Source organism: Escherichia sp. MOD1-EC6300, from assembly GCF_002965045.1.
Taxonomy (GTDB): Bacteria; Pseudomonadota; Gammaproteobacteria; order Enterobacterales; family Enterobacteriaceae; genus Escherichia; species Escherichia coli_F.
In genome coordinates, this window is the sequence record NZ_PTRH01000004.1 from 228393 (window position 1) to 343735 (window position 115343).

Annotated in this window: 111 protein-coding genes, 2 tRNA genes, 1 other RNA gene and 1 other annotated feature (2 of these 115 cut by a window edge); of the genes, 59 read left to right on the forward strand and 55 right to left on the reverse strand. The window is 50.2% G+C overall.

What is annotated here, in order from left to right; translation table 11 throughout:
• Nucleotides 1-212 carry the start of a type III secretion system effector EspL1 gene (espL1, locus tag BGE37_RS08455; RefSeq protein WP_105287938.1) on the reverse strand. 1687 nt of this gene lie to the left of the window's left edge, so the window shows 212 of its 1899 coding nt (coding positions 1-212); its start codon is at nt 210-212; its stop codon lies beyond the left edge, outside the window.
• 520 nt (nt 213-732) lie between these two features.
• Between espL1 and thrS the strand changes: the two genes are divergently transcribed.
• The 14 genes from thrS to selO all read left to right on the forward strand — a co-directional run bounded on the left by thrS (nt 733) and on the right by selO (nt 13493).
• Complete coding sequence (thrS, locus tag BGE37_RS08460; protein ID WP_001144202.1) at nt 733-2661, forward strand: threonine--tRNA ligase; 1929 nt, start codon at nt 733-735, stop codon at nt 2659-2661.
• A 3-nt stretch (nt 2662-2664) separates the two neighbouring features.
• Nucleotides 2665-3207, forward strand: coding sequence for a translation initiation factor IF-3 (gene infC / locus BGE37_RS08465; protein ID WP_001700733.1), 543 nt, complete (start codon nt 2665-2667; stop codon nt 3205-3207).
• A gap of 96 nt (nt 3208-3303) precedes the next feature.
• The gene (rpmI, locus tag BGE37_RS08470) at nt 3304-3501 is read left to right on the forward strand and encodes a 50S ribosomal protein L35 (protein WP_001124225.1); all 198 of its coding nucleotides are present in this window, start codon (nt 3304-3306) and stop codon (nt 3499-3501) included.
• A gap of 52 nt (nt 3502-3553) precedes the next feature.
• Entirely contained in the window at nt 3554-3910 is a 357-nt protein-coding gene (rplT, locus tag BGE37_RS08475; protein WP_000124850.1) for a 50S ribosomal protein L20, read from the forward strand.
• 116 nt (nt 3911-4026) lie between these two features.
• Nucleotides 4027-4151, forward strand: a sequence feature (Phe leader region).
• Nucleotides 4033-4077 (forward strand): pheST operon leader peptide PheM, encoded by a 45-nt coding sequence (gene pheM, locus BGE37_RS25320; RefSeq protein WP_001386830.1) that lies wholly within the window; start codon nt 4033-4035, stop codon nt 4075-4077. (Overlaps the previous feature by 45 nt.)
• A 209-nt stretch (nt 4152-4360) precedes the next feature.
• On the forward strand, nt 4361-5344 hold the full coding sequence (pheS, locus tag BGE37_RS08485; protein WP_000018588.1) for a phenylalanine--tRNA ligase subunit alpha: 984 nt from the start codon (nt 4361-4363) through the stop codon (nt 5342-5344).
• A gap of 14 nt (nt 5345-5358) precedes the next feature.
• Nucleotides 5359-7746, forward strand: a complete 2388-nt coding sequence (gene pheT / locus BGE37_RS08490) for a phenylalanine--tRNA ligase subunit beta (protein WP_000672425.1) — start codon at nt 5359-5361, stop codon at nt 7744-7746.
• Nucleotides 7747-7750: 4 nt separating this feature from the next.
• Nucleotides 7751-8050, forward strand: coding sequence for an integration host factor subunit alpha (ihfA, locus tag BGE37_RS08495; protein WP_001229265.1), 300 nt, complete (start codon nt 7751-7753; stop codon nt 8048-8050).
• Between the two features lie 100 nt (nt 8051-8150).
• Nucleotides 8151-9131, forward strand: coding sequence for a vitamin B12 ABC transporter permease BtuC (gene btuC, locus BGE37_RS08500; protein WP_000956530.1), 981 nt, complete (start codon nt 8151-8153; stop codon nt 9129-9131).
• Nucleotides 9132-9191: 60 nt separating this feature from the next.
• On the forward strand, nt 9192-9743 hold the full coding sequence (btuE, locus tag BGE37_RS08505) for a bifunctional thioredoxin/glutathione peroxidase (RefSeq protein ID WP_001154187.1): 552 nt from the start codon (nt 9192-9194) through the stop codon (nt 9741-9743).
• Nucleotides 9743-10492 carry a vitamin B12 ABC transporter ATP-binding protein BtuD gene (gene btuD, locus BGE37_RS08510; RefSeq protein WP_075826115.1) on the forward strand — a complete coding sequence of 250 codons (750 nt, stop codon included), beginning with the start codon at nt 9743-9745 and terminating at the stop codon, nt 10490-10492. The genes btuE and btuD overlap by 1 nt, the downstream gene beginning before the upstream one ends.
• 77 nt (nt 10493-10569) lie before the next feature.
• Nucleotides 10570-11034 carry a C40 family peptidase gene (locus BGE37_RS08515; protein ID WP_001209785.1) on the forward strand — a complete coding sequence of 155 codons (465 nt, stop codon included), beginning with the start codon at nt 10570-10572 and terminating at the stop codon, nt 11032-11034.
• A 246-nt stretch (nt 11035-11280) separates the two neighbouring features.
• The gene (ydiV, locus tag BGE37_RS08520) at nt 11281-11994 is read left to right on the forward strand and encodes an anti-FlhDC factor (protein WP_001563444.1); all 714 of its coding nucleotides are present in this window, start codon (nt 11281-11283) and stop codon (nt 11992-11994) included.
• Between the two features lie 62 nt (nt 11995-12056).
• Nucleotides 12057-13493, forward strand: coding sequence for a protein adenylyltransferase SelO (gene selO, locus BGE37_RS08525; RefSeq protein WP_105276969.1), 1437 nt, complete (start codon nt 12057-12059; stop codon nt 13491-13493).
• 3 nt (nt 13494-13496) lie between these two features.
• Here selO and hemP read toward each other — a convergent pair whose 3' ends face one another.
• From hemP to ppsR, 3 genes are all read right to left on the reverse strand, one after another.
• Nucleotides 13497-13688, reverse strand: coding sequence for a hemin uptake protein HemP (hemP, locus tag BGE37_RS08530; protein WP_001270810.1), 192 nt, complete (start codon nt 13686-13688; stop codon nt 13497-13499).
• A 131-nt stretch (nt 13689-13819) separates the two neighbouring features.
• Entirely contained in the window at nt 13820-14866 is a 1047-nt protein-coding gene (gene aroH / locus BGE37_RS08535; protein WP_001082226.1) for a 3-deoxy-7-phosphoheptulonate synthase AroH, read from the reverse strand.
• 156 nt (nt 14867-15022) lie between these two features.
• Nucleotides 15023-15856 carry a posphoenolpyruvate synthetase regulatory kinase/phosphorylase PpsR gene (ppsR, locus tag BGE37_RS08540; protein WP_000368046.1) on the reverse strand — a complete coding sequence of 278 codons (834 nt, stop codon included), beginning with the start codon at nt 15854-15856 and terminating at the stop codon, nt 15023-15025.
• A gap of 332 nt (nt 15857-16188) precedes the next feature.
• Here ppsR and ppsA point away from each other — a divergent pair, with 332 nt between their 5' ends.
• From ppsA to BGE37_RS08570, 5 genes are all read left to right on the forward strand, one after another.
• A complete protein-coding gene (ppsA, locus tag BGE37_RS08550; RefSeq protein WP_000069376.1) occupies nt 16189-18567 on the forward strand; it encodes a phosphoenolpyruvate synthase in 2379 nt (792 codons plus the stop codon).
• A 488-nt stretch (nt 18568-19055) separates the two neighbouring features.
• A complete protein-coding gene (locus BGE37_RS08555) occupies nt 19056-20456 on the forward strand; it encodes an anion permease (protein WP_105287939.1) in 1401 nt (466 codons plus the stop codon).
• 35 nt (nt 20457-20491) lie between these two features.
• Nucleotides 20492-21451: a 2-hydroxyacid dehydrogenase gene (locus BGE37_RS08560; RefSeq protein ID WP_001049279.1), complete on the forward strand. Its 960-nt coding sequence runs from the start codon at nt 20492-20494 to the stop codon at nt 21449-21451.
• Between the two features lie 10 nt (nt 21452-21461).
• A complete protein-coding gene (locus BGE37_RS08565; protein WP_000639091.1) occupies nt 21462-21941 on the forward strand; it encodes a YhcH/YjgK/YiaL family protein in 480 nt (159 codons plus the stop codon).
• Nucleotides 21942-21953: 12 nt separating this feature from the next.
• Nucleotides 21954-22697 carry an SDR family oxidoreductase gene (locus BGE37_RS08570; protein WP_000160965.1) on the forward strand — a complete coding sequence of 248 codons (744 nt, stop codon included), beginning with the start codon at nt 21954-21956 and terminating at the stop codon, nt 22695-22697.
• 50 nt (nt 22698-22747) lie between these two features.
• On the opposite strand, the gene fadK is transcribed toward BGE37_RS08570, so the two are convergent.
• From fadK to BGE37_RS08595, 5 genes are read right to left on the reverse strand one after another with little or no spacing between them, the layout of a single operon-like run.
• Entirely contained in the window at nt 22748-24388 is a 1641-nt protein-coding gene (gene fadK / locus BGE37_RS08575) for a medium-chain fatty-acid--CoA ligase (protein WP_105287969.1), read from the reverse strand.
• Between the two features lie 56 nt (nt 24389-24444).
• Nucleotides 24445-24738, reverse strand: coding sequence for a ferredoxin family protein (locus BGE37_RS08580; RefSeq protein WP_000081071.1), 294 nt, complete (start codon nt 24736-24738; stop codon nt 24445-24447).
• Nucleotides 24735-26024 (reverse strand): FAD-dependent oxidoreductase, encoded by a 1290-nt coding sequence (locus BGE37_RS08585; RefSeq protein WP_105287940.1) that lies wholly within the window; start codon nt 26022-26024, stop codon nt 24735-24737. The genes BGE37_RS08580 and BGE37_RS08585 overlap by 4 nt, the downstream gene beginning before the upstream one ends.
• Nucleotides 26025-26079: 55 nt before the next feature.
• Nucleotides 26080-27018, reverse strand: a complete 939-nt coding sequence (locus BGE37_RS08590) for an electron transfer flavoprotein subunit alpha (RefSeq protein WP_000080714.1) — start codon at nt 27016-27018, stop codon at nt 26080-26082.
• A gap of 19 nt (nt 27019-27037) precedes the next feature.
• Nucleotides 27038-27802, reverse strand: coding sequence for an electron transfer flavoprotein (locus BGE37_RS08595; protein WP_105287941.1), 765 nt, complete (start codon nt 27800-27802; stop codon nt 27038-27040).
• Between the two features lie 315 nt (nt 27803-28117).
• On the opposite strand from BGE37_RS08595, the gene BGE37_RS08605 reads away from it, so the two are divergent.
• Nucleotides 28118-29029, forward strand: a complete 912-nt coding sequence (locus tag BGE37_RS08605; protein WP_105287942.1) for an AraC family transcriptional regulator — start codon at nt 28118-28120, stop codon at nt 29027-29029.
• Between the two features lie 42 nt (nt 29030-29071).
• Here BGE37_RS08605 and BGE37_RS08610 read toward each other — a convergent pair whose 3' ends face one another.
• The 9 genes from BGE37_RS08610 to ydiK all read right to left on the reverse strand — a co-directional run bounded on the left by BGE37_RS08610 (nt 29072) and on the right by ydiK (nt 38350).
• Nucleotides 29072-30223, reverse strand: a complete 1152-nt coding sequence (locus BGE37_RS08610) for an acyl-CoA dehydrogenase (RefSeq protein ID WP_000347836.1) — start codon at nt 30221-30223, stop codon at nt 29072-29074.
• Between the two features lie 13 nt (nt 30224-30236).
• Nucleotides 30237-31832, reverse strand: coding sequence for an acyl CoA:acetate/3-ketoacid CoA transferase (locus tag BGE37_RS08615; RefSeq protein ID WP_000805655.1), 1596 nt, complete (start codon nt 31830-31832; stop codon nt 30237-30239).
• A gap of 147 nt (nt 31833-31979) precedes the next feature.
• Entirely contained in the window at nt 31980-32738 is a 759-nt protein-coding gene (gene aroD, locus BGE37_RS08620; protein WP_032303147.1) for a type I 3-dehydroquinate dehydratase, read from the reverse strand.
• A gap of 30 nt (nt 32739-32768) precedes the next feature.
• A complete protein-coding gene (gene ydiB, locus BGE37_RS08625) occupies nt 32769-33635 on the reverse strand; it encodes a quinate/shikimate dehydrogenase (protein ID WP_000383457.1) in 867 nt (288 codons plus the stop codon).
• Between the two features lie 11 nt (nt 33636-33646).
• Nucleotides 33647-34912: an MFS transporter gene (locus tag BGE37_RS08630; RefSeq protein WP_032184339.1), complete on the reverse strand. Its 1266-nt coding sequence runs from the start codon at nt 34910-34912 to the stop codon at nt 33647-33649.
• A 226-nt stretch (nt 34913-35138) separates the two neighbouring features.
• Nucleotides 35139-36353, reverse strand: coding sequence for an MFS transporter (locus tag BGE37_RS08635; protein ID WP_000795527.1), 1215 nt, complete (start codon nt 36351-36353; stop codon nt 35139-35141).
• A 98-nt stretch (nt 36354-36451) separates the two neighbouring features.
• On the reverse strand, nt 36452-36808 hold the full coding sequence (locus BGE37_RS08640) for a YdiL family protein (RefSeq protein ID WP_088541852.1): 357 nt from the start codon (nt 36806-36808) through the stop codon (nt 36452-36454).
• Between the two features lie 136 nt (nt 36809-36944).
• Nucleotides 36945-37052, reverse strand: an RNA gene (gene rprA / locus BGE37_RS08645) — antisense sRNA RprA.
• Nucleotides 37053-37237: 185 nt separating this feature from the next.
• The gene (gene ydiK, locus BGE37_RS08650) at nt 37238-38350 is read right to left on the reverse strand and encodes an AI-2E family transporter YdiK (RefSeq protein ID WP_000248647.1); all 1113 of its coding nucleotides are present in this window, start codon (nt 38348-38350) and stop codon (nt 37238-37240) included.
• 388 nt (nt 38351-38738) lie between these two features.
• On the opposite strand from ydiK, the gene ydiJ reads away from it, so the two are divergent.
• The 10 genes from ydiJ (at nt 38739) to ldtE (ending at nt 49704) form a co-directional block, all read left to right on the forward strand.
• Nucleotides 38739-41795, forward strand: coding sequence for a D-2-hydroxyglutarate dehydrogenase YdiJ (gene ydiJ / locus BGE37_RS08660; RefSeq protein ID WP_105287943.1), 3057 nt, complete (start codon nt 38739-38741; stop codon nt 41793-41795).
• Nucleotides 41792-42202 carry a 1,4-dihydroxy-2-naphthoyl-CoA hydrolase gene (gene menI, locus BGE37_RS08665; RefSeq protein WP_000637986.1) on the forward strand — a complete coding sequence of 137 codons (411 nt, stop codon included), beginning with the start codon at nt 41792-41794 and terminating at the stop codon, nt 42200-42202. Before ydiJ ends, menI begins: the two co-directional genes overlap by 4 nt.
• Nucleotides 42203-42301: 99 nt before the next feature.
• On the forward strand, nt 42302-42490 hold the full coding sequence (locus tag BGE37_RS08670) for a YdiH family protein (protein WP_064530065.1): 189 nt from the start codon (nt 42302-42304) through the stop codon (nt 42488-42490).
• A gap of 548 nt (nt 42491-43038) precedes the next feature.
• Complete coding sequence (gene sufA, locus BGE37_RS08675) at nt 43039-43407, forward strand: Fe-S cluster assembly scaffold SufA (RefSeq protein WP_000367171.1); 369 nt, start codon at nt 43039-43041, stop codon at nt 43405-43407.
• An 8-nt stretch (nt 43408-43415) separates the two neighbouring features.
• Entirely contained in the window at nt 43416-44903 is a 1488-nt protein-coding gene (gene sufB, locus BGE37_RS08680; protein ID WP_105287945.1) for a Fe-S cluster assembly protein SufB, read from the forward strand.
• Nucleotides 44904-44912: 9 nt separating this feature from the next.
• Nucleotides 44913-45659: a Fe-S cluster assembly ATPase SufC gene (gene sufC / locus BGE37_RS08685; protein WP_000948889.1), complete on the forward strand. Its 747-nt coding sequence runs from the start codon at nt 44913-44915 to the stop codon at nt 45657-45659.
• On the forward strand, nt 45634-46905 hold the full coding sequence (gene sufD, locus BGE37_RS08690; protein ID WP_105287946.1) for a Fe-S cluster assembly protein SufD: 1272 nt from the start codon (nt 45634-45636) through the stop codon (nt 46903-46905). Before sufC ends, sufD begins: the two co-directional genes overlap by 26 nt.
• Nucleotides 46902-48122, forward strand: a complete 1221-nt coding sequence (gene sufS, locus BGE37_RS08695; RefSeq protein WP_000144590.1) for a cysteine desulfurase SufS — start codon at nt 46902-46904, stop codon at nt 48120-48122. The genes sufD and sufS overlap by 4 nt, the downstream gene beginning before the upstream one ends.
• A 12-nt stretch (nt 48123-48134) precedes the next feature.
• Nucleotides 48135-48551: a cysteine desulfuration protein SufE gene (sufE, locus tag BGE37_RS08700; protein WP_000279727.1), complete on the forward strand. Its 417-nt coding sequence runs from the start codon at nt 48135-48137 to the stop codon at nt 48549-48551.
• Nucleotides 48552-48699: 148 nt separating this feature from the next.
• Entirely contained in the window at nt 48700-49704 is a 1005-nt protein-coding gene (ldtE, locus tag BGE37_RS08705; protein ID WP_000817109.1) for a L,D-transpeptidase LdtE, read from the forward strand.
• A 63-nt stretch (nt 49705-49767) separates the two neighbouring features.
• Here the strand turns inward: ldtE and lpp are convergent, their stop codons facing one another.
• The 3 genes from lpp to ynhH all read right to left on the reverse strand — a co-directional run bounded on the left by lpp (nt 49768) and on the right by ynhH (nt 51929).
• Entirely contained in the window at nt 49768-50004 is a 237-nt protein-coding gene (lpp, locus tag BGE37_RS08710) for a murein lipoprotein Lpp (protein ID WP_000648420.1), read from the reverse strand.
• A gap of 310 nt (nt 50005-50314) precedes the next feature.
• Nucleotides 50315-51727 carry a pyruvate kinase PykF gene (gene pykF, locus BGE37_RS08715; RefSeq protein ID WP_000751442.1) on the reverse strand — a complete coding sequence of 471 codons (1413 nt, stop codon included), beginning with the start codon at nt 51725-51727 and terminating at the stop codon, nt 50315-50317.
• A gap of 7 nt (nt 51728-51734) precedes the next feature.
• Entirely contained in the window at nt 51735-51929 is a 195-nt protein-coding gene (gene ynhH, locus BGE37_RS25815; protein ID WP_240806354.1) for a protein YnhH, read from the reverse strand.
• 354 nt (nt 51930-52283) lie between these two features.
• Between ynhH and fumD the strand changes: the two genes are divergently transcribed.
• The 7 genes from fumD (at nt 52284) to ydhT (ending at nt 58691) form a co-directional block, all read left to right on the forward strand.
• A complete protein-coding gene (gene fumD / locus BGE37_RS08720; RefSeq protein ID WP_000528342.1) occupies nt 52284-52493 on the forward strand; it encodes a fumarate hydratase FumD in 210 nt (69 codons plus the stop codon).
• 455 nt (nt 52494-52948) lie between these two features.
• A complete protein-coding gene (locus BGE37_RS08725; RefSeq protein ID WP_001070227.1) occupies nt 52949-53575 on the forward strand; it encodes a ferredoxin-like protein in 627 nt (208 codons plus the stop codon).
• Between the two features lie 20 nt (nt 53576-53595).
• Complete coding sequence (locus BGE37_RS08730) at nt 53596-55698, forward strand: aldehyde ferredoxin oxidoreductase (protein WP_105282126.1); 2103 nt, start codon at nt 53596-53598, stop codon at nt 55696-55698.
• A 12-nt stretch (nt 55699-55710) separates the two neighbouring features.
• Nucleotides 55711-56361, forward strand: a complete 651-nt coding sequence (locus BGE37_RS08735; protein WP_024212173.1) for a YdhW family putative oxidoreductase system protein — start codon at nt 55711-55713, stop codon at nt 56359-56361.
• A 63-nt stretch (nt 56362-56424) separates the two neighbouring features.
• Entirely contained in the window at nt 56425-57093 is a 669-nt protein-coding gene (locus BGE37_RS08740; RefSeq protein ID WP_001602609.1) for a 4Fe-4S dicluster domain-containing protein, read from the forward strand.
• A complete protein-coding gene (phsC, locus tag BGE37_RS08745; protein WP_001069972.1) occupies nt 57090-57875 on the forward strand; it encodes a thiosulfate reductase cytochrome B subunit in 786 nt (261 codons plus the stop codon). Before BGE37_RS08740 ends, phsC begins: the two co-directional genes overlap by 4 nt.
• 3 nt (nt 57876-57878) lie before the next feature.
• Complete coding sequence (gene ydhT / locus BGE37_RS08750) at nt 57879-58691, forward strand: protein YdhT (protein WP_032184329.1); 813 nt, start codon at nt 57879-57881, stop codon at nt 58689-58691.
• A gap of 5 nt (nt 58692-58696) precedes the next feature.
• Here ydhT and BGE37_RS08755 read toward each other — a convergent pair whose 3' ends face one another.
• The 4 genes from BGE37_RS08755 to BGE37_RS08770 form a co-directional block, all read right to left on the reverse strand.
• The gene (locus tag BGE37_RS08755) at nt 58697-60307 is read right to left on the reverse strand and encodes an FAD-NAD(P)-binding protein (protein ID WP_032184328.1); all 1611 of its coding nucleotides are present in this window, start codon (nt 60305-60307) and stop codon (nt 58697-58699) included.
• A 125-nt stretch (nt 60308-60432) separates the two neighbouring features.
• Nucleotides 60433-60738 carry a monooxygenase gene (locus BGE37_RS08760; protein ID WP_105287947.1) on the reverse strand — a complete coding sequence of 102 codons (306 nt, stop codon included), beginning with the start codon at nt 60736-60738 and terminating at the stop codon, nt 60433-60435.
• 107 nt (nt 60739-60845) lie between these two features.
• Nucleotides 60846-60922 (reverse strand) — tRNA-Val (locus BGE37_RS08765).
• 4 nt (nt 60923-60926) lie between these two features.
• Nucleotides 60927-61003 (reverse strand) — tRNA-Val (locus BGE37_RS08770).
• A gap of 308 nt (nt 61004-61311) precedes the next feature.
• On the opposite strand from BGE37_RS08770, the gene BGE37_RS08775 reads away from it, so the two are divergent.
• Nucleotides 61312-62568 (forward strand): AIDA repeat-containing protein, encoded by a 1257-nt coding sequence (locus BGE37_RS08775; protein ID WP_032184327.1) that lies wholly within the window; start codon nt 61312-61314, stop codon nt 62566-62568.
• 40 nt (nt 62569-62608) lie between these two features.
• Here the strand turns inward: BGE37_RS08775 and mdtK are convergent, their stop codons facing one another.
• A complete protein-coding gene (gene mdtK / locus BGE37_RS08780) occupies nt 62609-63982 on the reverse strand; it encodes a multidrug efflux MATE transporter MdtK (RefSeq protein WP_001174940.1) in 1374 nt (457 codons plus the stop codon).
• A 214-nt stretch (nt 63983-64196) separates the two neighbouring features.
• On the opposite strand from mdtK, the gene BGE37_RS08785 reads away from it, so the two are divergent.
• Nucleotides 64197-64838 (forward strand): riboflavin synthase, encoded by a 642-nt coding sequence (locus tag BGE37_RS08785; protein ID WP_000493965.1) that lies wholly within the window; start codon nt 64197-64199, stop codon nt 64836-64838.
• 39 nt (nt 64839-64877) lie between these two features.
• Here the strand turns inward: BGE37_RS08785 and cfa are convergent, their stop codons facing one another.
• Nucleotides 64878-66026 carry a cyclopropane fatty acyl phospholipid synthase gene (gene cfa, locus BGE37_RS08790; protein ID WP_000098911.1) on the reverse strand — a complete coding sequence of 383 codons (1149 nt, stop codon included), beginning with the start codon at nt 66024-66026 and terminating at the stop codon, nt 64878-64880.
• Between the two features lie 290 nt (nt 66027-66316).
• Nucleotides 66317-67528, reverse strand: a complete 1212-nt coding sequence (punC, locus tag BGE37_RS08795) for a purine nucleoside transporter PunC (RefSeq protein WP_001182338.1) — start codon at nt 67526-67528, stop codon at nt 66317-66319.
• A gap of 112 nt (nt 67529-67640) precedes the next feature.
• Here punC and punR point away from each other — a divergent pair, with 112 nt between their 5' ends.
• Nucleotides 67641-68573, forward strand: a complete 933-nt coding sequence (gene punR, locus BGE37_RS08800) for a DNA-binding transcriptional activator PunR (protein ID WP_000269493.1) — start codon at nt 67641-67643, stop codon at nt 68571-68573.
• Here the strand turns inward: punR and purR are convergent.
• Entirely contained in the window at nt 68570-69595 is a 1026-nt protein-coding gene (purR, locus tag BGE37_RS08805; RefSeq protein WP_000190982.1) for an HTH-type transcriptional repressor PurR, read from the reverse strand. The two genes, punR and purR, sit on opposite strands and share 4 nt — an antisense overlap.
• Nucleotides 69596-69893: 298 nt before the next feature.
• On the opposite strand from purR, the gene cydH reads away from it, so the two are divergent.
• Together cydH and BGE37_RS08820 are read left to right on the forward strand one after the other, a co-directional pair.
• The gene (cydH, locus tag BGE37_RS08815) at nt 69894-69983 is read left to right on the forward strand and encodes a cytochrome bd-I accessory subunit CydH (protein ID WP_000102278.1); all 90 of its coding nucleotides are present in this window, start codon (nt 69894-69896) and stop codon (nt 69981-69983) included.
• A 165-nt stretch (nt 69984-70148) separates the two neighbouring features.
• The gene (locus BGE37_RS08820; protein WP_000701039.1) at nt 70149-71318 is read left to right on the forward strand and encodes an MFS transporter; all 1170 of its coding nucleotides are present in this window, start codon (nt 70149-70151) and stop codon (nt 71316-71318) included.
• 145 nt (nt 71319-71463) lie between these two features.
• Here BGE37_RS08820 and sodB read toward each other — a convergent pair whose 3' ends face one another.
• Together sodB and mepH are read right to left on the reverse strand one after the other, a co-directional pair.
• On the reverse strand, nt 71464-72045 hold the full coding sequence (gene sodB / locus BGE37_RS08825; protein WP_000007283.1) for a superoxide dismutase [Fe]: 582 nt from the start codon (nt 72043-72045) through the stop codon (nt 71464-71466).
• A 127-nt stretch (nt 72046-72172) separates the two neighbouring features.
• The gene (mepH, locus tag BGE37_RS08830) at nt 72173-73000 is read right to left on the reverse strand and encodes a peptidoglycan DD-endopeptidase MepH (protein ID WP_105287948.1); all 828 of its coding nucleotides are present in this window, start codon (nt 72998-73000) and stop codon (nt 72173-72175) included.
• Between the two features lie 334 nt (nt 73001-73334).
• Between mepH and grxD the strand changes: the two genes are divergently transcribed.
• Nucleotides 73335-73682: a monothiol glutaredoxin 4 gene (grxD, locus tag BGE37_RS08835; RefSeq protein ID WP_000108172.1), complete on the forward strand. Its 348-nt coding sequence runs from the start codon at nt 73335-73337 to the stop codon at nt 73680-73682.
• A gap of 50 nt (nt 73683-73732) precedes the next feature.
• Here grxD and BGE37_RS08840 read toward each other — a convergent pair whose 3' ends face one another.
• From BGE37_RS08840 to nemR, 5 genes are all read right to left on the reverse strand, one after another.
• Nucleotides 73733-78349 carry an ATP-dependent helicase gene (locus tag BGE37_RS08840; protein WP_105287949.1) on the reverse strand — a complete coding sequence of 1539 codons (4617 nt, stop codon included), beginning with the start codon at nt 78347-78349 and terminating at the stop codon, nt 73733-73735.
• Between the two features lie 92 nt (nt 78350-78441).
• Complete coding sequence (gene rnt / locus BGE37_RS08845) at nt 78442-79089, reverse strand: ribonuclease T (RefSeq protein WP_001282281.1); 648 nt, start codon at nt 79087-79089, stop codon at nt 78442-78444.
• Nucleotides 79090-79191: 102 nt separating this feature from the next.
• Nucleotides 79192-79599, reverse strand: coding sequence for a lactoylglutathione lyase (gene gloA / locus BGE37_RS08850; protein WP_001237796.1), 408 nt, complete (start codon nt 79597-79599; stop codon nt 79192-79194).
• 80 nt (nt 79600-79679) lie between these two features.
• Nucleotides 79680-80777, reverse strand: coding sequence for an N-ethylmaleimide reductase (gene nemA, locus BGE37_RS08855; RefSeq protein ID WP_000093576.1), 1098 nt, complete (start codon nt 80775-80777; stop codon nt 79680-79682).
• A 36-nt stretch (nt 80778-80813) separates the two neighbouring features.
• Nucleotides 80814-81413: a DNA-binding transcriptional regulator NemR gene (nemR, locus tag BGE37_RS08860; RefSeq protein ID WP_105287950.1), complete on the reverse strand. Its 600-nt coding sequence runs from the start codon at nt 81411-81413 to the stop codon at nt 80814-80816.
• A gap of 102 nt (nt 81414-81515) precedes the next feature.
• Here nemR and BGE37_RS08865 point away from each other — a divergent pair, with 102 nt between their 5' ends.
• The 3 genes from BGE37_RS08865 (at nt 81516) to sodC (ending at nt 83302) form a co-directional block, all read left to right on the forward strand.
• Entirely contained in the window at nt 81516-81755 is a 240-nt protein-coding gene (locus tag BGE37_RS08865) for a DUF1289 domain-containing protein (RefSeq protein WP_000840481.1), read from the forward strand.
• 48 nt (nt 81756-81803) lie between these two features.
• Complete coding sequence (locus BGE37_RS08870; RefSeq protein ID WP_105287951.1) at nt 81804-82700, forward strand: aldo/keto reductase; 897 nt, start codon at nt 81804-81806, stop codon at nt 82698-82700.
• Nucleotides 82701-82780: 80 nt separating this feature from the next.
• On the forward strand, nt 82781-83302 hold the full coding sequence (sodC, locus tag BGE37_RS08875) for a superoxide dismutase [Cu-Zn] SodC (RefSeq protein WP_001353183.1): 522 nt from the start codon (nt 82781-82783) through the stop codon (nt 83300-83302).
• On the opposite strand, the gene BGE37_RS08880 is transcribed toward sodC, so the two are convergent.
• Genes BGE37_RS08880 through BGE37_RS08890 form a run of 3 tightly spaced genes read right to left on the reverse strand, consistent with a single transcriptional unit; the run spans nt 83303 to nt 86411 of the window.
• Nucleotides 83303-85315, reverse strand: coding sequence for an FUSC family protein (locus BGE37_RS08880; RefSeq protein WP_105287952.1), 2013 nt, complete (start codon nt 85313-85315; stop codon nt 83303-83305). It abuts the gene before it with no gap.
• Complete coding sequence (locus tag BGE37_RS08885; RefSeq protein WP_024212231.1) at nt 85315-86172, reverse strand: efflux RND transporter periplasmic adaptor subunit; 858 nt, start codon at nt 86170-86172, stop codon at nt 85315-85317. Before BGE37_RS08885 ends, BGE37_RS08880 begins: the two co-directional genes overlap by 1 nt.
• 2 nt (nt 86173-86174) lie before the next feature.
• On the reverse strand, nt 86175-86411 hold the full coding sequence (locus BGE37_RS08890) for a DUF1656 domain-containing protein (RefSeq protein WP_000670999.1): 237 nt from the start codon (nt 86409-86411) through the stop codon (nt 86175-86177).
• Between the two features lie 200 nt (nt 86412-86611).
• Here BGE37_RS08890 and slyA point away from each other — a divergent pair, with 200 nt between their 5' ends.
• On the forward strand, nt 86612-87046 hold the full coding sequence (gene slyA, locus BGE37_RS08895; protein WP_000445640.1) for a transcriptional regulator SlyA: 435 nt from the start codon (nt 86612-86614) through the stop codon (nt 87044-87046).
• 46 nt (nt 87047-87092) lie between these two features.
• Here the strand turns inward: slyA and slyB are convergent, their stop codons facing one another.
• Nucleotides 87093-87560, reverse strand: a complete 468-nt coding sequence (slyB, locus tag BGE37_RS08900) for an outer membrane lipoprotein SlyB (RefSeq protein WP_000597196.1) — start codon at nt 87558-87560, stop codon at nt 87093-87095.
• Between the two features lie 273 nt (nt 87561-87833).
• Between slyB and anmK the strand changes: the two genes are divergently transcribed.
• The 5 genes from anmK (at nt 87834) to pdxY (ending at nt 92410) form a co-directional block, all read left to right on the forward strand.
• Nucleotides 87834-88943 (forward strand): anhydro-N-acetylmuramic acid kinase, encoded by a 1110-nt coding sequence (anmK, locus tag BGE37_RS08905; protein WP_105287953.1) that lies wholly within the window; start codon nt 87834-87836, stop codon nt 88941-88943.
• Between the two features lie 97 nt (nt 88944-89040).
• A complete protein-coding gene (mliC, locus tag BGE37_RS08910) occupies nt 89041-89370 on the forward strand; it encodes a C-type lysozyme inhibitor (RefSeq protein ID WP_000061974.1) in 330 nt (109 codons plus the stop codon).
• Nucleotides 89371-89428: 58 nt separating this feature from the next.
• On the forward strand, nt 89429-90085 hold the full coding sequence (gene pdxH, locus BGE37_RS08915) for a pyridoxamine 5'-phosphate oxidase (RefSeq protein WP_105287954.1): 657 nt from the start codon (nt 89429-89431) through the stop codon (nt 90083-90085).
• Nucleotides 90086-90213: 128 nt separating this feature from the next.
• Nucleotides 90214-91488 carry a tyrosine--tRNA ligase gene (gene tyrS, locus BGE37_RS08920; protein WP_001295400.1) on the forward strand — a complete coding sequence of 425 codons (1275 nt, stop codon included), beginning with the start codon at nt 90214-90216 and terminating at the stop codon, nt 91486-91488.
• A 61-nt stretch (nt 91489-91549) separates the two neighbouring features.
• Nucleotides 91550-92410, forward strand: coding sequence for a pyridoxal kinase PdxY (gene pdxY / locus BGE37_RS08925; RefSeq protein WP_001302086.1), 861 nt, complete (start codon nt 91550-91552; stop codon nt 92408-92410).
• 43 nt (nt 92411-92453) lie between these two features.
• On the opposite strand, the gene gstA is transcribed toward pdxY, so the two are convergent.
• The 12 genes from gstA to blr form a co-directional block, all read right to left on the reverse strand.
• The gene (gene gstA, locus BGE37_RS08930; RefSeq protein ID WP_000765742.1) at nt 92454-93059 is read right to left on the reverse strand and encodes a glutathione transferase GstA; all 606 of its coding nucleotides are present in this window, start codon (nt 93057-93059) and stop codon (nt 92454-92456) included.
• A 105-nt stretch (nt 93060-93164) separates the two neighbouring features.
• Nucleotides 93165-94667: a dipeptide/tripeptide permease DtpA gene (gene dtpA / locus BGE37_RS08935; RefSeq protein WP_000100942.1), complete on the reverse strand. Its 1503-nt coding sequence runs from the start codon at nt 94665-94667 to the stop codon at nt 93165-93167.
• Between the two features lie 610 nt (nt 94668-95277).
• Nucleotides 95278-95913 (reverse strand): endonuclease III, encoded by a 636-nt coding sequence (gene nth, locus BGE37_RS08945; RefSeq protein ID WP_001030334.1) that lies wholly within the window; start codon nt 95911-95913, stop codon nt 95278-95280.
• Nucleotides 95913-96608, reverse strand: coding sequence for an electron transport complex subunit RsxE (gene rsxE, locus BGE37_RS08950; RefSeq protein WP_001289652.1), 696 nt, complete (start codon nt 96606-96608; stop codon nt 95913-95915). The genes nth and rsxE overlap by 1 nt, the downstream gene beginning before the upstream one ends.
• Before the next feature lie 3 nt (nt 96609-96611).
• Nucleotides 96612-97232: an electron transport complex subunit RsxG gene (rsxG, locus tag BGE37_RS08955; RefSeq protein ID WP_000920799.1), complete on the reverse strand. Its 621-nt coding sequence runs from the start codon at nt 97230-97232 to the stop codon at nt 96612-96614.
• A gap of 3 nt (nt 97233-97235) precedes the next feature.
• Nucleotides 97236-98294, reverse strand: a complete 1059-nt coding sequence (gene rsxD / locus BGE37_RS08960; RefSeq protein WP_105287955.1) for an electron transport complex subunit RsxD — start codon at nt 98292-98294, stop codon at nt 97236-97238.
• A complete protein-coding gene (rsxC, locus tag BGE37_RS08965) occupies nt 98295-100613 on the reverse strand; it encodes an electron transport complex subunit RsxC (RefSeq protein ID WP_105276986.1) in 2319 nt (772 codons plus the stop codon).
• Entirely contained in the window at nt 100606-101184 is a 579-nt protein-coding gene (gene rsxB / locus BGE37_RS08970; protein ID WP_000991806.1) for an electron transport complex subunit RsxB, read from the reverse strand. The genes rsxC and rsxB overlap by 8 nt, the downstream gene beginning before the upstream one ends.
• Nucleotides 101184-101765 carry an electron transport complex subunit RsxA gene (gene rsxA / locus BGE37_RS08975; protein ID WP_000133193.1) on the reverse strand — a complete coding sequence of 194 codons (582 nt, stop codon included), beginning with the start codon at nt 101763-101765 and terminating at the stop codon, nt 101184-101186. Before rsxA ends, rsxB begins: the two co-directional genes overlap by 1 nt.
• 76 nt (nt 101766-101841) lie before the next feature.
• Entirely contained in the window at nt 101842-102282 is a 441-nt protein-coding gene (locus BGE37_RS08980; RefSeq protein ID WP_001302052.1) for a DUF2569 domain-containing protein, read from the reverse strand.
• A gap of 85 nt (nt 102283-102367) precedes the next feature.
• The gene (gene ydgT, locus BGE37_RS08985) at nt 102368-102583 is read right to left on the reverse strand and encodes a transcription modulator YdgT (protein ID WP_000217950.1); all 216 of its coding nucleotides are present in this window, start codon (nt 102581-102583) and stop codon (nt 102368-102370) included.
• A gap of 272 nt (nt 102584-102855) precedes the next feature.
• Entirely contained in the window at nt 102856-102981 is a 126-nt protein-coding gene (gene blr / locus BGE37_RS08995) for a division septum protein Blr (protein WP_024166213.1), read from the reverse strand.
• A gap of 242 nt (nt 102982-103223) precedes the next feature.
• On the opposite strand from blr, the gene BGE37_RS09000 reads away from it, so the two are divergent.
• Nucleotides 103224-104264, forward strand: coding sequence for an oxidoreductase (locus BGE37_RS09000; protein ID WP_001282537.1), 1041 nt, complete (start codon nt 103224-103226; stop codon nt 104262-104264).
• A 35-nt stretch (nt 104265-104299) separates the two neighbouring features.
• Here the strand turns inward: BGE37_RS09000 and add are convergent, their stop codons facing one another.
• The 3 genes from add to malX form a co-directional block, all read right to left on the reverse strand.
• On the reverse strand, nt 104300-105301 hold the full coding sequence (add, locus tag BGE37_RS09005; protein WP_105287956.1) for an adenosine deaminase: 1002 nt from the start codon (nt 105299-105301) through the stop codon (nt 104300-104302).
• Between the two features lie 103 nt (nt 105302-105404).
• On the reverse strand, nt 105405-106577 hold the full coding sequence (gene malY, locus BGE37_RS09010) for a bifunctional maltose regulon transcriptional repressor/cystathionine beta-lyase MalY (RefSeq protein WP_032184310.1): 1173 nt from the start codon (nt 106575-106577) through the stop codon (nt 105405-105407).
• 9 nt (nt 106578-106586) lie between these two features.
• The gene (gene malX / locus BGE37_RS09015) at nt 106587-108179 is read right to left on the reverse strand and encodes a PTS maltose transporter subunit IICB (RefSeq protein ID WP_000125609.1); all 1593 of its coding nucleotides are present in this window, start codon (nt 108177-108179) and stop codon (nt 106587-106589) included.
• Between the two features lie 174 nt (nt 108180-108353).
• On the opposite strand from malX, the gene malI reads away from it, so the two are divergent.
• The 6 genes from malI to uidC form a co-directional block, all read left to right on the forward strand.
• A complete protein-coding gene (malI, locus tag BGE37_RS09020) occupies nt 108354-109382 on the forward strand; it encodes a mal regulon transcriptional regulator MalI (RefSeq protein ID WP_105287957.1) in 1029 nt (342 codons plus the stop codon).
• A 111-nt stretch (nt 109383-109493) separates the two neighbouring features.
• Nucleotides 109494-110261, forward strand: coding sequence for a 7-alpha-hydroxysteroid dehydrogenase (gene hdhA, locus BGE37_RS09025; RefSeq protein WP_000483362.1), 768 nt, complete (start codon nt 109494-109496; stop codon nt 110259-110261).
• Between the two features lie 220 nt (nt 110262-110481).
• A complete protein-coding gene (gene uidR / locus BGE37_RS09030; protein ID WP_000969092.1) occupies nt 110482-111072 on the forward strand; it encodes a DNA-binding transcriptional regulator UidR in 591 nt (196 codons plus the stop codon).
• Nucleotides 111073-111460: 388 nt separating this feature from the next.
• Nucleotides 111461-113272: a beta-glucuronidase gene (uidA, locus tag BGE37_RS09035; protein ID WP_000945913.1), complete on the forward strand. Its 1812-nt coding sequence runs from the start codon at nt 111461-111463 to the stop codon at nt 113270-113272.
• Nucleotides 113269-114642 carry a glucuronide transporter gene (uidB, locus tag BGE37_RS09040; protein WP_105278793.1) on the forward strand — a complete coding sequence of 458 codons (1374 nt, stop codon included), beginning with the start codon at nt 113269-113271 and terminating at the stop codon, nt 114640-114642. The genes uidA and uidB overlap by 4 nt, the downstream gene beginning before the upstream one ends.
• 38 nt (nt 114643-114680) lie before the next feature.
• Nucleotides 114681-115343, forward strand: the 5' portion of a protein-coding gene (gene uidC, locus BGE37_RS09045) for a glucuronide uptake porin UidC (protein WP_105287958.1). The gene runs 603 nt beyond the window's last position; the window shows 663 of its 1266 coding nt (coding positions 1-663); the start codon lies at nt 114681-114683; its stop codon lies beyond the right edge, outside the window.

Consider the following 115343-nt stretch of genomic DNA (forward strand, 5'->3'; position numbering starts at 1 on the left):
CAATTTTGTGATATTTTTCGACAGCTTGCGGTAAATTCCTGAGTAACACAGTATGACAGCATCGAACTTAAATCAGAGCTATCAAGTAGGGTGATGAGCTGGCGCGCAAATTGATTAATAGGCTCTGCTGAAGGCGTTGGTATGTCGCTATCGATGTGCACTCTATGAGGAGACTTATAATGAGTTCTGATAATGATATCGTTTTCACTCATAATCTATTCGCCTTATATATGTCTGGAGGTTTTGAGTATGATGATTAATTATTATCGCCAGAACGAAATGTGCACGAAAAATTGCTATAAGAATTGTGTCACTTTTATCATTGCGATATGACCAGTTCGTCATTAATCTCATGATCGTTTAAATACCACCGCCAAATAGCGCAACGAACTTTGCTGGATTCAGTTTATCTGCGTAAATCCGCTCGCAGTAAACCTTTCAGACGCTGCGTGATGTTATCAGTGGTTCTTTAAGCGTTTTGCTGGTGTACTCACTACAAACGAATTGCGAATCGAATCAATGTGAAACGGAAAGGTACAATCTCCCTTTTTTTAGTGTTAACATCGTTCAACCGGGTGGAAGGTGAGAGGTTAATGTCTTTCATTTGTGTACCTGATTGCGAACCAATTTAGCATTTGTTGGCTAGATGGTTTCGCAATGAACTGTTAATAAACAAATTTTTCTTTGTATGTGATCTTTCGTGTGGGTCACCACTGCAAATAAGGATATAAAATGCCTGTTATAACTCTTCCTGATGGCAGCCAACGCCATTACGACCACGCTGTAAGCCCCATGGATGTTGCGCTGGACATTGGTCCAGGTCTGGCGAAAGCCTGTATCGCAGGGCGCGTTAATGGTGAACTGGTTGATGCTTGCGATCTGATTGAAAACGACGCACAACTGTCGATCATTACCGCCAAAGACGAAGAAGGTCTGGAGATCATTCGTCACTCCTGTGCGCACCTGTTAGGGCACGCGATTAAACAACTTTGGCCGCATACCAAAATGGCAATCGGCCCGGTTATTGACAACGGTTTTTATTACGACGTTGATCTTGACCGCACGTTAACCCAGGAAGATGTCGAAGCACTCGAGAAGCGGATGCATGAGCTTGCTGAGAAAAACTACGACGTCATTAAAAAGAAAGTCAGCTGGCACGAAGCGCGTGAAACTTTCGCCAACCGTGGGGAGAGCTACAAAGTCTCCATTCTTGACGAAAACATCGCCCATGATGACAAGCCAGGTCTGTACTTCCATGAAGAATATGTCGACATGTGCCGCGGTCCGCACGTACCGAACATGCGTTTCTGCCATCATTTCAAACTGATGAAAACGGCAGGGGCTTACTGGCGTGGCGACAGCAACAACAAAATGTTGCAACGTATTTACGGTACGGCGTGGGCAGACAAAAAAGCGCTAAACGCTTACCTGCAGCGCCTGGAAGAAGCCGCGAAACGCGACCACCGTAAAATCGGTAAACAGCTCGACCTGTACCATATGCAGGAAGAAGCGCCGGGTATGGTCTTCTGGCACAACGACGGTTGGACCATCTTCCGTGAACTGGAAGTGTTTGTTCGTTCTAAACTGAAAGAGTACCAGTATCAGGAAGTTAAAGGTCCGTTCATGATGGACCGTGTTCTGTGGGAAAAAACCGGTCACTGGGACAACTACAAAGATGCAATGTTCACCACGTCTTCTGAGAACCGTGAATACTGCATTAAGCCGATGAACTGCCCGGGTCACGTACAAATTTTCAACCAGGGGCTGAAGTCTTATCGCGATCTGCCGCTGCGTATGGCCGAGTTTGGTAGCTGCCACCGTAACGAGCCGTCAGGTTCGCTGCATGGCCTGATGCGTGTACGTGGTTTTACCCAGGATGACGCGCATATCTTCTGTACTGAAGAACAAATTCGCGATGAAGTTAACGGATGTATCCGTTTAGTCTATGATATGTACAGCACTTTTGGCTTCGAGAAGATCGTCGTCAAACTCTCCACTCGTCCTGAAAAACGTATTGGCAGCGACGAAATGTGGGATCGTGCTGAGGCGGACCTGGCAGTTGCGCTGGAAGAAAACAACATCCCGTTTGAATATCAACTGGGTGAAGGCGCTTTCTACGGTCCGAAAATTGAATTTACCCTGTATGACTGCCTCGATCGTGCATGGCAGTGCGGTACAGTACAGCTGGACTTCTCCTTGCCGTCTCGTCTGAGCGCCTCCTATGTGGGTGAAGACAACGAGCGTAAGGTACCGGTAATGATTCACCGCGCAATTCTGGGGTCGATGGAACGTTTCATCGGTATCCTGACCGAAGAATTCGCTGGTTTCTTCCCGACCTGGCTTGCGCCGGTTCAGGTTGTTATCATGAATATTACCGATTCACAGTCTGAATACGTTAACGAATTGACGCAAAAACTATCAAATGCGGGCATTCGTGTTAAAGCAGACTTGAGAAATGAGAAGATTGGCTTTAAAATCCGCGAGCACACTTTGCGTCGCGTCCCATATATGCTGGTCTGTGGTGATAAAGAGGTGGAATCAGGCAAAGTTGCCGTTCGCACCCGCCGTGGTAAAGACCTGGGAAGCATGGACGTAAATGAAGTGATCGAGAAGCTGCAACAAGAGATTCGCAGCCGCAGTCTTAAACAATTGGAGGAATAAGGTATTAAAGGCGGAAAACGAGTTCAAACGGCGCGCCCTAACCGTATCAATGGCGAAATTCGCGCCCAGGAAGTTCGCTTAACAGGTCTGGAAGGCGAGCAGCTTGGTATTGTGAGTCTGAGAGAAGCTCTGGAGAAAGCAGAAGAAGCCGGAGTAGACTTAGTCGAGATCAGCCCTAACGCCGAGCCGCCGGTTTGTCGTATAATGGATTACGGCAAATTCCTCTATGAAAAGAGCAAGTCTTCTAAGGAACAGAAGAAAAAGCAAAAAGTTATCCAGGTTAAGGAAATTAAATTCCGTCCTGGTACAGATGAAGGCGACTATCAGGTAAAACTCCGCAGCCTGATTCGCTTTCTCGAAGAGGGTGATAAAGCCAAAATCACGCTGCGTTTCCGCGGTCGTGAGATGGCGCACCAGCAAATCGGTATGGAAGTGCTTAATCGCGTGAAAGACGATTTGCAAGAACTGGCAGTGGTCGAATCCTTCCCAACGAAGATCGAAGGCCGCCAGATGATCATGGTGCTCGCTCCTAAGAAGAAACAGTAAGGCCTTCAAGTAGCACTGTCTGTGGAGCCTTTGGGCTTCACAGGCATTGTTCGCCTTTGTTTCGTTTATTAACAATGCGAAGTGGAAGTTATTAAAATGCCAAAAATTAAGACCGTACGCGGTGCTGCTAAGCGCTTCAAAAAAACCGGTAAAGGTGGTTTTAAGCACAAGCACGCTAACCTGCGTCACATTCTGACCAAAAAAGCGACCAAACGTAAACGTCACCTGCGTCCGAAAGCCATGGTTTCCAAAGGCGATCTGGGCCTGGTAATCGCGTGCCTGCCGTACGCATAAGCCGTTAACGTTTTTAACTTTTTAATTAGAATATAGATACAGGAGAGCACATATGGCTCGCGTAAAACGTGGTGTTATTGCACGCGCACGTCACAAGAAAATTTTGAAACAAGCTAAAGGCTACTACGGTGCGCGTTCTCGCGTATACCGCGTTGCCTTCCAGGCTGTTATCAAAGCAGGTCAGTATGCTTACCGTGACCGTCGTCAACGTAAGCGTCAGTTCCGTCAACTGTGGATTGCGCGTATCAACGCAGCAGCACGTCAGAACGGTATTTCTTACAGCAAATTCATCAATGGCCTGAAAAAAGCCTCTGTTGAAATCGACCGTAAGATCCTGGCTGATATCGCAGTATTCGACAAAGTAGCGTTCACCGCTCTGGTTGAAAAAGCGAAAGCAGCTCTGGCATAAGCCAGTTGAAAGAGGGAGCTAGTCTCCCTCTTTTCGTTTCAACGCCATCAAAACATTGACTTTTATCGCCGTAGCCTTTTCAATAAAGGTCTTTTGAAAAGTACCAAAAGGTAACGCAAGCAATGAATGCTGCTATTTTCCGCTTCTTTTTTTACTTTAGCACCTGACTCCAGGAGGCTAGCGCGTGAGAAGAGAAACGGAAAACAGCGCCTGAAAGCCTCCCAGTGGAGGCTTTTTTTGTATGCGCGTTTTGAAAAATAAAAAGCCTGTCTCATCAGGCGTAATTGTCGCAGCCAGTCTGGGCACGGCCAGCGCGGAGAAACCGGAGCGTACTTAAGTACGTGAGGATTTCGAGCACTGCCCGGGACCAAAATGGCAAGTAAAATAGCCTGATGGGATAGGCTCTAAGTCCAACGAACCAGTGTCACCACTGACACAATGAGGAAAACCATGTCACATCTCGCAGAACTGGTTGCCAGTGCGAAGGCGGCCATTAGCCAGGCGTCAGATGTTGCCGCGTTAGACAATGTGCGCGTCGAATATTTGGGTAAAAAAGGGCACTTAACCCTTCAGATGACGACCCTGCGTGAGCTGCCGCCAGAAGAACGCCCGGCAGCCGGTGCGGTTATCAACGAAGCGAAAGAGCAGGTTCAGCAGGCGCTGAATGCACGTAAAGCGGAACTGGAAAGCGCAGCGCTGAATGCGCGTCTGGCTGCGGAAACGATTGATGTCTCCCTGCCGGGTCGTCGTATTGAAAACGGCGGTCTGCATCCGGTGACCCGTACCATCGACCGTATCGAAAGTTTCTTCGGTGAGCTTGGCTTTACCGTGGCAACCGGGCCGGAAATCGAAGACGATTATCATAACTTCGATGCTCTGAACATTCCTGGTCACCACCCGGCGCGCGCTGACCACGACACTTTCTGGTTTGACGCTACCCGCCTGCTGCGTACCCAGACCTCTGGCGTACAGATCCGCACCATGAAAGCTCAGCAGCCACCGATTCGTATCATCGCGCCTGGCCGCGTTTATCGTAACGACTACGACCAGACTCACACGCCGATGTTCCATCAGATGGAAGGTCTGATTGTTGATACCAACATCAGCTTTACCAACCTGAAAGGCACGCTGCACGACTTCCTGCGTAACTTCTTTGAGGAAGATTTGCAGATCCGCTTCCGTCCTTCCTACTTCCCGTTTACCGAACCTTCTGCAGAAGTGGACGTCATGGGGAAAAACGGTAAATGGCTGGAAGTACTGGGCTGCGGGATGGTGCATCCGAACGTGCTGCGTAATGTTGGCATCGATCCGGAAGTTTACTCTGGTTTCGCCTTCGGGATGGGGATGGAGCGTCTGACTATGTTGCGTTACGGCGTCACCGACCTGCGTTCATTCTTCGAAAACGATCTGCGTTTCCTCAAACAGTTTAAATAAGGCAGGAATAGATTATGAAATTCAGTGAACTGTGGTTACGCGAATGGGTGAACCCGGCGATTGATAGCAATGCGCTGGCAAATCAAATCACCATGGCTGGCCTGGAAGTTGACGGTGTAGAACCGGTTGCCGGTAGCTTCCACGGCGTGGTTGTGGGTGAAGTGGTTGAGTGTGCGCAGCATCCGAACGCTGACAAACTGCGAGTGACAAAAGTGAATGTCGGCGGCGATCGCCTGCTGGACATTGTCTGCGGTGCGCCAAACTGCCGTCAGGGCCTGCGTGTGGCGGTAGCGACCATTGGTGCTGTTCTGCCGGGTGATTTCAAAATTAAAGCGGCAAAACTGCGCGGCGAACCGTCTGAAGGGATGCTGTGCTCCTTTTCTGAGCTGGGAATTTCTGACGATCACAGCGGCATTATCGAACTGCCAGCGGATGCGCCGATTGGCACCGACATCCGCGAATACCTGAAACTCGATGACAACACCATCGAAATCAGCGTGACACCAAACCGTGCCGATTGCTTAGGCATTATCGGCGTGGCGCGTGATGTTGCCGTGCTGAACCAGCTGCCGCTGGTTGAACCGGAAATCGTTCCGGTTGGTGCGACCATCGACGACACGCTGCCGATTGCAGTAGAAGCGCCGGAAGCCTGCCCGCGTTATCTTGGCCGTGTGGTAAAAGGCATTAACGTTAAAGCGCCAACTCCGCTGTGGATGAAAGAAAAACTGCGTCGTTGCGGGATCCGTTCTATCGATGCAGTTGTTGACGTCACCAACTATGTGCTGCTCGAACTGGGCCAGCCGATGCACGCTTTCGATAAAGATCGCATTGAAGGCGGCATTGTGGTGCGGATGGCGAAAGAGGGCGAAACGCTGGTACTGCTCGACGGTACCGAAGCGAAGCTGAACGCTGACACCCTGGTCATCGCCGACCACAACAAGGCGCTGGCGATGGGCGGCATCTTTGGTGGCGAACACTCTGGCGTGAATGACGAAACGCAAAACGTCCTGTTGGAATGCGCTTTCTTCAGCCCGCTGTCTATCACCGGTCGTGCTCGTCGTCATGGTCTGCATACTGATGCGTCTCACCGTTATGAGCGTGGCGTTGATCCGGCACTGCAGTACAAAGCGATGGAACGTGCGACCCGTCTGCTGATCGACATCTGCGGTGGTGAGGCTGGTCCGGTAATTGATATCACCAACGAAGCAACGCTGCCGAAGCGTGCAACCATCACTTTGCGTCGCAGCAAACTGGATCGCCTGATTGGCCATCATATTGCCGATGAGCAGGTCACTGACATTCTGCGTCGTCTCGGCTGCGAAGTGACCGAAGGCAAAGACGAGTGGCAGGCAGTTGCGCCGAGCTGGCGTTTCGACATGGAGATTGAAGAAGATCTGGTCGAAGAAGTCGCGCGTGTTTACGGCTACAACAACATCCCTGATGAGCCGGTGCAGGCAAACCTGATTATGGGTACTCACCGCGAAGCCGATCTGTCGCTCAAGCGCGTGAAAACGCTGCTCAACGACAAAGGCTATCAGGAAGTGATCACCTACAGCTTCGTTGATCCGAAAGTGCAGCAGATGATCCATCCAGGCGTTGAAGCCTTACTGCTGCCAAGCCCTATTTCCGTTGAAATGTCAGCAATGCGTCTTTCCCTGTGGACCGGCCTGCTGGCAACCGTGGTGTACAACCAGAACCGTCAGCAGAACCGTGTGCGCATTTTCGAAAGTGGTCTGCGTTTCGTGCCAGATACTCAGGCACCGTTGGGCATTCGTCAGGATCTGATGTTAGCCGGTGTGATTTGCGGTAACCGTTACGAAGAGCACTGGAACCTGGCAAAAGAGACCGTTGATTTCTATGATTTGAAAGGCGATCTTGAATCCGTTCTCGACCTGACCGGTAAACTTAATGAGGTTGAGTTCCGTGCAGAAGCGAATCCGGCACTGCATCCGGGGCAATCCGCAGCGATTTATCTGAAAGGTGAACGTATTGGTTTTGTTGGGGTTGTTCATCCTGAACTGGAACGTAAACTGGATCTTAACGGTCGCACTCTGGTGTTCGAACTGGAGTGGAACAAGCTCGCAGACCGCGTGGTGCCTCAGGCGCGCGAGATTTCTCGCTTCCCGGCGAACCGTCGTGACATCGCGGTGGTGGTCGCAGAAAACGTTCCCGCAGCGGATATTTTATCCGAATGTAAGAAAGTTGGCGTAAATCAGGTAGTTGGCGTAAACTTATTTGACGTGTACCGCGGTAAGGGTGTTGCGGAGGGGTATAAGAGCCTCGCCATAAGCCTGATCCTGCAAGATACCAGCCGTACACTCGAAGAAGAGGAGATTGCCGCTACCGTCGCCAAATGTGTAGAGGCATTAAAAGAGCGATTCCAGGCATCATTGAGGGATTGAACCTATGGCGCTTACAAAAGCTGAAATGTCAGAATATCTGTTTGATAAGCTTGGGCTTAGCAAGCGGGATGCCAAAGAACTGGTTGAACTGTTTTTCGAAGAGATCCGTCGAGCTCTGGAAAACGGCGAACAGGTGAAACTCTCTGGTTTTGGTAACTTCGATCTGCGTGATAAGAATCAACGCCCGGGACGTAACCCGAAAACGGGCGAGGATATTCCCATTACAGCACGGCGCGTGGTGACCTTCAGACCCGGGCAGAAGTTAAAAAGCCGGGTCGAAAACGCTTCGCCCAAAGACGAGTAATCTGATCTAACTAAAAAGGCCGCTCTGCGGCCTTTTTTCTTTTCACTGTCGAAGAGTCACCGTAAAATCAACGCCATGACACTTCAGCAGAACGGATACCATGCTGACACTTGCCCGCCAACAACAGCGACAAAATATTCGCTGGTTATTATGCCTGTCAGTTTTGATGCTGCTGGCGCTTCTCTTAAGCCTTTGCGCCGGTGAACAATGGATTTCGCCAGGTGACTGGTTTACTCCTCGTGGCGAACTGTTCGTCTGGCAAATTCGCCTGCCACGTACGCTGGCTGTATTGCTGGTTGGTGCGGCGCTGGCTATATCCGGCGCTGTAATGCAGGCATTGTTTGAAAATCCTCTGGCAGAACCTGGACTACTTGGCGTCTCTAACGGCGCAGGCGTAGGGCTTATCGCCGCGGTATTGCTTGGGCAAGGGCAACTCCCAAACTGGGCACTAGGGCTGTGTGCGATTGCTGGCGCGCTTATCATCACTTTAATACTCTTACGTTTTGCCCGTCGTCATCTTTCGACCAGTCGGTTATTGCTGGCTGGTGTTGCATTAGGGATTATCTGTAGCGCACTAATGACGTGGGCTATCTATTTTTCCACCTCTGTTGATTTACGTCAGCTGATGTACTGGATGATGGGCGGTTTTGGCGGCGTAGACTGGCGGCAAAGTTGGCTGATGCTGGCATTGATCCCCGTGTTGTTGTGGATCTGTTGTCAGTCCAGACCGATGAATATGTTAGCACTTGGCGAGATCTCGGCGCGGCAACTAGGTTTACCCCTGTGGTTCTGGCGCAATGTGCTGGTGGCAGCGACCGGCTGGATGGTTGGCGTCAGTGTGGCGTTGGCGGGTGCTATCGGCTTTATTGGTCTGGTGATCCCACATATTCTCCGGTTATGTGGTTTGACCGATCATCGCGTATTACTTCCCGGCTGCGCGCTGGCAGGGGCGAGCGCATTGCTGCTGGCCGATGTTGTAGCGCGCCTGGCATTAGCTGCCGCAGAGCTGCCTATTGGCGTGGTCACCGCAACGTTGGGTGCGCCGGTGTTTATCTGGTTATTGTTAAAAGCAGGACGTTAGCCGCAAAAAGACGGTCTATGATTAAAAGCTAAGATTTTTACTGACCACCCAGGAGAAACGATGCAAGATTCCATTCTGACGACCGTAGTGAAAGATATCGACGGTGAAGTGACTACGCTGGAGAAGTACGCCGGTAATGTGCTGTTGATTGTCAATGTCGCCTCAAAGTGTGGCTTAACGCCGCAATATGAGCAGTTGGAGAATATTCAGAAAGCCTGGGCCGATCGTGGTTTTGTGGTGCTGGGATTCCCGTGCAACCAGTTTCTGGAGCAAGAACCGGGCAGCGATGAAGAGATTAAAACTTACTGCACCACTACCTGGGGGGTGACGTTCCCGATGTTCAGTAAGATTGAAGTTAATGGTGAAGGACGCCATCCGCTGTATCAAAAATTGATTGCCGCAGCGCCGACGGCAGTCGCGCCGGAAGAGAGCGGATTCTATGCCCGTATGGTCAGCAAAGGTCGTGCACCGCTGTACCCTGATGATATTTTATGGAATTTTGAGAAATTTTTAGTTGGCAGGGACGGATTGGTCATCCAGCGTTTTTCCCCGGATATGACACCGGAAGATCCCATTGTGATGGAAAGCATTAAACTGGCGTTGGCAAAATAATGTCTATTGTGATGCAGTTACAGGATGTTGCGGAACCTACCCGCCTGGGGCCGCTTTCTGGCGAGGTTCGGGCTGGGGAGATCCTGCATCTGGTGGGGCCGAATGGCGCGGGTAAGAGTACCTTACTGGCGCGAATGGCCGGAATGACCAGCGGTAAGGGAAGCATTCAGTTCGCGGGGCAACCACTGGAAGCATGGTCCGCAACAAAACTCGCGCTGCATCGCGCCTATCTTTCACAACAACAGACGCCACCGTTTGCAATGCCGGTCTGGCACTACCTGACACTGCATCAGCACGATAAAACGCGTACCGAACTACTGAATGATGTCGCAGGGGCGCTGGCTCTTGATGACAAACTCGGACGTAGCACCAATCAACTTTCCGGCGGCGAATGGCAACGCGTACGTCTTGCTGCGGTGGTGCTGCAAATCACACCACAAGCCAATCCCGCAGGCCAATTACTACTTCTTGATGAGCCTATGAACAGTCTTGATGTTGCGCAACAAAGTGCGTTAGACAAAATTCTGAGCGCGCTGTGTCAGCAAGGACTGGCGATTGTTATGAGCAGTCACGATCTCAACCACACCTTGCGTCATGCGCATCGGGCGTGGTTGCTAAAAGGTGGAAAAATGCTGGCCAGTGGACGCAGAGAAGAGGTGCTCACGCCGCCAAATCTGGCGCAGGCCTATGGGATGAATTTTCGCCGTCTGGATATCGAAGGTCACAGAATGCTGATTTCGACCATCTGATTTCATTAGTATCTTGAAAATCGGGTAATTACGACGCTAAATTAATGCAAGAATAAAAAACAGAGGAACCGTACGGAATGCGTTTCTGCCTTATTTTGATCACAGCACTGTTTCTGGCCGGGTGTAGCCACCATAAAGCACCGCCGCCAAATGCCAGACTTTCTGATTCGATTACCGTTATTGCCGGTTTGAACGACCAGCTACAGAGCTGGCATGGCACGCCGTATCGTTATGGTGGCATGACGCGGCGCGGTGTGGACTGTTCGGGGTTTGTGGTTGTGACGATGCGCGATCGTTTCGATTTGCAGCTGCCCCGTGAAACCAAACAACAAGCCTCTATCGGCACGCAAATTGATAAAGACGAGTTGCTGCCTGGTGACCTGGTCTTTTTCAAAACGGGCTCCGGACAAAATGGTTTGCATGTAGGTATTTACGATACCAACAACCAATTTATCCACGCCTCTACCAGCAAGGGAGTGATGCGTTCCTCACTCGATAATGTCTATTGGCAGAAAAATTTCTGGCAGGCGAGACGAATCTAGTATGTCGAAAAATGGACGGCGATGATACATCTCCGTCCATTTACTCCTGAATACAGTAGTATTTTACAGACAAAAATACCGTATATGGATTATTCGTTTATAATCAGGATAATCTAATAAAAGGACCCCTGAAAAAGTGGTTAACATGGAACAAATGAAAGTTACTCCTTCTGTAATTGTTATGTCTTATGGCCTCATCCCTTTTAGCCGGATACTGAAAAACATCCTTCGAGAGGGACGGTTACCATGAAGATTTTTTTGGAGAATCTTTATCATTCTGATTGCTATTTCCTGCCGATAAGAGATAACCAGCAAGACCTTGTCGGCGTTGAGTTAATTACCCATTTCTCCAGTGAAGATGGTACGGTTCGTATACCGACGAGTCGGGTTATAGCGCAACTTACCGAGGAGCAACATTGGCAATTATTTTCTGAGCAGTTGGAATTGCTAAAATCATGCCAACACTTTTTTATTCAACATAAACTCTTTGCCTGGCTTAATTTAACCCCACAAGTGGCTACTTTATTATTAGACAGGGATAATTACGCGGGCGAACTATTAAAATATCCGTTTATTGAACTGTTGATTAATGAGAATTACCCGCATCTCGATGAAGGAAAAGATAATCGCGATCTTTTGTCCTTATCGCAAATGTATCCCCTTGTGTTAGGTAATTTGGGCGCAGGCAATAGCACAATGAAAGCGGTTTTTGATGGTCTTTTCACCCGCGTCATGCTGGATAAAAGTTTTATTCAGCAACAAATCACGCATCGCTCCTTCGAACCGTTTATTCGTGCGATCCAGGCGCAAATTTCCCCATGTTGCAATTGCATCATCGCGGGGGGCATTGATACGCCAGAAATAATGGCACAGATTACCCCCTTTGATTTCCATGCTCTCCAGGGATGCCTGTGGCCTGCCGTTCCTGTAAATCAGATAACGACGTTGGTTCAGCGATAACCCTCCTGTTTGCTGGTGTTTAAGACGAGAGTAACCGTCTACACTATCAAACAGGAGGATCTATGACCCTGTCTTTTATTACCCGTTGGCGCGATGAATTGCCAGCAACCTATACAACACTTTCCCCTACGCCTTTAAATAATGCCCGGCTGATTTGGCATAATGCCGAACTGGCTAACACGCTGGGTATTCCATCGTCACTGTTTAAAAATGGCGCAGGTGTCTGGGGTGGCGAAACCCTACTGCCTGGTATGTCACCACTGGCGCAGGTTTACAGTGGTCATCAGTTCGGCGTCTGGGCGGGCCAACTGGGTGATGGGCGCGGCATTTTACTCGGCGAACAACGGCTTGCTGATGGCACTACAATGGACTGGCATCTGAAAGGTGCTGGCCTGACGCCTTATTCGCGAATGGGTGATGGACGGGCGGTTTTACGTTCGACGATACGAGAAAGTCTCGCCAGTGAGGCGATGCATTATCTGGGCATTCCGACGACCCGCGCGTTGAGTATCGTCACCAGCGATTCGCCAGTGTATCGGGAAACGGTGGAGCCAGGCGCGATGCTGATGCGTGTGGCACCAAGCCATCTGCGCTTTGGTCATTTCGAACATTTTTACTATCGCCGCGAGCCGGAAAAGGTTCGTCAGTTAGCTGAATTTGCTATTCGTCATTACTGGTCACATCTTGCAGATGATGAGGACAAATACCGTCTCTGGTTTACCGATGTTGTCGCACGTACCGCATCGTTAATTGCCCAATGGCAGACGGTCGGCTTTGCTCATGGGGTGATGAATACCGACAACATGTCGCTGCTGGGGCTGACGCTTGATTACGGGCCGTTTGGTTTTCTTGATGATTACGAACCCGGTTTTATTTGTAATCACTCGGATCACCAAGGGCGTTACAGCTTTGATAATCAACCTGCCGTCGCGTTGTGGAATTTACAGCGTCTGGCGCAGACATTGTCACCATTTGTTGCCGTAGATGCCCTGAATGAGGCCCTGGACAGCTATCAGCAGGTTTTGTTGACGCATTATGGACAACGGATGCGGCAGAAACTGGGCTTCATGACGGAGCAAAAAGAGGATAACGCGCTACTGAATGAATTATTCAGTCTGATGGCGCGAGAGCGCAGCGATTATACCCGAACATTCCGCATGCTGAGTCTGACCGAGCAGTACAGCGCGGCGTCACCGCTACGTGATGAGTTTATCGATCGTGCGGCATTTGATGACTGGTTTGCCCGTTATCGGGTACGTTTGCAACAAGACGAGGTTACCGATAGTGAGCGTCAGCAGCTGATGCAAAGCGTTAACCCAGCTCTGGTGTTGCGCAACTGGTTGGCGCAACGGGCGATTGAAGCGGCAGAAAAGGGTGATATGACGGAATTGCACCGCCTGCATGAGGCGTTGCGAAATCCTTTCAGCGACAGGGATGATGACTATGTCAGTCGTCCACCTGACTGGGGTAAACGGCTTCAAGTCAGCTGCTCGAGTTAAAGGCTACTTGGTCAACAGCAGCTTGCCAGCCTGAGTTTTACGAAGCAGATATTCTTGCCCGTCATGATCGATAATCAGTTTGCCATCCGGACCTAACAGTGTCTGGCTGGTAATTCGCCGAATGGGCTGCGGGGAAGCGGTCTTGTGATTGGCATCCGTTTCAGGCGTGAGTTTTCTGCTATCCGTATAACGCATAAAAATTAATAATAATTGATATAACAATGATTCTTATTATCAATATTCTGGCGGGCCAGAGCAAGCAGTAATTTGTTGAGAAGACAACAAGTTGCGCAGAAATGCCCATTCCGTCAGGAATGGGCACGCATTCAGAAGCGGGTATCAACCGCAGAGGCGAGTTTTTCGACCAGGCGTTCGGTATCTTCCCAGCCCAGACACGGGTCGGTAATCGATTGACCGTAAGTGAGCGGCTGACCGCCGACGATTTTTTGCGTTCCTTCGCGCAGGAAACTTTCCGCCATAATTCCAGCAATCGCCGTAGAGCCATTGCGGATTTGCTGACAAATATCCTCACAAACTTCTAACTGGCGACGGTGCTGCTTCTGGCAGTTACCGTGGCTGAAATCCACCACCAGATGTTCAGGTAAATCAAACTCGTGCAACGTATCGCAGGCAGCGGCGATATCATCCGCATGGTAATTCGGCTTTTTGCCGCCACGCATAATAATGTGGCCATACGGATTGCCGCTGGTCTGATAGATGGTCATTTGACCGTTTTTGTCAGGCGAGAGGAACATATGGCTGGCGCGGGCAGCGCGGATAGCATCCACGGCAATTCGCGTGTTGCCATCGGTACCATTTTTAAAACCTACCGGACAAGAGAGTGCCGAAGCCATTTCACGGTGGATCTGACTTTCGGTAGTACGTGCGCCAATCGCGCCCCAACTGATTAAATCAGCAATAAACTGACCGGTCACCATATCGAGGAACTCAGTCGCGGTAGGGACGCCCAGCTCATTTACCTGTAAAAGTAATTTGCGCGCCAGCTCCAGACCGTGATTTACCCGATAGCTGCCGTTTAAATCCGGATCGGAGATTAGCCCTTTCCAGCCGACAACAGTTCGTGGTTTTTCAAAATAGGTGCGCATTACGATTTCCAGCCGTGACTGGTACTGGTTGCGCAGCGACTGCAGACGGGTGGCGTACTCCATTGCAGCGGTGAGATCGTGGATCGAGCAGGGGCCAATAATGACCAACAGTCGCTTATCTTCACCATTCAGTATTTTTTCAATTCTGCGGCGGGAGTCGGTGACATGGGTGGCGACGCCAGGCGTTACGGGATACCGTAGCGCGAGTTCGGCGGGCGTTACCAGGCTCTCAATACGCGCAGTACGGAGTTCGTCAGTTCTGTTCATTACAAGTCTCAGAAATTTGTTGCTTCTACGGCAGGACTACCGGGAAGTGATGCGCATCACGATAAACCAATCGCAGCTGATTTCAAGTGCGAGGTGTGTCACACCTCGCCGGGTGGTTAGCATGATAACAAAAAAACAAGTTAATGCACTAGTTCTCTAGTACATTCGACGACTAAGGCCCATGATATCAAGGATCTTGGTGGCAATCTCTTCTACCGAATAATTGGTACTGTTAATCCATGGGATCTGATTTTTACGGTACAACGCTTCCACTTCCGCGACTTCCATCCTGCACTGACGAAGCGAGGCATAGCGACTGTTCTCCCGACGTTCCTCGCGAATCGCCGCCAGACGTTCCGGGTCGATAGTCAGGCCGAACAATTTATGCTGAAGCGGTTTGAGCGACGCGGGTAGCACCAGATTATCCATATCGTCGGCAATAAAGGGGTAGTTTGCCGCGCGGATACCAAATTGCATTGCCAGATACAGACTGGTGGGGGTTTTACCACAGCGAGAAACGCCGAGCAGGATCACCTGAGCCTGGTCCAGATTGCGCAACGAAATGCCGTCGTCATGGGCAAGGGTGTAATCAATCGCCGCAATGCGCGCATCGTATTTATTGAGATTATTAGGGTTAAGGCCATGGGTACGATGAGCAATCGGCGTTGGATCCAGTTTCATCTCTTGTTGTAGCGGGGCAACCAGCGCCTGAACGATATCCTGGCAAAAGCCTTCACTTTGCAAGATGATGGCGCGAATCTCCGGCAACACGATGGAGTAGAAGACCAGTGGGCGCACACCTGTCTGGTGATAAATTGCGTCAATCTGATCCTTCACTGCCCGTGCACGGCTCTCATTTTCGACAAACGGCAGCGTAATGCTGCTGATAGTGACGGGAAATTGTGACATTACTGCGTGTCCTAATACCTCCGCAGTTATTGCCGTACCATCAGAAATATAAAAAACGTGGCGATCAACAGCATTATCCATTTTGTTCTTCCCGTAATGCAGACATAATTCTATGAAAGCATAAATTAAAAACGCATAGAAGCGTAGAACGTTATGTCTGGTTTATAAAATGAACCTTCAATTTTATTTTTTATGAAAACAGCATTTCATTTTTACGGTTTCGTTTATACCGATGGTTTATGTGGAAATTGTCGAAGAGAGCAGATTTGCGCAACGCTGGGATCAGTCTTAAAAAGTAAAAAAATATATTTGCTTGAACGATTCACCGTTTTTTTCATCCGGTTAAATATGCAAAGATAAATGCGCAGAAATGTGTTTCTCAAACCGTTCATTTATCACAAAAGGATTGTTCGATGTCCAACAATGGCTCGTCACCGCTGGTGCTTTGGTATAACCAACTCGGCATGAATGATGTAGACAGGGTTGGGGGCAAAAATGCCTCCCTGGGTGAAATGATTACTAACCTTTCCGGAATGGGTGTTTCCGTTCCGAATGGTTTCGCCACAACCGCCGACGCGTTTAACCAGTTTCTGGACCAAAGCGGCGTAAACCAGCGCATTTATGAACTGCTGGATAAAACGGATATTGACGATGTTACCCAGCTTGCGAAAGCGGGCGCGCAAATCCGCCAGTGGATTATCGACACTCCCTTCCAGCCTGAGCTGGAAAACGCCATCCGCGAAGCCTATGCACAGCTTTCCGCCGATGACGAAAACGCCTCTTTTGCGGTGCGTTCCTCCGCTACTGCAGAAGATATGCCGGACGCTTCCTTTGCCGGTCAGCAGGAAACTTTCCTCAACGTTCAGGGTTTTGACGCCGTTCTCGTGGCAGTGAAACATGTATTTGCTTCTCTGTTTAACGATCGCGCCATCTCTTATCGTGTGCACCAGGGTTACGATCACCGTGGCGTGGCGCTCTCCGCCGGTGTTCAGCGGATGGTGCGCTCCGACCTCGCATCTTCTGGCGTGATGTTCTCCATTGATACCGAATCCGGCTTTGACCAGGTGGTGTTTATCACTTCCGCATGGGGCCTTGGTGAAATGGTCGTGCAGGGTGCGGTTAACCCGGATGAGTTTTACGTGCACAAACCGACACTGGCGGCGAATCGCCCGGCTATCGTGCGCCGCACCATGGGGTCAAAAAAAATCCGCATGGTTTACGCGCCGACCCAGGAGCACGGCAAGCAGGTTAAAATCGAAGACGTACCGCAGGAACAGCGTGACATCTTCTCGCTGACCAACGAAGAAGTGCAGGAACTGGCAAAACAGGCCGTACAAATTGAGAAACACTACGGTCGCCCGATGGATATTGAGTGGGCGAAAGATGGCCACACCGGTAAATTGTTTATCGTGCAGGCGCGTCCAGAAACTGTGCGTTCTCGCGGTCAGGTTATGGAACGTTATACGCTGCATTCACAGGGCAAGATTATCGCCGAAGGCCGCGCTATCGGTCATCGCATCGGCGCGGGTCCGGTGAAAGTCATTCATGACATCAGCGAAATGAACCGCATTGAACCTGGCGACGTGCTGGTCACTGACATGACCGACCCAGATTGGGAACCGATCATGAAGAAAGCATCGGCTATCGTCACTAACCGTGGCGGACGTACCTGTCACGCGGCGATCATCGCTCGTGAACTGGGCATTCCGGCGGTAGTGGGCTGTGGTGATGCAACAGAACGGATGAAAGACGGTGAGAACGTCACTGTTTCTTGTGCAGAGGGTGATACCGGTTACGTCTATGCTGAGTTGCTGGAATTTAGCGTGAAAAGCTCCAGCGTGGAAACGATGCCGGATCTGCCGTTGAAAGTGATGATGAACGTCGGTAACCCGGACCGTGCTTTCGATTTCGCCTGCCTGCCGAACGAAGGCGTGGGCCTTGCGCGTCTGGAATTTATCATCAACCGTATGATTGGCGTCCACCCACGCGCACTGCTTGAGTTTGACGATCAGGAACCGCAGTTGCAAAACGAAATCCGCGAGATGATGAAAGGTTTTGATTCTCCGCGTGAGTTTTACGTTGGTCGTCTGACTGAAGGGATCGCGACGTTGGGTGCTGCGTTTTATCCGAAGCGTGTCATTGTCCGTCTCTCTGATTTTAAGTCGAACGAATACGCCAACCTGGTCGGTGGTGAACGTTACGAGCCAGATGAAGAGAACCCAATGCTCGGCTTCCGTGGCGCGGGACGTTATGTTTCCGACAGCTTCCGCGACTGCTTCGCACTGGAGTGTGAAGCGGTGAAACGTGTGCGCAACGACATGGGACTGACCAACGTTGAGATCATGATCCCGTTCGTGCGTACCGTAGATCAGGCGAAAGCGGTGGTTGAAGAACTGGCGCGCCAGGGGCTGAAACGTGGTGAAAACGGGCTGAAGATCATCATGATGTGTGAAATTCCGTCCAACGCCTTACTGGCAGAGCAGTTCCTCGAATATTTCGACGGCTTCTCAATTGGCTCAAACGATATGACGCAGCTTGCGCTTGGTCTGGACCGAGACTCTGGCGTGGTGTCTGAACTGTTCGATGAGCGCAACGATGCAGTGAAAGCACTGCTGTCGATGGCGATTCGTGCCGCGAAGAAGCAGGGCAAATATGTCGGGATTTGCGGTCAGGGTCCATCCGACCACGAAGACTTTGCTGCATGGTTGATGGAAGAGGGGATCGATAGCCTGTCTCTGAACCCGGACACCGTGGTGCAAACCTGGTTAAGCCTGGCTGAACTTAACAAGTAAATAAAAACCCGGCGGCGTTCAGTCGCCGGGTCCATTTCTATATCCCCACCTTTTAACAACCTGCTTTGGGCAAACGCGCTCGTGCAATATAAAAAGCTTCCGGACATCATCTGAATAATTGGCTGCTGTTCTTTCTGATTTTAATTTGTTTGCGATCCTCTCCACAGAATAATTCTCGATACCGTTTTTTCTCAAAGCCGAATGTGACCACACGTCAATTTCCTTAAGCATATGCGTAATTTTTTCGTCCAGAGTTCGTTGGATTGCACGAAGTCACTGATGAGTCCCGTTTTTATACTGTCTTCAACCACAGCATAAAAAGGGATATGGCCATGAAAAATTACCGCACCGTTATTCAGACATAAGCGCAGATTATGTAATTCAGAGAATTTATTCGAACTAAAACCGATTTTCTGATTTGTCTGGCTGTACAGAAAACAGGATAAATTCCCTCCGCGAGCGGTGGGAAACAGCTACAGGGATTGCATATGAGTTGCTATTTGAAAGTCCTGATTTGTGCGATTGTCGCACTCGCTATATGGTTTTTCCCCGTCCCCGACGGATTAACACCCTTAACCTGGCACATTCTGGCCATATTTATCACCACTGTGGTGGCGTTTATTCTGCAACCGTTGCCGGTAGGCGCTATCGCGTTAATAGCCATCAGTTTTATTATGCTGACCGGCATGATGAAAACCAGCGAAGCCTTAAAAGGTTTCAGCAGCACGACGGTATGGCTTATTGTCGCCGCATTCCTGTACGCGAAAGGATTCATCAAAACGGGGTTGGGGCGGCGTATCGCCTATTTGCTGATTCGCGGATTTGGCGGCAGCTCGTTGCGTCTGGGTTATACATTGGCGTTAAGCGATATGATTATCGCGCCCGCAACGCCATCAAACACAGCGCGAGCAGGAGGGATTTTGTTCCCGATTGTTCGCAGTGTCTCTAACAGCTTTGGATCTGAACCGGATCAAGGGCCGCGTAAAATAGGCGCTTATCTGATGCAGACGGTGTTCCATTCCAACTGTCTCTCATCCTCGATGTTTATGACGGCCAGCGCGCCAAATGCACTCATTGTATCTCTGGCGGCCAGCACTTTATTTGTCGATATCTCATGGGGGATGTGGACGCTAAGCGCACTGGTGCCGGGCATTATCGCTTTTATCACTATGCCGTTGGTCATTTACAAACTCTACCCGCTAGAGATCAAAAAGACGCCAGAAGCCAAAGCGTTGGCACAGGAAGAACTTATCAAAATGGGGCCGGTAACCCGTGATGAGCGCGTGACGATTGGCATTTTCCTGCTTTCATTATTGGCCTGGAGTACATCGAAATGGACTGGCTTGGATGCGACGGCTGTCGCGCTTTCTGGCGTCTGTTTAATGTTGATGACCCGGATTATCACCTGGCAGGATGTGCAGTCAGAGAAGGGGGCCTGGGACATTCTGGTCTGGCTGGGAGTCATGATCTGTATGGCAGATAAGCTCAATCAGCTTGGCCTGTTCAAATGGTTTGCCGTCACAACCTCGGCGCTGTTCACCGGCATTCCGTGGGAGATAACGTTGACGGTGTTGCTGATAGTTTATTGCTATTCCCACTATTTCTTTGCCGGAAGTACGCCGCATGTAGTGGCGATGTATGCCGCTTTTGGCAGCGTCTCGGTTGCTGCTGGCGCACCGCCGATGATGGCGGCTCTGTCACTGGCGTTCGTCACTAACCTGATGAGCGGCATTTCGCATTATGGCAACGGACCCGCAGTGATCTATTACGGCGCTGGCTATGTCTCGCAACGAGAATGGTGGCGGCTGGGCTTTATCGTCATGTTGTTGAACATTGTCATCTGGTTCGGACTGGGGGCGGTGTGGTGGAAAATTCTTGGCCTGTGGTAAGTGGCCTGTGACAAACATCAATCAAGGAATAGTGTATGAACTTAAAAGATATTCAAGTGGCGATCGTCGGCAAACTAAGTGACCGCTTAATGGCTAAAGTTGAATCTACCTTCACCGCATATCGCCTGTGGGAACTGGCTGACGAAGGCGCTTTTTACACGCAAATCGCGCCGGATATTCAGGCGCTGGTGACCAGTGGTAATCCGGTAATGGGGGCTTCTCGGGCGCTAATAGAAAAATTTCCGAATCTGAAGATTATTGCCAGCAACGGTGTGGGTTATGACCCTATTGATATCGTGGCAGCCAGGGAGCATGGCGTTATCGTCACCAACACACCTGGCGTGCTTAATGACTGTGTCGCAGACATTGGTATAGCGTTGTTACTCAATGTTGCCCGACGTATTAACATTGCCGATCGTTATGTTCGTGACGGCCGTTGGCCAAACGAGGGGCGTTTCCCGATGGCGACGAAAGTGAGTGGCAAACGTTGCGGAATTGTCGGTCTGGGGAACATTGGTAACGCAGTAGCCCGCCGTGCAGCAGCATTTGAAATGGAAATTCACTATTTCGACCCAAAACCGCATAACAAACCTGATTGGACGGCGCATGATTCGTTGGTTTCTCTGGCGCAAGCGGTGGACTTCCTCGTTCTGACGCTGCCAGGCGGCGCGAGTACGCGCGGCGTTATTGACAAAACGGTGCTGCAGGCTCTGGGGAAAACCGGGCATTTGATCAGTATTTCCCGGGGATCAGTGGTGAACGAAACCGATCTGATTGATGCTCTGCAAAATAACATCATTGCTGGTGCGGCACTGGACGTTTATGCCAACGAACCACATGTGCCAGAACAATTAATGTCGCTGGATAACGTTGTCCTTACGCCACATATCGCCAGTGGTACGAGCGAAACGTTTAATGCGATGGCGGATTTGGTATTTGATAACTTACAGGCTTTCTTTAGCGGGCGGCCAGTTATTACCCCTGTTACTCAATAAGGCGGAAAATATGATTTATGGTGATATCGCGTATCTTAGTGAACAACAAAAGCGGACATTTCATCCTGTCATCACTCGTGTCATTGAGTATCTTTCACAACATGATCTGAATAGTCTTCCTGTGGGAGAGAAGGTTTTTATTCAGGATGACTCAATATTTTATACCGTGGTTGAACCGATGACTAAACCACTACATGAATGTCGACCGGAAGTTCATCGTAAATATCTTGATGTCCATTTTTTAATTGCCGGAGAAGAGCGGATTTGTGTGGATTTTGATGATGGGGAAAACTCGGTTGTAGAAAGCCATCTGGGCGACCGTGATGTTATTTTTTATGCTGATGAACGTATTAATGATCGAATCATCACGCTAACACCAGGACAGTTTGTGGTGGTCTTTCCGGAAGAAGTGCATCGGGCATGCTATAAAATCGATAACGTGGAAAAAATCAAAAAAACAGTCGTGAAAATCGACATGAGTTTATTATAGGCGGAGCTGGCTATGACAAAAATTGCCCTGGTGACGGGGGGAAGTAAAGGCATCGGCTACGCAGCAGCAAAGGCACTCTATGACATTGGATATACAGTTATTGTTGCCGCGCGTAACGAAGAAACCTTACAGCAATGTGCACAAGGATTAGCCAAGGAACGCTTTATTCCTCTGGTTGCCGATGTTACGGATGAGTCCGCTGTCGTTGCGCTATTTGCCGAGATTAAGGCTCTTTTTGGTCGACTGGATCTCTTGTTCAATAATGCGGGCAATAATAGTCCGGCAAAAAGTATTGAAGAGGTTGAGTTTACTGAGTGGACGCGCGTGTTTAACGCCAATATTCATTCGACATTTTTGTGTTCGAAAGAGGCGATTAAAATCATGAAAGCGCAGCAGCCAATGGGAGGACGTATTATTAACAATGCGTCGATTTCTGCACTGACGCCGCGCCTCTATACTGCGCCATACACGGCGTCGAAACATGCTGTTACCGGGTTGACCAAGGCCATTTCCCTGGATTGTCGCAAATTTAATATCGCTTGCGGGCAAATTAATATCGGCAATGCGGAAACGACATTATCGAATCGGATGCGTAAGGGCGTTTATCAGGCAGATGGTGCTATTAAAGCGGAAGATATGATGAATGTTGCTGATGTTGCAGCGGCCATTCAGATGATGGCTCAGTTGCCAGTAACCACGAATGTGCTGGAAATAACGATTATGGCAAATAATATGCCGTATGTCGGACGTGGTTAATCGAGATTGAATAAAGCACCTTGCTTGTAAGGTGCTTTATTATTTATGACTTATGCCTCAACGCATGTTTGTTCCAGCCGTTGAAGAATATCTTTACGTAACAAAAATTTTTGTATTTTACCGGAGGCCGTGCGCGGTAGTTTTTCGATTACCACGATATGTTCAGGGTATTTATATTTCGCGACCCGTTTACGGCTAAAAAATGCCACTACATCTTCCAGCGATAATGAATGATGCGGTGCTTTCAGCACGACATAAGCGCATGAACGTTCACCTAAACGTTCATCGGGCATCGCAACCACACAGGCATCGTGAATTTTAGGATGCAGCAATAAAATATCTTCTACTTCACGACTGCTAATATTTTCCCCGCCGCGGACAATAATATCTTTCTTGCGCCCGGTTATTTTTATATAGCCAGCTTCATCCATTCGGCAGAGATCGCCGCTGTAATACCAGCCTTCTTCATCCAGCGCACGGGCGGTTAATTCCGGTTCATCAAAATAACCCATAAACACATTGGGACCACGCGAAGCCTCTTCACCTACACAACCAGGCGGTAAGGTCTTGCGTGCATCATCGACCACTTTAATCTCTACGCCTGCGGCAGCGTAACCATCGGTGTTCATAAAGCGCGACAAAGGATCGTCGAGATTTACCACCGCATGCGGCGAACTTTCTGTGGAACCATAAACACTTAATAATTTAATGCCGCGTTGTTGGCATTCACGCGCCACCTTTTTGGGGATCGTGGTGCCGCCGCAAAGAAAGAAGCGGAGTGCAGAAAGGTCTGCGGGCTGTTTCTCCAGTAAATTCAAAAGGTCATAGACAAACGGTGTTGCGCCGAGCATACAGGTGCAACGCTGCTGCTCAAGCAGCGCGAGACACGCATCAGGAGTGAAAATATCTAACAACACGCTGCGAGCACCAATCAAAAAAGGTGCTGTTACGCCATGCAGAAAGCCCGTTGCGTGACCAAGTGGCGCAGGCATCATAAAGACATCCTGCCAGGTCAGATTCAGCCGCGCGCAATAAGCCCGCTCACTGGCGAGAATATTGTTATGCGTTAGCATCACGCCCTTTGGCAGACCCTCGGTTCCGGAGGTAAATAGCACAGCGGCTAATTCATCGCCGTGGGTCGTTATCGCCGTAGTCAGTGGGGTATTGTCGGCGAGAATCTGACTTAATGAGAGGGACGAGGTGGCGGGGGCCAGTTTGTCCACGCCGACAATTTGTTGTAGTTGTGGAAGCTGATTTTGCAGCGGCAGGATTAAATCTACCGGACGCGTTTGTTTAAACAACGTCGGTGCAAAGAACATTTTTGCCTGACACTTTTTGAGCACCCACACCAGTTCTGCTTCCCGCCAGGAAGGTAACAGCGGCACGGAAACCGCACCGGTTTTCAGGCAGGCAAGATAGATAACGGTAAATTCACACCAGCCTGGCAGTTGAAATGCGATGCGATCGCCTGATTCAATACCCTTCGCTAACATCCAGTTTGCCAGACAGCTCGCGGCGTGATCGAGTGCGCTATAGGTGTACGTTGCACCATGATTGTCGACCACGGCAATTTTGTCTGGCATCGCACGAGCGGTCTGCTGCCAGTAATCGGCCAGTGAAGCATCGCCCCATAACCCTTGCTGACGATACGCCGCACGACGTTGTTCGTTGAACGTTAATGTCACTTTCATTTTGGACTCTCGAAACAGAACATCAGGCCCGAGATGCGGGCCTGTGGGATGCATGATTAGCCGTAGCGAAAATCAATACCGAAGGTGCCTGCGGGATATTGCCACTGTTCGAGAATAGTGTTGCCGCACAGCACCCGACAGGTGCCGCATTCGAGACAACCGGCGGAATCAAAATGAATGTTTCCTGCGTCATCCTGCTTATACAGTCCGGCAGGGCAAGCTTTCATTAATTTACGGAATTCATTGATGTCGGGATTTGCCGCCAGAATGATATGCGGGTGGCCCTCATCAACATGGAATTTATTGACGCCTAATTTGATGTCGACGTTAACCGTAGCGTTCTGGCTCATAGCGCGGTTGCTCCTTTAATGCCATCTTTCAGCAAGTTGATCAGACCAATTTTCTTCGCGTGTCCCATGATCATTTTGCGTACCGGCTGGTTTGGTTTGCCGTCAATGGTGAACATATCGTTCATGATGTCGGCGACCATTCGTGGGTATTGGCTAAACAGGCGCGGGTTTTCCATCAGCGCCGGGATCTTGCGGAAATGCTGCATATCGCGCATAACACAACTTTGTTCCAGCTCACGTTTGTATTGCGCCAGACTGCTGGCGGAGAAATCCGCGCGTTCTTTAGCGGCAATCACTGTTGTGGCGGCAGCCTGGGCCGATGCGATGGCTAAATCCATTCCGCGAACCGTAAAGCCCAGATTGAGGCAGAAACCTGCGGCATCACCGACGATCATCACGCCCTCATTAACCAGCTGCGGCACCATCGCCAGACCGCCTTCCGGCACCATGTGCGCGGAATATTCAAGCAGTTTGCCGCCGCTAATCAGCGAGCGAATTGCGGGGTGTTGTTTAAAATCTTCCAGCATTTGCGGCACGCTTTTTTGCGCATGGGCGATATCACCCAATCCACAAACCAGCCCCAACGATACGGAATCCTTGTTGGTATAGAGGAATCCGCCGCCCATCAGGCCGTCAGAAGGGGAACCGGCAAACAGCCAGGCGGCACCTTCCTCGCCCGTAACATTAAAGCGATCGTTGATCTGTTCTGGTGTCAGGCCAATAACCTCTTTAACACCAACAGCGTAATGATGCGGATCGGAAGCGGGAACCATTCCCAGCGAGCGGCCAAGCATCGAGTTAACGCCATCAGCCAGAATCACCACATTCGCTTCAAGAACATCATCCCCGGCCTGAACGCCAGTGACCTTATTTCCTTCACGAACCAGCGCATCGACACGAACGCCCGGGATAAACTGCGCGCCAGCCTGTTCGGCTTGTTCCATCAACCACGGGTCCAGACGATTACGCAATACGGTATAAGACGCGTGTTGCGGAACATCTGGTTGCTCGCGGTGAAAATCGAGGGTAACGGCACTCTCTTCGGTTAAGAAGGAGATTTTCTCGCGTGTGACCTTGCGTTCTACCGGCGCTGATGCTGCAAAGCCTGGAATAATCGCTTCAAGTGTGTGGGCATAAAGACGCCCGCCGGTCATGTTTTTACATCCGGCACTGTCGCCGCGTTCTATCACCAGGACATCCAGCCCGGCTCGCGCCATGACCAGTGCGGCAACGCTACCGGCAACGCCCGCACCGACCACAATGGCATCAAATTTGTCATCCGACATGCGTTATGCTCCCTTCCCGCTGCATTTACAGCGGGAGATGTGGTTGAAAGGGGAATTAGCGGCTCAACTGGCTAATCAGGGCAGGGACGACTTTGTAAATATCGCCCACCAGACCGTAGTCGGCATAGTTGAAGATTGGCGCATTTTTATCTTTATTGATGGCGACAATCACTTTTGCACCGTTGCCGCCAACCATATGCTGGATCTGCCCGGAGATCCCCAGCGTCAGGTAGAGATCGGATTTCAGCAACACGCCGGAGACACCGATATAACGTTCACGCTCCATCCAGTTCTCGCCTTCGGCAATTGGACGTGAACAGCCGACTTCAGCATTCAGAACCGCCGCCAGTTCGTGGACCATTTTCAGGTCATCCTGCGCCGCCAGACCACGACCGACGCCAACCACACGTTTTGCTTTGCTCAGGTCCACGCTGCTTGCCGCTTTCGCACGGCGTTCGCGACAGAGAATTTCATGACGCGGGGCAACATAAGGTACCGTTTCTGTCGGGCACTGATGAGAGGTATCACTGGTACACGGTTCCTGAACACCGGGTGCAAGGGTAATGATCGCCAGCGGGCTGTTGATCTTTTCCTGAGCGAACGCTAACCCGCCATACATCCGGTGTTCGGCGCAAATGTGACCATCGACAATATCCACCGCCGTGGCATCGTTCACCAGCGCCGCATTCAGTTGCACACTTAACCGTGCTGCAAGAGCTTTACCACGTTTCGTCGCGGCCAGCAGCAACATAGAAGGGTGTTTATCTTTCAGCAGGGCAGCAATGCTTTCGGCGTAATTTTCAGTACGTTGCAGCGCATCATTTTGCTCAAGAACATAAATACATTTTGGACCATAAGGCATAACTGCCTGCGCCTGGTCGGTATTTTGTACAATGGCATACACCTGTTGGCCCCATTGCTGCGCGCCGCCAAACAGTTCAGCATAACGTTCAGGATTATCGCTAAAGACCCAGACGCTGTTTAATTGACTCATCGTTTCTTCTCCGTAGGCTTCAGTTCAGGGCTTTCTTCAGATGTTCCACCAGCTCGGCAATGGCCTCCGGCGAATCGTTATCGAGAATGATGTGCTTACGTTCTGTTTGCGGCGGTACGCGAATGCCGGTCAGTTCAGCAAGTGGCGTGCTCTGGCTCCAGCCAATATCACTTGCCTGCCACTGATTTACCGGTTTTTTACCCGCGCCGAGAATGGCTTTCATCGAAGGAATGCGTGGCATGTTAATATCGGAGGTGACGCAGAGCACGGCTGGAACAGAGAGCTCAATAACTTCAACATCATCTTCAAGCGTGCGTTCAATCACCAGTGTATTGCCCTGACGCTGAATAGCACTCACTGCATTAATCACCGGAAGTTGCAGAATTTCTCCGACCAGCAAGCCAACCTGCTGGGCATAAAGGTCGCCGGAACCTTCACCAAAGATCAGTAAATCGAAGCCGATCTTTTCAACTGCTGCCGCCAGCGCCTTTGCGGTATCGAGAGGCAGTGCATGTTCAAGTTGCGCATCCTGCACCAAATACAGACTATGCGGCCCGCGGGATAGCACGTCTTTGCGCACTTTCGAGTTCTGCAACAATGAGCCGCCAATGGTCAGCGCGGCTATCTCATCGTCATCTGTTGCAATCTGGCTTGCAGCTTCAATGGCATTGAGATCGAACTGGCTGATTTTGGCGTCGGCATTGTCGAAATTCAGGGTGTATTCTGGAGTGACAACAATGTCCTGTTCTTCAGGCACCAGCTTAAAGCAGGTTATTATTTTCATGATTTCTCCTGTGAGTCGCATACGGAACCATCTCCGATGGAAGGTAAAAATGGCCTGAAAATAGTGTGCGATAGCGGTGCGGGGTTTTCGACGGAGCAAGCTGTTTTCCTTGCCAACAATCTTGCAAAAAAAATGCGATCGCTAAAACAAAAGTGCAATTTGCGGCAATGTTGTTATTCCATGACCGTACAATCTTGCATTCAGTGTAAATAATCTTGTTTAGCTCTCGCTAAACGCGGTTGTATAACCGCAATACACGCCGTATTTTATCCGGCATATATTGTTTTTGCTTGCTCATGGAATAGGGAGGTTGTCATGTATCAACGCTGTTTTGATAATGCCAGTGAAACGCTGTTTGTCGCCGGTAAAACGCCACGGCTTTCACGTTTCGCATTTAGCGATGATCCAAAATGGGAGTCTGGACATCACGTTCATGACAATGAAACCGAGCTGATTTACGTCAAGAAAGGGATAGCAAGGTTTACCATCGATTCTTCGTTATATGTCGCGCATGCCGATGACATTGTGGTGATAGAACGTGGCAGGCTGCATGCGGTGGCCTCTGACGTTAACGATCCGGCAACGACGTGTACCTGTGCGCTGTACGGCTTTCAGTTTCAGGGGGCTGAGGAAAATCAGCTACTGCAACCGCATTCTTGCCCGGTAATTGCCGCAGGGCAGGGAAAAGAAGTCATTAAAACCTTATTTAATGAGCTAAGTGTGATTTTGCCGCAAAGTAAAAATAGCCAAACATCTTCGTTATGGGACGCATTTGCCTATACGTTAGCAATTCTTTACTACGAAAACTTTAAAAATGCTTATCGTTCGGAGCAGGGATATATTAAAAAAGATGTTCTGATAAAAGATATTCTTTTCTATCTGAATAATAATTATCGCGAAAAAATCACTTTAGAGCAGTTATCGAAAAAATTTCGTGCCAGCGTCAGTTATATTTGCCATGAATTTACCAAAGAGTATCGTATTTCCCCTATTAACTATGTTATTCAACGGCGTATGACGGAAGCGAAATGGTCACTCACCAATACTGAATTATCACAGGCAGAGATCTCCTGGCGTGTGGGTTATGAAAATGTCGATCACTTTGCCAAACTGTTTTTGCGCCATGTCGGCTGTTCGCCCAGCGATTACCGCAGGCAATTTAAAAACTGTTTTGCGGAACAAGAAATCCTATCTGAATTTCCTCAACCAGTAAGTCTTGCCGGATAAATCTGGCGGCGCAGTTTGTTAAGAAGCTGCGCCGCCTGCAGATTATTTGTTCTGATAATCTTTCAGGATCTGCCGACCTGCTACGTAAATCATAATTTCGTCTGTACCGCCGCCGATACGTTCACAACGGACATCACGCCAGAAGCGGGAGACGCGCGCCTCATCGGTATAGCCCAGACCGCCCATGATTTGAATCGCATCATCAATGACTTCCATTGCGGTACGTGCGCAGTACAGTTTTGCCAGCGCCGCGCTGGTGCGCAGTGACTGATGCTGATCGGCTTGCCATGCCACTTTCAACACCATGTTGCGCATGTTGTCGATCTTAATCGCCATCAGCGCCAGTTTTTCCTGGATCATCTGGTTATGACCAATGGGCTTACCAAAAGCGATACGCTGGTTGGCATAGCGGGCGGCATCTTCAAAGGCACACTCGGCAAAGCCGGTGCTGCGCGCGGCGTTGATCAGGCGTTCCATCTCAAAGTTGTACATCACATTGAGGAAACCCATTCCTTCTTCGCCCACCATGTCGCTCTCTTCAACTTCCACGTTGTCGAGATAGACTTCGCAGGTGCTGAGCATATGCCAGCCGATTTTATGCAGCGGGTTAATCTTAATGCCGGGCTTACTGGAGTCGACCCACCACAGGGTGAAGGCTTTTTTGGGATCTTTCGGTTCTGGATCGCGCGCCAGCACCAGCATATATGGGTACTCTTTCGCGCCGGTAATAAAGGTTTTCTGGCCGTTGATGTAAACCTTGCCATTTTTACGCGTGTAAGTGGTAGTGGCACTGTTATTGTCTGAGCCTGCGCCTGGTTCCGTCAATGCCAGGGCATAGGCGGGATCACCCGTTTCCAGGGTGCTCTCTGCCGTTTTACGTAGCTGCTCAGCAGAACCGAAACGGCGCATGCTGTGAATACATTGACCGTTGGTAATCAAAAATGCCGGAGCACCGCATTTTGACACTTCCATCAGCGCCAACATCTGGGTGACGTAATCCGCAGGGATGCCACCAAATTCTTCCGGCACGCCAAGCATAGAAATGCCGTTATCCGCCAGTGCCCGCATAAACTCACGCGGGTATGTCCCGTTTTGATCGCAGGTGCGGAAATACTCTTCCGGGAAGTTGGTCGTAATCAACTCGCGAATACTGGCCAGCAGCAGTTCTTGTTCTTCAGTTAAAGAAAAATCCATCATTATACTCCTGTTAATGAGCCGCTTCAGGCAGGACAAAACCCATCGCCGCATCGATAAATAATCTTTCGTCCATCAGTTTGAGTTCTGGCGAAATCACTGGGGTGAAATCCATTTTGTCGAGAATATCTTTTTGTAAATCGACGCCAGGAGCGATTTCGATTAAATGCAGTCCGTCTTCTTTCAGAGTGAATACGGCGCGCTCAGTGATATAACGAACATCCAGCCCTCGCTCGAGAGCGATTTTTCCGCTGAAAGTAATTTCCGGTAGTTCCTGAATAAATTTCTTCACCCGTCCTTCCTGGACGATATTTAATTTGCCGTCGGCAATTTCTGTTTTTAAACTGCCCGCGGTTAATGTGCCGCAGAAAATGATTTTCTTCGAAGTGGCACTGATATCAATAAATCCACCGGTGCCCATGATTTTACCATTGAATTTATGCACGCCGACGTTACCGTGCTGGTCGACTTCAGCAAAACTCAAATAACAAACATCCAGACCGCCACCGTGATAAAAATCAAACTGGGACGTCATATCCAGAATGGCACGGGTATTCACGTTCGCGCCAAAGGCGATCCCCTGTGAAGTAATACCGCCAATTGGGCCTGTTTCTACCGTCAGAATAAAGTCATCAGCACAACCTTCTTCCCGGGCGACCAGACCAATGCCGTCAGCAATACCGACGCCGACATTCCCCACCGCGCCTTTGCGCATTTCGAATAATGCGCGCCGCGCAACTAATTTACGTTGGTTTAGGGGTAGGCTAAGTTTGGTGCTGTCATCAAGGGTGAAGTCACCAGAAATAAAGCGGTTAACCGGCGCACCGCCATACAGTTGGGTTTGATCCGGATCGACTACCACAATATCCACCAGATAACCCGGAATACGGACAGATTTAGGATGCAGCGTGGCTTTCTTAACCATCTTCTGCACCTGCATCATCACAATACCGCCGTTATTGTGCACCGCCTGAGCAATAACCAATGCGTCGAGATACATCACCTCATCTTCAAAAGTGGCGTAGCCTTCACTGTCGCAGGTGGTAGCGCGAATGAAGGCGATATCCGGCGCAATCGCTTTGTAATAGAGATATTCTTTGTTATCAAACTCGACCAGTTTAATCAGGTCTTCTTTAGTGACTTCATTCAGTTTGCCGCCTTGCTGGCGTGGATCGACAAATGTTCCGATGCCAATATCACTAATAATACCAGGCTGGTGGGCTGCGGCGGCGCGTAAGGTTTGTGTAAGTACACCTTGTGGATAGTTATAAGCAATAATTTTATTTTGTTCTGCGAGATCAGAAATACGCGGCGATTGTCCCCAGTGACCGCATAATGCCCATTTCACCAGACCTTCTTGTGCCAGCGGACTAATACCACGGTCGGCGCGATCGCCAAGCCCTGTTGGACTAATAATCGATAAATTACGTGGTGTTTGAGTCTGTTTATATTTATCAGCAAGAGCAGTAATTAACGTGGTGGCTTCCAGAATACCGCCGCCAGCGCCTAACACACAAAGTGTTGCTTCGTCGGGAATATAATTCACCGCTTCCTGTGCCGACAGGACCGGCACTCGTCCATTAATACGAGGTGGTTTTACAGGTTTCATTGTTAATTCCTGATTCAGATGTGATTTTCCCTACGCCAGATGGAGAATTAGCGCACAGAGACTCACGAAATATTTTTATTAAATACGGTTAAAAATACTTTTTTTTCATTTCGGCGGGGGAGGATATTCCCGCCGAAATATTATTGCTTATGCCTGATGTAAAATAGTTAATACCGTGCGCAAATCATTTACCGAGATTTGCCCTGGCGCAGAGGCTTTTTTTACCGCACCAAAAGTTGCCGCCGACCCAAATACTTCACCAGCCAGACGAGAAATTACGCCAGTTTTTGCCATCGACATTGTTATTATGGGGCGATCGGCATACTGCTCCTGCATCTCCAGGGTTGCACTAAGCAACGTCAGCACATCGCTGGTACTTTGCGGCATCAGCGCAATCTTAGGAATATCGGCATCGAAGGACTGCATTTTGCGCAGACGGGCAATGATTTCTTCGGCTTCCGGCGTTTTATGGAAGTCATGGTTGGACATGACAACTTTCACATCATGCGCGTGGGCGTAGGCGACGGTTTCTTTAACCTGATCATCGCCGGTAAATAACTCCAGATCGATCATATCAACCAGGCCACTATCGATGGCTGCACGATTGAGTGCAATATAAGCCTCGGTGGAAATCGCCTGCTCGCCGCCTTCTTTGGCACTGCGGAAGGTAAACAGCAGTGGTTTTTCTGGCATGGTTTCACGGAGAATTTTTGCTGCCGCCATGACAGACTCCACATTGGAGAGGTCGGCATAGTGGTCCACACGCCATTCCAGAATATCAAAGTCCGCTTCACGATAGGCGAGAGCTTCGGATTTCACGCTGGCGATATCTTTCGCCATCAGCGAGACGATGATTTTAGGTGCGCCCGTACCAATGACGAGATCTTTTACAGTTACGGTTTTCATTTTTTACCCTTTCTGCACGCGGTCAGCCTGTCAGGCACCGAACCCCATGACCTGTTTAACATATTCCAGAGGGAAATCTTTGCCAGTCCATAACGTGAACTGTTCAGCCCCTTGCCACAACAACATGCCGTATCCATCAATCGTTTTGCAACCAGCTTGTTGCGCCTGCTGCAATAACTTCGTCATATGCGGGTTATACACGCATTCAGTGACCAGAAGTCCCGGATGTAACAGACTGATATCATTAACCAATGATTCATTCTCAAGGGGTTTCATACCCACTTTTGTGCCATTGGTTAAAATGTCGGCGGAAGCCAGGGCTTCAGCAAAGGCTTGCTGATCGGCGAGATCGGTGACTGTCACGACGCAATCGGTGTTTTCGTTAACCCGCTGCGCGAAGGCGAGGGCTTTATCGAAGAACTCATCCCGACGGTTAAAGAGTTTTATTTCTTTTAAACCTTCAATTGCCCCCTGCGCGCCAATCGCCGTTGAGGCACCTCCGGCCCCTAACAGCACCATTGTTTTGCCTTTGATATCAAAACCGCTCTCTTTAATGGCGCGAATATGGCCCGTGCCGTCGGTGTTATAGCCACGCAGATAGCCATCATCATTAACGATGGTGTTGATGGCACCCACCAGTTTGGCCGCTGGTGTTAATTCATCAACATATTCACACGCCAGTTGTTTGTTCGGCATTGATACACCAGTTCCGCGCATTTTGAGGGCTTTTAATCCTTCAATTGCTGCGGGAAAACTATCGTTATCCACTTCAAAGGCCATATAGGTAAATGGCAATCCCGCTTTTTCTAAGGCTTTATTCTGCATTTCAGGCGATAAACTGTGGCGGATAGGATAGGCCATCAACCCAATCAATTCGTATTTTGCGGTAACATCCATAATTAACTCCTTTAACCTCTATGCTTAATTGTGTTTAACCGGGTGCTAAATTTACGCTCGCCAAACCGCACATCATTCTCAGGAATAATAAAAACGCGGTAATAGCGGATAAAAACAATAATTGCGGTAATCAGGGCCAGCAGCGCGAAAGTAAAATCGAGAACAATGATATATTGCAGGCCAATGTTCGACAGATAACCGGTAATCAGCGGAATAACAAAGTTAGCCAGTCCACCCATCATCATATAAATACTGGTGACTTTGGCTTTGCTTTTGGGAAAAAACTCTGACATGACCGAAACGCCGAGCTGTAAAATGCCGCCAGCCGCTGAGAAACCGATAACAAAGGCTCCGGCATTACACACCAGTGGAGAAGGGTACAGGTAGATAATGGCAGCTGTTATTGTTGCCAGTGCAGAGTTAAATACATTAGCCCAGATGGGCCGGACCATTTTTTTCAGCAGTGCGGCAAAAATAAAGACACAGACCAGCGAACCCATACTGTAATAAGAGATGGTTTTTAATGCCTCAGCTTCTGACATACCAGCAAAAGCCATCGCATATTTGGGCATCCACACCACAATCACATAAAAGGTCGAGAATGCGGCTACACCGAACAGTACCGATGACACACCTTCCAGCCAGACTAACGGTTTGCTGTTCATTTGCGGTAATTCATTAGCTACGCTGGCGTCCACCAACTGGCTGGGGAATTTGCTTTTTAACAGCATCAGCGTGATCAGTACAAACAGAATACCCGGAATAATCAGCCCATAGCCGTACCAGATATTATTGAGCAACATATAGCTCACCAGCATTGGGTAGAACATTTGCCCGAATGACACCATCGCTTTAACCAGTATGACCGCCGAACCAGAGGCTTTCGGAAAGCATTCCATGAGCGCAGGATAGCCCCCCGTATCCAGCGCTGAGTTAGCGATACCTACGCACACTGCCAGACAGTAGGCGAGAGTTAAATTCGGGCAAGCGGGAATACCAAAGAAGAATAGCAGATACATTATTACTGCCATTAATATCACCGCCCGACGACCAAACTTATCGGAGATCACACCGAAGAATAAAATACTGATCAATCGGCCCAAACCGATACCGGAAATTAAATAGGCAATGCCCGCGTTGTCAGTGGAAAACTTTTCTGCCAGAGATGACATATTTTGGGCAAGCGTAATAACACTAATGCCGTGCAGGAAATAGCTGAAGTAAATACAAAGAACAGCCAGGATAAATGGCGTGCTGAAAGCCTTATTTTGAGACATTTTCACAGCTCCTTGCTGAAAGATAATTTCGTTACCGTACGTATTGTTCTCCGACGGTTTACATAATTACTATACTGAAGATGATTTTCCCTGGGTACATGGCATAAAGTTTATGTTTCCAGGAATATTGCATGTCATAGTTTGTTTTTGATCGCGATTTTCCTTAGTTGGCGCAGAAAGAGTTATTTATCCGTAAGATCTTGCATGACCTGAAAAGAATATTGCATTACCCACCCGGAGCGACATTTTCCTTTAGCGAGTGATGCCACGTTTCTTTGCGGCTGCGTAAGCCGATAAACAGTGCCAGTAAAAAGCCGATGGCAGCGATGGCGGTATCGAACCACATAATATCGGCAATACTTCTTTGGGACAGATGAGCCGTAATCAACGGAATAGTAAAGGTCGCAATACTGCCCGCACTGTAATAGATCCCTGTAGCTTTACCTTTAGCGTAGGGGAAACGTTCAGCCATTAATGTCAGGCCAATTTGCACAACACCTCCAGCAGAGGTAAAACCAATGACAAAAGCAAATATTATCACCACATAAAATGTGGGATGCAGACAGACGGTAAACAGAGCAATAAATGAGATAAAGGTGTACAGCATCAGTAATGTTGTTGGGCGAACGGTATTACGAATGAGTGGAGCGGTAATAAATACACAAAGCAGCGAACCCACGGTGTAGATACTGAGTAGTTTGATCGACATAGTGTATGACATGCCTGCAACAAATTGTCCGTACTGTGCCAGCCACTGGCTAACCAGATAAAAGGTTGCCATTGAGATATAGCCATATAAGGTATAACTGGCTAAATCGATAATTGAACAGCGATGTTCCGTAGAGTTGGTGGCTTTCTCTATGACAGGTAAGCGACGACCCGGATGGGGTGGGAACGTACAACGGTATAAAAACAGAGCATTAATAAACATAATGCCTGCGGCAATCATAAAGGACCAGCCGAACCACAGTTCAGCCCACACTAACAGGCTGATGATTAGCGGTAATAAAAATTGCCCGCTGGAAACAAATGCTTTAATTAAAATATTAGCTGTACCCGGTGAACGTGGAAAAGCTTCCATCAAACTGGGATAGGTGCCTGCATCGAGAAAACTGTTTGCCATTCCCGCCAGAAAGCCCAAACCATAAGCGATAATGATGTTATTGGTGTGCAGGATGCCAAAAAAGAAGGCCATATAGCAGCACATCCCGAGCATGATAAAAGGGCGGCGACCAAAGCGATCGGATAATAATCCTGCAAAAAGCAAGACACTTAATCGACCAATACCCAGCGATGAGATAACTATTGAGACGCCTGCGGCATTAGTCTGCCAAAGCGTCTCCAGCGAGGCCATATTCAGGCTCATCAAAATGACGCCCATACCATGCACCAGGTAATTAAAATACAACCCAAGTGCGGTAGGGAAATAGGGATTTTTCATAGGTTCTACTTAGCAAAGGTGCTTTAAAAAGTGTAGCGATGTTGTGTCAGCATCCGTTCATTATTGTTGTAACAACGACAATTCCTTTCTTTGGAAAATTAACAAAGGCGCTCCAGATCGTGTGCATATAATTCAGCGGCTACCGATTGATAGATCTTCCAGTCAATAAAATTGCCATCAGGGTAGACACGTTGAAACGCGGTTAAGTCAGGGAAAAAACGCATGGTGTTGTTGCCGATGCGGTTATTTATTTTCTCTATGATGGCATGAAGATGTTTTTTTCGTTGCTGTCGCATAGCCAACAGTTGCTCGACCACACGATCAGGAATGGCGCATTTGCCATTTTCCCACTGATGCCAGCTTTCACTGTCAGCGGTCTGGGCAATCCAGGTCGCGCATTCATCAATAGTCATGGCAAAAATATGGCGAAGAGCCTGGAGTTCATAAGCGTTCATCGTGTAATGGCTGCATGAAATAAACAATAAAATATAAATAACATTATCAGCCTGCCGACGGCTTGAAGAGAGTCACAGTATCTTGTGCAACATTATTGGAAAGAGTGAGGGGGCGAGGTAGCGAAGAAGAAAAATGTTAAAAAAAAGCCCATCGTGGGAGATGGGCAAAGACTACACACAGCAATTCGTTGTTTCACTCAGGGGATTTCCATGCTTATAAATCAATATGTTGATTTATAACCGTGAGCTAATAGTAGGCATACGGACTTTTTGCGTCGATCAGATTCGTCTCATTAGTTTAAAAACTGTAAAGAATTTGCGACAGGTACTACCAGCTGAATGGCGGTAAGCAGGAAAATATAGTGAAGAGCAAGCAAATATCAATTAGCGGTGGTTAACAATCAGGCGGCAGAACCGCCTGATGAGAAATTACTTATTCGGTTTCTCGATTTCGCCAAGTTCTTCGAGAACTTCTTCCGGTTGGTCAGTCGGCGGTGGGACTTCTTCCACCCACGCGGCAAAAAGACGCCAGGAAACGGCTAACAGAACCGGACCAATAAACAGACCGATCATCCCGAAAGCAATCAAACCACCAATAACACCAGAGAGGATTAGGATCAGCGGTAAATCGGCACCCATGCGAATTAACATTGGGCGGATGACGTTATCCAGCGTGCCAACCACACCGCTCCATACCAGTAATACCGTTCCCCAGGTGGTATCGCCGGTCCAGTAAAGCCAGATGATCGCCGGAATCAGCACCGGCAGCGGGCCAAGTTGGACAAGGCAGGAGAGGATCATTAACACCGTGAGCAAAGTTGCATAAGGTACGCCGGATACCGCGAGGCCGATACCGCCAAGCACTGCCTGTACTAACGCTGTCACCACAACACCCAGCGCCACTGCGCGGATAGCTTGTGCCGCCAGCAGCACGGCGGCATCTCCACGAACGCCTGCCAGACGGGTAGCAAAATGGCGAATGCCTTGCGCCACTTGTTCACCGCGCCAGTACAGCAGGGCGCTGAAGAGAAGCATCAGCGCACAATGCACCATAAAGCGCCCGATATGCGCCGCCTGCCCAACGAACCAGGTGGTGGTGGTGCCAATATAAGGACGGACTTTGGCCATGATCGCCGTGCCTCCCATATCCAGCAAGTTGTGCCAGCCTGCATACAGCTTCGTGCCAATCACCGGTATGGTATTAAGCCATGCCAGATCGGGTAACGTCATGTCACCGCTGGAAATAGCTTTAATTAGCGGACCGCTGCCATCGACAATACTGTTAACCAACAAGGCAATAGGGATGATAAACACCATCACTAATAACAGCGTCATCACCAGAACGGCGAGAGAGCGGCGGCCAAACATGATCTTTTGCAAACGTAACAATACCGGCCAGGTGGCGATAACCACCGTACCGGCCCATGCAAAGCCGAGAATAAAGGGTTGAACAATCCACAGACATGCCACAATCATGATGGCTAAAAACAGCACCGAAAGCAGAATTTGTGCGACATCCCTGGGCTGACGAACATTTACCATAACTACTTTTCACCTTTTTTGTGCGTCAAATCGTCGACGCGACGTGAACACGCGAAACTCACCTGCATAATGATGAGCAATTTCAGCGGTTTTTAACAGGCCGATTCTGCCCTTAATTCTGATGGGCGTGTTAGAAAAAAATGTGGTACAACAACTCAGGCAACACGCAAACGATTTACTCGTCGTATTTCAAATTGCATGTGCTGCGGCTACGTTCGTTCATCCCAGTCACTTACTTTTGTAAGCTCCAGGAGTTCACTCGCTTGCCGCCTTCCTGCAACTCGAAATCCATAGAGTAAACAAACATCACCTTTCAGTGCGCTATTGCAGCCGCCTGAAAGAATAGTGTATCGACCTACATCACAGACCGCAGGAAAGGGTCAATATAATGATTCCACAGATTTCCCAGGCACCCGGCGTCGTTCAACTGGTGCTTAATTTTTTGCAAGAGCTGGAGCAACAGGGTTTTACCGGCGATACGGCGACAAGTTATGCCGATCGTCTGACAATGTCGACCGACAACAGTATTTACCAACTTCTCCCCGATGCGGTGGTATTTCCGCGTTCAACCGCAGATGTGGCGCTGATCGCCCGTCTTGCCGCGCAGGAACGCTATTCATCGCTGATCTTTACCCCCCGCGGCGGCGGCACCGGCACTAACGGTCAGGCGCTCAACCAGGGGATTATTGTTGATATGTCCCGCCATATGAACCGCATCATCGAAATTAACCCTGAAGAGGGCTGGGTGCGCGTTGAGGCCGGGGTGATAAAAGATCAACTCAATCAGTACCTGAAACCGTTCGGCTACTTTTTTGCGCCGGAACTTTCGACCAGCAACCGGGCAACGCTCGGTGGGATGATCAATACCGATGCATCCGGTCAGGGATCGCTGGTCTATGGCAAAACGTCAGATCACGTACTTGGCGTACGCGCGGTGTTGTTGGGGGGCGATATTCTCGATACGCAGCCTTTACCCGTCGAACTGGCGGAAACGCTGGGTAAAACCAATACCGCAATCGGGCGAATTTATAACACGGTTTATCAACGTTGCCGTCAGCAACGCCAGTTAATCATCGACAACTTCCCCAAACTTAACCGCTTTCTTACCGGTTACGATCTGCGTCATGTCTTTAACGATGAGATGACCGAGTTCGACCTGACGCGCATTCTGACGGGTTCAGAAGGGACGCTGGCCTTTATTACCGAAGCGCGGCTGGATATTACGCCCTTGCCTAAAGTGCGCCGTCTGGTGAACGTCAAATATGACTCTTTTGACTCCGCGCTGCGTAACGCGCCGTTTATGGTTGAGGCGCGGGCGCTTTCGGTAGAGACGGTGGACTCAAAAGTGCTGAATCTGGCGCGGGAAGATATTGTCTGGCATTCCGTCAGCGAGTTGATTACCGATGTGCCTGACAAAGAAATGCTCGGGCTGAACATTGTGGAATTTGCTGGTGATGATGAGACGCTGATTGATGAGCGGGTAAATGCACTCTGTGCGCGGTTGGATGAACTGATTGCCAGCCAACAGGCAGGTGTGATTGGCTGGCAGGTGTGCCGCGAACTGGCGGGTGTTGAACGTATCTATGCGATGCGCAAAAAAGCCGTTGGTCTGCTTGGCAATGCCAAAGGTGCCGCTAAGCCAATTCCGTTTGCTGAGGATACCTGCGTACCGCCGGAACATCTGGCCGATTATATTGCTGAATTTCGCGCGCTGCTCGACAGCCACGGCTTAAGCTACGGTATGTTCGGTCACGTCGACGCAGGTGTCTTGCACGTCCGTCCGGCACTGGATATGTGCGATCCACAACAAGAGATTTTGATGAAGCAAATCTCTGATGACGTGGTGGCGCTGACTGCGAAATACGGTGGTTTGTTGTGGGGCGAGCACGGCAAAGGTTTTCGCGCTGAATACAGCCCGGCGTTTTTCGGTGAGGAACTTTTTGCAGAACTGCGCAAAGTGAAAGCGGCATTTGACCCGCATAACCGACTCAACCCAGGGAAGATTTGCCCGCCAGAAGGTCTCGATGCGCCGATGATGAAAGTGGACGCGGTGAAGCGTGGCACATATGATCGACAGATCCCCATCGCGGTACGCCAGCAGTGGCGCGGTGCAATGGAGTGTAACGGCAACGGTTTATGCTTCAACTTTGATGCCCGCAGTCCGATGTGCCCGTCGATGAAGATTACCCAGAACCGGATTCATTCACCGAAAGGGCGCGCAACGCTGGTGCGTGAATGGCTGCGTTTGTTGGCAGATCGCGGCGTTGACCCACTCAAACTGGAACAGGAACTGCCTGAATCCGGTGTCAGTCTGCGGACGTTAATTGCCCGTACGCGTAATAGCTGGCATGCGAATAAAGGCGAATATGATTTCTCGCACGAAGTGAAAGAGGCGATGTCGGGCTGCCTGGCCTGTAAAGCGTGTTCGACTCAGTGCCCCATCAAAATTGACGTGCCTGAGTTTCGTTCTCGCTTTCTGCAACTCTATCACACCCGTTATTTACGGCCTCTGCGCGACTACCTCGTCGCCACGGTCGAGAGCTACGCACCGCTGATGGCACGTGCACCGAAGACTTTTAACTTCTTCATTAACCAGCCGCTGGTGCGCAAACTCTCGGAAAAACATATCGGCATGGTTGATTTGCCACTGCTGTCGGTTCCCTCGCTGCAACAACAAATGGTGGGGCATCGCTCGGCAAACATGACGCTGGAACAGCTTGAAGTTCTCAATGCAGAGCAGAAAGCGCGCACGGTGTTGGTGGTGCAGGACCCCTTTACCAGCTATTACGATGCGCAAGTGGTGGCGGATTTTGTCCGTCTGGTCGAAAAATTAGGTTTCCAGCCCGTGTTACTGCCATTTTCGCCGAATGGCAAAGCCCAGCATATCAAAGGCTTTCTTAATCGTTTTGCGAAGACGGCGAAAAAAACGGCGGATTTTCTCAACCGAATGGCGAAATTGGGAATGCCAATGGTGGGCGTCGATCCAGCGCTGGTACTTTGTTATCGCGATGAATATAAACTGGCTCTGGGCGAGGAGCGTGGCGAGTTTAAGGTCTTACTGGCGAATGAATGGTTGGCAAGCATACTTGAGTCACAGCCAGTGGCTACAGTCAGCGGTGAATCATGGTATTTCTTTGGTCACTGTACCGAAGTTACCGCCTTGCCGGGCGCTCCAGCACAATGGGCGGCAATATTTGCCCGTTTTGGCGCGAAACTGGAAAATGTCAGCGTGGGTTGCTGCGGCATGGCAGGGACTTACGGACATGAAGCGAAAAATCATAAAAACTCGCTCGGGATCTATGAGTTATCCTGGCATCAGGCGATGCAGCGACTGCCGCGTAACCGCTGTCTGGCGACCGGATATTCCTGTCGCAGCCAGGTAAAACGGGTTGAAGGCACGGGGGTACGCCATCCTGTGCAGGCTTTACTGGAGATTATTAAATGATATGGAAACGAAAAATCACCCTGGAAGCACTGAATGCAATGGGTGAAGGAAATATGGTGGGGTTGCTGGATATTCGCTTTGAACATATTGGTGATGACACCCTTGAAGCGACAATGCCAGTAGACTCGCGGACAAAGCAGCCTTTCGGGTTGCTGCATGGAGGGGCATCCGTGGTACTGGCCGAAAGTATCGGTTCCGTTGCCGGTTATTTATGTACCGAAGGTGAGCAAAAAGTGGTTGGTCTGGAAATCAATGCTAATCATGTTCGCTCGGCACGAGAAGGGCGGGTGCGCGGCGTATGCAAACCGTTGCATCTCGGTTCGCGTCACCAGGTCTGGCAGATTGAAATCTTCGATGAGAAAGGGCGTTTGTGCTGTTCGTCACGATTGACGACCGCTATTTTGTGACGTTGTCACCAGAAAAGTGTGACGCATATTGCTTTTGGTCATTATCTGCACAGTAAACGGTGGTATACTGTGCAGGTCTTGTCTAAAAGCGAGGATGCTATGTCTACTCAACTTAATCCCACCCAGCTGGCCATTGAATTTTTACGTCGTGACCAGAGCAATCTTTCACCTGCCCAATATCTCAAACGTCTGAAACAACTAGAACTTGAATTTGCTGACCTGCTTACTCTCTCTTCTGCTGAATTAAAAGAAGAAATCTACTTTGCCTGGCGTTTGGGCGTGCATTGATCCTGACGTAATGCCGCGAGTTCGCCAAATCGGCCTGGATTAATCTTCGTCCAGGTTCGAGGGCCTTCTTAATACTGCTTATCTACCCGCCTGATAACGTTCAAAAATAATACAAATCGCAGTTTGTGCTAAAACAGCGGCTTAGCTTTATGAGACTATTCTTATCGCCCCTTCAAGAGCTAAGCCACTGTGAGTGCCGGAGATAAGCGCCGGATGGGGTAGAAACCCTTAAGCCTGTGATGCACAGACTTAAGGGTTTTCTTATTTCTGAACGCTGCACTTTTTTACCTATCTCTTAAATAGTCATTTTCAATACAACTTTTTCTTTTTCATCACAGCCTTAATGCTCCTTAGATAATAATCATTATCTAACAATGAGATACCTAATTCTTAGCGTGCCTGTTAACCCACACATCAGGGTCTATGCTTATTAAAAGCAGGCAAAAAGCATGTTTTACGGTAAAGCCCCTGCGTTTGCTGGGTTGAACTGATAATCATTATCACTAACATGCTGTTATACGCTGAAAGCGATGAAGTGAGGTAAATCGATGGACATGCATTCAGGAACCTTTAATCCACAGGATTTCGCCTGGCAGGGCTTAACGCTGACACCCGCAGCCGCTGTCCACATCCGCGAGCTGGTGGCAAAGCAGCCGGGTATGGTCGGCGTGCGCTTAGGCGTGAAGCAAACGGGCTGCGCGGGCTTTGGCTATGTGCTCGACAGTGTTAGCGAGCCGGACAAAGACGATCTGCTGTTTGAACATGACGGCGCGAAGCTGTTTGTCCCGCTGCAAGCGATGCCGTTTATTGATGGCACGGAAGTCGATTTCGTTCGTGAAGGACTTAATCAGATATTCAAATTTCACAACCCTAAAGCCCAGAATGAATGTGGCTGTGGCGAAAGCTTTGGGGTATAGGCGGTACTATGTCTCGTAATACTGAAGCAACTGACGATGTCAAAACCTGGACCGGCGGCCCGCTGAATTATAAAGAAGGGTTCTTCACCCAGTTAGCCACCGATGAGCTGGCAAAGGGGATAAACGAAGAGGTGGTGCGCGCAATTTCGGCGAAGCGTAATGAGCCGGAGTGGATGCTGGAGTTTCGTCTCAATGCTTATCGCGCATGGCTGGAGATGGAAGAGCCGCACTGGCTTAAAGCGCACTACGACAAGCTGAATTATCAGGAATACAGCTACTACTCAGCACCATCGTGCGGTAATTGTGACGACACTTGCGCGTCGGAACCCGGCGCGGTGCAGCAAACTGGCGCGAACGCCTTTTTAAGTAAAGAGGTGGAGGCGGCGTTTGAGCAGTTGGGCGTTCCTGTGCGGGAAGGCAAAGAGGTGGCGGTGGATGCCATTTTCGATTCTGTTTCGGTTGCCACCACTTATCGCGAAAAACTGGCGGAGCAGGGAATTATTTTTTGTTCCTTTGGCGAGGCGATCCACGATCACCCGGAACTGGTGCGTAAATATCTCGGCACCGTGGTGCCGGGGAATGACAACTTCTTTGCCGCGCTTAATGCGGCGGTGGCCTCTGACGGTACATTTATTTATGTGCCTAAAGGCGTGCGCTGCCCGATGGAACTTTCCACGTATTTCCGTATTAACGCGGAAAAAACCGGGCAGTTTGAGCGCACCATTCTGGTGGCCGACGAAGACAGCTACGTCAGCTACATTGAAGGCTGTTCCGCTCCGGTGCGTGACAGCTATCAGTTACACGCGGCGGTGGTGGAAGTCATCATCCATAAAAACGCCGAGGTGAAATATTCCACGGTACAAAACTGGTTCCCTGGCGATAACAACACCGGCGGTATTCTCAATTTCGTCACCAAGCGTGCTTTGTGCGAAGGCGAAAACAGCAAAATGTCATGGACGCAATCAGAAACCGGGTCAGCGATTACGTGGAAATATCCCAGCTGCATTTTGCGCGGCGATAACTCCATTGGTGAGTTTTACTCGGTGGCACTGACCAGCGGTCATCAGCAAGCGGATACCGGCACCAAGATGATCCACATCGGTAAAAACACCAAATCGACCATTATCTCGAAAGGGATCTCTGCCGGACACAGTCAGAACAGTTATCGCGGCTTAGTGAAAATCATGCCGACGGCAACCAATGCACGTAACTTCACCCAGTGCGACTCAATGCTGATAGGCGCTAATTGTGGGGCGCATACTTTCCCGTATGTCGAATGTCGCAATAACAGCGCGCAACTGGAGCACGAGGCAACGACATCACGTATTGGTGAAGATCAACTGTTTTACTGCCTGCAACGCGGGATCAGCGAAGAAGACGCCATCTCGATGATTGTTAACGGTTTCTGCAAAGACGTGTTCTCAGAACTGCCGCTGGAATTTGCCGTTGAAGCACAAAAACTCCTCGCCATCAGTCTTGAACACAGCGTCGGATAAGGAATAAACATGTTAAGTATTAAAGATTTACACGTCAGCGTGGAAGATAAAACTATCCTGCGCGGATTAAGCCTCGACGTTCGTCCCGGCGAAGTTCACGCCATTATGGGACCCAATGGTTCGGGGAAAAGTACCTTATCGGCAACGCTTGCCGGACGCGAAGATTATGAAGTGACGGCTGGCACGGTTGAGTTTAAAGGCAAAGATTTGCTTGCGCTGTCGCCGGAAGAACGTGCAGGCGAAGGCATCTTTATGGCCTTCCAGTATCCGGTGGAAATACCCGGCGTCAGTAACCAGTTTTTCCTGCAAACGGCACTTAATGCGGTACGCAGCTATCGCGGCCAGGAAACGCTCGACCGCTTTGATTTTCAGGATTTGATGGAAGAGAAAATCGCTCTTCTGAAAATGCCGGAAGATTTATTAACGCGTTCGGTAAACGTTGGTTTTTCCGGCGGCGAGAAAAAGCGCAACGATATTTTGCAAATGGCGGTGTTGGAACCGGAGTTATGCATTCTTGATGAGTCGGACTCCGGGCTGGATATTGACGCATTAAAAGTGGTTGCCGATGGCGTGAACTCGCTGCGTGACGGCAAGCGTTCATTCATCATTGTTACGCACTACCAACGCATTCTCGACTACATCAAGCCTGATTACGTCCATGTGCTGTATCAGGGACGAATTGTGAAATCCGGCGATTTCACGTTGGTCAAACAACTGGAGGAGCAGGGTTATGGCTGGCTTACCGAACAGCAGTAACGCGCTGCAACAGTGGCATCACTTGTTTGAAGCCGAGGGTGCAAAACGCTCCCCGCAAGCACAGCAGCATTTACAACAATTGCTGCGTACCGGACTGCCGACACGCAAACATGAGCACTGGAAATATACGCCGCTGGAAGGGCTGACCAATAGCCAGTTTGTCAGCATTGCGGGAGAGATATCCCCACAGCAGCGTGATGCCTTAGCGTTAACATTAGACGCGGTGCGGCTGGTTTTTGTTGATGGACGCTACGTGCCAGAGCTTAGCGATACAACTGAAGGCAGCGGGTATGAAGTGAGCATTAACGACGACCGTCAGGGATTACCCGACGCTATTCAGGCGGAAGTATTTCTCCATCTGACGGAAAGCCTGGCGCAAAGCGTGACGCATATAGCTGTGAAGCGCGGTCAACGACCGGCAAAGCCATTGCTGTTAATGCATATCACCCAGGGCGTGGCAGGTAAAGAGGTGAACACAGCTCATTACCGGCATCATCTGGATCTGGCGGAAGGTGCCGAAGCGACGGTGATTGAGCATTTTGTCAGCCTTAATGATGCTCGTCATTTCACCGGAGCGCGCTTTACCATCAATATCGCAGCGAACGCCCATTTGCAGCATATCAAGCTGGCGTTTGAAAACCCGGTCAGTCACCACTTTGCCCATAACGATTTGTTGCTGGCTGACGATGCCACTGCATTTAGCCACAGTTTCCTGCTTGGTGGCGCAGTATTACGACACAACACCAGTACGCAACTCAATGGCGAAAACAGCACGCTGCGGATCAATAGTCTGGTGATGCCGGTGAAAAACGAGGTGTGTGATACCCGTACCTGGCTGGAACACAATAAAGGTTTTTGTAACAGCCGACAGTTGCACAAAACTATCGTCAGCGACAAAGGCCGCGCGGTATTTAACGGTTTGATCAACGTCGCGCAGCACGCCATCAAAACGGATGGTCAGATGACCAACAATAATCTGCTGATGGGAAAACTGGCGGAAGTGGATACGAAACCGCAGCTGGAAATCTATGCAGATGATGTGAAATGTAGCCACGGTGCGACGGTGGGGCGTATTGATGATGAACAGATGTTCTATCTGCGCTCGCGTGGGATCAATCAGCAGGATGCCCAGCAGATGATCATTTACGCCTTTGCTGCCGAACTGACGGAAGCACTGCGTGATGAGGAGCTTAAACAGCAGGTGCTGGCCAGAATCGGTCAACGGCTGCCGGGAGGTGAAAGATGACTTTTTCCGTTGATAAGGTGCGAGCCGATTTTCCGGTGCTTTCGCGTGAGGTAAATGGTCTGCCATTGGCTTATCTCGACAGCGCTGCCAGTGCGCAAAAACCGAGCCAGGTGATTGATGCCGAGGCGGAGTTCTATCGTCACGGCTACGCGGCGGTACATCGCGGTATTCATACCTTAAGCGCCCAGGCGACCGAGAAAATGGAAAACGTGCGCAAGCGTGCTTCGCTGTTTATCAATGCCCGTTCCGCGGAAGAATTGGTGTTTGTCCGCGGCACCACGGAAGGCATTAACCTGGTCGCCAATAGCTGGGGCAACAGCAACGTGCGAGCGGGCGATAACATCATCATCAGCCAGATGGAGCACCACGCTAACATTGTTCCCTGGCAAATGCTTTGCGCGCGAGTGGGTGCAGAGCTGCGTGTGATTCCTCTCAACCCCGACGGTACGCTGCAACTGGAGACGCTGCCTACGCTGTTTGATGAGAAAACTCGCCTGCTGGCAATTACCCATGTCTCCAACGTGCTTGGGACAGAAAATCCGCTGGTGGAGATGATCACGCTTGCGCATCAACATGGCGCAAAAGTACTGGTGGATGGCGCTCAGGCGGTGATGCATCATCCGGTGGACGTTCAGGCGCTGGATTGCGATTTTTACGTTTTCTCCGGGCATAAACTGTATGGACCCACCGGGATTGGCATTCTTTATGTCAAAGAAGCCTTGTTGCAGGAAATGCCGCCGTGGGAAGGGGGCGGTTCTATGATCGCCACCGTCAGCCTGAGTGAAGGCACTACCTGGACTAAAGCACCGTGGCGGTTTGAAGCCGGCACACCCAATACCGGAGGCATCATTGGTCTTGGCGCGGCGCTGGAGTATGTGTCGGCGCTGGGGCTTAATAATATAGCCGAGTATGAACAGAATCTGATGCACTACGCGCTATCACAGCTGGAATCTGTACCGGATCTCACTCTCTATGGTCCCCAGAACAGACTTGGCGTTATTGCTTTTAATCTTGGTAAACACCACGCCTATGATGTTGGCAGTTTTCTCGATAACTACGGCATTGCTGTGCGTACCGGACATCACTGCGCTATGCCATTAATGGCCTATTACAACGTCCCTGCTATGTGTCGGGCGTCGCTGGCCATGTATAACACCCATGAAGAAGTTGATCGTCTGGTGACCGGATTGCAACGTATTCATCGTTTGCTGGGATAACAGGGAGGCACTATGGCTGTATTGCCGGATAAAGAAAAATTGCTGCGTAATTTTTTACGCTGCGCCAATTGGGAAGAGAAATATCTCTACATTATTGAGCTGGGCCAGCGTCTGCCAGAATTACACGACGAAGACAGAAGCCCGCAAAATAGCATCCAGGGCTGCCAGAGTCAGGTATGGATTGTGATGCGTCAAAATGCGCAGGGAATTATTGAATTACAGGGCGACAGCGATGCGGCCATTGTGAAAGGGCTTATTGCGGTCGTCTTTATTCTTTACGATCAAATGACACCGCAGGATATTGTCAATTTCGATGTGCGCCCGTGGTTTGAAAAAATGGCGCTCACCCAACATCTCACCCCATCACGCTCACAAGGTCTGGAAGCGATGATTCGCGCAATTCGCGCCAAAGCCGCTGCACTTAGCTAAACTAAAGGGACAGCTTTCATCCGGTGGACTCACATTGCCGGGTGGTCAATGTTTACACTGGCCTGCACAGGAGTGTTTTGGTTTCAGGTGAACATAAGCGCCATCCGACGTTTCAGCGTGAGTCTCCGGCAAATACAGGAGGTTTACAATGAAACGCGCGTCTTTGCTTACACTCACGCTTATCGGCGCTTTTAGCGCCATTCAGGCTGCCTGGGCGGTTGATTATCCGCTACCACCAACCGGAAGCCGACTGGTTGGGCAAAATCAAACGTATACGGTGCAAGAAGGGGATAAAAACCTTCAGGCCATCGCCCGACGTTTTGATACTGCGGCAATGTTGATACTTGAAGCCAATAACACTATCGCTCCGGTGCCAAAACCCGGTACGACGATAACGATTCCTTCGCAACTGTTATTGCCTGATGCGCCGCGTCAGGGGATTATCGTTAACCTTGCAGAGCTGCGCCTTTATTATTATCCGCCGGGAGAAAATATCGTGCAGGTCTATCCGATAGGTATTGGATTGCAGGGACTGGAAACGCCAGTGATGGAAACGCGTGTGGGGCAGAAAATCCCTAACCCAACCTGGACGCCTACGGCGGGCATTCGTCAGCGTTCGCTGGAGCGTGGCATTAAATTACCGCCAGTCGTCCCTGCCGGGCCAAATAACCCGCTAGGACGTTATGCACTGCGCCTCGCGCATGGTAATGGCGAATACCTCATTCATGGAACCAGTGCGCCGGACAGCGTCGGTTTGCGCGTCAGTTCAGGGTGTATTCGCATGAATGCACCGGATATTAAAGCCTTGTTCTCCAGCGTGCGGACGGGAACGCCGGTGAAAGTGATCAACGAACCGGTGAAATATTCCGTGGAACCGAACGGGATGCGTTATGTTGAAGTACATCGACCACTATCAGCAGAAGAACAGCAGAACGTTCAGACAATGCCATACACACTACCAGCAGGCTTTACGCAATTTAAAGACAATAAGGGTGTAGATCAGAAATTAGTCGATAAAGCGTTGTATCGTCGGGCAGGGTATCCGGTTGCGGTGAGCAGTGGAGCAACTCCCGCAGCCAGCAATGCGCCTTCAGTAGAGTCAGCGCAGAATGGTGAACCAGAACAAGGGAATATGTTACGCGCGACGCAGTAGCGGTAAATGGCAGGCAAAAAAAATGGCGCACAATGTGCGCCATTTTTCACTTCACAGGTACTATTACTTGCGGTATTTAGTAGCCATGTTGTCCAGACGCTGGTTAGCACGAGCTGCGTCATCTTTAGCAGCCTGAACGTCGGAACGCATTGCGTTCACGTCGTTGCTCAGCTGGTCAACTTTAGCGTTCAGAGTCTGAACGTCAGAAGACAGCTGATCGATTTTAGCGTTGCTGGAGCAACCTGCCAGCAGAGTAGAACCCAGGATTACCGCGCCCAGTACCAGTTTAGTAGCTTTCATTATTAATACCCTCTAGATTGAGTTAATCTCCATGTAGCGTTACAAGTATTACACAAAGTTTTTTATGTTGAGAATATTTTTTTGATGGGAAGGCACTTATTTTTGATCGTTCGCTCAAAGAAGCATCGAACGCTGGGTTTTAGATAAAAAAATTGAGAGAAAACAGGATGCTTCCATCGGATTCATCTTAGATAAAGTGGGATTATATAGTGAAATCCGATTTGATTTTTTATTGCTTCTGGTTATCGATTAAATAAAAAAAGCGCCCATCAGGGCGCTTCGATATACAAATTAATTCACAAAAGCAATATTACAGGACGTGAACAGATGCGGTGTTAGTAGTGCCGCTCGGTACCAGTGCACCAGAAACCATAACTACGACGTCACCTTTGTGTGCCAGACCGCTCTGCAGAGCCAGTTCTTTACCCAGACGGTAGAAATCATCAGTAGAAGTGATCTCTTTAACCAGCTGCGGCACAACGCCTTTGCTCAGTACCAATTGATGAGCCGTTTTTTCGTTGGTGGTGAGTGCCAGGATGGTGGCATCCGGGAAGTATTTACGTACTGCGCGAGCAGATTTACCGCCCTGGGTAGCAACCACGATCAGCGGGGCATCCAGTTTTTCAGCAGTTTCAACGGCACCACGGCATACCGCTTCGGTAATGCGCAGTTTACGGTTGTCATTGTTGAACTCGAGACGGCTGTTCATCACGCGGTCGGTACGTTCGCAGATGGTCGCCATGATAGAAACCGCTTCCAGCGGGTATTTACCTTTTGCGGATTCACCAGACAGCATCACTGCGTCAGTACCGTCGAGGATGGCGTTTGCAACGTCACCTGCTTCTGCGCGAGTCGGGCGTGGGTTTTTGATCATGGAATCCAGCATCTGGGTCGCAGTGATAACGACTTTACGTGCACGGATACATTTTTCGATCATCATCTTCTGGGCGAAGATAACTTCTTCTACCGGGATTTCTACACCCAGGTCGCCACGCGCAACCATGATGCCGTCAGAGGCTTCGAGGATTTCGTCGAAGTTGTTGAGGCCTTCCTGGTTTTCGATTTTGGAGATGATTTGGATGTTTTCGCCGCCGTGCGCTTTCAGGTGCTCACGGATTTCGATAACGTCAGAACGCTTACGAATAAAGGAAGCAGCAACAAAGTCTACGCCTTGTTCGCAACCAAAGATCAGGTCCTGTTTGTCTTTTTCAGCCAGTGCTGGCAGGGCAATGGAAACGCCTGGCAGGTTCACACCTTTGTTTTCGCCCAGGTCGCCGTTGTTCAGCACTTTACAGATAACTTTGTTACCTTCAATGGCGGTAACTTCCATACCGATCAGACCATCGTCAACCAGTACGGTGTTGCCAACAGACAGGTCAGTAGTGAAACCTTCATACGTTACCGCAACCATTTCGCTGTTGCCGATAACAGATTTATCAGTGGTGAAAGTAAAGGTCTGACCCGCTTTCAGAGAAACGTCGTTACCGCCTTCCAGTTTCATGGTGCGGATTTCCGGACCTTTGGTATCAAGCAGGATAGCGGCGGTTTTACCGGTTTTGCTCATCACGTTGCGCAGATTCTGAATGCGCTGACCGTGTTCTGCATAGTCACCATGAGAGAAGTTCAGACGCATAACGTTCATGCCAGCGTCCAGCATTTTAGCTAACATCTCTTCAGATTCGGTTTTCGGTCCGATGGTGCAAACAATTTTGGTCTTTTTCATGACAGTCTTAGTCTTTAAGTTGAGAAGGATGGGAGAAACTTGCTTTCTGGGCGCACTGCCGGAAAGCGAATCCGGTATTACGAAAGTGGTGGTGCCTCGCTCTAAGGATAGGTGACATCGAAAAAGCGTGCAGAGGAATGTGTGCTTGTGTCTCAGCCCAACGTGAGTGCCTGTTTTTGAGTCGTTGAGTTCTACAGTCCAAAGTGCTGAAACCATTCAAGAGTCAATTGGCGCGCATTATACGCTGAAATTAATCCAAAAGGAAAACAAAAACAGCGTTTCAAAAAATATACAACTTGTAAGACAATAAATTGTTATCAAAGATTTAACGTTACAGGGAAAGGGTTACGCAAAAACCTCGTTGTTTGCGCAACGTCTGGTGCCTGGGTTGTCAGTGTGAGGATAAGTGAGAGTTCATCCGGTGCATAAATACATCATCGCTCAATTGCTACAGTGAAAATAATTTATCGCGTTATTTGTCTGATTTTCTTTGGTTTTTGTTTAATTGATTAGATTGATATATGCTGATAGCTGGCATGATAAATAGGTATAAATAATGGGAAATCGGACAAAAGAGGATGAACTGTACCGAGAGATGTGCAGAGTTGTCGGTAAAGTTGTGCTGGAAATGCGCGATCTGGGGCAGGAACCAAAGCATATTGTTATCGCAGGCGTATTACGTACAGCATTAGCCAATAAACGCATTCAGCGCAGTGAGCTGGAAAAGCAGGCGATGGAAACCGTCATTAACGCACTGGTTAAATGACCATTCAGGATGAGGCGGTAAGCTTCATCCTGATATTTTGAGTTCAGTTGCAGTCCAGTTAATCATTCTAAATAACAACTGCTGAAATTATACAAATGTCGGTATGTATTTTAATTTATAGCGCTAATGTTATTTTTATTTTCTGTAGTGAACGTCACAAATAATTGTCGCTTAAGTTAAATTTATTTCAAATGATAATAAATATCAGTTCACTTATAATTTCTTGCTTTGTGATTTTAATTGATAACGATCAATGTTAAGAGCTCAGAATAATCACATTATTTTTCCTCCTAACCATAAAGGATTAGTTTATCAGCGTTAAATCTTTTCTCATACACTATCGGGTTAGGGAAAATATCTGGTGTTGGGGACAGAGTCAGCAGCGTATTAGTTGAATGCTTAATATCAGGCTGCTGAATTGTCAGCACTGTGTTTGCGAAGAGGATGCGAAATAAATGAACCCGGTTGATCGTCCACTATTAGATATTGGCTTAACGCGATTAGAATTCTTGCGTATATCAGGAAAAGGCCTTGCTGGTCTAACAATTGCCCCTGCGTTACTTTCACTTTTGGGTTGCAAACAGGAAGATATTGATAGCGGCACAGTAGGGTTGATAAATACACCCAAAGGGGTGCTGGTGACCCAACGTGCGCGATGCACGGGTTGCCACCGCTGTGAAATCTCTTGTACCAACTTCAACGATGGCTCAGTAGGGACATTCTTCTCCCGTATCAAAATCCATCGCAATTATTTCTTTGGCGATAACGGGGTTGGCTCTGGTGGCGGCCTGTATGGCGATCTCAACTATACCGCGGACACCTGCCGTCAATGCAAAGAACCGCAATGCATGAATGTCTGCCCGATTGGTGCGATTACCTGGCAACAGGAAGAAGGCTGTATTACCGTCGATCATAAACGTTGTATTGGTTGTAGCGCCTGTACGACGGCATGCCCGTGGATGATGGCCACCGTAAATACCGAAAGTAAAAAATCCTCGAAATGTGTGTTATGCGGTGAATGCGCAAACGCCTGCCCAACAGGGGCGTTAAAAATTATCGAGTGGAAAGATATTACTGTGTGAATCTTGCAAAGGAAAAAATCATGGCTAACGGTTGGACAGGTAATATATTAAGAGTCAATCTCACGACAGGAAATATTACCCTCGAAGATTCCAGTAAGTTTAAAAGTTTTGTCGGTGGTATGGGCTTCGGCTACAAAATTATGTATGACGAAGTACCGCCAGGCACGAAACCTTTCGATGAAGCGAATAAATTAGTCTTTGCTACCGGCCCATTAACTGGATCTGGTGCCCCCTGCAGTTCTCGCGTAAATATCACCTCACTTTCTACTTTTACCAAAGGAAATTTAGTCGTCGATGCCCATATGGGGGGCTTTTTTGCAGCGCAAATGAAATTCGCTGGATACGACGTCATTATTATCGAAGGGAAAGCGAAAGCACCGGTATGGCTGAATATTAAAGATGACAAAGTTAGCCTGGAAAAAGCCGATTTCTTATGGGGAAAAGGGACGCGCGCAACTACGGAAGAGATTTGTCGATTGACCAGCCCTGAAACCTGTGTGGCGGCTATTGGTCAGGCTGGGGAAAACCTTGTTCCTCTCTCTGGCATGTTGAATAGCCGTAACCACAGCGGTGGTGCGGGAACTGGCGCAATAATGGGTTCGAAAAACCTGAAAGCGATTGCGGTTGAAGGGACGAAAGGGGTCAACATTGCCGATCATCAGGAGATGAAGCGTCTCAACGATTACATGATGACTGAACTTATCGGTGCGAATAACAACCATGTCGTGCCAAGTACGCCGCAATCGTGGGCAGAGTATTCAGATCCCAAATCACGTTGGACAGCACGTAAAGGGCTGTTTTGGGGCGCGGCTGAAGGTGGTCCGATTGAAACGGGGGAAATTCCGCCAGGCAATCAGAACACGGTCGGCTTTCGTACCTATAAATCCGTTTTTGACTTAGGTCCGGCGGCAGAGAAATACACAGTAAAAATGAGCGGCTGCCACTCTTGCCCGATCCGTTGTATGACCCAAATGAATATTCCTCGGGTGAAAGAGTTTGGCGTGCCCAGCACAGGTGGTAACACTTGTGTTGCAAACTTTGTCCATACCACCATCTTCCCGAACGGTCCGAAAGATTTTGAAGATAAAGACGATGGTCGTGTGATTGGTAACCTGGTTGGTTTGAATCTGTTCGATGACTACGGCCTATGGTGTAACTACGGTCAGCTGCATCGCGACTTTACCTATTGTTACAGCAAAGGGGTGTTCAAGCGTGTTCTGCCTGCTGAAGAGTATGCGGAAATTCGCTGGGATCAACTGGAAGCGGGTGACGTTAACTTCATTAAAGATTTTTACTACCGTCTGGCGCATCGTGTGGGTGAGCTGAGTCACCTGGCTGATGGTTCATATGCTATCGCAGAACGCTGGAATTTGGGTGAAGAGTACTGGGGCTACGCGAAAAATAAACTCTGGTCGCCGTTTGGCTATCCAGTTCACCACGCCAATGAAGCGTCAGCGCAGGTCGGCTCCATTGTTAACTGTATGTTCAACCGTGACTGCATGACGCATACCCATATCAACTTCATTGGTTCCGGTTTGCCATTGAAACTGCAACGTGAAGTGGCGAAAGAGCTTTTTGGTTCTGAAGATGCTTACGATGAAACCAAAAACTACACGCCAATCAATGACGCAAAAATTAAATATGCTAAGTGGTCGCTGTTGCGGGTCTGTTTGCATAACGCCGTCACCCTGTGCAACTGGGTCTGGCCAATGACCGTTTCGCCGCTGAAAAGCCGTAATTATCGGGGCGATCTGGCGCTTGAAGCCAAATTCTTCAAAGCGATCACTGGCGAAGATATGACTCAGGAAAAATTAGATTTAGCTGCAGAGCGTATCTTTACGTTGCATCGCGCCTACACGGTAAAACTGATGCAAACCAAAGATATGCGTAATGAACACGATCTTATCTGTTCCTGGGTATTCGACAAGGATCCGCAGATCCCGGTCTTTACTGAAGGTACTGACAAAATGGATCGTGACGATATGCATGCTTCGCTCACGATGTTCTACAAAGAAATGGGCTGGGACCCACAGCTTGGTTGTCCGACCCGCGAAACATTGCAGCGTCTGGGGCTGGAAGATATTGCCGCCGATCTGGCAGCACACAATCTACTGCCTGCGTAAGGAATGGGTGAGATGAACCATCAGGATGTCTTGCCGTTAGCGGAAGTCAGCGAAATTGACGAGGCGAAGCGGCAATGGTTGCAGGGGATGCGCCACCCCGTTGATACGGTAAGTGAAGACATCACAGAACCAGAACCTGCTGAAATCCTGGCAGAGTTCATTCGCCAGCATTCTGCGGCTGGGCAGTTGGTGGCGCGCGCCGTGTTTCTCTCGCCACCCTATTCGGTTGCAGAAGAGGAACTGTCAGTTTTGCTGGAAAACATTAAGCAGAACGGAGACTACGCGGATATCGCGTGTATGACGGGAAGCCAGGATGATTACTATTACTCAACGCAGGCCATGAGTGAAAACTACGCGGCGATGTCTTTGCAAGTTGTGGAGCAGGACATTTGTCGCGCTATTGCACACGCCGTTCGTTTTGAGTGCCAGACTTATCCTCGTCCTTACAAAGTCGCCATGCTGATGCAAGCGCCATATTACTTCCAGGAAGCGCAGATTGAAGCCGCGATCGCCGCGATGGATGTTGCACCTGAATATGCCGATATACGGCAGGTGGAGTCATCGACGGCGGTGTTGTACTTGTTTAGCGAGCGATTTATGACCTATGGCAAAGCTTATGGCTTATGCGAATGGTTCGAGGTAGAGCAGTTTCAGAACCCCTGAAATTTCAGGGAGATGTCATGGATAGGGTGGACAGTTGCAGCCACTGCATTAGGGGATAATCAGATGTCCTTCACTCGACGCAAATTTGTTCTGGGGATGGGAACAGTAATCTTTTTTACTGGTTCTGCGTCTTCTCTGTTAGCGAACACGAGGCAAGAAAAGGAAGTTCGGTATGCCATGATTCATGACGAGTCACGGTGCAATGGCTGTAATATTTGCGCCCGCGCATGCCGTAAAACTAACCACGTCCCCGCTCAGGGAAGCCGTTTATCGATAGCACACATACCGGTCACCGATAACGACAACGAAACGCAGTATCACTTTTTTCGCCAGTCATGCCAGCACTGTGAAGATGCTCCTTGCATCGACGTTTGCCCGACAGGGGCGTCGTGGCGTGATGAGCAGGGGATCGTGCGGGTAGAAAAATCGCAGTGCATCGGCTGCAGTTATTGCATTGGCGCTTGCCCGTACCAGGTTCGCTACCTTAATCCTGTCACTAAAGTGGCAGATAAATGTGATTTCTGCGCTGAGTCCCGACTAGCAAAAGGCTTTCCGCCCATTTGCGTTAGCGCCTGCCCGGAACATGCATTGATCTTTGGTCGCGAAGATAGCCCAGAAATTCAAGCGTGGTTGCAAGAAAATAAATATTATCAATATCAGCTACCTGGTGCCGGGAAACCGCATCTGTATCGCCGATTCGGTCAACATTTGATTAAAAAGGAAAATGTATGAACCCGTCGCAACATGCTGAACAGTTTCAGAGCCAGTTGGCGAACTATGTGCCACAGTTCACTCCCGAATTTTGGCCGGTGTGGTTGATCATTGCCGGACTATTGCTGGTAGGGATGTGGTTGGTGCTGGGGCTGCATGCCTTGCTTCGTGCTCGTGGCGTGAAGAAATCAGCCACCGATCATGGTGAGAAGATTTATCTTTACAGCAAAGCGGTCAGATTATGGCACTGGTCGAATGCGTTACTCTTTGTATTGTTGCTGGCAAGTGGGCTGATAAATCACTTTGCGCTGGTGGGAGCAACTGCGGTTAAAAGTCTGGTTGCGGTGCATGAAGTTTGCGGATTTTTGTTACTGGCATGCTGGCTCGGCTTTGTTCTGATCAATGCCGTTGGGGGTAATGGTCACCACTATCGCATTCGTCGTCAGGGTTGGCTGGAGCGAGCGGCAAAACAAACGCGATTTTATTTGTTTGGCATTATGCAGGGGGAAGAACATCCTTTCCCGGCAACAACACAGTCTAAATTTAATCCCTTACAGCAGGTTGCCTATATTGGTGTCATGTATGGATTGCTGCCGTTGTTACTATTGACGGGGCTGCTGTGTCTCTATCCGCAAGCCGTGGGAGATGTGTTTCCTGGCGTAAGATACTGGTTATTGCAGGCGCATTTTGCTCTGGCATTTATAAGCCTCTTTTTTATCTTCGGTCATCTTTATCTTTGCACCACGGGGCGTACGCCACACGAAACCTTTAAAAGCATGGTCGATGGCTATCACCGGCACTAACGAATGATCATTACACGAGCAGACCTGCGAGAATGGCGTATCGGAGCGGTGATGTATCGCTGGTTCCTGCGCCATTTCCCACGCGGCGGTAGTTATGCCGATATTCATCATGCACTTATTGAGGAAGGATATACGGACTGGGCGGAGAGTCTGGTTGAGTATGCGTGGAAAAAATGGCTGGCGGATGAAAACTTCGCGCATCAGGAAGTTTCTTCTATGCAAAAACTGGCCATAGATCCCGGAGAGAGACCATTTTGCAGTCAGTTTGCCCGCAGCGACGATCATGCTCGCATCGGCTGTTGTGAGGATAATGCCAGAATCGCAACTGCTGGGTATGCCGCGCAAATTGCCAGTATGGGTTATAGCGTGCGGATTGGAAGTGTCGGCTTTAACAGTCACATTGGCAGCTCCGGTGAACGCGCACGGGTTGCTGTAACCGGTAATTCTTCGCGGATAAGCAGCGCTGGAGATAGTAGTCGGATTGCGAATACCGGAATGCGAGTACGCGTTTGCACATTGGGTGAACGGTGTCATGTCGCCAGTAATGGTGACCTGGTGCAAATCGCCAGCTTTGGCGCAAACGCCAGAATTGCCAACAGCGGCGACAATGTACACATCATTGCCAGCGGTGAAGATTCAACAATAGTGAGCACGGGCGTGGTCGACTCAATTATTCTCGGGCCAGGGGGAAGCGCCGCACTGGCATATCATGACGGCGAAAGAGTTCGCTTCGCCGTCGCCATTGAAGGTGAAAACAATATTCGAGCCGGAGTCCGCTATCGCCTTAATGAACAGCATCAGTTTGTTGAGTGCTGATAGCTTTACATTTGATCAAACGAAAGACGCCGACGAGCACGGGATGCAGGCTTTACGACCGCCTGAGCCATCGCCTCACCAATTTCTGCACATGCCGTAAGTCCCTGTACGAATGGCCGGTCGTGCATCAACCAGGGCAACGCGCCGAACGCTACGCGCCCACGAATTTCTTCGGGTTGCTGTAGCGTATAATCTTCGCCAACATCAGGGATTTCATCCCCTGTTTTCTGTAATTGTTCGCGTAGTCCAGGGAAAGGAATATCTTTCACTTTAAGCGGACGCTGCCCGCGGGCATCAATAAAAACGTCAAACGAGTAGCTATCGTCTTCCGTTTTCAGGACGGTGCGCGACTCATTAATTTCCATTTCGTAGTCTTCACCGAGGGCGAGAATATGAATGATTCCCGCTTCACGTAAGGCCAGTAGTCGACGAATAGACTCTGAAGGGATTGCCGCATAATTATCGATGAAAACCCGGGCAAGGCCTTTACTGAACCGTTTATGGTCGTGTTCATTCAGATGAGGAACAATTTCCTGTACGGCTTCATGCAGGCGCAGAATGACATAACGCCAGGGAACAGTATGTTTTTCTCGTTTATTGCGTTCGACTTCCTGGAGATTTTTTTCTGCCCAGTCGAATGGGTCGCGTTGTTTGCGCTCGGCAAACCAGGCTTGAGCAAAGGAATCGACATTCAGGCTCTCTAAGGCTATGCGTTGGCTCCAGTCTGGATCAGCAAATTTGATTTCCTCTACTATTAATTCGAATACTCGATCCAAAAGGCCCTCTTCGCCTTTTTGAATCTCCGCATTTAATGCCTGTTCAGTGACGATGTGTAAGGGCTCGTAGGGAATAGGGCAATAGAAATCGGCTTCCGGTAAAATACCCGTGCGTGACATTAGCGTAATACTTAGCTTTTCACTTGTGTTATTGAGTTGATAAATAACATGTTGTTTATCATCTTCAATAAATGAACCATGTTGAATAGCCACTGCCATTGCCGCATCCAGTCCGCTCAAGGATGTTCCCATAATACCCACCTTACACGCATCGACCTTTGCTTCCATCAGGCCTGACCACGGGCTGGGAAAATACGTTCTGGTTGCTTCTTCTTCATCAGGCCAGACGTGACCCGTCGCGATCACTGCTAAATCAAACGTCTCGCTGGGTAAATCCTGATTTGTAGCGAGCATGACGCCAGCATTTATAATTTGCAGATCGGTAACCTGGCATGATTCATAAACAGCCACTGCAAATTTTTGCTGTCGTGCCTGGTCTACTAATCGTAAAAATTGATCGCGGAAATATTCGCCCAGCAGAATACGCGGTAAAAACTGGCGATCGTGCAAGGTTTCTTTTTTAACGCCATAACGCTGGAGATGGCTGGCTTCTTGCTTTTGTAGCCATTCGAGATACGTACAATAAATCGGCGGTATTTCAATACTGGCAATATTTGCCAGCATCAGTTTTGAGTTTTCCTCATCACTGTATGGCATCCCGACACCGGCTTCGTCAGCCTGCTCGAAGATAGAAATAGAAAGTGGAGTTTGTTGCTGTAGAAGCGAGAATAAGGTGTAGATCCCCGTAGGCCCGGCACCCACAATAGCAATTTTTTTCATTGTTACTTACCTGTACGCATTCTTTCGAATTTAGTGTTATCAGATAAGTTTGGTTGAAATTTTTAGAATTTGAGAAATTTCAGACAGGGATGAAAAGGGCGCTAACCGCCCTTGGTTAAAATCTGTCAGGCGAGTTTTGCCTGATTGATTTGACTCAGTGGCTCATTGACATCGAAAACTTTGGCGACAACTTCCTCAACGCCGAGATTTTTCAGTCGGGCATTATGTTTTTCCAGATAGGCAAGGGCGCTTTTTTCATCAGTGAAAAGGTAGATCCCACCGGCTTCGTGGTTCTTTTCACTTTCTGTCCATACCTTCCACAGAAAACCAGGTTCCTGATTAATCGACTCAGCAAGCGGTTTAAGCTGCTCAGCCATTGCGTCGCCAAATGGGCCATTAAAAGCAAAATGAAGTTGTAACAAAGTTGCCATAGCGATTCTCCTTCTGATAACGCATACGAAGACAGTGTAGATCTTTTAACGTATTGGATACAGAGAAGAAACAGAGGGAAAAAGGAGAAGACCAGATTAAGAAAATCTGGTGCGTCCGAGTGGACTCGAACCACCGACCCCCACCATGTCAAGGTGGTGCTCTAACCAACTGAGCTACGGACGCAGGATGGTGCGTTCAATTGGACTCGAACCAACGACCCCCACCATGTCAAGGTGGTGCTCTAACCAACTGAGCTATGAACGCAACGTTGTAGGTGACAACGGGGACGAATATTAGCGGCAGAGTGGGAAGGTGGCAAGAGGCAAAACGTAATTTTCTGCGGTATTTCGACCGTTTGCAGAGCTTTTAAGCAAATTGGCTATATTTTGTTGATTTGCAAGGGCGATTTTTATTCAGGATCGCATTTACATCTGACACAACCCAATAATCTGTGTATCAGAGTTTAAACAGAGTTGTTTGCCACCATCTCAAAATCTGTCGTGGATAAATCCTCCGTAGCCTTTACACTTATGTAGCAATAAAGGCACACAGATGCAGCAAAGGAATAAATCATGGGATCTGATGCGAAAAACTTGATGAGCGACGGGAACGTGCAAATTGTTAAGACCGGCGAGGTCATTGGCGCGACGCAACTTACTGAAGGTGAGTTAATTGTTGAAGCTGGCGCAAGAGCCGAAAATACCGTGGTCACGGGGGCCGGTTGGTTGAAAGTGGCAACCGGTGGGATCGCCAAATGCACACAGTACGGCAACAATGGCACGCTATCGGTCAGTGACGGTGCCATTGCCACAGATATTGTTCAGTCAGAGGGAGGCGCAATTAGTCTCTCTACGCTCGCTACGGTTAATGGCCGCCATCCAGAAGGTAAATTTAGCGTTGATCAGGGTTATGCCTGCGGTTTGTTGCTGGAAAATGGCGGTAACCTGCGTGTACTGGAAGGCCATCGCGCGGAAAAAATCATTCTCGATCAAGAGGGCGGCCTGTTGGTCAATGGGACAACCTCAGCGGTCGTGGTAGATGAAGGTGGTGAATTGTTGGTGTATCCAGGTGGGGAAGCCAGCAATTGTGAGATTAATCAGGGCGGCGTTTTTATGCTGGCGGGGAAAGCCAGTGATACATTGCTTGCTGGTGGCACCATGAATAATCTCGGTGGTGAAGACTCTAACACTATTGTTGAGAATGGAGCCATTTATCGTCTGGGGACGGATGGCCTTCAGCTCTATAGTTCCGGTAAGACGCAAAACCTGTCCGTTAATGTGGGGGGGCGGGCTGAAGTGCATGCTGGTACGCTGGAAAACGCGGTAATACAAGGTGGGACAGTGATCTTGTTGTCACCCACCAGCGCGGACGAAAATTTTGTCGTAGAGGAAGATCGCGCACCGGTTGAACTGACCGGGAGTGTTGCATTACTGGACGGCGCTTCAATGATTATTGGCTATGGTGCAGATCTGCAACAATCAACGATTACTGTACAGCAGGGCGGCGTGTTGATTCTCGATGGCAGCACGGTAAGAGGTGACAACGTCACTTTAAATGTGGGCAACATTAATCTCGATGGCGGGAAAGTGTGGTTGATCACTTCTGCGGCAACGCATGTGCAACTGAAAGTTAAACGCCTGCGCGGAGAGGGAACGATTTGCCTGCAAACCAGTGCGAAAGAGATTTCACCTGACTTCATCAATGTTAAAGGGGAAGTTAACGGTGATATACACGTTGAGATAACCGATGCCAGTCGGCAAACTTTGTGTAACGCACTGAAATTACAGCCAGACGAAGACGGGATTGGTGCAACGCTCCAGCCTGCGTAAAAACACAGGCGCAACCCGTGAAGGTTGCGCCTTGTCTTTATTAGCGGGACGCTCGTTGCAGAATGATGGCTGACGGCAGACGTTGCAGGAAACGCATTCGCAGCATCATCATAATAGCTGCCGATGTCAGGCCGATAATAAACCCTATCCAGAAGCCTGCTGGCCCCATAGGCTCAACAACCAGATCGGTCAGTGCCAGAATATAGCCGCTTGGCAAGCCCAGCACCCAGTAAGCCGTAAAGGTGATATAGAAAATGGAGCGCGTATCTTTATATCCACGCAAAATCCCACTGCCAATGACCTGGATTGAGTCAGAAATCTGATATACCGCCGCCAGCAACATCAAATGCGCAGCCAGCGTTACAACCTCGGGATTATCGTTGTACAACAGGGCGATTTGCTCCCGCAGTGAAACCGTGAATATGGCCGTCAGGGTTGCCATACAGACACCCACCATAAGCCCGGTCCGCGCAGCGGTTTGCGCATCCAGCGTTGAGCCCTGACCCAGACGATAACCTACGCGGATGGTTACCGCTGCCGCCAGCGACATGGGAAGTACGAACATCAGTGAACTAAAGTTCAGGGCAATCTGATGTCCTGCGACATCAACAATACCTAGCGGAGACACTAACAGAGCCACGACGGCAAACAGCGTTACTTCAAAGAACAGCGCCAGCGCAATTGGCAAACCGAGTTGAATCAGTCGTTTCATAACCGCAGGATCGGGCTTCGCGGTGCCTTTTTCGTTACGAATATCGCGCATCGAGCGGGCGCGTTTAATGTAAGAAACCATGGCAAGGAACATAACCCAATACACCGCTGCAGTAGCCACGCCACAACCAACGCCACCGAGCTCAGGCATACCGAAATGACCATAAATAAAGATATAGTTCACCGGAATGTTCACCAGCAGGCCGATAAAGCCCATCACCATACCCGGCTTGGTTTTTGCCAGACCTTCACACTGGTTACGGGCAACCTGGAAGAAAAGATAGCCCGGCGCGCCCCATAGCAACGCACGCAGATAACCCACGGCTTTGTCCGCCAGAGCCGGATCGATATTTTCCATGGAGCGGATAATGTAGCCTGCATTCCACAGCACCAGCATAATGAGAACGGAAACAAAACCCGCCAGCCAGAAACCTTGTCGCACCTGATGCGCAATGCGCTCACGTCGACCGGAACCATTTAATTGCGCGATAACCGGCGTTAATGCCAGCAGCAGCCCGTGACCAAAGAGGATCGCCGGAAGCCAGATAGAAGTACCGATAGCGACCGCCGCCATGTCGGTGGCACTATAGCCGCCCGCCATCACGGTATCGACAAAACCCATCGCAGTTTGGGCGATTTGCGCGAGAATCACCGGGATTGCTAATGCTAATAACAGACGCGCTTCACTGATATACTTCTGCACGTGAACACCTTTTATTTGTAGTTATATGAGAGACTAAAAAGCCGCCTGAATGGGCAGCAAAAAGAAGAAGCAGGGGAAATTCAGTCTATTGTAGCGAGGATTTATTAATTCTCCAGTGAAAAAATAGCCATTCTTACCCCTTCACTGGTAAGGGCGTTTTCCACCTGCTATTGTGCTGAACAGAATGTCTTAACTGATTTCAGGAGTTGTGAGTATGTTTACGGGGATTGTACAGGGCACCGCAAAACTGGTGTCGATTGACGAGAAACCAAATTTTCGCACACATGTGGTTGAGTTACCTGACTACATGCTGGACGGGCTGGAAACCGGTGCGTCCGTGGCGCATAACGGTTGCTGCCTGACCGTAACGGAAATTAACGGCAACCATGTCAGTTTTGACCTGATGAAAGAAACGTTACGCATTACTAATCTTGGCGATTTAAATGTGGGGGATTGGGTAAACGTTGAGCGTGCGGCGAAATTCAGCGATGAAATTGGCGGACACTTAATGTCAGGTCATATTATGACCACCGCTGAAGTGGCGAAAATATTAACCTCGGAAAATAATCGTCAGATCTGGTTTAAAGTCCAGGATAGTCAGTTGATGAAATATATCCTGTACAAAGGATTTATTGGCATCGACGGTATTAGCCTGACCGTCGGCGAAGTCACGCCAACGCGTTTTTGCGTCCATTTAATTCCGGAAACACTGGAACGCACTACCCTTGGGAAGAAAAAACTCGGCGCACGCGTCAACATTGAAATCGATCCACAAACTCAGGCAGTGGTAGATACGGTAGAACGTGTGCTGGCGGCACGAGAAAATGCCATGAATCAACCAGGTACAGAAGCCTGATCTGAAATCGCCCCCGGAGAGGGGGCGATAGAATAGCCTCTAGCGAGCGACTCGAAGGCCGTTTTCAACACCGCGTGAGAACACGACCTGCCAGAGCTGAATATCACGGGCGCGGAAAGCACCTGCACAGGCATTCAGATAATAGGTAAACATCCGTTTAAAGCGTTCACTGTAGTTATCCGCAATTTCTGGCCATGCGGCGAGGAATCGTTCATACCACGCCATCAACGTAGTATCGTAATCAGCACCGAAGTTATGCCAGTCTTCCATCACAAAGTGGGGTTCGCTGGACTGAGCAATCTGGCGTACAGAGGGCAGGCAACCGTTCGGGAAAATATATTTATTAATCCAGGGATCAACATTCAGATCGGTTTTTTTCGAACCGATAGTATGGAGCAGGAATATACCTTCCGGTTTCAAATTACGATCCACCACCGCAAAATAGGTATCGTAATTTTTCGGTCCGACGTGCTCGAACATCCCCACAGAAACAATACGATCAAACTGGTCGTTCAGGTCACGATAATCTTGCAGCAAAATGGTGACATCCAGGCCTTCACAGCGTTCCTGAGCCATTTTTTGCTGTTCAGCAGAAATGGTGACGCCCACCACGCTTACGTCATAGTTAGACGCCATGTAATGCGCCAGTCCGCCCCAGCCGCAGCCAATATCCAGTACGCGCATCCCTGGTTTTAACTGCAATTTTTCACAAATCATTTTGAGCTTCGCCTGCTGGGCAGATTCCAGATTATCGGCATCTTTCCAGTAAGCGCAGGAATATTGCATGAACGGATCAAGCATGCGACTGAATAAGTCATTACCCAAATCGTAATGCTCTTTGCCGACTATCCAGGCACGTTTTTTACTCTGCAGATTGAAGAGACGAGCGCTGGCAATACGCAGCGTGTCTTTGAAATGATGGGGGAGTTGGTTCTCGAGACCTGCGCGTAAGACTTTGCTAAAAAACATATCCAGTCGGTCACATTCCCACCAGCCATCCATATAACTTTCGCCTAACCCCAACGATCCTTCCTGCAGAACGCGTTTAAAAAAATCGGGGTTTTTCACACGAATATCCGCCGGGGCAGAACCGTTAATGGCTATACCGGCACGGCTAAGTAATTCGTTGGCGATACGGTACCAGTTGTCATCCGGTACACTGACTTCTTCTATACACGATGAACTCATAGTTTCTCCATCACTGGTCGGTGATCAGAACCTTAAAACAGCGTAGACGCTTTTTGGGCTTTGTGAGAAATCTCGCAGAAAAAACCGCGAGTCTATAATCCGACGTAGAACAGAGGGAAAGGAGGAACCCTTGCCGAAATGACCATCCATAGTGAGTCGGGAACGATCCTGTCCCCGTAAAAACATAATATTTATCGTAGCTTTAACAACTCGAAATTAGTATAGGCCGCTAATTTCAATCATACAACAAAATTTTGTTAGCAGCCTAAGTATAAGTATATCGATATAGTTCAGTGTGATTCGCTATGAGCGACTTCGGCATTGCCATGATTCTGGCAGTCCACTTCTTCACAACGTTGCATCATGTAACCCAGAGCAACCAGCACTACTGTTGATAACATCACGCTGGTGGTGGTGAGCAATGGCGTGCTGATACTGATCAGCCAGGAAACTACCAGACTTGCGAGGAAGCACAGACCCAGTTGTAGAGTGTTCTGCAACGCTGCGGCGCGACCAGTTGCATGTGGGAAGGGACGCAGCGCCTGGGCGACAACAATCGGGTAGATCGCGCCATTGGCAATCGCCATCACACAGAATGGGATCAGGATTTCGACTAGCGACACATGGCTAATGAAGCCCGCAGCCCAGGTCGCAATGACGCTGACAGCAAACAGTACCAGCAACCACGGTAATAACTGCTTGCCTTGCCATTTCTGCAGTGCGGCGCGACAGCCATAGCCACCAATCAGAAACGCGATAGTTTGCGGGACATAACTTAAACCAATCACTGCCGGGCTGTAGCCCATTTCACTAAGGATGAACGGTGAACCGGTCAGCCATGCAAAAAAACTGGCTGAACAGGCCGCGTATATCAGCACGTTGCCGCGATAGGTTTTAGAACGTAGCAGGTCGGTAAAGGTCAGACCATCCTGACTATTGTTACGGGCCTTCGTCGTGGGTTTAAGCCAGAAAATAGGCAGAATCAGCACCACGGTAATGGCAAACAGGGTGGCGAATATCGCCTGCCAGGAAAAATGGACCAGCAGCCAGCTTCCTAACAGAGGAGCCAGTGCCGGAGATAGACCCACCAGCGGCATGATGGTCGCAAAAATACGGTTAACTTTCTGTGAAGGATAATAATCCGTCACTAACGCTTGCCAGATAACCGCCGCGGCGCAGACACCTACAGCCTGTACAAAACGCAATACCAGGAGCGTGGCGGCGTTTTCAACCCACAGCATCCCCAGACTACCTAACGCAAAAATTGTCAGGCCGATGAATAACACCGGTTTACGACCATAACGGTCGGAGAGCGGCCCCCACAGAAGCTGGGCTGCGGCAAATCCGGCAAGGAACAGACTAAGGCTGGCACTGACAGCAGACGCAGGCGTTTGCAGGTCGGCCTGTATGGCGGCGAAAGCAGGCAGATACATATCGGTTGCCAGAAAACCGAGTACGCTCAAACCTGCCAGCCAGACTAAAAATCTTTTCCCAGGTTGCATGTATATTCTCTAAATCTCTCAATTAAACACCGCCGCAAAGTGTAGGGAGTGAAATTAGTGTTGTGAAACGGTAATATTTGATGACTGGTTTCAAAAATTTTGCAGGCAGACTATGTGGTCAGAATATTCACTCGAAGTTGTTGATGCGGTAGCGCGTAATGGTAGTTTTAGCGCTGCAGCCCAGGAGTTGCATCGCGTTCCTTCTGCGGTCAGCTATACCGTGCGTCAGCTGGAAGAGTGGCTGGCGGTGCCGCTGTTTGAACGACGTCACCGTGATGTGGAACTGACCGCTGCCGGGGCGTGGTTTCTCAAAGAAGGGCGCTCTGTTGTCAAAAAAATGCAGATCACCCGGCAGCAATGTCAGCAGATAGCGAACGGCTGGCGCGGTCAGTTAGCTATCGCAGTGGATAATATTGTCAGGCCAGAACGTACACGGCAGATGATCGTTGATTTTTATCGCCATTTTGATGATGTCGAACTTCTTGTCTTTCAGGAAGTGTTCAACGGTGTCTGGGATGCGCTTTCCGACGGGCGCGTGGAACTGGCGATTGGCGCAACACGCGCGATTCCGGTAGGCGGTCGTTATGCCTTCCGGGATATGGGGATGCTAAGCTGGAGTTGCGTTGTTGCCAGCCACCACCCGCTGGCGTTGATGGATGGCCCGTTCAGCGATGATACGTTGCGCAACTGGCCGTCATTGGTGCGCGAAGACACCTCGCGAACGCTACCTAAACGTATTACCTGGTTGCTGGATAACCAAAAAAGACTTGTCGTGCCTGACTGGGAATCATCGGCAACCTGTATCTCGGCAGGATTATGCATAGGGATGGTGCCAACACATTTCGCCAAACCGTGGCTTAATGAGGGGAAGTGGGTAGCATTAGAACTGGAAAACCCCTTTCCGGATTCGGCATGTTGTCTGACATGGCAGCAAAATGATATGTCGCCTGCGTTAACCTGGTTGCTTGAGTATCTCGGCGATAGTGAGACGCTGAATAAGGAGTGGCTGCGGGAGCCGGAAGAGACTCCCGCAACGGGTGATTAACGACGATAGTCTCGGAACGGGCCGTCAGCCACGGAGCGGCGTTCAATCAAGCGCGGATGCACTTCAATGGACTGCGGTTCTTCACGTTTGTTGACGATACGATCCAACAGCATGTTGAACGCTGTTTCACCCAGCGAATCTTTTGGCTGATGGATCGTGGTCAGCGCCGGCGTAAAATAGCGGGCGTTGCGCACGTTATCATAACCGATCAGCGAAACATCCTGCGGGACGCGCAGACCCATTTCATCAGCAGCACAAAGTGCGCCCATTGCCATGATATCGCCACCACAGAAGACAGCAGTAGGGCGATGCGGCTGCGACAGGATTTGCTGCATGGCGCGATAACCGGATTCAGGTTCAAAGTCACCCTGCACAATCCAGCTTTCCGGCACTTTGATCATCGCTTCTTCCATCGCCTTCATAAAACCGGCAAGGCGGCCTGCGCCAGTGTTACGTTCCAGCGGGCCGGGGATAACGCCGATTTCGCGGTGACCGCGTTCAATCAGATAACGCCCGGCCATGTAGCCGCCTTCGAACGCGTTATCAATGACCGCATCGGTGAAGTCAGCTTTTGCTTCACCCCAGTCCATTACCACCATTGGGATATGGCGATACTCTTCCAGCATCGCCAGCAACGGCTCTGGGTACTCAGAACACATCACCAGCAGACCATCGACGCGTTTTTGCGCCATCATCGACAGATAAGCCCGCTGTTTCTCAAGATTGTTCCACGCATTACCCAGAATCAGGGTGTAACCTTTCTGGAAGCAATTTTTTTCAACCGCTTCAATGATCTCGGCAAAATAGGCCGCTTCGCTGCTGGTCGCCAGCAAACCGATAGACTTGGTGTGGTTAACCTTCAGGCTACGCGCCACCGCGCTAGGGGAGTAGTGTAATTCTTTAATCGCTGCCCACACGGCGTTGCGCGTTTCTTCAGCGACGAAACGTGTTTTGTTGATTACGTGTGACACAGTTGTAGTGGAAACGTTTGCTCGTTTCGCTACATCTTTTATTGTTGCCATTCCATTTCACTCCAGACCCTAACTTCAGCTCCTGCAAAATCGCAAGGTAAACGTTTGCCTTTACACACCTTACGCACAACAAAAGTGTTGCGGTACGCCGGAAAAACGACACGGAGCGTCAGGAAGGGGTCAATGGCCAGTACGCAAATAGTGTAAGCGTGGAATTTTGGCCGATCTTGACGAAAAGGGGAAGTGGTAAAAACACTTATCATTATAAATGACGGGAGATTTTTTCATCACAGTGTGTAAAAATGCGTAATATCACTTTTTGTGTGGTAATAAAAAAGGAGAAAACTTGATGAGCACCGACCTTAAATTTTCACTGGTAACAACGATTATCGTCCTCGGTTTGATCGTGGCCGTGGGTTTGACTGCCGCGCTGCACTGATTTCCTCTCGAGGGAGAGCATTCTCCCTCGCATCTCCTTCCTGTTTGTTAGCAAAATGGCAAAAGTGTTTTCTCTTTTTGTTATTTTCATTTTTTTGTGATTGCTGTCATGCTTTCGCCACTTTAATGAATATCGCGTAATGACGCGAAGAGGTGGAGATAAGGCATGAAAATTAACTATCCGTTGCTGGCGCTGGCGATTGGCGCGTTTGGTATCGGGACAACGGAGTTCTCGCCAATGGGCTTGTTGCCCGTCATTGCGCGCGGTGTGGATGTCTCGATTCCCGCTGCCGGAATGTTAATCAGTGCCTATGCAGTTGGCGTAATGGTGGGCGCGCCGCTGATGACGCTTCTACTTTCTCATCGTGCCCGCCGCAGTGCGTTGATTTTCCTGATGGCAATTTTCACGCTCGGCAACGTACTTTCCGCCATCGCGCCGGATTATATGACCCTGATGCTTTCACGCATTTTGACCAGCCTGAATCACGGAGCATTTTTTGGTTTGGGTTCAGTCGTGGCCGCAAGCGTGGTGCCAAAACATAAACAGGCCAGCGCAGTTGCCACTATGTTTATGGGGTTAACCCTGGCAAATATCGGTGGCGTGCCGGCGGCGACCTGGTTGGGTGAAACCATCGGCTGGCGGATGTCATTTCTGGCAACGGCGGGGCTGGGAGTGATTTCAATGGTAAGTCTGTTCTTCTCATTACCTAAAGGTGGTGCAGGGGCACGACCTGAAGTGAAAAAAGAGCTGGCGGTATTAATGCGTCCGCAGGTGCTGTCTGCATTGCTGACGACGGTGCTGGGAGCTGGCGCCATGTTTACCCTCTACACCTATATCTCTCCGGTACTGCAAAGTATTACCCACGCAACACCGGTGTTCGTCACGGCAATGCTGGTGCTGATTGGTGTCGGGTTCTCTATTGGGAACTATCTCGGCGGCAAACTGGCAGATCGTTCAGTTAACGGCACGTTGAAAGGCTTTTTGTTGCTGCTGATGGTGATTATGCTGGCAATCCCGTTCCTGGCCCGCAATGAGTTCGGCGCAGCTATTAGCATGGTGGTGTGGGGAGCTGCAACCTTTGCGGTCGTACCGCCGTTACAGATGCGCGTGATGCGTGTCGCCAGTGAAGCGCCTGGTCTGTCTTCATCAGTCAATATTGGTGCCTTTAATCTTGGAAATGCGCTGGGAGCAGCGGCTGGTGGTGCGGTAATTTCCGCTGGGCTGGGATACAGTTTTGTGCCGGTGATGGGGGCGATTGTCGCGGGACTGGCATTATTGCTGGTGTTTATGTCAGCCAGAAAACAACCTGAGGCAGTTTGCGTTGCCAACAGCTAATTAAACAAAAACGCAGAAGGATAACCTTCTGCGTTACAGTTGCTGGCAACGTGCGATTTATCTTGCCGGATGCGGTGTTAACGCTTCATCCGAGTTGGCATGGTAAGCGAAGCGCATCAGACAATGTTGCATTTGCCATCAGTTATTATGCAGCGAGATTTTTTGCTACGAATTCCCAGTTCACCAGCGCCCAGAAGTGCTCCAGATAGCCAGGACGTGCATTGCGATAGTCGATGTAATAAGCGTGTTCCCAGACATCAACGGTCAGCAGTGGAGTCGCATCGGTGGTCAGCGGAGTACCCGCGTTAGAGGTTGAAACGATAGCCAGTTTGCCATCGCTGTTTTTCACCAGCCAGGTCCAGCCAGAACCAAAGTTTTTGATTGCTGCATCAGTAAACTGTGCTTTGAAATCGGCAAAGCTGCCAAAAGATGCGGCGATAGCTTCAGCGACTTTTCCAGTCGGTTCGCCACCCGCGTTCGGTGCCAGGCAGTTCCAGTAGAAAGTATGGTTCCAGACCTGAGCTGCGTTGTTGAATACGCCACCTTCAGAGCTGCGAATAATCTCTTCCAGTGATTTACCTTCAAACGCGGTACCTTTAATCAGGTTGTTCAGGTTAGTGACATAAGTCTGATGATGCTTGCCGTAGTGATACTCGATGGTTTCCGCAGAAATGTGCGGTGCCAGAGCATCTTTAGCATATGGTAGTGCAGGTAATTCGAATGACATTGCTACTCTCCTTTATTATTAATTTGCATACGTACAATAGCCTTATTGTGCGTATGGATAGGGTAGCAAATTAAAAGGTGAGACAAAAGATGAACTTACCCTGTTGCCGTAACAACAGGGTAAAGTTTTAGCGAAGTGTTTTTGGGGTCATTACCCGGCGAGCGCCAACATAGTGGCGCTGCCAGTAGTCTTCACTGAGAGAAGTGATTTGAATTTCCTGACCCGTACGCGGTGACTGAATAAATTTGCCGTTGCCGACATACACGCCGACATGATCGGCTGTACCGCGTCCCTGAGTACGGAAGAAGACCAGGTCGCCGTTTTTCAGTTCACTACGTTCGATAGGTGCTGCATCACGCAGGTGATACATTTCATTCGCCGTACGCGGAATACGAATTTTCACCAAATCTTTATAAGCGTAATAAACCAGGCCGCTGCAATCAAAACCGGTACGCGGTGAGCTGCCACCCCAACGATATGGCTTACCAATTTGCTGCATCAGTTTATTCATTGCCACTTTTGTGGCTTTTTGCACCTTCGCTTTGTGTGCGTCGGCAAGGGTTCCTGACGCGGCATTTTTGACTTTCACACAATGCGATTTATAGCCCTTACGTTTGGTACACTTTTCGGTAAAGCTGGCTGAGGCCGTTTTATTGACGACGTGTTTGCTGCGAGTTTTGGCGTTTTTAGAAGCGGTAATGGAAGATTTTTGAACGGAAGAAGCGGTTTTGCTTTTGGTCGTACTTTTACTGGCGGCTTTTTTCGCTGTTTTCTGGCTGGCTTTCTGGGTCTTTTTGGTGGTTGCCGTGCTTTTCTTTTTATCTGCTTTTTTGGTGATATGAGTGGTAGCAGAACTCTCCCTGGCTTGCTTTGAAGCATGGGCCATAGGCGTTAAAGGCAGGGTGGTAAAAAGTAAAGCACAGAGCGTGATCGAAATACGGTTTATCCGCGCCACTGAGCGTCCCTCTGTTAAGGCAGGTCTATCATGCCTGCGTCTGATTTACAAAACTTGATGATTCTAATGCATAGAAGAAGAGAAAGTTAATAGCTTTTATTGTTAAAAAATACGTTTCGTCGGCGAGCGCAAAAAAATGCAGCAGTGGAAGCTAAAAATGGTTATAAATACGCCAGTTTGCCGTGCGTCAGGGAAGAAACGAATATTTGAAATGCAACAAATAGAACAAAGGGATAAAATAGAAAAAGCGTGATGAAAATGTTATTTTCCGATGCCGCACTGACCCGCTACAATGTCAGATTACTGCCGTAAAGAAGTTTGAGGAAGCAAGACAATGAGCACCACTATCGAAAAAATCCAACGCCAGATTGCTGAAAACCCGATCCTGCTGTACATGAAAGGTTCACCGAAACTGCCGAGCTGCGGTTTCTCTGCCCAGGCAGTCCAGGCGCTTGCCGCATGTGGCGAACGTTTTGCCTATGTTGATATCCTGCAGAATCCGGACATTCGTGCGGAACTGCCGAAATATGCTAACTGGCCGACCTTCCCGCAACTGTGGGTTGACGGCGAGCTGGTCGGCGGTTGTGATATCGTGATCGAAATGTATCAGCGTGGCGAACTGCAGCAGCTGATCAAAGAAACTGCCGCTAAATACAAGTCTGAAGAGCCGGACGCTGAATAATCCGTCCTGCAATACTGACGGATGCGAACGGGCATCCGTCAGTCCTTTCTCTATCCCCAATCCAGTCCTTGTGGCGAACTTGAAAATCCCGCCTCACGCAGCAGCGTAAACATCGGCGTTTGCCGGACCGGTAGGTCATTCACTTCTGTTAGCGTAAAGCGCAGCCGTGGTTCGCGACGCAGTGCGGTAGTCAGCGCGTGGAAAATCTCTGGGGCGAGTAATTCTTCTTTTTCCTGCCAGACCAGCATTTTTTTGCCACCTTGCGCCAGATAGAGTAACAATTTGCCGCCAGAAACGACCACCAGCGCACCCGCCCGACGCGTTGGTATCAGCGTTGCCGGATGTGCAGGCCAGGGCAGAAGATTTCCCCATGCATTAGCCGGATCGTTGGCAGAGAGCGCCACTGGTGTATAGTGGCGCGTTTGCGTGGCTTGTGTCGCCAGATCGCGCAATCGGTCAATAGTCAGACGTTCAGCGAATTGCGCGCCACCCAGACCTTCTACAAAACGACCTCGCATAATTCGCCCGGAGTCTTCCATACTTCGACAAAGCGTTTGCATCGATGGAAACCCGCCAGGGATATTTTCGGCTATCACCGCCTGACGACTGATGATGCCGTAGCGGTCGAGCATATTTTCCGCCAGCGCCAGCATCCTTTCGGTATCGTTTAGTGGCTCCACCTGCAATAACGACCAGCGTCCAGCCAGATTTGGTGTGTTGTAAGATAGCAGCGGCGAGACGGGTTGCGCATAGACAGGACGTCCACGACGAGCCCGGTGGCTGCGACGAGTTGAGGTGCGTGTGTTGGTACTGCTGCGGGTGAGGGCGCGTAACGGTGCCCAAATGTCGCTGGTGATGACGCCTTGCCAGACCAGCGCCCATAACGCCTCTTGCAGGGCTGAGGGATCAACCGATTCGTCGATTTTATCGCGTATCCGTTGGCTGATTTGTTGTGCAAACCAGGCTCCTCCGTCAGCCAGAACCGTGACTATCGCTTGCTGCAGCGCCGAACGATTCGCCTGATTCGCTTCGGCGGGAGTGAACGATTCTGCGGCATATTCCTGTAGATGCAGTGCCACCAGACCGTCATCTTCACCCAGTTTTTTTTGCCCCGACCAGATAACCGCACCGGTTGCCAGTAATTCATCGAGCATTTCTGGCGAATAGTCGCGTACGCGGGCAGGCAGGATCTGGCTTTCCCAGAGTGAGGCGGGTAAACCGACTCCGGCAAGCTGTTCGATCACCCGCATGACGCCATCCACGCCCTCATAAACGCCTGGCGATGTTGAGGCAAAGAGTGCCGGGCTACCATCGGTGGCGGGTAATACGCCCTGACGTTCCAGCAGCAATCGCGCATAGGTCGTGGCCGCAACGGGACGTGTCGCTTCTCTGGCGGCTTGCAGCGAGCGCAAACGCAGACGACGAAATACTTCATCGCTCACCCAGATGTCTTGTTGCAGATTCATCACCAGCCCTTGTTCGCGCAGTTGCTGAAGTTGCTCTTCGACAATGGCAATACCGAGACTAAACTCATGAGCCAGTTGTTCAGACGTGACCAGAGCATGAGCCCGGAGATAGCGCAGAAAGAGGTCGCGAAGCGGGTAACTGACTCGGTGCAAATAAATCTCTGGCAGTGACTCTGGTAGTCGTACGCCGAGGGCATCGCGCAGCCTGGCGGCATCATCCATACAGGCAAGACGCTCCTGCCCGCTAATCATCGTCGGGAAGATTCGTTTTACTGCAAGAAGATTTTCCAGATACGACGCAATCTCTTCACTGCTGCCTGTATGCCGTTGCGCCAGGTCTTCAACGGTCATTGGCCCCAGTTCGCGCAGCAGGTCGAACAATCCTTCTTCACCTTTCGCTCTTCTACCAGAAGCCAGTCGTTGCAACTCTTCTTCCACCTGGCGAATGACCTGCGGGTCGAGTAATTCCCCCGGATCGACCTGTCCGAGTAGATTGCGCAGTAACTCGCTGTCCAGCGACAGTACGGATGCCCGGCGCTCTGCCAGCGGGGCGTCGCTCTGGTACATAAATTCCGCGACATAGCCGAACAATAAACTGGCGGCGAAAGGCGAAGGCGTAGTGGTCGTTACATCGGATATTTGAATTTCGCCACCGTTCAGGCGACGCATCAAACGTTCCAGCGCGGGAAGATCATAAACATCTTGCAGACATTCGCGTAGGGTTTCGAGAATGACCGGAAAATCCGGATATCCCTGAGCGATTTCCAGCAACTGACTGGCGCGCAGCCGTTGTTGCCAGAGCGGGGTGCGATGGCCCGGCGTGCGGCCCGGCATTAATAATGCCCGCGCGGCGCATTCGCGAAAACGGGCGGCGAAAAGTGCCGAGCTGCCTACCGCCTCGCGGACAATTTGCAGCAACTTTTCTGGTTCAAACAAAAAAATCGCGGCATCGGGCAATTTACCATCGGTGTCAGGAATGCGCGCAACAATGCCGTCATCACTGGCAACCACAGACGCGTCAGCGCCCCATAGTGCATGTATTCGCCCGGCAATCGCCAGCGCCCAGGGTTCATGCACCCGTCTTCCATAGGGAGAATGCAAAATAATACGCCAGTCGCCAATTTCATCACGGCACCGTTCGAGGACCAGATGACGACTACCCGGAACAATACCCGTCGCGTTGCGCTGCTCGTCAATCAGCCCCTGAATATTGGCGATCGTATTTTCTTCTGCCAGCCACGGGGGAATATTCCCGGAAAAGAACGCGCCATCCGCCAGTAAATGGAGAAAATCGCCGATCATCTCGCCTAATTCTGCCGGACGTCCGTTACCTTCACCACGCCAGAAGGGAAGGCGGGCAGAACGACCTGGAGCAGGAGTCACAATCACCTGATCGCGGGTGATTTGCTGGATCCGCCATGAGGTAGCGCCGAGAGTGATAATGTCGTTCACCCGCGACTCATATACCATCTCCTCATCCAGTTCACCCACCCGCCGCGAACCGGCCTGTTCTTCACCTTCGGGTAATAACACGCTATACATGCCACGATCCGGAATGGTGCCACCGCTGGTAACCGCCAACAGCTGAGCGCCAGGTCGGGCGGTCAATATCCCGGTCTCCCTGTTCCAGACCAGTTTTGGTCGAAAAGCAGAAAAATCGCCAGAGGGATAGCGCCCGGAAAGCATATCCAGCGTGGCGTCAAAAACACGTCTTGGCAGATCTTTCCACGGTGCGGCACGGCGTACGCGGGAGTACCATTCGTCTGCCTGTAATGCATCCATCGCCGCGGCGGCAACGGTCTGCTGCGCAAGGACGTCGAGTGGATTATGCGGTGGTGTCAGGTTTTCCAGCCTGCCTGCGAACATACACTCAACAATGACTGCGGAATCGACTAAGTCACGTCGGGTTCGGGGGAAAAAAAGCCCTTTGGAGATACCACCTACCTGGTGTCCGGCACGTCCAATGCGTTGTAACCCACTGGCAACAGAAAGCGGCGTTGCCACCTGAATTACCAGATCCACCGCGCCCATATCAATCCCCAGTTCGAGACTGGAGGTTGCGACCACGCAGCGTAATTCACCCGATTTCAGCGCCTGTTCGGTGATTGCTCGTTGTTCTTTAGACACGGAGCCGTGGTGTGAGCGGGCAATAAAAATGTCGCTACTTTGTACACGGTTAGAGGTTGCGCCGGAGGTCGACTCGAAATGGGCCGCATCAACGGCGATAGACGGGGAACGCTGTAAGCGTGCGGCGTAAAGCTCATTCAATCGTGCCGTCAGTTTTTCCGCCAGCCCGCGTGAATTAGTAAAGACAATGGTCGAGCGATGGCGCAAAACTTCATCAAGGATACCCGTTTCAATATATGGCCAGATGGAGCCTTCTCGGCCGGCATGGCTGTCTTCGCCGGTGCCGCTGGCAACCGATGAGACATCATCCATATTGGCGACCGGTACGACAATCCGTATCTGCGGATGGCGCATTGCGGGCGGGTTGACTACCGTAACCGGGCGATCGCCACCAAGAAATGCTGCCACATCGCTGGCTGAGCGTACAGTGGCAGAAAGGCCAATTCGCTGTGCTGAGGTGTGGAGCAGCGCATCGAGCCGCTCCAGACTTAACGCCAGATGCGCACCACGTTTACTGCCCGCTACCGCGTGGACTTCATCAATAATTACCGTTTCGACGCCGCGTAGCGTTTCGCGCGCGCGGGAGGTCAGCATCAGATAGAGTGATTCGGGTGTGGTGATCAGAATATCCGGCGGATTACGGGTGAGTTTGCTGCGTTCCTGTGCAGGCGTATCGCCAGTACGGATCCCCACGCGAAGATTGACTTCCGTTTCGCCGCGCCGCCGCCGTTCATCGGCAATACCCTGTAACGGGATCTGCAAGTTGCGCTGAACGTCGGTGCCCAGAGCTTTGATCGGTGAAATATAGAGAATGCGTGAGGTTTTACGCTTATGCGCCTCGCGGGTATCTTCGCCGCCTTCGCGGAAGAGCTGATCGAGGGCGTAGAGAAATGCTGCCAGCGTTTTCCCGGAGCCAGTCGGTGCAATCACCAGCGCATGCTCGCCTCGCGCCGCCACATGCCAGGTTTGCGACTGGACAGCGGTCGGCTGTTTAAAGGCGCGAAGAAACCAGTCGCGGGTCGCCGGTGAAAACACGTCCGGCAGGGGCGATGAAGGGTTTAGATTATCTGCCATTAACGCTATTCCCCGTGAATATCATGCATGATGCGTGGAATAGCCTCACTATAGATGCCTGAATCATTGCATGTCATCAGGCATCGACTCGATTACACCTCTTCGGCGGCAGGTAGCGGCCAGCCTCCCAGACGTTTCCAGCGGTTGACGATTTCACAAAACAGCACAGCAGTGCGTTCGGTGTCGTACAGCGCGGAGTGCGCCTGGGTGCTGTCGAAGTCCATGCCAGCGGTCTGGCAAGCCTTTGACAATACGGTTTGTCCGAGTGCCAGCCCGGCTAGTGCAGCAGTGTCAAAAGTGGCGAAAGGGTGGAACGGGTTACGTTTCAGTGAGGCGCGTTCTGCGGCGGCCATCATAAAGCTGTGATCGAAATTGGCGTTGTGCGCCACCATAATGGCGCGGTTACAGCCGCTCGCTTTAATGCCTTTACGTACAACTTTAAAAATTTCGTGCAGCGCCTCGTATTCGCTGACCGCGCCGCGATCGGGATCGTTCGGGTCAATGCCGTTGAAGGCGAGGGCCTCTGGCTGCAAATTTGCGCCGACAAATGGTTCGACGTGGAAATGTAATGTGGTGTCCGGCATCAGCCAGCCTTGTTCATCCATTTTCAGGGTGATGGCGGCAATCTCAAGCAGCGCATCGGTTTTGGCGTTAAATCCAGCTGTTTCAACATCGATCACAACAGGATAAAAACCACGAAAACGGTCGCACAGACCGGTAAGTTGAGCGTTATCGGACATCTGATTCTCTTAATACGGATAAATTGCAGCGCGCATTATGACAAATATTACTTGTCGATGCAGTAAAGATGCGGGCGCGATGAATTCACGCCCGGCAGGAGATTAGTTGCCCAGACCGCGACCGGCGTCTTTTTCTTCGATTAATTCAATTTTGTAGCCGTCCGGATCTTCCACAAACGCGATAACCGTAGTGCCGCCTTTTACCGGACCCGCTTCACGGGTGACGTTACCGCCGTTCTGACGGATTTTTTCGCACGCTTCAGCGGCGTTATCTACGCTAAGCGCGATGTGACCATAAGCAGTGCCGAGTTCGTATTTATCCACGCCCCAGTTGTAGGTCAGTTCAATCACCGCTTCTTCGGTTTCCGGGCCATAGCCAACAAACGCCAGTGAGTATTTGTATTCCGGGTTTTCGCTGGTACGCAGCAGTTTCATGCCCAGTACTTTGGTATAAAAATCGATGGAGCGTTGCAGATCGCCAACGCGCAGCATGGTATGAAGAAGACGCATCTTTATATCCTCAAAATGGCTAACAGATTCAAAATGTTGTTTTAGTATAGCGGCGGCTTTGCGCCGCTCGCAATGTTGGATTACAGCGTCGGGTAATCGGTATAGCCTTCCGCGCCGCCACCGTAGAAACTTTCGGCACGCTGTGGGTTAAGCTCAGCTTTGCGCTGCAAGCGGGCAACCAGATCCGGGTTCGCAATCCAGTCACGACCAAATGCCACCGCATCAATTAACCCTTTGCCGATCAGCGTTTCAGCTTTTTCTACCGTGTATGCCCCTGCGCCGATAATCGGACCGTGGAAACGGGCACGTACTTTTTCGCGGAACGCATCAGTATACGGTTCACCTCCCGCCCAATCTGGTTCTGACATATGCAGATAAGCAATGCCGCGTTTGCCCAGTTGTTCAATCAGATATAGTGCATCGGCTTCTTCATTAGGGCCATTATCCGTGTTCTGGAAAGTACCGATTGGCGAAACACGAATGCCAATGCGATCGGCACCCCATTCTTCAATCCCGGCATCGACCACTTCCAGCACCAGACGTGCGCGATTTTCCACGCTGCCGCCGTACTGATCGGTACGATGGTTTGAAGAAGGAGAAAGGAACTGATGCAGTAAATAACCGTGAGCAGAGTGTAGCTCCACCAGATCAAACCCAGCTTCACGGGCGTTAGCGATGGCCTGGCGGAAATCATTGACGATGCCCGGAATCTCTTCCCGTTCCAGTGCTCGTGGCATGGATGTTTCAACGCGGATCGCCTGACCTTTTTCATCGCGCAGAGAAGTACGCGTTCCCGCGCTAAGTGCAGAAGGCGCTACCGGTGCCTGACCGCCAGGCTGCAGGCTGGCGTGAGAAATTCGCCCCGTGTGCCACAGCTGCACGGCCATGTGACCATTTTCAGCATGGACTCCCGCGGTGATTTTTTTCCATGCGGCAATTTGCTCCGGGCTATGGATGCCAGGCGCACCGGCATATCCTTTTGCCTGGGCAGAAATTTGCGTGGCTTCGCTAATAATCAAACCGGCACTGGCTCGTTGGCGATAGTATTCCGCCATCAACGGGGTAGGGATGTCACCCGGTTCAATACTGCGCAGACGCGTCAGCGGTGCCATAAAAATACGGTTTGCCGCCGTGATCGCGCCCACTTTCAGTGGGGAATACAGTTTTTCAGATGACATAAAGGCTCCCGGTGGTCTGGTGATAAAAAATGCCTGCTAAACGGCAGGCGTCGCAATAATGGTTTTTACATGGGCCAGCGCGTTTTCCAGTGGCTCGAAACTGCGCGAAATTTTGGCCTGCAAATTCGCGCCAAGCCACAGTGCGTAAAGCACTTGTGCCTGTTGCAGCGGTTCGCCACAAAAGGTTAAACAATGGTTCTCACGGCCATTTTCCAGCGCCTGAGAGAGCAGGGCGATTACGCCGCGAGCCCCTTTATCCATCGCGCTGCGCATATCTTCTGACAGATCGCACACTTCGGCAGAGAGTTTTACTGTCAGGCAACTACTGATGGTTCCATGTTGGCAAAACTGGTTCAGTGTTTGCTGGTAATAAGCCAGTATGCGGTCGCGGTAGTTACCTTCGCCGGATTGCAGCAACTCCGTCAGTCGCTGGTGATATGCGGCGTAATGGCGCTCAAGCATGGCAACGCCAAACGCTTCTTTAGAGCGAAAGTAGTGATAGAAGGACCCTTTCGGCACTTCAGCCGTTTTTAGTAATTCGCTTAGCCCCATCCCGGTGAATCCACGTTGCAGGCAAAGTTGCTCGCCCGTCGCCAGGAGATGTTCGCGAGTATCATGTTCGGTGTGTTTGTTCATGTGTTGGAGTGTAGTAGACCAGTCGGTCTAGTGCAAGCAAAGTTGCTACTTTGGGCATTAACAGCTTCAATAGTGGTAATAATCTTATCTGAGGAGGGCGAAGTGGCGGAGCAATTAGAGTTCTTTCCCGTCCAGAGCCCGTGCCGGGGAATTTGCCAGTCTGACGAACGCGGATTTTGTCGCGGCTGTTTTCGTAGCCGTGATGAGCGTTTTAACTGGAATAAAATGAGCGATGGCGAAAAACAAGAGGTGCTGCGTCTTTGTCGGCAGCGGTTAATGCGCAAATTACGTGCAAATAAGCCAGCGTCATCAGACGAACCGGAGCAACCATCACTCTTTTGAGCCTAATCTTGCGTATACTCCTCTCATATCTGATAAGAGGAAGCGATTATGGTTCAGCGTATTACTATTGCGCCGCAAGGCCCGGAGTTTTCCCGTTTTGTGATGGGCTACTGGCGATTGATGGACTGGAATATGTCCGCCCGCCAGCTGGTCAGCTTTATTGAAGAGCATCTGGATCTCGGCGTAACTACCGTGGACCACGCTGATATTTATGGCGGCTATCAGTGCGAAGCGGCGTTTGGCGAGGCGCTGAAACTGGCACCTCATTTGCGTGAACGGATGGAAATTGTCAGCAAATGCGGTATCGCGACGACCGCGCGTGAAGAAAACGTCATTGGTCATTATATTACTGACCGCGATCACATCATTAAGAGCGCCGAACAGTCGCTGATTAATCTCGCGACCGATCATCTGGATCTGCTGTTGATCCACCGCCCGGACCCGTTAATGGATGCCGATGAAGTGGCGGACGCGTTTAAACACCTGCATCAGAGCGGCAAAGTGCGCCATTTTGGCGTATCGAACTTTACGCCTACGCAATTTGCCCTGTTGCAATCACGTCTGCCGTTTACCCTTGCCACTAATCAGGTGGAAATATCCCCGGTGCATCAGCCGTTACTGCTGGATGGCACGCTCGACCAACTGCAACAACTGCGTGTTCGTCCGATGGCGTGGTCCTGCCTTGGTGGCGGTCGTCTGTTTAATGATGATTATTTCCAGCCGCTGCGTGATGAACTGGCTGTGGTGGCGGAGGAGTTAAACGCGGGCTCGATTGAACAGGTGGTTTACGCCTGGGTTTTACGTTTACCGTCGCAGCCGCTGCCGATAATCGGCTCCGGTAAAATTGAGCGCGTGCGAGCAGCTGTTGAAGCAGAAACCCTGAAAATGACTCGCCAACAATGGTTCCGTATCCGTAAATCGGCACTGGGTTACGACGTACCGTAAGCACTTTTAGGAATAGCCGCCGTTCAAAAATGTGTCACTGGTTTACACTTATTCAGGAATGCACAATGAACGGAGGTCCTATGAAACGTTTTAGTCTGGCTATTCTGGCGCTGGTTGTTGCTACCGGCGCGCAAGCTGCCAGTGAAAAAGTCGAGATGAACCTCGTCACGTCGCAAGGGGTTGGGCAGTCAATTGGTAGCGTCACCATTACTGAAACCGATAAAGGTCTGGAGTTTTCGCCCGATCTGAAAGCATTACCCCCCGGTGAACATGGCTTCCATATTCATGCCAAAGGAAGCTGCCAGCCAGCCACCAAAGATGGCAAAGCCACAGCGGCAGAATCCGCAGGCGGGCATCTTGATCCACAAAATACCGGTAAACATGAAGGGCCAGAAGGTGCCGGGCATTTAGGCGATCTGCCTGCGCTGGTTGTCAATAATGACGGCAAAGCAACCGATGCCGTCATCGCGCCTCGTCTGAAATCACTGGATCAAGTCAAAGATAAAGCGCTGATGATCCACGTTGGTGGCGATAATATGTCCGATCAACCTAAACCGCTGGGCGGTGGCGGTGAACGCTATGCCTGCGGTGTAATTAAGTAATTAAGAGGCCAGCGTACCTTGCGGCGGTGCTTGCTCAAGTTGCGAAAGCGAGCAGTACAGCCGCCAGACAATTGCCGCCAGCTCACGGGCGGCAGGTTGATGATGACGGGCAAGGCTGTCGCAAATTCGCTGTAATTCTGCAAGTGTGGCCGCCAGTGATTTTTGCTGAACGCCACGCTCACTCATCACTCCGCGCAACAGTGAAATACAGTTATCCCGTACTCGTGATAACGGATCGGAACGCGATTCCCAGTCGCGCAATTGCCAGACAACATGAGAACAGTTCAGCAGCACTACACCCCAGCGTAATAACCAACGGCGAGCCAGCGCATCCTGGCTGTTACTCAACTGACTGACGTGATGATAAGTGAGTGATTCAAAATCGCTTTCACTCAGTGTTGGATGGCGGCTTAGCTGATCGACAAAATCCCGGCGCAGCGCGCGAATATGACGACGGCTTTTACGAGCATCCGACCCTGGACGCAAAATGGCGAACGCTAACCACGCCAGCGCGACACCAACGATTTTTGCCAAATTATCGTTAAGAAAATCAGCAAAATCATACACCGGGGGATTAGTGACAGCGATAAACGACCCCATAAATACAATCAGTTGCCCCCACAGTGCGGCAAATTTGGGCATCTGCAATTTAAGAAGCTGCATCGTCGCCAGCAGTGGAAAGAGAAACAGTAAAAATTGCCACAGATCGCTAATCTGGACCATCAGGCCAAATTTGACCACAAAGCTAAATAGCGAAAGTAACACTAGCGTGCGCATTAGCAGTGACAAGGACTTAAACGGTGCCGCGACGGCGGAGTAGAGTACGCAGCTAATTGCGGCCAGCGTTAATGCATTGGCACCGGCATCCCATTGTGAAGCGATACTCCATGCGCCAATTATCATCAATGTACAAAATGTTCGTAGTCCGCTCCACATAGCTTCGGCGTTATCGGTATGACGTGCCAGGCCGGATGTCCGTGGGAGTTTGGCATGATCATCTACGCCGCTTTGCAGACGATGTAATTCCTGACTGCTTTGCAGATAAAGATGGCAAAAATAGCGTAGTCGCTGCCAGAAGGCGACGTGCCGGTAGTCGGCGACGTTGGTCGGGCGTAGCGGGGCAATAATACGTGCGACGGTGTAAAAATCTGTTTGCGAACTGGCGAGCGCGGTCAGCAACTGGTCGAGAATTTCTCGTGTGGCACCTGGCGGTGAGGGCCAGTTGAGCAACATACGTCGCAGGCTGGAAATGACGCTGGTCATACGTAATTGCTGGTGGAGCAGCGCATTAAGGCGCGCGTTTTGCTGGCGAAAACGATAGTGGCTCCAGAAAGCCTGGATACGCAGCAAATTCATGGTCAGTATCTGTCCAATCACCCCCTCATGTGCTGCACGAATGGCATCGGTTGTTTCAGGCTGCCAGAGTAAACTGGCATGTTCCAGCAATCGGGCGTGCATGTTTTTCAATGCGGTTAAAAGGGCTGTAGCATCGGAACTGCTCGGCAGGATCATCATCATCATGCCGCCGCACAAAATACCGACTATCACCTCGCAAACGCGCGCCTGAGCGATATCCCACAGCTGGCTGGCCTCAGTAATATTAACCATCGGAAAGGCGATGATGGCAGCCGTATAGCCCGCCAGTTGAAATGCATACGCGACGTTATTCGTGAAGTGCGCACAGGCCCAGGTACAAAAGCCAAGCCACGCCGACATACTCAATAGAAAAAACCAAGGTTCGTTGAGCGTATGTCCGGCAAGAATCAGTGCTGCAATGGCTCCCAGCAAACTACCCGCGATGCGTCCGAGGCTTTTGCTGATGACACCGCCAACGGTGGGAAAGCTAACCACGGCAGCCGAGGTCATCGCCCAATAGGGCTCATCGAGATTTAAATAATAGGCAATCGTCAGCGCCAGACACATGGCAATGGTATTGCGTAACGCATAACGCCATTGCGCCAGCGTGGCCCTGAACCAGGGCAAATTGCGCAAGGACCATGACGATGCACTCATTATTCACCTACGGCAATGCTACAGGTGGTGCCCGACACCAGCGTGACATCGCCTGGGACTTTATCCAGCGCAAAGCGGACCGGAACACGTTGGGCGAGGCGAACCCAGGGGACGTTAGGTTTCACATCCGGAATAAGGCTTGAGTCACTTTCAACGCTCTGATCATAAATCGCCCGACCGATACTGGAAACGTGACCCTGTAACGTTTTGTTATCACTATAGAGGGTAATTTGTGCTGGTGCACCTTCGCGGATATGGCGCAACTTGGTTTCTTCAAAATAACCAATGACGTAAAACGAGTGGCTATCGACAAGAGCAAACAGCGGTTTCCCGGTGTCAGCGTAATCGCCGATGCGGGTAGTAAGATTAGTCACCCATCCGCTCACCGGGGCGCGAATTTCCGTTTGCGCCAGTTGCCATTGTGCCTGTTTCAACGTCGCCTGTGCGGCATCAACACTGGCCTGCATCGCTTTAACATTGAGGTTAGCGGTATCGAGTTCTTCGGCAGAAATAAAATTTTGTGAGAGATGACGACGACGATTCGCTTCGTTATTGGCTTTTGCGAGGTCAGATTGCGCTTTCGCCAGCTGAGCCTGTGCGTTCAACTCGGCGATCTGAAAGGGCGTTTTATCGATCGTGAGCAGAAGATCCCCCGCGTTAACCAGCTGGTTGTCTTTTATATTAAGCTCAACAATACGTCCCGACACCTGTGGGGTGATAGAAACCTGTTCTGCGCGTATTTTCCCGTCGCGTGTCCACGGAGATTGCATGTAATAATTCCACAGCCACCATCCGGCAAGAACCGCAACTACCGCTACAATGATTGTTGAGAAATACTTAATTGTTTTAATTGACATAGTTACCACGCAATCAGTATTGCCAGGGAAAGGCAAACGCAAATCGCAAACAGCGATAAATCCATTAACAAGGGATGCCAGATGTCACCGGCGTAGATCCAGCCACGAAGCAGGCGGTGTACGACAAGCCAGATGACGAATCCAAACGCGAAGGCTTTGAAAAATGGAGGAAAGTAGACGGACGCACCGAACACCAGATCTTGTAAGGGCAATCCTGTTGCATTGAGCATAAACTTCACAAAGTAGATTCCTTTACGACCGAATATATTGCGTTAGATTAATAAATATTCTTTAAGTGCGAAAAATTTACGCGCAATTTCTGAAAAATATGTCTGACGGTAACCAAATGCAGCAATACATTTGTTTTAGCAATACAATTGCTGCACACTATTCTAAAAGCCGCATAATATCTTAGCAAGCTAATTATAAGGAGATGAAATTGGAATCGCCACTAGGTTCTGATCTGGCACGGTTGGTGCGCATATGGCGTGCTCTGATAGACCATCGCCTGAAACCGCTGGAGTTAACACAAACCCATTGGGTTACGTTACACAATATCCATCAGTTACCTCCAGACCAGTCGCAAATTCAACTGGCAAAAGCGATTGGCATCGAGCAGCCATCACTGGTCCGTACTCTGGACCAACTGGAAGAAAAAGGGTTAATTTCGCGTCAAACTTGTGCCAGCGATCGTCGGGCTAAACGTATTAAACTGACGGAAAAGGCAGAGCCGCTGATCAGCGAAATGGAAGCTGTTATTAACAAAACCCGCGCGGAAATTTTACATGGCATCTCCGCAGAGGAACTGGAACAACTGATTAAGCTCATCGCAAAACTTGAGCATAATATCATTGAGTTACAGGCCAAAGGGTGAAATGAAGGGGGCGTGTGGTCAGTAACCTGACCACACGCAAACTTATTTAGCGCGGGGAAACGGTCACCTGACTGCCATTGCTGGCCAGTACGACACGTTGGCCCGGAGAGAAACGAGTGTTGCCTTGTTTCTGTACCACCATGATGGTATTACCATCGTCTTTACGAATTTCCAGCTCGACACCCTGCGTTTTGTTCATTGCACTCTGTACGCCCTGACCGGCTACGCCACCTGCAACAGCGCCTGCAGCAGTAGCCAGAGAACGCCCGGTTCCGCCACCAACAGTATTCCCCAGGAAACCACCAAGAACAGCACCGCCAATTGCGCCGATAACGTTGGAATCATCACCGCCCTGAATCTGTACCGGACGTACGTTAACGATGGTGCCATAGCTGACATTCTGTACTTGTTTCGCTTCAGAAGCGGTATAAACATCCCCTGACAGGGTGTCGTTATTAACACAACCGACAAGAGACAGACCTACCATTGAAACAACCAATACGCGTTTAATCATTGAAAAATCTCCTGTTCACCATGAAACGCCACGCAAGCATCCCTCATGGTCAAAGTATATGGCATATGTGAATCCATGGTTACATGTTCTACCAAATATGAGCAAATCATAATGAAAGTAGGATCAACCAATTATAAACAAAACATTCATGATGATTATTGATTTGAAGATAATGTTTTACTACCAACGGTAAAAATCGGTCATTCCGCATGGTATTCACGAAAAGTTTATGTTTGAGTGGTGCGCAAACGTCAGATTGAAAAAGGATGAACTATGAAATCGGGCCGCTTTATTGGCGTTATGTCAGGCACCAGCCTTGATGGTGTTGATGTTGTGTTGGCGACAATTGATGAACACCGGGTCGCACAGCTGGCAAGTTTGAGCTGGCCGATCCCGGTGTCTCTGAAACAGGCTGTACTGGATATTTGCCAGGGCCAGCAGCTTACACTTTCGCAGTTTGGACAGCTTGATACTCAACTCGGGCGACTTTTTGCTGATGCGATCAATGCCTTGCTTAAGGAACAAAACCTGCAGGCGAAAGATATCGTTGCGATCGGCTGTCACGGTCAAACCGTCTGGCATGAACCGACGGGCGTGGCACCACACACTTTACAGATTGGCGATAACAATCAAATTGTGGCACGCACCGGAATTACGGTTGTCGGTGATTTTCGCCGTCGAGATATTGCCTTGGGAGGACAAGGCGCACCGCTGGTACCTGCGTTCCATCATGCGCTGCTGGCTCATCCAACCGAGCGACGAATGGTGCTCAATATTGGTGGCATCGCCAATCTGTCACTGCTCATTCCTGGGCAGCCGGTAGGGGGCTACGATACCGGCCCTGGTAACATGCTGATGGATGCCTGGATCTGGCGTCAGGCAGGTAAACCTTACGATAAAGATGCCGAGTGGGCACGGGCGGGTAAAGTCATTCTCCCACTGCTGCAAAATATGCTCAGCGACCCGTATTTCTCGCAACCTGCACCGAAAAGCACCGGACGCGAATACTTTAACTACGGCTGGCTGGAGCGCCATTTGCGCCATTTTCCGGGTGTTGATCCCCGTGATGTACAGGCGACACTGGCAGAACTCACCGCCGTGACCATTTCTGAACAAGTTTTGTTGAGCGGTGGCTGCGAACGATTGATGGTATGTGGTGGAGGAAGTCGTAATCCGCTACTCATGGCGCGTCTGGCGGCATTACTGCCAGGCATAGAAGTCACCACCACCGATGCCGTTGGCATTAGTGGCGATGACATGGAAGCATTGGCTTTCGCCTGGCTTGCCTGGCGGACGCTGGCGGGATTACCAGGAAATCTGCCTTCCGTCACTGGCGCAAGCCAGGAGACGGTACTGGGGGCTATTTTCCCCGCTAACCTGTGATATCAGAGTTAACTGAATTTTTCTTACCGCGTCTGCCGTTACACTTGGAACGTTAGGGAGGGCGTATTGCCCTCCGGACCAGGAAAGTCTTCGGGATATGTCTATGAAAAAACTGTTACTGATCTGTTTGCCGGTCCTTCTCACCGGCTGTAGCGCGTTCAATCAACTGGTTGAGCGCATGCAAACCGATACGCTGGAATACCAGTGTGATGAAAAACCGTTGACGGTCAAACTGAATAATCCGCGCCAGGAAGTCAGTTTTGTTTACGATAATCAACTACTGCATCTCAAACAGGGCATTTCTGCGTCTGGTGCACGTTACACCGACGGGATCTATGTTTTCTGGTCGAAAGGCGAGGAAGCGACTGTCTATAAACGCGACCGCATCGTCTTGAATAACTGTCAGTTACAAAATCCACAGCGTTGAGATTTTTCCAGGGGCGGCGCACAATAGCGTCACCCACTGACAATCCGTAAAGAAAACCATGTCTGATAACGACGAATTGCAGCAAATCGCGCATCTGCGCCGTGAATACACCAAAGGCGGATTACGCCGCCGCGATCTTCCCGCCGATCCATTAACCCTTTTTGAGCGCTGGCTCTCTCAGGCGTGTGAAGCCAAACTGGCGGACCCTACCGCGATGGTGGTCGCTACCGTGGATGAACATGGTCAGCCTTATCAGCGCATCGTTTTACTCAAACATTACGACGAAAAAGGCATGGTGTTTTACACCAACCTCGGCAGCCGTAAAGCACATCAAATCGAAAATAATCCGCGCGTTAGCCTGCTGTTCCCGTGGCATACCCTTGAGCGCCAGGTGATGGTGATCGGTAAAGCGGAACAACTTTCGACTCTCGAAGTGATGAAATATTTTCATAGTCGCCCACGTGATAGCCAGATTGGTGCATGGGTTTCGAAGCAGTCCAGTCGCATTTCTGCCCGCGGTATCCTTGAAAGTAAATTCCTGGAGCTGAAGCAGAAGTTTCAACAGGGCGAAGTGCCATTGCCGAGTTTTTGGGGCGGTTTTCGCGTCAGCCTTGAACAGATTGAGTTCTGGCAGGGCGGTGAGCATCGCCTGCATGACCGCTTTTTGTACCAGCGTGAAAATGATGCGTGGAAGATTGATCGTCTTGCCCCCTGAAAAGATGCAAAAATCTTGCTTTAATCGCTGGTACTCCTGATTCTGGCACTTTATTCTATGTCTCTTTCGCATCTGGCGAAAAGTCGTGTACCGGCAAAGGTGCAGTCGTTATATACATGGAGATTTTGATGGCAAGCAGTAACTTGATTAAACAATTGCAAGAGCGGGGGCTGGTAGCCCAGGTGACGGACGAGGAAGCGTTAGCAGAGCGACTGGCGCAAGGCCCGATCGCGCTCTATTGCGGCTTCGATCCTACCGCTGACAGCTTGCATTTGGGGCATCTTGTTCCATTGTTATGCCTGAAACGCTTCCAGCAGGCGGGCCACAAGCCGGTTGCGCTGGTAGGCGGCGCGACGGGGCTGATTGGCGACCCGAGCTTCAAAGCTGCTGAGCGTAAGCTGAACACCGAAGAAACTGTTCAGGAATGGGTGGACAAAATCCGCAAGCAGGTTGCCCCGTTCCTCGATTTCGACTGTGGAGAAAACTCTGCTATCGCGGCGAACAACTATGACTGGTTCGGCAATATGAATGTGCTGACCTTCCTGCGCGATATTGGCAAACACTTCTCCGTTAACCAGATGATCAACAAAGAAGCGGTTAAGCAGCGTCTCAACCGTGAAGATCAGGGGATTTCGTTCACTGAGTTTTCCTACAACCTGTTGCAGGGTTATGACTTCGCCTGTCTGAACAAACAGTACGGTGTGGTGCTGCAAATTGGTGGTTCTGACCAGTGGGGTAACATCACTTCTGGTATCGACCTGACCCGTCGTCTGCATCAGAATCAGGTGTTTGGCCTGACCGTTCCGCTGATCACCAAAGCAGACGGCACCAAATTTGGTAAAACTGAAGGCGGCGCAGTCTGGTTGGATCCGAAGAAAACCAGCCCGTACAAATTCTACCAATTCTGGATCAACACTGCGGATGCGGACGTTTACCGCTTCCTGAAGTTCTTCACCTTCATGAGCATTGAAGAGATCAATGCCCTCGAAGAAGAAGATAAAAACAGCGGTAAAGCTCCGCGCGCTCAGTATGTTCTGGCGGAGCAGGTGACACGTTTGGTGCACGGTGAAGAAGGTTTGCAGGCAGCAAAACGTATTACCGAATGTCTGTTCAGTGGTTCCTTGAGTGCGCTGAGTGAAGCGGACTTCGAACAGCTGGCGCAGGACGGCGTACCGATGGTTGAGATGGAAAAAGGTGCAGACCTGATGCAGGCGCTGGTCGATTCTGAACTGCAACCTTCCCGTGGTCAAGCTCGTAAAACTATCGCCTCCAATGCCATCACCATTAACGGTGAAAAACAGTCCGATCCTGAATACTTCTTTAAAGAAGAAGATCGTCTGTTTGGTCGTTTTACCTTACTGCGTCGCGGCAAAAAGAATTACTGTCTGATTTGCTGGAAATAATGCATTAAGTGGAAAGGGGGAGTGAGAAATCACTCCCCCTGGTTTTTATACAGGGAACATGATGAAAAATATTCTCGCTATCCAGTCTCACGTTGTTTATGGTCATGCGGGTAACAGTGCGGCAGAGTTTCCGATGCGCCGCCTGGGCGCGAACGTCTGGCCGTTGAACACCGTTCAATTTTCTAATCACACTCAATACGGCAAATGGACTGGCTGCGTGATGCCGCCCAGCCATTTAACCGAAATTGTGCAAGGCATTGCCGCCATTGATAAATTACACACCTGTGATGCCGTATTAAGTGGCTATCTGGGTTCGGCGGAGCAGGGTGAACATATCCTCGGTATCGTTCGTCAGGTGAAAGCAGCGAATCCGCAGGCGAAATATTTTTGCGATCCGGTAATGGGTCATCCGGAAAAAGGCTGTATCGTTGCACCGGGTGTCGCAGAGTTTCATGTGCGTCACGGTTTGCCTGCCAGCGATATCATTGCGCCGAATCTGGTTGAGCTGGAGATACTCTGTGAGCATCCGGTAAATAACGTCGAAGAAGCGGTTCTGGCAGCGCGTGAACTCATTGCGCAAGGGCCACAAATTGTGTTGGTTAAACACCTGGCGCGGGCTGGCTACAGCCGTGACCGTTTTGAAATGCTGCTGGTTACCGCCGATGAAGCCTGGCATATCAGCCGTCCGCTGGTGGATTTTGGTATGCGCCAACCGGTAGGTGTCGGTGATGTGACGAGCGGTTTACTGCTGGTGAAACTGCTTCAGGGGGCAACGCTGCAGGAGGCCCTGGAACATGTGACCGCTGCAGTATACGAAATCATGGTGACCACAAAAGCAATGCAGGAATATGAGCTGCAAGTGGTTGCTGCTCAGGATCGTATTGCCAAACCAGAACATTATTTCAGCGCAACAAAGCTCTGAAATATCTCATTTCGGCCCACAACAACCTGTGGGCCGATGGCTATTACTTTAAGCCTTCCGCTGACAGCGCGTCTTGTACTTCCGGACGTTCAGCCATACGTTGCATAAATGCCGCGATGTGCTCTAACCCTTCCAGATTCAGTTTCACCGCGTATGCCCAGCGCAGAACCGTAAACAGATAGGCATCAGCAATTGTAAATCGTTGCCCGCAGATCCAGTGCTCATCCTTCAGTGCATCGTTCACATATTGCAGCTTCTTCTCCAGCTGCGCGCGAACTGTCGGTTTGTACTCTTCCGGTGTATCAGGGCGAAACAGAGGTGTGAAGCCTTTATGCAGCTCGGTGGCGATGTAATTCAGCCATTCGATGGTTTTATAGCGGGAAATACTGTTTACCGGTGCCAGCAACTGGCGGTCGGGGACGCTGTCGGCAAGATACTGCATAATTGCTACGCCTTCCGTCAGCAAAGTACCATCGTCCAGCAGCAATGCAGGCACCTGTCCCTTAGGGTTAACTGCAAAGTAATCGTCACCGTTTTCGAGACGTTTTTTCATTAAATCCACACTGACGAGCGTAAAATCCTTTCCGCTCTCACGCAGGGTGATATGGGAAGCGAGAGAGCAGGCGCCCGGTTTGTAGAACAATTTCATCGGTAACTCCTTTTGTCTGTGGTTTAAAGTATGGTAGTGCGTTGCTGAACAAAAAAAAAGCCGCTAACGAAAAGTTAGCGGCTTGTAAAAGAGTTTCCCTGAATTTTACGCTACAGCAGCTTTCGCCGCTTTGTCTGCAGCGTCATCCTGCGTCATGCGGTGCAGTTTCGGCGCGGTCAGCAGCATCAGTACCGCAATAACGGCAGTAGCGACACCAATCTGCAAGAATACGCGACCATAGACTTCCAGCGACATCAGCGGATCGGTAACGTTATCCGGCACAGCCATCATACCCGCAACATAACCACCAATCAGGTTTGCACCGGCAGTGGTCAGGAACCAGCTACCCATAATGAAGCCCATCAGACGCTGCGGAACGAGTTGAGCAACCATTGCCAGACCCAGACCAGAGATCATAAGTTCCCCGATACTCTGCAGGCCATAGCTTGCGACCAGCCAGCTTACAGACACGATACCTGCGTCAGACGCGAATTTTGCACCTAGCGGCAGAATCAGGAACGCACCAGAACACATCACCATACCGATTGCAAACTTAGTTGGCATCGGCAGGGTATCGCCCATCTTGTTATAGATAGCGGCCAGAATCGGGCTACCAATGATGATCCAGAACGGGTTCAGTGCCTGATACTGCTCAGGTTCTACGGCCAGGCCCAGAATGGTGTGTTCAACGTTACGAATCGCAAAGAAGTTCAGTGACGTTGGCATCTGGCTGTACAGCACGAAGAAGATAATGGCTTCGAGCATCAGGATGAAGGCAACGATCATTTTACGACGCGCAGCACCTTTCATCGCGAAGGCTTCTTTACCGAAGATAACCACGATACCAAAGGCAACAACGCCCAGCGCCATACGCGCAACTTCCTGATTGTGCAGCAGCCAGGTGGCGATAGCGATCAGTGCCACAACACCAATAATGGTCAGCAGCAGGTTACGGTAGTTGATAGGCTCGAAGTCTGGTTTTGAACCGTACTGTTTAACCCAGCGTTGGCAGAAGGCGAAGTTAACGATAGTGATCAGCAGGCCTACAACGCTCAACGCAAACGCAACACTCCAGCCGTATTTCGCGGCCAGCCACGGGGTGGCGATCATAGAGAAGAAAGAGCCGATGTTGACGGACATGTAGTACATGGTGAATGCACCGTCCAGACGCGGGTCGTTTTTCTCATAGCATGTAGAAAGCAGAGAAGACGGGTTAGCTTTAAACAGGCCGTTACCGACCGCAATAGCCGCCATACCCATATAAACGATACCGGCGTCGTGACCAGACCAGGCAACCAGAGCATAACCAATCGCCAGCACAATAGCGCCAAGCATAATTACGCGTTTAGTACCCAGTACCTTGTCACCTAACCAGCCGCCGATAGCGACCAGACCATAAACCAGGGCACTAAAGGAAGAGAAAAGGGTGATTGAATCCGCTTCAGACATACCCAGTTGTTTAACCAGGTAAACAGCCATAATTCCTTGTAGGCCGTAATAACCAAAACGTTCCCATAACTCAATCGAGAAGATGAGATAGAACGCCTTCGGTTGTTTGAAAGCGTTCAAACTGACGCTTTCAGTTGGTTTTTGGTTTGCAGTGGACACTTTTACCTCTTTTTTTACATCCCATATTAACGGGGGTGCTTTCTCGCGTTATGCCTAAAAAACATACGCGCAATTGTTATAGTGGGAGGGGAAACGGCAGGTAATGTTCACTATCTTGCACTTTCAGACAAGTCCTTTGTAATAATCTGTTACATATAACTGAGGCGGGGAATTCAACCATTCCGGGAAATGTTATCCAGCGTTAAATTTTTCAAAAAACGTAACGGCAGATTTTTTCACTACCCTGAGAGGGGGATGATGGCTTAACGGCGATATGTTCTGCTATTTAGCGTTTTTCCTAGTGAGATAGTCCAGTTTCTGAAAAATAGCCAGTGTAATGTTTTGTAGGTCAATATTTGTTGCGTGTGTAAATTTAAATGATTTTAACCTAGTTCTTGCAATGTTTTTACATTGCTACAGCATCGTGATCTTGATCACGAATGAATAGAAAATTTCGCTATTAAAAAAACAATTAACCTGCATTTTTGGTTATCCGCAAACGGATTACCTGATGATAACGCTAAGCAATGGCATCATTGACGTTAAAAAGATGTTTTAAAAGAGGATAAAGAAAGGTTATCAATGGGGTAATCGGTGTTACCCCTTTTCTTCAGATGTCAACTTTCTCTTTGTATTCACAAAGATCTTCAATAATACAAGAGCCACAGCGAGGCTTGCGGGCAATACAGGTATAACGCCCGTGCAGGATCAACCAATGGTGGCAGTCGACTTTAAACTCTGCCGGAACCACTTTCAGTAGCTTTTCTTCTACCTGTTCGACGTTTTTCCCCGGCGCAAATTGAGTACGATTACAAACGCGGAAAATGTGCGTGTCGACAGCAATAGTCGGCCAGCCGAATGCGGTGTTTAATACGACGTTGGCTGTTTTACGACCTACACCAGGCAGGGCTTCAAGCGCAGCACGATCTTCAGGCACCTCGCCATTATGCTGTTCCAGTAAGATACGGCAGGTTTTGATGATATTTTCTGCTTTGCTGTTATAAAGGCCAATAGTTTTGATATAGCTTTTCACCCCTTCGACGCCCAGCTCAAGCATCGCTGCAGGCGTATTCGCTACCGGGTAGAGTTTTGCCGTCGCCTTATTAACGCTGACATCGGTGGCCTGAGCGGAAAGCAGCACGGCAATCAGCAATTCAAAAGGCGAACTGAAATTAAGCTCGGTGGTGGGATGAGGATTGTTCTCACGCAGGCGAGTGAGGATCTCCAGGCGTTTTGCTTTGTTCATCAGACATTCCCTGTTTCACCGTTTGGCAATGCACGTTCGGCAGCTGCTTCAGCACGGCGCTTTTTCATTCTTTCATCAATCAGGTATTTCCCTGCCAGCATCAGTCCCAGGCCAATAAATGCACCTGGTGGCAGCATTGCCAGCAGGAAAGGGGAGTCGGTGTGGAAAATCTCCACGCGTAATACTTTGGCCCAGCTACCTAACAGCGCATCTGCACCGTCAAACAACGTGCCATTGCCGATAATTTCGCGTAGTGAACCCAGCACGAACATGGCGCAGGTTGCGCCCATACCAATTGAAAAGCCGTCCAGTGCCGAAAGCGCCGGACCTTTTTTTGCGGCGAAGGCTTCAGCGCGGCCCACAACGATACAGTTAGTGACAATCAGCGGAATAAAAATCCCTAACGATTGATACAGACCAAAGGCGTAGGCGTTGATCAGCATCTGTACAGCGCTGACCACCGAGGCGATGATCATCACGTAAATGGGAATGCGGATCTCGGCTGGCGTCCAGTGACGCAGCGTCGAAATGGTCAAGTTGGTCAGCGTCAGTACCAGCGTAGTCGCAAGTCCTAAACCCAGAGCGTTAGTGGCAGTGGACGTGACCGCCAATAGCGGACAGAGGCCGAGCAGCTGGACCAGCGCAGAGTTGTTTTTCCACAACCCCTGAACAATAACGTCTTTAATTTCGCTCACGCTTTATTCTCCACAGGCAGGAAGTTGAGAAAGTTGTGACGGTAACGTCTGAGCGTACAATCCGGCGCGTTTTACCGCATTAACCACCGCGCGGGGAGTAATCGTAGCGCCGGTGAACTGGTCGAAATCACCACCATCTTTCTTCACCGCCCAGTGCGCATCATCCGCACCACTGATTTTTTTACCCGCAAAATGGGTGATCCAGTCAGAAAGGCGCAGTTCGATTTTATCGCCAAGCCCTGGCGTTTCGTGGTGCTCTGTCACGCGCGTGCCAAGTACCGTGCCGTTAAAATCGGCTCCCACCAGCAGCTGAATCGCACCGGAATAGCCATCTGGCGCGGTTGTTTCCAGAACGGCGGCTACCGGCTTGTCATCCTGTTTGGCGATGTAAACCCGATGCTCACCTTTACCTAACTCTGGCGCAGTTACCAGATAGCAACTCTGTGCCAGCGCATTGTTATAGCGTTCGGCTGGCAGCACCTGATCAAATAACGCCTTTTGTTGCAGACTGGCCTGTTCAGCAATCGTCGTTTTGGTCATCTGGTTGATGGCCGCAGTTAACCCTGTTGAACCCGCTGCAAATAGCGCCAACGTAATGCCGTGTTTTCGGATAGTTTTCAGCATGGTTTACCCTTTGCGATGGCCGTAGACGCGCGGACGCGTGTAGTAATCGATCAGAGGAACCGTGATGTTCGCCAGCAGGACGGCAAAAGCCACGCCGTCAGGATAGCCGCCGAAACTGCGGATCAACCAGACTAATAAACCCGCCAGCGCGCCGAAAATAAGACGACCACGATTGGTCGTAGAAGCAGTAACCGGGTCAGTCAAAATAAAGAATGCGCCGAGCATGGTCGCTCCAGACAGCAGATGAATTTGCGGTGCTGCCAATGTTTCTGGTGAGAACAACCAGCCCAACGTTGCGCATAACGCCAGCGTTACTAAGAAGCTGAGGGGAATATGCCAGCGAATCGCTTTCTGCCATAGCAACCACACGCCGCCAGCCAGCCAGGCGAGATTTACCCATTGCCAACCAGCGCCCGCCAGAATACCGCTGTAGATCGGATATTGCATAATCTGTTCAACCGAATGACCGGCACGCACAGAGGTTTTAAATGTATCCAGCGGTGTCGCCTGACTAATGCCATCAATACCTAAGCGTAGTGTGTTCATATCATTGCCACTGGTGGTATGACCGCTGAAAATAACCTGTATGGCGTCGATAAAACCAGGGATGTTGACCGCAATGTCATGCGGCGGTAACCAGCTGGTCATCTGCACCGGGAAGGAGATCAGTAAGACCACATAACCAATCATTGCCGGATTAAACGGGTTTTGCCCCAGACCGCCATACAACTGTTTAGCGATGATCACCGCAAACACCGTACCCAGTACGACCATCCACCATGGCGCGAGGGGGGGAATACTTACCGCCAGCAATAAGCCTGTCAGCAATGCTGAGTTATCTTTCAACGTTGCGGCTACCGACTGCTTGCGTAGTTTGAGTACGAGAGCTTCGGCTAACAGAGCACTGACCGACGCCAACAGGATCTGAACGAGAGTACCCCAACCAAAAAACCACAGTTGCGCTGCGATTCCTGGCACGGCTGCGAGCAACACCAACAGCATAATGCGCGATGTTTGGCGCTGGTTATGGGTATAAGGGGAGCTAGCTATTCTGAATACCATTTAGTCCTCGTTTACAACCTTTTGCTGGGCGGCTTTTTTGGCCTGAACGCGGGCAATAGCCGCGGCAACTGCCGCTTTGCGCGGATCGACAGGTTCTTCTGCCTCCGCATTAGCCTGCTGCTGTTCCCGCTTGCGCGCTTTGGCGCGGGCAATAGCCGCTTCGACGGCAGCTTTGCGCGGATCAACCTGTTCTTCTGGCTCCGCATTAGCCTGTTGCTGTTCCAGTTTGCGCGCTTTGGCACGGGCAATAGCGGCTTCGACGGCAGCTTTGCGCGGATCGACCTGTTGTTCTGGTTCCGCATTAGCCTGTTGCTGTTCCAGCTTGCGTGCTTTGACGCGGGCAATAGCGGCTTCGACGGCGGCTTTGCGCGGATCGACCGTTTCGTCTGGTTCGGCATTAGCCTGTTGCTGTTCCAGCTTACGTGCTTTGGCACGGGCAATCACAGCTTCGACGGCGGCTTTGCGCGGATCGACCTGTTGTTCTGGTTCGGCATTAGCCTGTTGCTGTTCCAGCTTGCGTGCTTTGGCACGGGCAATCGCGGCTTCGACGGCGGATTTGCGCGGATCAACCTGTTCTTCTGGCTCCGCATTAGCCTGTTGCTGCTCCAGCTTGCGCGCTTTGGCGCGGGCGATAGCGGCTTCAACTGCGGTTTTACGTGGATCAGCAACGGTTGCTGCGTCGTTAGTTTGCTGCAGTTCTGCCTGTTTCGCTCTGGCTTGCGCTTTACGGGCTTCCCGTGCTGCAATAATTGCGCTGTTATCCGGGCGTTCGCCCGCTTTAATCACAATAGGCTGTGTAGCCTGGGCCTGTTTCTCTTTCACCCGCGCCAGAGCGGCAGCAATCGCATCTTTATCTTTGGCTGCAGGTTGAACGGCTGCGCTCTTATGTCGTTCAAGGCGAGCCGCTTTTTCGCGCTCCAGACGAGCCTGGCGCGCTTCGAAACGCGCTTTGGCTTCTGCGGCGCGCTTTTCTTCCTGACGAATAGCCGCAATTTCAGCTTTTTCCTGACGGAAATATTGCACCAGGGGAATATTGCTCGGGCAAACCCACGCGCAAGCCCCACATTCAATGCAGTCGGCAATGTTATGCGAGGTGGCTTTATCGTGTTGCTGACCTTTGCTGAACCAGTACAACTGTTGCGGCAAAAGATCCGCAGGGCAGGCGTCAGCACAGGCGCTACAACGGATGCAATTTTGTTCTTCCTGTGGTTCGCCAAGCTCATTGGCAGAGGGAGCCAACAGACAGTTGGTAATCTTTACGACCGGGACATCCAGCCATGGCAAGGTAAAGCCCATTAGCGGGCCGCCCATAATCACCATTTGATCGGCAGAGGGGCAGAATCCGGCATCATTCAATAAATGACGCACTGGCGTACCCAGCCGTGCCCAGACGTTGCCCGGGCGTGCGATTGCTTCGCCAGTCAGGGTCACGACACGCTCAGTAATCGGTTCGCCATCGATAACGGCACGTTTCACTGCATAAGCAGTGCCGACGTTTTGCATTAATACGCCGATATCGGATGAACGCCCGCCATGTGGAACCTGCTTCCCGGTCAGAATGTAGGTTAATTGTTTAGCACCGCCAGAAGGATATTTGGTTGGAATCACCCGCAGAGAAATATCGTGCGAGTCCGCCAGCACCGCGCGCAGCATGGAAATCGCCTGCGGTTTGTTATCTTCAATGCCGATAAGAATTTCGCGTGGCTGCAGAATATGCGCAAGAATGCGAATACCCTCTACGACCTGAGCCGCGCAATCCTGCATCAAACGGTCATCGGCGGTAATGTACGGCTCGCACTCAGCAGCGTTGATAATCAACGTTTCAATCTTATCTCCGCCGCCCTGCAATTTAACGCCTGTCGGGAATCCCGCACCACCCAGCCCGGCAACACCAAACTGATGAATGCGCTCGATTAACTCTTCGCGACTGCGAGAGCGATAATCGTCCCAGCCGTCGCGCGGGATCCAGCAGTCTTCGCCATCGGCATCAATAATCACGCTTAATTCAGCTAAAGCTGAAGGATGAGCCGTAGAGTGGGGCGCAATAGCCGTAACGGTACCCGAGGTGGGCGCGTGAACTGGCAGCATTTTGCCGCGTCCACGGGTAAGCGACTGGCCGCGCAGTACTTTATCGCCGACGCTAACGCACAACTCACCTTCAGCGCCAATATGTTGTTTCAGTGGTATGACAAAACGCTGCGCCAGTGGTACCTGGCGCAGGGGCGTACCGTTGGACTGGGTTTTCATCTCCGGTGGATGGATGCCGCCGTTGAAATCCCAGATTTTATTTTTTCTGAATGCAGAGAATAACTTAAGCATGGTGTTCCACGGGAATGATACGCACGGGAATGGTGTTCAGATCCCATTTCCAGGAGTCAGGTGTTTCTGCAACCGGTTGCAACGAGATGCAGTGCGTCGGGCACGGATCAACACATAAATTGCAGCCCGTACAGAGATCACTCATTACCGTATGCATGGCGCGGGTAGCACCAACGATGGCGTCTACCGGACACGCCTGAATACATTTAGTGCAGCCAATACAGTTATTTTCATCAATAAACGCCACCATCCGCGCAGGCGTTAGCTCTTGCGCTTCGCCATCCAGCGGCTGTGGCTCGACATTAAGCAACTCAGCAATTTTTAGCATCACAGCTTCGCCACCTGGGGCGCAGCGGTTAATTTTTTCACCGTTACAGCTGATGGCTTCCGCGTAGGGGCGACAGCCGGGATAACCGCATTGACCACACTGGCTCTGCGGTAAGATTTCGTCAATTTTCTCAACGACCGGATCGTCTTCCACCGCAAAACGGCGGGAGGCATAACCCAGAATGGCGCCAAACGCCAGACCCAGCAGGCTCACGGCGGCAACGGCAATCCAGATAGCATTCATTACAACTTCACCAAACCACTAAAGCCCATAAAGGCCAGAGACATAAGACCTGCGGTAATTAACGCAATGGCATTACCGCGAAAAGGTGCCGGGACATCAGCCACAGCAAGGCGTTCGCGGATGGCGGCGAAGAGCACCATCACCAGCGAGAAACCGACAGCGGCGGAAAAACCGTACAGCGCCGACTGCAAGAAATTGTGCCCGAGATTGATATTCAGCAACGCCACGCCGAGCACTGCACAGTTGGTGGTGATAAGCGGCAAAAAAATCCCCAGCAGACGGTAAAGCACCGGGCTGGTTTTGCGCACCACCATCTCGGTGAACTGCACAACCACAGCAATCACCAGAATAAACGCCAGGGTGCGCAGGTAAATCAGATTAAGCGGGATCAAAATCCACGTATCGATAAGCCAGGCGCAAATAGACGCCAGCGTCATCACAAACGTTGTAGCCAGCCCCATGCCCATCGCGGTTTCCAGCTTTTTGGAAACCCCCATAAACGGACAGAGACCGAGAAACTTGACCAGTACAAAGTTATTGACCAGTACAGTTCCGACAAACAGTAACAGGTAGTCAGTCATTTTTCGGCCTGAAATAAAAAAGCCGCCTATTATCCGTTAATCCAGAGCAGGCGACAACAGGTTAACTGTAAGGTTATTACGGATTCACAAACGTCGCTTTCACCCGCGACGAGCGTTTAAAATAGGGGACGATCAATGCGGTTGCCAACAAAGTAAACAGTAACTGGCGAACGGCTATGCCATCTTCCACGGGTGAAAAAGCGAACGCTTTTACTGCCAGCAATACGGAAATAAGCAGCCAGATAATATAGTGTTTAGGAACACAACGCCGACGTTTAAAGAAAGCGATGGTCAACCACAGTGTGTAATACCACATGGCGATAGCGGTAATAAAAGAAACGCCCCATAAGATTTGTGTTGTCAGTGCTTGTGCGCCGAGCGTTTGAAATGTTTGCGGAGAAGATAACGCAGCGGTATACAGCAACAACGCCAGCGTCGTACTTAACAGAGCGACTAAAAGCCAGGCCAATGGGCCAAGCAACCAGCCTCCAATACGTTGTGGCGTTGTGGTGGTCATAGGTTCTCCAGAATAGCGACGCAAACAGGCAAATCTAATTTTAGGGGCGTTATTATAAGGCTTTTATAACCGATCGCTACTTTCTTTATTGGACATAGTGCCAGACGGACTTCGGTACCTGGCCGAGGTCAAACAAACGCCCGCCAGAAACCAGCTCTGCGCGACGGTGATCGGCAGCACGATACATATTGATCAGTTCCTGATCGTCCGTCAGGGTGTAATTAAGATGGTCGTAGAGTTTTTCCAGACTTTCGAGTGAACTGATTTTGCGAAATTTTAATAAGTAGTCCTGAACAGTCATAAAAGGTCCATAAAATAATTAATACCAAAGGGGTAGGTATTATTAGTGATGATAAAATTTCACCAAAAGTGAACGTTTGTATTATTACAATAATAAGAATGCGCTGATGGTAAATATTCAGGGATGAAAAACTGCTCTGAAAAGAGTAACGCGCTTTACTATCCCTGACAATCACCAACATCATCGAACAAGATAATAAATTCCTGGTTTAATATCCGACAAGTTAAAACATGCACCCGGTCGGGCAGTATGTCGCTCTACAAGAGTAGAGCTTACTTGTGTTGTACCGTAGCACTCTGTTCAGGTGGCTGATAGTTGTCAATGTGACTCGCCACGCCAAGAAGAATGACTGAAACGACAAGAACGATCCAACCTGTTAATTCAATAAGACGATTCATTACAGCCCACATCTCTGTTGATTGATCCATTAACTTCAGGGGGTAAATGTTACTTAGCAATAATAGCTCCAGCAAGATTTTTACTGAGGTTTTTGCGATATTTAGCTTTTGTCGTTGGAAAATTCGCTATTTTTTTGACTTAAGTTAAACAACATCCCTTATTGCTGGCAGGTTATTAAACTGTTGAGCGAGGGTAAAGGATAGTGTCAAATAGCCATCATACTTCAATGAGAGGCAATGACATGAGCGACAACATCCGTGTTGGGTTGATTGGGTATGGTTATGCGAGCAAAACCTTCCATGCGCCCCTGATTGCGGGCACGCCCGGGCTGGAACTGGCGGTAATCTCCAGCAGCGATGAAACAAAAGTAAAAGCCGACTGGCCAACGGTTACGGTTGTCTCTGAGCCGAAGCATCTGTTTAACGATCCCAACATAGACCTGATTGTCATCCCTACACCCAACGATACCCATTTCCCGTTAGCCAAAGCGGCGCTTGAGGCGGGTAAACATGTGGTCGTTGATAAACCCTTTACCGTGACACTGTCACAAGCGCGAGAGCTGGAAGCGCTGGCAAAAAGCCTGGGGCGTGTGCTGTCTGTATTCCATAACCGTCGCTGGGATAGCGATTTCCTGACGCTAAAAGGTTTGCTCGCGGAAGGCGTACTGGGTGAAGTTGCTTACTTTGAGTCTCATTTTGACCGCTTCCGTCCGCAGGTGCGCGATCGTTGGCGTGAACAGGGCGGCCCTGGCAGCGGTATCTGGTACGATTTAGCACCGCATCTTCTTGATCAGGCCATTACGCTATTTGGTTTACCGGTTAGCATGACGGTAGATTTGGCACAGTTACGGCCCGGAGCGCAGTCGACTGATTATTTCCATGCCATCTTGTCCTATCCGCAGCGGCGAGTCATTTTACACGGCACCATGCTGGCAGCCGCTGAGTCAGCACGTTATATCGTGCATGGATCCCGAGGCAGTTATGTGAAATATGGCCTCGATCCACAGGAAGAACGTCTGAAAAATGGCGAGCGTCTGCCGCAGGAAGACTGGGGCTACGATATGCGTGATGGCGTACTTACCCGCGTGGAAGGTGAGGAACGTGTCGAAGAAACGCTGTTGACAGTGCCGGGGAATTATCCGGCTTACTATGCGGCTATTCGTGATGCGTTAAATGGCGATGGTGAAAATCCGGTTCCGGCAAGTCAGGCAATCCAGGTAATGGAGTTGATTGAGCTGGGCATCGAATCCGCCAAACATCGCGCGACTTTGTGCCTTGCGTGAAAAGGGGATGGTGCAATTAGCACCATCCATTTTTGTTACTTCGTGGCGACTTTTTCTCGCAGTGCGCGTTTTTCCTCTGCGCTGAGGAAAGCCATTTCCAGACCATTAATCTGTGCCTGGCGGATTTGCTCGCGGGATAACCCAGCAGCTGGCGCGGCAACGGTATATTCGTGAATGATATCCACTCCCTGTACGCCGGGATCGTCAGTGTTAATGCTGGCACGAATGCCATGCTCAAGGAACGTTTTCAGCGGATGTGCCGCCAGCTCTGCCACGGTGCTGGTCTGAATATTGGAGGTCAGACAGGATTCAATACCAATTTCCTGCTCGGCGAGAAAATCCATCAGCGCCCGATCTTCAACGGCTTTTACGCCATGTCCAATACGTTCCGCCCCCAGTTCACGAATCGCCTGCCAGATGCTTTCCGGCCCGGCAGCTTCGCCTGCATGGACGGTAATATGCCAGCCCGCATCACGCGCGCGGTTGAAGTGAGAAAGGAACAGACTTCCCGGGAAACCAAGTTCATCACCGGCTAAATCAAGTGCGGTAATCTGGTCACGGTGGGCTAAAAAGGCCTCCAGTTCTTGCTGACAGGCGGCTTCACCGAAGGTCCGGCTCATAATGCCGATAAGCTTCGCCTGCACACCAAAGGTGCGGCAACCTTCACGTACGCCATCGATCACCGCTTCGACAACACCCGCTACAGGCAGCTGATGTGCCATTGCCATGTAACCCGGTGAAAAACGCAGCTCGACATAGTGCAGGCCGTTACGGGCTGCATCTTCAATGTTTTCAAATGCCACGCGGCGGCAAGCATCAAGAGAGGCGAGAACTTTAACGCCCCAGTCAAGTTTGGTCAGAAAGCTCACAAGATCGGGTTCGTTGGCAATGACCTGAACGTGGGGAATCAGTGTTTCCAGGGATTGTGCAGGAAGCGAGATATTATACTGGCGGCCAAGTTCAAGAATGGTCTGGGGACGAATGTTGCCATCAAGGTGGCGATGGATATCAGTTAATGGCAGGGTGGTATCAATCATGGTCGCACTCTTTTTCTGGATATAAAAGTGCGCACCATTATAAAAACAAAGCAGGGTAAAAATCCACGATTGCGCAACGATTTTTTACGTTGCGCAATTGGGGTTAACGAACAGCGCGGATGGCGTTAATTAATCCAGCAACACCTTTTTCCAGTTTCGAACGTGGGCAGCCGGCATTGAGACGGACAAAACCACGACCTTCTTCACCGTAGGTATACCCCGGCATGATCGCAACCTTCTCTTGCTCGATAAGCGCTTTTTGCAACGCGTTGTCGTCAATATTCAACGGACGTAGATCAAGCCAGGCCAGATAAGTGGATTGCGGGATCTGCCAATTGAGTTCAGGAAACGCGGCGTTCATTTTATCTGCAATATACGTCAGGTTATCTTTCAGATAGACGCGTAAGGCATCCAGCCACGGCGCGCCTTGCTGATAGGCGGCGATATGGGCAGTTAACGCCAGTACTGAAGGGGAAGAAAGGCCATCACGTCCTTTCAGTGCCGATAAATAGGCATCACGGCTGCTGCTATTTTCTATAATCCCGTAAGCACCGGTCAGGGCGGGAATATTGAAACTTTTCGATCCCGACGTTAGCAATGCCCAGTCTCCGCGCGCCACATTACTCCAGGGAATATGCGGCTGCTCGCCCCAAACCATATCCATATGGATTTCATCGGAAATAACCCGCACACCATGACGCTCGCACAGGTCAGCCATGATCTCCAGCTCATCGCACGTCCACACTTTCCCGGTAGGATTCTGTGGGCTACACAGAAGCATAATTTTACATTCTGGTTTCGCCAACACGGCTTCCAGCTTGCCCATATCGCAAAACCAGCCGTCAGCCTGCTTCTCTAAAGCAACGGGCATTACTGTGCGCTGGTTACCTTCAATGGCCTTATAAAATGCGTCATAGGCGGGTGTGTGGATCACCACGCCTTCACCTTTTTCAGACCACTGACGAATCAGTTCTGAAACCATGTAGATAACAGAAGGGCCATACACCACCGACTGCGTATCAATTGCGGTGTAATGCTGGGTGGAAAACCAGTGGGCAATAGCCGCGAGAAACTCATCGTTTTTCCAGCGGCTGTAGCCAAACACGCCGTGCATCAGGCGCTGATTTAGCGCCTCGATAATGCAGGGGGCAGTGGCAAAATCCATGTCTGAAATCGTGAACGGTAACAGGTCAGCAGTGCCGAAACGGTCAGCGACATAATCCCACTGCGTACACCATGTGCCATGACGATCCACGACCTTTGAAAAATCGAACATATCTTATCCTTATGCCTGAACAGTATGCATCAGACCGGCCATTTCATCTTTTACTGACTGAACTTGTGGCCCGATAACAACCTGCAGGTTATGTTGATTAAGTTGTACTACGCCAATTGCCCGATTGTCCTTCAGTGCCTGCACATTAACAAGCGACATATCTTTCACAGACAAACGCAGACGGGTAATGCAGTTATCGAGGCTGACAATATTGTCGGCACCGCCTAAGGCTTCGAGGATTGCCGGAACGTTGTAACCTGATTTACCCGGTGCACCGGCAACGGCTTTTTCGATTGAGCTGGCAACTTCGCTATCGCGCCCCGGGGTTTTCAGATTGAAGCGGGTGATAGCGAAACGGAAGATGACGTAGTAAACGACAAACCAGATTGCCGCCACCACTGGCACCATGTACCACTTGGTTGACAGACCATGCAAAATACCGAACACCACGAAGTCGATGATATTGCCGTCGGTATTACCGATGGTGACGCCGAGCACAGACATGACGGTGAAGCCGAGGCCGGTTAACAGCGCGTGGATGACATACAGAACTGGCGCTACGAACAGGAACAGGAATTCCAGCGGTTCGGTCGTGCCGCCAACGACACAGGCGATCAGGCCAGAAATCAGCAGCCCTTTAATTTTATGGCGATTTTCCGGGCGCGCGCAGTGATACATAGCTAACGCTGCACCTGGCAGACCGCCGAGAAACGCAGGCATTTTGCCTTGCGAAAGGAAACGCGTGGCGCTTTCAGAAAAACCGTGAGTGGTCGGGCAACTCAATTGCGCCTGGAAGATGGTCAGTGCGCCGCTGACGGTTTGACCGCAGACTTCCTGCGTGCCGCCTGCGTCGGTAAAGCGAATTAATGCCACCAGAATGTGATGCAGACCAAACGGCAACAGCAGACGTTCACCGGTACCAAACAGCATCGGTCCGAAATCACCCGCGCTGTTTATCATATGGCCCAAGCCGCTAATACCCATGGCGAAAATCGGCCAGACTAATGGAATCACCAGACCGACAAGGCCCATTACCAGTGAGGAGATGATTGGCACGAAGCGCGTACCGCCGAAGAATGCCAGCGCATCCGGCAGGCGGATATTATGGAAACGCTCATGGAGCATCCAGACGATAATACCGGCGATCACCGCACCGAGGATCCCTGTATCGATCGACTGGATCCCAAGAATGCTCTGAATGTTATTGGCTTTCAGAACCGCGGCGTCCGTGGTTGGCAGAATGCCTTTATTGGTCAACCAGAAGTTTACCGCGAGATTCATTACCGCATAACCGACAAAGCCAGCAAATGCCGCTACACCTTTGTTTTCGCGTGCCAGGCCCAGCGGGATGGCGATACAGAACATGACTGGCAGGAAACTAAAAGCAAACGAGCCAATCTTACTCATCCAGGTAAAGATAGCCTGCAACACGGGGTTGCCCAGGACCGGGATCAGGGTGATGACATCATGGCTGCTAAGAGAACTACCAATGCCGAGCATAATGCCGCAGAACGACAATAATGCCACGGGTAACATGAAGGTTTTGCCTAACTGCTGGAAGAACTCCCACAGCGTGACTTTCGGTGCTGTTTTCGCCGTCATAAAACGACTCCTCGTAGAGAACAATCTGGATTCAGTAAATTGCGCGAGAAGATAAAACGTTTTATCAAATTTTAGTGAGGCATAAATCACATTACGCAACGATAATAGCGGGTATAAGATAAATAAAAGGTAAAACGTTTTATCTGTCACATAATCAGGGAGTAGGTCATCTGCATGGCTACCGCCAAAAAAATAACCATTCATGATGTTGCGCTGGCTGCGGGCGTGTCGGTAAGTACCGTTTCGCTGGTGCTAAGTGGCAAAGGGCGAATCTCTACCGCCACAGGAGAACGCGTTAACGCCGCCATTGAAGAGCTGGGATTTGTGCGCAATCGTCAGGCGTCGGCGCTGCGTGGCGGGCAAAGCGGCGTCATTGGTTTGATCGTCCGTGATTTATCTGCGCCGTTTTACGCCGAATTAACGGCCGGATTGACGGAAGCTCTGGAAGCGCAGGGACGGATGGTTTTTTTGCTTCACGGCGGTAAAGACGGCGAGCAGCTGGCACAACGGTTTTCACTGTTACTGAATCAGGGGGTCGATGGTGTGGTAATTGCCGGGGCTGCAGGAAGCAGCGATGACCTGCGACGGATGGCAGAAGAAAAAGCTATCCCGGTGATTTTCGCTTCCCGTGCCAGTTATCTTGATGATGTTGATACGGTTCGCCCGGATAACATGCAGGCTGCACAGTTGTTGACGGAGCATCTCATTCGCAATGGGCATCAGCGTATCGCCTGGCTGGGAGGGCAAAGTTCCTCATTAACCCGGGCAGAGCGGGTGGGGGGCTATTGTGCAACTCTACTAAAATTTGGCCTGCCGTTTCACAGCGATTGGGTGTTGGAGTGCACTTCCAGCCAGAAGCAAGCCGCGGAAGCTATCACGGCGCTTTTACGTCATAACCCGACCATCAGCGCCGTGGTTTGCTATAACGAAACTATTGCGATGGGGGCATGGTTTGGTTTGCTGAAAGCAGGGAGGCAAAGCGGGGAAAGCGGAGTCGATCGTTACTTTGAGCAACAGGTTTCGCTGGCGGCATTTACCGATGCAACGGCAACCACACTTGATGATATACCCGTTACCTGGGCCAGCACGCCAGCGCGGGAACTTGGTACCACACTTGCGGATCGCATGATGCAAAAAATCACCCATGAAGAGACGCATTCACGCAATCTTATTATTCCCGCCCGGCTCATTGCGGCGAAATAATCCTCTCTTTATCTGCTATACCTGGTAGTGTCCTTTCCTCAAGGTTAATGATAAAAAATGTGGCACACAGGCGGTGCCTTTTATTTTTACTGAAGTTCACAGGAGGTTTATGTGTTTAATTCTGACAACCTGAGACTCGACGGAAAATGCGCCATCATTACAGGTGCGGGTGCAGGTATTGGTAAAGAAATCGCCATTACATTCGCGACAGCTGGCGCATCTGTGGTGGTCAGTGATATTAACGCCGATGCAGCTAATCATGTTGTAGATGAAATTCAACAACTGGGTGGTCAGGCATTTGCCTGCCGCTGCGATATTACTTCCGAACAGGAACTCTCTGCACTGGCAGACTTTGCCGTCAGTAAGCTGGGTAAAGTTGATATCCTGGTTAACAACGCCGGTGGCGGTGGTCCTAAACCGTTTGATATGCCAATGGCAGATTTTCGCCGTGCTTATGAACTGAATGTATTTTCTTTTTTCCATCTGTCACAACTTGTTGCGCCAGAAATGGAAAAAAATGGCGGTGGCGTTATTCTGACCATTACTTCTATGGCGGCAGAAAATAAAAATATAAACATGACCTCCTATGCATCATCTAAAGCTGCGGCCAGTCATCTGGTCAGAAATATGGCGTTTGACCTGGGTGAAAAAAATATTCGGGTGAATGGCATTGCGCCGGGGGCAATATTAACCGATGCCCTGAAATCCGTTATTACCCCAGAAATTGAACAGAAAATGTTGCAACACACACCAATCAGACGTCTGGGCCAACCGCAAGATATTGCTAACGCGGCGCTGTTCCTTTGCTCGCCTGCAGCCAGCTGGGTAAGCGGACAAATCCTCACGGTCTCCGGTGGGGGGGTACAGGAGCTCAATTAATACACTAACGGACCGGTAAACAACCGTCCGTGTTGTTTACCGGGATAAACTCATCAACGTCTCTGCTAAACAACTGGCAACCAAATCACGGCTATTGGTTAACCAATTTGCGAGTGAAAAGTATACGAATAGAGTGTGCCTTCGCACTATTCAACAGCAATGATAGGCGCTCACCTGACAACGCGGTAAACTAGTTATTCACGCTAACTATAATGGTTTAATGATGGATAACATGCAGACTGAAGCACAACCGACACGGACCCGGATCCTCAATGCTGCCAGAGAGATTTTTTCAGAAAATGGATTTCACAGTGCCTCGATGAAAGCCATCTGTAAATCCTGCGCCATTAGTCCCGGGACGCTCTATCACCATTTCATCTCCAAAGAAGCCTTGATTCAGGCGATTATCTTACAGGACCAGGAGAGGGCGCTGGCCCGTTTCCGGGAACCGATTGAAGGGATTCATTTCGTTGACTATATGGTCGAGTCTATTGTCTCTCTCACCCATGAGGCCTTTGGGCAACGGGCGCTGGTGGTCGAAATTATGGCGGAAGGGATGCGTAACCCACAGGTCGCCGCCATGCTTAAAAATAAGCATATGACGATCACGGAATTTGTTGCCCAGCGGATGCGTGATGCCCAGCAAAAAGGCGAGATAAGCCCAGACATCAACACGGCAATGACTTCACGTTTACTGCTGGATCTGACCTACGGTGTACTGGCCGATATCGAAGCGGAAGATCTGGCGCGTGAAGCGTCGTTTGCTCAGGGATTACGCGCGATGATTGGCGGTATCTTAACCGCATCCTGATTCTCTCTCTTTCCGCGGGCTGGTGACAACTGAGCCCGCGTTTCATATCGTAATTTCTCTGTGCAAAAATTATCCTTCCCGGGTTCGGAGAATTCCCCCCAAAATATTCGTCGTAGCCATATGTCATGAGAGTTTATCGTTTTTAAGATACCCGAACGAACGTTCGATTGCTTATTTTATGGCTTCTGTCAACGCTGTTTTAAAGATTAATGCGATCTATATCACGCTGTGGGTATTGCAGTTTTTGGTTTTTTGATCGCGGTGTCAGTTCTTTTTATTTCCATTTCTCTTCCATGGGTTTCTCACAGATAACTGTGTGCAACACAGAATTGGTTAACTAATCAGATTAAAGGTTGACCAGTATTTTTATCTTAATGAGGAGTCCCTTATGTTACGTCCTGTAGAAACCCCAACCCGTGAAATCAAAAAACTCGACGGCCTGTGGGCATTCAGTCTGGATCGCGAAAACTGTGGAATTGATCAGCGTTGGTGGGAAAGCGCGTTACAAGAAAGCCGGGCAATTGCTGTGCCGGGCAGTTTTAACGATCAGTTCGCCGATGCAGATATTCGTAATTATGTGGGCAACGTCTGGTATCAGCGCGAAGTCTTTATACCGAAAGGTTGGGCGGGCCAGCGTATTGTACTGCGTTTCGATGCGGTCACTCATTACGGCAAAGTGTGGGTAAATAATCAGGAAGTGATGGAGCATCAGGGCGGCTATACGCCATTTGAAGCCGATGTCACGCCGTATGTTATTGCCGGGAAAAGTGTACGTATCACTGTTTGTGTGAACAACGAACTGAACTGGCAGACTATCCCGCCGGGAATGGTGATTACCGACGAAAACGGCAAGAAAAAGCAGTCTTACTTTCATGATTTCTTTAACTACGCCGGGATCCATCGCAGCGTAATGCTCTACACCACGCCGAATACCTGGGTGGACGATATCACCGTGGTGACGCATGTCGCGCAAGACTGTAACCACGCGTCTGTTGACTGGCAGGTGGTGGCAAATGGTGATGTCAGCGTTGAACTGCGTGATGCGGATCAACAGGTGGTTGCAACTGGACAAGGCACCAGCGGGACTTTGCAAGTGGTGAATCCGCACCTCTGGCAACCGGGTGAAGGTTATCTCTATGAACTGTGCGTCACAGCCAAAAGCCAGACAGAGTGTGATATCTACCCGCTGCGCGTCGGCATCCGGTCAGTGGCAGTGAAGGGCGAGCAGTTCCTGATTAACCACAAACCGTTCTATTTTACTGGCTTTGGTCGTCATGAAGATGCGGATTTGCGTGGCAAAGGATTCGATAACGTGCTGATGGTGCACGATCACGCATTAATGGACTGGATTGGGGCCAACTCCTACCGTACCTCGCATTACCCTTACGCTGAAGAGATGCTCGACTGGGCAGATGAACATGGCATCGTGGTGATTGATGAAACTGCAGCTGTAGGCTTTAACCTCTCTTTAGGCATTGGTTTCGAAGCGGGCAACAAGCCGAAAGAACTGTACAGCGAAGAGGCAGTCAACGGAGAAACCCAGCAGGCGCACTTACAGGCGATTAAAGAGCTGATTGCGCGTGACAAAAACCACCCAAGCGTGGTGATGTGGAGTATTGCCAACGAACCGGATACCCGTCCGCAAGGTGCACGGGAATATTTCGCGCCACTGGCGGAAGCAACGCGTAAACTCGACCCGACGCGTCCGATCACCTGCGTCAATGTAATGTTCTGCGACGCTCACACCGATACCATCAGCGATCTCTTTGATGTGCTGTGTCTGAACCGTTATTACGGTTGGTATGTCCAAAGCGGCGATTTGGAAACGGCAGAGAAGGTACTGGAAAAAGAACTGCTGGCCTGGCAGGAGAAACTGCATCAGCCGATTATCATCACCGAATACGGCGTGGATACGTTAGCCGGGCTGCACTCAATGTACACCGACATGTGGAGTGAAGAGTATCAGTGTGCATGGCTGGATATGTATCACCGCGTCTTTGATCGAGTCAGCGCCGTCGTCGGTGAACAGGTATGGAATTTCGCCGATTTTGCGACCTCACAAGGCATATTGCGCGTTGGCGGTAACAAGAAAGGGATCTTCACCCGCGACCGCAAACCGAAGTCGGCGGCTTTTCTGCTGCAAAAACGCTGGACTGGCATGAACTTCGGTGAAAAACCGCAGCAGGGAGGCAAACAATGAATCAACAACTCTCCTGGCGCACCATCGTCGGCTACAGCCTCGGTGACGTCGCCAATAACTTCGCCTTCGCAATGGGGGCGCTCTTCCTGTTGAGTTACTACACCGACGTCGCTGGCGTCGGTGCCGCTGCGGCGGGCACCATGCTGTTACTGGTGCGGGTATTCGATGCCTTCGCCGACGTCTTTGCCGGACGAGTGGTGGACAGTGTGAATACCCGCTGGGGAAAATTCCGCCCGTTTTTACTCTTCGGTACTGCGCCGTTAATGATCTTCAGTGTGCTGGTATTCTGGGTGCCGACCGACTGGAGCCATAGCAGCAAAGTAGTGTATGCATATTTGACCTACATGGGCCTCGGGCTTTGCTACAGCCTGGTGAATATTCCTTATGGTTCACTTGCTACCGCGATGACCCAACAACCACAATCCCGCGCCCGTCTGGGCGCGGCTCGCGGGATTGCCGCTTCATTGACCTTTGTCTGTCTGGCATTTCTGATAGGACCGAGCATTAAGAACTCCAGTCCGGAAGAGATGGTGTCGGTATACCATTTCTGGACGATTGTGCTGGCGATTGCCGGAATGGTGCTTTACTTCATCTGCTTCAAATCGACGCGTGAGAATGTGGTACGTATCGTGGCGCAGCCGTCATTGAAGATCAGTCTGCAAACCCTGAAACGGAATCGCCCGCTGTTTATGTTGTGCATCGGTGCGCTGTGTGTGCTGATTTCGACCTTCGCGGTCAGCGCCTCGTCGTTGTTCTACGTGCGCTATGTGTTAAATGATACCGGGCTGTTCACTGTGCTGGTACTGGTGCAAAACCTGGTCGGTACTGTGGCATCGGCACCGCTGGTGCCGGGGATGGTCGCGAGGATCGGTAAAAAGAATACCTTCCTGATTGGCGCTTTGCTGGGAACCTGCGGTTATCTGCTGTTCTTCTGGGTTTCGGTCTGGTCACTGCCGGTGGCGTTGGTTGCGTTGGCCATCGCTTCAATTGGTCAGGGCGTTACCATGACCGTGATGTGGGCACTGGAAGCTGATACTGTAGAATACGGTGAATACCTGACCGGCGTGCGAATAGAAGGGCTCACCTATTCACTATTCTCATTTACCCGTAAATGCGGTCAGGCAATCGGAGGTTCAATTCCTGCCTTTATTTTGGGATTAAGCGGATATATTGCCAATCAGGTACAAACGCCGGAAGTTATTATGGGCATCCGCACATCAATTGCCTTAGTACCTTGCGGATTTATGCTGCTGGCATTCGTCATTATCTGGTTTTATCCTCTCACGGATAAAAAATTCAAAGAAATCGTGGTTGAAATTGATAATCGTAAAAAAATGCAGCAGCAATTAATCACCGATATCACTAATTAATATTCAATAAAAATAATCAGAACATCAAAGGTGCAACTATGAGAAAAATAGTGGCCATGGCCGTTATTTGCCTGACGGCTGCCTCTGGCCTTACCTCTGCTTACGCGGCGCAACTGGCTGACGATGAAGCGGGACTACGCATCAGACTGAAAAACGAATTGCGCAGGGCGGATAAGCCCAGTGCTGGCGCGGGAAGAGATATATACGCATGGGTACAGGGAGGATTGCTCGATTTCAATAGTGGTTATTATTCCAATATTATTGGCGTTGAAGGCGGGGCGTATTATGTTTATAAATTAGGTGCTCGTGCTGATATGAGTACCCGGTGGTATCTTGATGGTGATAAAAGTTTTGGCTTTGCCCTGGGTGCAGTAAAAATAAAACCCAGTGAAAATAGCCTGCTTAAATTAGGTCGCTTCGGGACGGATTATAGTTATGGTAGCTTACCTTATCGTATTCCGTTAATGGCTGGCAGTTCGCAACGTACATTACCGACAGTTTCTGAAGGAGCATTAGGTTACTGGGCTTTAACGCCAAATATTGATCTGTGGGGAATGTGGCGGTCACGAGTATTTTTATGGACCGATTCAACAACCGGTATTCGTGATGAAGGGGTTTATAACAGCCAGACGGGAAAATACGATAAACATCGCGCACGTTCTTTTTTAGCCGCCAGTTGGCATGATGATACCAGTCGCTAT

What these genes read in the sequence shown, in the direction of transcription:
- thrS (WP_001144202.1), top strand. Translation starts at nt 733, where the DNA reads ATGCCTGTTATAACTCTTCCTGATGGCAGCCAACGCCATTACGACCAC.
- rpmI (WP_001124225.1), top strand. Translation starts at nt 3,304, where the DNA reads ATGCCAAAAATTAAGACCGTACGCGGTGCTGCTAAGCGCTTCAAAAAA.
- rplT (WP_000124850.1), top strand. Translation starts at nt 3,554, where the DNA reads ATGGCTCGCGTAAAACGTGGTGTTATTGCACGCGCACGTCACAAGAAA.
- pheS (WP_000018588.1), top strand. Translation starts at nt 4,361, where the DNA reads ATGTCACATCTCGCAGAACTGGTTGCCAGTGCGAAGGCGGCCATTAGC.
- pheT (WP_000672425.1), top strand. Translation starts at nt 5,359, where the DNA reads ATGAAATTCAGTGAACTGTGGTTACGCGAATGGGTGAACCCGGCGATT.
- ihfA (WP_001229265.1), top strand. Translation starts at nt 7,751, where the DNA reads ATGGCGCTTACAAAAGCTGAAATGTCAGAATATCTGTTTGATAAGCTT.
- btuC (WP_000956530.1), top strand. Translation starts at nt 8,151, where the DNA reads ATGCTGACACTTGCCCGCCAACAACAGCGACAAAATATTCGCTGGTTA.
- btuE (WP_001154187.1), top strand. Translation starts at nt 9,192, where the DNA reads ATGCAAGATTCCATTCTGACGACCGTAGTGAAAGATATCGACGGTGAA.
- btuD (WP_075826115.1), top strand. Translation starts at nt 9,743, where the DNA reads ATGTCTATTGTGATGCAGTTACAGGATGTTGCGGAACCTACCCGCCTG.
- BGE37_RS08515 (WP_001209785.1), top strand. Translation starts at nt 10,570, where the DNA reads ATGCGTTTCTGCCTTATTTTGATCACAGCACTGTTTCTGGCCGGGTGT.
- ydiV (WP_001563444.1), top strand. Translation starts at nt 11,281, where the DNA reads ATGAAGATTTTTTTGGAGAATCTTTATCATTCTGATTGCTATTTCCTG.
- selO (WP_105276969.1), top strand. Translation starts at nt 12,057, where the DNA reads ATGACCCTGTCTTTTATTACCCGTTGGCGCGATGAATTGCCAGCAACC.
- hemP (WP_001270810.1), bottom strand. Translation starts at nt 13,688, where the DNA reads ATGCGTTATACGGATAGCAGAAAACTCACGCCTGAAACGGATGCCAAT.
- aroH (WP_001082226.1), bottom strand. Translation starts at nt 14,866, where the DNA reads ATGAACAGAACTGACGAACTCCGTACTGCGCGTATTGAGAGCCTGGTA.
- ppsR (WP_000368046.1), bottom strand. Translation starts at nt 15,856, where the DNA reads ATGGATAATGCTGTTGATCGCCACGTTTTTTATATTTCTGATGGTACG.
- ppsA (WP_000069376.1), top strand. Translation starts at nt 16,189, where the DNA reads ATGTCCAACAATGGCTCGTCACCGCTGGTGCTTTGGTATAACCAACTC.
- BGE37_RS08555 (WP_105287939.1), top strand. Translation starts at nt 19,056, where the DNA reads ATGAGTTGCTATTTGAAAGTCCTGATTTGTGCGATTGTCGCACTCGCT.
- BGE37_RS08560 (WP_001049279.1), top strand. Translation starts at nt 20,492, where the DNA reads ATGAACTTAAAAGATATTCAAGTGGCGATCGTCGGCAAACTAAGTGAC.
- BGE37_RS08565 (WP_000639091.1), top strand. Translation starts at nt 21,462, where the DNA reads ATGATTTATGGTGATATCGCGTATCTTAGTGAACAACAAAAGCGGACA.
- BGE37_RS08570 (WP_000160965.1), top strand. Translation starts at nt 21,954, where the DNA reads ATGACAAAAATTGCCCTGGTGACGGGGGGAAGTAAAGGCATCGGCTAC.
- fadK (WP_105287969.1), bottom strand. Translation starts at nt 24,388, where the DNA reads ATGAAAGTGACATTAACGTTCAACGAACAACGTCGTGCGGCGTATCGT.
- BGE37_RS08580 (WP_000081071.1), bottom strand. Translation starts at nt 24,738, where the DNA reads ATGAGCCAGAACGCTACGGTTAACGTCGACATCAAATTAGGCGTCAAT.
- BGE37_RS08585 (WP_105287940.1), bottom strand. Translation starts at nt 26,024, where the DNA reads ATGTCGGATGACAAATTTGATGCCATTGTGGTCGGTGCGGGCGTTGCC.
- BGE37_RS08590 (WP_000080714.1), bottom strand. Translation starts at nt 27,018, where the DNA reads ATGAGTCAATTAAACAGCGTCTGGGTCTTTAGCGATAATCCTGAACGT.
- BGE37_RS08595 (WP_105287941.1), bottom strand. Translation starts at nt 27,802, where the DNA reads ATGAAAATAATAACCTGCTTTAAGCTGGTGCCTGAAGAACAGGACATT.
- BGE37_RS08605 (WP_105287942.1), top strand. Translation starts at nt 28,118, where the DNA reads ATGTATCAACGCTGTTTTGATAATGCCAGTGAAACGCTGTTTGTCGCC.
- BGE37_RS08610 (WP_000347836.1), bottom strand. Translation starts at nt 30,223, where the DNA reads ATGGATTTTTCTTTAACTGAAGAACAAGAACTGCTGCTGGCCAGTATT.
- BGE37_RS08615 (WP_000805655.1), bottom strand. Translation starts at nt 31,832, where the DNA reads ATGAAACCTGTAAAACCACCTCGTATTAATGGACGAGTGCCGGTCCTG.
- aroD (WP_032303147.1), bottom strand. Translation starts at nt 32,738, where the DNA reads ATGAAAACCGTAACTGTAAAAGATCTCGTCATTGGTACGGGCGCACCT.
- ydiB (WP_000383457.1), bottom strand. Translation starts at nt 33,635, where the DNA reads ATGGATGTTACCGCAAAATACGAATTGATTGGGTTGATGGCCTATCCT.
- BGE37_RS08630 (WP_032184339.1), bottom strand. Translation starts at nt 34,912, where the DNA reads ATGTCTCAAAATAAGGCTTTCAGCACGCCATTTATCCTGGCTGTTCTT.
- BGE37_RS08635 (WP_000795527.1), bottom strand. Translation starts at nt 36,353, where the DNA reads ATGAAAAATCCCTATTTCCCTACCGCACTTGGGTTGTATTTTAATTAC.
- BGE37_RS08640 (WP_088541852.1), bottom strand. Translation starts at nt 36,808, where the DNA reads ATGAACGCTTATGAACTCCAGGCTCTTCGCCATATTTTTGCCATGACT.
- ydiK (WP_000248647.1), bottom strand. Translation starts at nt 38,350, where the DNA reads ATGGTAAATGTTCGTCAGCCCAGGGATGTCGCACAAATTCTGCTTTCG.
- ydiJ (WP_105287943.1), top strand. Translation starts at nt 38,739, where the DNA reads ATGATTCCACAGATTTCCCAGGCACCCGGCGTCGTTCAACTGGTGCTT.
- menI (WP_000637986.1), top strand. Translation starts at nt 41,792, where the DNA reads ATGATATGGAAACGAAAAATCACCCTGGAAGCACTGAATGCAATGGGT.
- BGE37_RS08670 (WP_064530065.1), top strand. Translation starts at nt 42,302, where the DNA reads ATGTCTACTCAACTTAATCCCACCCAGCTGGCCATTGAATTTTTACGT.
- sufA (WP_000367171.1), top strand. Translation starts at nt 43,039, where the DNA reads ATGGACATGCATTCAGGAACCTTTAATCCACAGGATTTCGCCTGGCAG.
- sufB (WP_105287945.1), top strand. Translation starts at nt 43,416, where the DNA reads ATGTCTCGTAATACTGAAGCAACTGACGATGTCAAAACCTGGACCGGC.
- sufC (WP_000948889.1), top strand. Translation starts at nt 44,913, where the DNA reads ATGTTAAGTATTAAAGATTTACACGTCAGCGTGGAAGATAAAACTATC.
- sufD (WP_105287946.1), top strand. Translation starts at nt 45,634, where the DNA reads ATGGCTGGCTTACCGAACAGCAGTAACGCGCTGCAACAGTGGCATCAC.
- sufS (WP_000144590.1), top strand. Translation starts at nt 46,902, where the DNA reads ATGACTTTTTCCGTTGATAAGGTGCGAGCCGATTTTCCGGTGCTTTCG.
- sufE (WP_000279727.1), top strand. Translation starts at nt 48,135, where the DNA reads ATGGCTGTATTGCCGGATAAAGAAAAATTGCTGCGTAATTTTTTACGC.
- ldtE (WP_000817109.1), top strand. Translation starts at nt 48,700, where the DNA reads ATGAAACGCGCGTCTTTGCTTACACTCACGCTTATCGGCGCTTTTAGC.
- lpp (WP_000648420.1), bottom strand. Translation starts at nt 50,004, where the DNA reads ATGAAAGCTACTAAACTGGTACTGGGCGCGGTAATCCTGGGTTCTACT.
- pykF (WP_000751442.1), bottom strand. Translation starts at nt 51,727, where the DNA reads ATGAAAAAGACCAAAATTGTTTGCACCATCGGACCGAAAACCGAATCT.
- fumD (WP_000528342.1), top strand. Translation starts at nt 52,284, where the DNA reads ATGGGAAATCGGACAAAAGAGGATGAACTGTACCGAGAGATGTGCAGA.
- BGE37_RS08725 (WP_001070227.1), top strand. Translation starts at nt 52,949, where the DNA reads ATGAACCCGGTTGATCGTCCACTATTAGATATTGGCTTAACGCGATTA.
- BGE37_RS08730 (WP_105282126.1), top strand. Translation starts at nt 53,596, where the DNA reads ATGGCTAACGGTTGGACAGGTAATATATTAAGAGTCAATCTCACGACA.
- BGE37_RS08735 (WP_024212173.1), top strand. Translation starts at nt 55,711, where the DNA reads ATGAACCATCAGGATGTCTTGCCGTTAGCGGAAGTCAGCGAAATTGAC.
- BGE37_RS08740 (WP_001602609.1), top strand. Translation starts at nt 56,425, where the DNA reads ATGTCCTTCACTCGACGCAAATTTGTTCTGGGGATGGGAACAGTAATC.
- phsC (WP_001069972.1), top strand. Translation starts at nt 57,090, where the DNA reads ATGAACCCGTCGCAACATGCTGAACAGTTTCAGAGCCAGTTGGCGAAC.
- ydhT (WP_032184329.1), top strand. Translation starts at nt 57,879, where the DNA reads ATGATCATTACACGAGCAGACCTGCGAGAATGGCGTATCGGAGCGGTG.
- BGE37_RS08755 (WP_032184328.1), bottom strand. Translation starts at nt 60,307, where the DNA reads ATGAAAAAAATTGCTATTGTGGGTGCCGGGCCTACGGGGATCTACACC.
- BGE37_RS08760 (WP_105287947.1), bottom strand. Translation starts at nt 60,738, where the DNA reads ATGGCAACTTTGTTACAACTTCATTTTGCTTTTAATGGCCCATTTGGC.
- BGE37_RS08775 (WP_032184327.1), top strand. Translation starts at nt 61,312, where the DNA reads ATGGGATCTGATGCGAAAAACTTGATGAGCGACGGGAACGTGCAAATT.
- BGE37_RS08785 (WP_000493965.1), top strand. Translation starts at nt 64,197, where the DNA reads ATGTTTACGGGGATTGTACAGGGCACCGCAAAACTGGTGTCGATTGAC.
- cfa (WP_000098911.1), bottom strand. Translation starts at nt 66,026, where the DNA reads ATGAGTTCATCGTGTATAGAAGAAGTCAGTGTACCGGATGACAACTGG.
- punC (WP_001182338.1), bottom strand. Translation starts at nt 67,528, where the DNA reads ATGCAACCTGGGAAAAGATTTTTAGTCTGGCTGGCAGGTTTGAGCGTA.
- punR (WP_000269493.1), top strand. Translation starts at nt 67,641, where the DNA reads ATGTGGTCAGAATATTCACTCGAAGTTGTTGATGCGGTAGCGCGTAAT.
- purR (WP_000190982.1), bottom strand. Translation starts at nt 69,595, where the DNA reads ATGGCAACAATAAAAGATGTAGCGAAACGAGCAAACGTTTCCACTACA.
- cydH (WP_000102278.1), top strand. Translation starts at nt 69,894, where the DNA reads ATGAGCACCGACCTTAAATTTTCACTGGTAACAACGATTATCGTCCTC.
- BGE37_RS08820 (WP_000701039.1), top strand. Translation starts at nt 70,149, where the DNA reads ATGAAAATTAACTATCCGTTGCTGGCGCTGGCGATTGGCGCGTTTGGT.
- sodB (WP_000007283.1), bottom strand. Translation starts at nt 72,045, where the DNA reads ATGTCATTCGAATTACCTGCACTACCATATGCTAAAGATGCTCTGGCA.
- grxD (WP_000108172.1), top strand. Translation starts at nt 73,335, where the DNA reads ATGAGCACCACTATCGAAAAAATCCAACGCCAGATTGCTGAAAACCCG.
- BGE37_RS08840 (WP_105287949.1), bottom strand. Translation starts at nt 78,349, where the DNA reads ATGGCAGATAATCTAAACCCTTCATCGCCCCTGCCGGACGTGTTTTCA.
- rnt (WP_001282281.1), bottom strand. Translation starts at nt 79,089, where the DNA reads ATGTCCGATAACGCTCAACTTACCGGTCTGTGCGACCGTTTTCGTGGT.
- gloA (WP_001237796.1), bottom strand. Translation starts at nt 79,599, where the DNA reads ATGCGTCTTCTTCATACCATGCTGCGCGTTGGCGATCTGCAACGCTCC.
- nemA (WP_000093576.1), bottom strand. Translation starts at nt 80,777, where the DNA reads ATGTCATCTGAAAAACTGTATTCCCCACTGAAAGTGGGCGCGATCACG.
- nemR (WP_105287950.1), bottom strand. Translation starts at nt 81,413, where the DNA reads ATGAACAAACACACCGAACATGATACTCGCGAACATCTCCTGGCGACG.
- BGE37_RS08870 (WP_105287951.1), top strand. Translation starts at nt 81,804, where the DNA reads ATGGTTCAGCGTATTACTATTGCGCCGCAAGGCCCGGAGTTTTCCCGT.
- sodC (WP_001353183.1), top strand. Translation starts at nt 82,781, where the DNA reads ATGAAACGTTTTAGTCTGGCTATTCTGGCGCTGGTTGTTGCTACCGGC.
- BGE37_RS08880 (WP_105287952.1), bottom strand. Translation starts at nt 85,315, where the DNA reads ATGAGTGCATCGTCATGGTCCTTGCGCAATTTGCCCTGGTTCAGGGCC.
- BGE37_RS08885 (WP_024212231.1), bottom strand. Translation starts at nt 86,172, where the DNA reads ATGTCAATTAAAACAATTAAGTATTTCTCAACAATCATTGTAGCGGTA.
- slyB (WP_000597196.1), bottom strand. Translation starts at nt 87,560, where the DNA reads ATGATTAAACGCGTATTGGTTGTTTCAATGGTAGGTCTGTCTCTTGTC.
- anmK (WP_105287953.1), top strand. Translation starts at nt 87,834, where the DNA reads ATGAAATCGGGCCGCTTTATTGGCGTTATGTCAGGCACCAGCCTTGAT.
- mliC (WP_000061974.1), top strand. Translation starts at nt 89,041, where the DNA reads ATGTCTATGAAAAAACTGTTACTGATCTGTTTGCCGGTCCTTCTCACC.
- pdxH (WP_105287954.1), top strand. Translation starts at nt 89,429, where the DNA reads ATGTCTGATAACGACGAATTGCAGCAAATCGCGCATCTGCGCCGTGAA.
- tyrS (WP_001295400.1), top strand. Translation starts at nt 90,214, where the DNA reads ATGGCAAGCAGTAACTTGATTAAACAATTGCAAGAGCGGGGGCTGGTA.
- pdxY (WP_001302086.1), top strand. Translation starts at nt 91,550, where the DNA reads ATGAAAAATATTCTCGCTATCCAGTCTCACGTTGTTTATGGTCATGCG.
- gstA (WP_000765742.1), bottom strand. Translation starts at nt 93,059, where the DNA reads ATGAAATTGTTCTACAAACCGGGCGCCTGCTCTCTCGCTTCCCATATC.
- nth (WP_001030334.1), bottom strand. Translation starts at nt 95,913, where the DNA reads ATGAACAAAGCAAAACGCCTGGAGATCCTCACTCGCCTGCGTGAGAAC.
- rsxG (WP_000920799.1), bottom strand. Translation starts at nt 97,232, where the DNA reads ATGCTGAAAACTATCCGAAAACACGGCATTACGTTGGCGCTATTTGCA.
- rsxD (WP_105287955.1), bottom strand. Translation starts at nt 98,294, where the DNA reads ATGGTATTCAGAATAGCTAGCTCCCCTTATACCCATAACCAGCGCCAA.
- rsxC (WP_105276986.1), bottom strand. Translation starts at nt 100,613, where the DNA reads ATGCTTAAGTTATTCTCTGCATTCAGAAAAAATAAAATCTGGGATTTC.
- rsxB (WP_000991806.1), bottom strand. Translation starts at nt 101,184, where the DNA reads ATGAATGCTATCTGGATTGCCGTTGCCGCCGTGAGCCTGCTGGGTCTG.
- rsxA (WP_000133193.1), bottom strand. Translation starts at nt 101,765, where the DNA reads ATGACTGACTACCTGTTACTGTTTGTCGGAACTGTACTGGTCAATAAC.
- BGE37_RS08980 (WP_001302052.1), bottom strand. Translation starts at nt 102,282, where the DNA reads ATGACCACCACAACGCCACAACGTATTGGAGGCTGGTTGCTTGGCCCA.
- ydgT (WP_000217950.1), bottom strand. Translation starts at nt 102,583, where the DNA reads ATGACTGTTCAGGACTACTTATTAAAATTTCGCAAAATCAGTTCACTC.
- blr (WP_024166213.1), bottom strand. Translation starts at nt 102,981, where the DNA reads ATGAATCGTCTTATTGAATTAACAGGTTGGATCGTTCTTGTCGTTTCA.
- BGE37_RS09000 (WP_001282537.1), top strand. Translation starts at nt 103,224, where the DNA reads ATGAGCGACAACATCCGTGTTGGGTTGATTGGGTATGGTTATGCGAGC.
- add (WP_105287956.1), bottom strand. Translation starts at nt 105,301, where the DNA reads ATGATTGATACCACCCTGCCATTAACTGATATCCATCGCCACCTTGAT.
- malY (WP_032184310.1), bottom strand. Translation starts at nt 106,577, where the DNA reads ATGTTCGATTTTTCAAAGGTCGTGGATCGTCATGGCACATGGTGTACG.
- malX (WP_000125609.1), bottom strand. Translation starts at nt 108,179, where the DNA reads ATGACGGCGAAAACAGCACCGAAAGTCACGCTGTGGGAGTTCTTCCAG.
- malI (WP_105287957.1), top strand. Translation starts at nt 108,354, where the DNA reads ATGGCTACCGCCAAAAAAATAACCATTCATGATGTTGCGCTGGCTGCG.
- uidR (WP_000969092.1), top strand. Translation starts at nt 110,482, where the DNA reads ATGATGGATAACATGCAGACTGAAGCACAACCGACACGGACCCGGATC.
- uidA (WP_000945913.1), top strand. Translation starts at nt 111,461, where the DNA reads ATGTTACGTCCTGTAGAAACCCCAACCCGTGAAATCAAAAAACTCGAC.
- uidB (WP_105278793.1), top strand. Translation starts at nt 113,269, where the DNA reads ATGAATCAACAACTCTCCTGGCGCACCATCGTCGGCTACAGCCTCGGT.